Raw genomic sequence first — 91,895 nt, forward strand, 5'->3', positions numbered from 1 at the left:
ACCGTGGTGACTGGTCGAATCGAACGCGGCGTGGTGAAGGTTGGCGAAGAGATCGAGATCGTCGGCATTCGCGACACGCAGAAGACCACCGTCACCGGTGTCGAGATGTTCCGCAAGCTGCTGGATCAGGGCGAAGCGGGCGACAACGTGGGCATCCTGCTGCGCGGCACCAAGCGTGACGACGTTCAGCGTGGTCAGGTGCTGTGCAAGCCGGGTTCCATTACCCCGCACACCCACTTCGAGGCCGAGGTGTACATCCTGGGCAAGGAAGAGGGTGGTCGTCACACGCCGTTCTTCAACGGGTACCGTCCGCAGTTCTACTTCCGCACGACGGACGTGACGGGTTCGGTGGAGCTTCCGGAAGGCACCGAGATGGTGATGCCGGGTGACAACGTGAAGATGACGGTGTCCCTGATCAATCCGATCGCGATGGAAGACGGTCTGCGCTTTGCGATCCGCGAAGGCGGCCGCACTGTGGGCGCCGGCGTCGTCGCCAAGATTATTGAGTGAACCAGATGGCTAACCAGCGCATTCGAATTCGTCTGAAGGCCTTTGATCATCGACTGATCGACCGTTCCGCGGCCGAGATCGTCGAGACTGCGAAGCGGACCGGCGCCCGAGTCAAGGGCCCGATCCCTCTGCCGACCAAAAGCGAGGCGTATACCGTCCTGGTTTCGCCGCACGTCAACAAGGACGCGCGGGACCAGTACGAGCTACGCACGCACAAGCGACTGATGGATATCCTCGATCCGACTGACAAGACCGTGGATGCCCTGATGAAGCTGGATCTGGCTGCAGGCGTAAATGTTCAGATCAGGCTTAACTAACGTTAAATTTTCTGCCATACTATTGGGCTTTCCGTGGCCCGGCGGAATTTTCGCCGGGCCACGGCTTTAGGGCGCTTGTTAGCGCCGTCTGATACGGAAGGGGTTTTGTAATGGCTCTTGGACTCATCGGTCGCAAGCTCGGCATGTCGCGCGTCTTTACGGACGCTGGCGTCTCCGTGCCGGTTACGGTGCTGCAGGTGGACAACAATCGCGTGGTCCAGATCAAGCGCACCGAGGGCGACGGCTACAACGCGGTCCAGGTGACGGCGGGCTCGCGCAAGCCGTCCCGGGTAAGCAAGCCGGAGGCCGGGCACTACGCCGCGGCGTCGGTGGAACCTGGTCGCGGCCTGTGGGAGTTCCGCGTGGACGAGGCCGACCTCGAAGGCCTGGCTGCCGGTGATGCAATCACCGTCGACCGCTTCGAAGAAGGTCAGATCGTGGATGTGACCGCCCAGAGCAAGGGCAAGGGCTTCCAGGGTGCCGTGAAGCGTCACAACTTCCGCACCCAGGATGCGACCCATGGCAACTCGTTGGCGCATCGCGCTCCGGGTTCCATCGGTCAGAATCAGAGCCCGGGCCGTGTGTTCAAGGGCAAGAAGATGGCCGGCCACATGGGCGCCGAGCGCAAGACCATCCAGAACCTCAAGGTGGTGCGTGTCGACGCTGATCGCAGCCTGGTCCTGGTTCAGGGTGCCGTGCCGGGCGCGCCGAGTTCCGACGTGATGATTCGTCCGGCCGTGAAGGCGAAGGGTTAAAACAATGCAAGTTACGACTGCCGATACCGGGGCCAGCGTGGAGCTGTCCACCACCTGCTTCGAGCGGGATTTCAATGAACCTCTGGTGCATCAGAGCGTAGTCGCTCATCTGGCCGGTGCCCGCAGCGGCACCCGTGCCCAGAAGACCCGGGCCCAGGTCAGCGGTGGCGGCATCAAGCCGTTCCGCCAGAAAGGGACCGGGCGCGCTCGCGCTGGTACGATCCGCAGCCCGCTGTGGACCGGCGGCGGCAAGGTGTTTGCCGCGCGTACCCAGGACTTCTCGCAGAAGCTGAACAAGAAGATGTACCGCGGCGCGATGGCGTCCATTCTCTCCGAACTGCTGCGGCAGGATCGCCTTAAGGTGGTTTCAGGATTCTCCGTCGATTCGGGCAAGACCCGCGACGGGATTGCCAAGCTCGGTGAACTGGGTCTGGAGAGGGGGCTGGTGGTGCTGGCCGAGGATGACGCGATGACCGAGCGTGCGCTGGGCAACGTCCCGCACGTGGACGTGATCGGTGTGAGCGGTGTCAATCCCGCCAACCTGGTCGGGGCCGATACGGTCGTGATTACGGAAGGCGCCATCCGCAAGCTTGAGGAGTGGCTGGCATGAATTCGCGTCTGATGCAGATTATTCAGGGTCCGGTGGTGTCGGAGAAGTCGACCAACGCCGGCGAAGTGGGGCAATACGTGTTCCGCGTGCTGCCCGATGCCGACAAGGCCGAGATCAAGGCCGCGATCGAAAAGCTCTTCGAGGTGCGGGTGGAGAACGTGCGCACGCTGAACCAGCAGGGCAAGAACAAGCGCTTTGGTCGCATGTTCGGGCGGCGCAACCACTGGAAAAAGGCCTATGTGGCACTCGCGGAAGGCGAGAGCATCGACATGGGTGAAGGAGAACAGGTCTAGTCATGGCGATTATCAAGACCAATCCGACCTCCGCCGGGCGCCGTCACGCGGTAAAGATCCGCGTCGACGGTTTGCACAAGGGCGCACCGCACGCGGCGCTGCTCGAGAAGCAGACTCGCTCGGGTGGCCGCAACAACGCCGGTCGCATCACTACGCGGCACGTCGGTGGTGGCCACAAGCAGCGATACCGCATCGTTGACTTCAAGCGGAACAAGGACAGCGTGCCCGGCAAGGTCGAGCGGCTGGAGTATGATCCAAACCGCAGCGCTCATTTGGCGTTAGTACTGTACTCTGACGGCGAACGCCGGTACATTATTGCGCCCCGCGGGCTGAAGCAGGGTGATGCCGTGACTAGCGGCTCGCAAGCTCCGATTCGCGTGGGTAACGCGATGCCGCTGCGCTCCATTCCGGTGGGTACGGTGATTCACTGCATCGAGATGAAGCCGGGCAAGGGTGCGCAGATTGCGCGTTCCGCCGGTGCCTCGGCCCAGGTCGTGGCACGTGAAGGGGCGCATGCGACGATACGCCTTCGCTCCGGTGAGATGCGCCGCATCCAGTCCGAGTGTCGGGCGACGATCGGCGAAGTCGGTCACACGGAGCACAGCCTCAAGAAGTTCGGGAAGGCCGGTGCCAAGCGCTGGATGGGTGTTCGCCCAACCGTGCGCGGTACCGCGATGAACCCGGTCGACCACCCGCACGGTGGTGGTGAAGGTCGCAACTTCGGGCGTCACCCGGTGACCCCGTGGGGCCGCCCGACCAAGGGTTACAAGACCCGCAACAACAAACGTACCGACGGCATGATCGTGCGTCGGCGCAAGAAGTAACGGAGTGCCAGCATGCCGCGTTCACTGAAAAAAGGCCCGTTCGTTGATCACCACCTTCGCAAGAAGGTGGATGAGGCGCTCGAGAAAAACGACCGGCGCCCGATCAAGACCTGGTCGCGCCGCTCGATGATTATTCCGCAGATGGTGGGTCTCACCCTCGCGGTACACAACGGGCGTCAGCATATTCCGGTGCTGGTCAACGAAAACATGGTCGGCCACAAGCTGGGCGAGTTTGCGTTGACGCGGACCTTCAAGGGTCACATCGCCAACAAGAAGTCGCGCTGAGGACGAACTATGGAGACGATTGCAAAACTGCGCTACGCGCGCATCTCGCCGCAGAAGACGCGGCTGGTCGCCGACCAGGTTCGTGGCATGCGGGTGGAAGAGGCTCTGAACGAGCTGACCTTCAGCCCGAAAAAGCCGGCAGCGATTGTAAAAAAGGTGCTGGAGTCCGCGATTGCCAATGCGGAGAACAACGACGGTGCGGACATCGACGAGTTGCGCATCTCGCGCATCCAGATCGATGAAGGCCCGGTTCTCAAGCGCATGCAGGCGCGAGCCAAGGGTCGCGGCAACCGCATCATCAAGCGCACCAGCCACATTGTGGTCGGCGTGAGCGAGAAGGGAGCGAACTAACCATGGGTCAGAAAGTACATCCAACCGGCATTCGGCTGGGCATTTCTCGCCCGTGGTCGGCGACCTGGTACGCGGATGGTCGCGAGTTCGGCGAGACGCTGAACAATGACATCAAGCTGCGCACGTTTCTGCAGAAGAAGCTTGCCCATGCATCGGTCAGCCGTATCACCATCGAGCGTCCCGCCAAGGCCGCGCATATCACGATCCACACGGCACGTCCTGGGATCGTGATCGGCAAGAAGGGCGAGGACATCGACAAGCTGCGCCGCGAAGTGGCAGCCGAGACGGGCCTGGACCACGGCAACGTCAAGATCAATATCGAAGAGGTGCGCAAGCCCGAGATCGAGGCCCAGCTGGTCGCGGAAGGTATCGCCCAGCAGCTCGAACGCCGCATCATGTTCCGTCGTGCGATGAAGCGCGCCGTGGGCAACGCGATGCGCCTGGGTGCCCAGGGCATCAAGGTGCACGTGGCCGGTCGCCTGAATGGCGCCGAGATCGCGCGTTCCGAGTGGTACCGCGAAGGCCGCGTACCGCTGCACACCCTGCGTGCGGACATCGATTACGGTTTCGCCGAGGCGCGTACGACCTACGGGATCATCGGCGTCAAGGTTTGGATCTTCAAGGGCGAAGTTTTCGGCCTGGAACCGGTCGACGGGACGCGCGCTGCGGCCAACGCGAGCTAGGACATAGACCATGTTGCAGCCAAAAAGAACCAAATTCCGAAAGCAGTTCAAGGGCCGGAACCGGGGCATGGCCTCCACCGGCGCCAAGGTCAGCTTCGGCGAGTACGGCCTTCAGGCCGTGGAACGCGGTCGCATTACCGCGCGCCAGATCGAGGCGGCGCGTCGTGCGATGGTGCGTCACATCAAGCGTGGCGGGAAGATCTGGATCCGGGTGTTTCCCGACGTCCCGGTCACCAAGAAGCCGCTTGAAGTGCGCATGGGCAAGGGCAAGGGCGGTGTCGAGTACTGGGTTTGCAAGATCCAGCCCGGCCGCGTGCTTTACGAGATGGAAGGTGTGCATGAAGACGTCGCCCGTGAGGCAATGCGTCTGGCCGCCGCCAAGCTCCCGGTCAAGACGGTGTTTACCCGTCGGCAGGTGATGTAATGAAAGCAGAAGAGCTCAGAAAGAAGTCGGACGACGATCTGGACCAGGAGCTGGAAGCGCTCTACAAGGAACAGTTCGGCCTCCGTATGCAGAAGACGGTCGGGCAGCTGGCACGCCCGGATCGTGTCGGCAAGGTGCGGCGCGAGATCGCGCAGATCAAGACGCTGAAGAATGAACGCAGAAGGGCAGGTTAAGACAATGACCGAAGAAGGTTCCAGGACTCAGCGCTCCGTTGTTGGACGCGTGATTAGCGACAAGACGGACAAGACCCGTACGGTCCTGGTCGAGCGTCGCGTCCGTCATCCGCTGTACGGAAAGTTCATTCGTCGCAGCACGAAACTGCACGTCCATGACGAAGAAAATGTGTCGCGCATGGGCGATCGGGTTCGTATCCGAGAATGCCGGCCGATTTCCAAGCAGAAGCATCATGCCCTGATCGAAGTGGTCGGGCAGGACGCGCTCTGAATCGGCTGCCAGGAGATAAGACATGATTCAAATGCAGACCGTGCTCGAGGCCGCTGATAATAGCGGCGCCCGACGCATCCAGTGCATCAAGGTGCTGGGCGGCTCGCACCGCCGATACGCCCGAGTGGGCGATGTCATCAAGGTGAGCGTCAAGGATGCCATTCCGCGTGGCAAGGTAAAAAAGGGCGACGTCTACGACGCCGTCGTGGTGCGTACGGCCTCGGGCGTGCGCCGTGCGGATGGTTCGCTCATCCGCTTCGACCGCAACGCCGCGGTCCTGCTGAACAACCAGCACCAGCCGATCGGCACCCGTATCTTCGGGCCGGTAACGCGTGAACTGCGAGGGGAGAAGTACATGAAGATTATCTCCCTCGCCCCGGAAGTGCTGTGAGGACGTAATGAACAAGATTCGCAAGGGCGACGATGTCGTCGTGATTTCTGGCAAGGACAAAGGTCGACGCGGCACCATCATTAAGGTGCTCGACGGCAAGGTCCTGGTCCAGAACATCAACATGGTGAAGAAGCATCAGAAGCCGAACCCGCAGCAGGGTGTCGGTGGTGGGATTATCGAGAAGGAAATGCCGATCGATACCTCCAACGTGATGGTCTTCAACCCGGCAACCGACAAGGGTGATCGCGTGTCGTTCAAGACCCTGGAAGACGGCCGTAAAGTGCGGGTCTTCCGCTCGAACGGCGAAGTCGTGGACGCATAACGCGGGACGGACGGTTTTATGGAACGCTTTAAAGAAGAATACGAATCCACCGTGAAGCAGGCCCTGCGCGAGCAGTTCAGCTATGCCAACGTGATGGAGATCCCACGTTTCACCAAGGTGACCCTGAATATGGGTCTGGGTGATGCGGTGGCGGACAAGAAGGTGATCGAGCATGCGCTCAGCGACATGACGGCGATCGCCGGCCAAAAGCCGGTCGTGACCAAGGCGCGCAAGTCGATCGCGGGGTTCAAGATCCGGGATGATTATCCGATCGGGTGCAAGGTTACCTTGCGGCGTCGGCAGATGTACGAGTTCCTGGATCGCCTGATCAGCGTGGCCCTGCCGCGCGTGCGAGATTTCCGCGGCTTTTCCGCGAAAGCCTTTGATGGCCGTGGCAACTACAGCATGGGCATCAAGGAGCAGATCATCTTCCCGGAGATCGATTACGACCGTGTCGACAAGCTACGCGGCATGGACATCACGATTACCACCAGTGCAAGAACGGACGCGGAAGCCAAGGCCCTTTTGGAGGCCTTCCGATTCCCGTTCCGGCAGTAACCGAGGTAGGCGCACATGGCAAAGACATCGATGCTCGAGCGCGAGAAAAAGCGCGAGCGACTGGTCAACAAGTACGCGGCCAAGCGGGCCGAGCTGAAGGCGGTCCTGGTCGACGAGACCAAGTCGTCCGAAGAACGCCTGGCGGCCATGCATGCGCTGCAAAAGCTGCCGCGCGATTCGGCTCGCGTTCGGCAGACGAACCGCTGCGGCGTCACCGGTCGGCCGAAAGGCTATTACCGCCGGTTTGGCTTGGGGCGCAACAAGCTGCGCGAACACGCCATGAAGGGCGAGATTCCCGGCCTGCGCAAGGCGAGCTGGTAAGGAGATTTGAAGCGATGATGACCGATCCGATTTCCGACATGCTCACCCGTGTTCGCAACGCCCAGCGTGCGAACAAGGAGCAGGTCGCCATTCCTTTCAGCAAGGCCAAGGAGCGTATCCTGAAGGTCTTCGCCGATGAGGGTTTCGTGGGCGACATCCAGGTCGAGGGCGAAGTGGCCCAGAAGAAACTGGTGGTGAAGCTGAAGTACTTCGAGGGGCGGCCGGTCATCGAGACCGTCCAGCGGATCTCGCGTCCGGGCCTGCGGATTTATCGCGGCAAGGACGAGCTGCCGCGGGTTAACGCCGGTCTCGGCGTCGCCGTGGTCTCCACGCCACAGGGTGTCATGAGTGACCGCGCTGCCCGGGCCGCAGGCCAGGGCGGCGAAGTCCTCTGCAAGATTTACTGAGGAATCAGCCATGTCGCGCATTGCAAATCTGCCGATCACGCTGCCGAACGGCGTCTCCGTCGAGCAGTCGGACAGCGAGATCAAGATCAAGGGTCCGAAGGGCGAGCTCCAGCTCACCTGCCCCGAAGCCGTGATCGTCTCCGTCGAGGATGGGGTGGTTCGAGTGAAGGCCACCGAAAACGCGAAGAATGTCGCGTTGGCGGGTACCATTCGGGCGCTGCTGGGCAATCATGTCCACGGTGTCAGCGAAGGGTTCGAGCGCACGCTGGAATTGGTCGGCGTCGGTTATCGTGCGCAGATGCAGGGCGCGAAGTTGAACCTGACGCTCGGCTACTCGCACCCGATCGACTTCGAAATTCCGGAAGGTGTGACGGTGGAAACACCGACTGCGACCCAGGTCGTGGTCAAGGGAACAGATCGCCAGAAGGTGGGCCAGGTGGCCGCGAACATTCGCGCCATGCGTCCGCCGGAGCCTTACAAGGGCAAGGGCGTGAAGTACAAAGACGAGCGCATCGTGCGCAAAGAAGCCAAGAAGAAGTAGGTAGGCACCAGTGGACAAGAAAGAGGCCAGACTTAAGAGGGCGCGGCGCGCACGGTTCAAGATCCGTGAGCTGGGGGTGCATCGTCTCTGTATCCACCGGACGCCGCGCCACATGTACGCGCAGATCATTGCCCCCTCGGGCGACGCGGTGCTCGCCGCGGCGTCGACCGTGGAAAAGGATCTGAAGAATGCCGGGGGTTCCACCGGTAACGCCGAGGCGGCCGCCCGCGTGGGGCAAGCCATCGCGGAGCGTGCGCGTAAAGCCGGGATCGAACAGGTCGCGTTTGACCGCGCGGGTTTTCGTTATCACGGAAGGGTGAAGGCGCTTGCCGACGCCGCCCGTGAAAGCGGCCTGCAGTTCTAGTCAAACGCGATCGAGCGGAGAGAGAAATGGCACGTAACGATGTAAGCGAAGCGCAGGACGGCCTCCAGGAAAAGCTGATTGGCGTCAACCGCGTTGCCAAGGTGGTCAAGGGTGGCCGGCAGTTCCGGTTTGCCGCGCTGACCGTCGTCGGCGATGGCGAGGGACGTGTCGGGTACGGATACGCAAAGGCGCGCGAGGTACCGGCCGCCATCCAGAAGGCGATGCAGCAGGCGCGCATGGAAATGCGCAATGTGTCGCTGAATGAAGGCACGCTGCACTATGCGATCAACGGGCATCATGGCGCAGCCAATGTGTACATGCAGCCGGCCTCGGAAGGTACCGGGATCATCGCCGGTGGCGCGATGCGCGCAGTCCTCGAAGTGGCGGGCGTACGCAACGTTCTGGCCAAGTGCGTGGGTTCGCGCAATCCCATCAACGTCGTGCAGGCGACCATCGACGGGCTCACCATGGTGAACTCGCCGGAACGTGTCGCGGCCAAGCGCGGCAAGTCCGTTGACGAAGTGAAGAGCTAAGCCATGAGCAAGCTGAAACTGACACTGGTACGCAGCACTGCCGGCCGTATCGCCACGCACAAGGCGTGCGTGCGTGGGCTCGGGCTGCGCAAGACCCACAGCACCGCGACCATCGAGGCCACGCCGGAGAACCTGGGCATGGTCAAGAAGGTCTCGTACCTGCTGAAGGTAGAGGAAGTCTAATCATGCGACTGAATAACATTTCCAGCCCCGACGGCGCCCGCAAGCCGGGCAAGCGCGTCGGTCGCGGGATTGGCTCTGGTCTGGGTAAGACCGGTGGGCGCGGCCACAAGGGCCAGAAGTCTCGCTCCGGTGGGTACAGCAAGGTCGGCTTCGAAGGCGGCCAGATGCCGTTGCAGCGTCGGCTGCCCAAGGTGGGCTTCCGCTCGCGCAAGCAACAGTATTCTGCCGAGGTACGTCTCAGCGAGCTGGCCAAGGTCGACGGCGACGTAACCTTGGAGACCCTGAAAGCTGCAGGGGTTGTCCGCAACGACGCGCAGAGCGCCAAGATTTTCGCCTCCGGTGAAGTCTCGAGGGCCTGCGCCGTGAAGGGCGTGGGTGTCACTAAGGGAGCGCGGGCGGCGATCGAAGCCGCTGGCGGGAGCGTTGAGGCCTAAATAATGGCACGTGGAGCGACAGCACGTTCCGGTGGCGGGCTCACCGGTTTTACCGAGTTACGCCAACGCCTGCTGTTCGTTCTGGGTGCCCTGGTGGTGTACCGGATCGGTACATTCATACCGGTGCCCGGGATCAACCCCGTGGCCGTCTCGCAGTTTTTTGAGCAGCAAAGCGGGACGATCCTGGACATGTTCAACATGTTTTCCGGGGGGGCGCTGGAGCGTCTGTCGATCTTTGCCCTGGGGGTGATGCCGTACATTTCGGCCGCCATCATCATGCAACTTTTGGCGGCGACTGTTCCGGCGCTTCAACAGTTGAAGAAGGAAGGCGAGCAGGGTCGGCGCAAGATCACGCAATACACGCGCTACGGGACCGTGGCGCTCGCGCTGTTCCAGAGTATCGGGATCGGGATTGCCTTGAATGGTCAGACCATTCAGGGGATGCCGATGGCCCTGAACCCGGGCCCGATCTTTATCTTTACAGTCGTGGTGTCGCTGGTGACGGGCACGCTGTTCCTGATGTGGCTGGGTGAGCAGATTACGGAACGCGGCATTGGCAACGGCATTTCGATCATTATCTTCGCCGGCATCGTCGCAGGGCTTCCGGGCGCCATAGGCGGAACCCTGGAGCTGGCACGGACCGGCGAACTGGCAGCAGCGTTCGTGGTGATCCTGATCGTTCTGGCCTTGGCGGTGACTGCCTTCGTGGTGTTTGTCGAGCGCGGGCAGCGGCGGGTGACGATCAATTACGCCAAGCGCCAAGTGGGCAGGAAGATGGTCGGTGGCCAGTCCTCGCATCTTCCGCTCAAACTGAACATGGCAGGCGTGATACCGCCGATCTTCGCTTCCAGTATCATCCTGTTCCCTTCGACGTTGGGGCAGTGGTTCGGTCAGGCTGAAGGCATGGACTGGCTGCGCGAGATCTCCACGACGTTGGCGCCAGGGCAGCCGCTGTATGTGATGTTCTATGCGGCCGCGATTATTTTCTTCTGTTTCTTCTACACTGCGCTGGTGTTCAACTCGCGCGATACGGCGGAAAACCTGAAGAAGCAGGGCGCCTTCATTCCGGGGATCCGGCCAGGCGTTCAGACCGAGAAATTCATTGACGGGGTCATGACTCGACTGACGGCCGTGGGCGCGGTGTACATAACCGCGGTGTGCCTGCTGCCGGAGTTCCTGATCCTGTATTGGAACGTGCCCTTCTACTTCGGCGGGACCTCGCTTCTGATCATCGTGATCGTGGTGATGGATTTCATGGCGCAGTTGCAGTCGCATCTGGTGTCCCACCAGTACGAAGGCTTGATGAAGAAAGCGAATCTGAAGGGTTTCGGCGGGACCGGGATCCGCTAGACCAGGAGAAAGACCATGAAGGTACGTGCATCTGTAAAGCCGATGTGCCGAAACTGCAAAGTCATTCGGCGTAATGGCGTGGTGAGGGTGATCTGCTCGGACGCCCGCCACAAGCAGCGTCAGGGCTGAAGCTTGGCGTAACGCATAATCATTGCTACTATAGCCGGCTTTGCCGGATTTTGATGGAGAAGTTGGATGGCTCGCGTCGCTGGAATCAATATTCCTGACCAGAAGCACACGGTAATCGCGCTGACCGCGATCTATGGCATTGGCCCGACTCGGGCCGGCCTGATCTGCGACGGTGCGGGTGTGCGTCGGGACATCAAGGTGCGGGATCTGACGGATGCCGAAGTGGATGCCCTGCGCGCCCAGATCGACAAGATCCCCGTGGAAGGGGATCTGCGCCGGGAAGTCAGCATGAACATCAAGCGATTGATGGATCTGGGCTGCTACCGTGGCGTGCGCCACCGCCGCGGCCTGCCGCTGCGCGGTCAGCAGACGCAGACGAACGCACGCACCCGAAAGGGCCCGCGTCGCCCGATTCGCAAGTAATCAGACTGGGATCTCAGGTACATGGCACAAGCGCAAACACGGACCAAGAAAAAGGTCCGCAAAAATATCGCCGAGGGCGTGGCTCATGTGTACGCCACGTTCAACAACACGATCATCACGATCACCGACCGGCAGGGGAACACGATCAGCTGGGCCACATCAGGTGGTTCGGGCTTCCGTGGTTCCCGCAAGTCGACCCCGTTCGCCGCGCAGATCGCGGCCGAGCGTGCCGGGACGACTGCGGCCGAACACGGCGTGAAAAATCTCGACGTGATGGTGCGGGGCCCGGGTCCGGGTCGCGAATCGGCGGTACGTGCGCTGAACAATGCCGGGTTCAAGATCACGAATATCAGTGACGTAACCCCGATCCCTCACAACGGCTGCCGGCCGCCCAAGAAACGCCGCGTTTAAGGCTGGAGTTGAAGAATGGCTCGTTACATTGGACCGAAATGCAAGTTGAGTCGCCGCGAAGGCGTGGACCTGGGCCTGAAGAGTGGGGTCCGTGCGCTGGAGACGAAGTGCAAACTCGACAAGCCCCCGGGTCAGCACGGCGAACGCCGTACTCGTCTGTCGGACTATGCCGTGCAGCTGCGCGAAAAGCAGAAGCTTCGCCGCATCTATGGCGTGCTGGAGAAACAGTTCCGCAACTATTACAAGAAGGCCGCTCAGCGCAAGGGCTCCACGGGTGAGAACCTGCTGAAGCTGCTGGAAGGTCGTCTGGATAACGTCGTGTATCGCATGGGCTTCGGGTCGACCCGTTCCGAGGCGCGTCAGCTGGTTGCGCATCGCGCGATCCAGGTGAACGGCCAGGTGGTCAACATCGCGGCCTTCCAGGTGCAGCCGTCGGACGTGGTCACGGTTCGGGAGAAGGCGCGCAAGCAGGTGCGCATCCAGGACTCGATGACCCTGGCCGAGCAGACCGGGTTCGCGAGCTGGATCGAAGTGGACACCAGCAAGTTCGAGGGTACGTTCAAGGCGATCCCGGATCGTTCCGATCTGCCTGCGGACATCAACGAGTCGCTCGTCGTCGAGCTGTACTCGAAGTAATCGTTTTTCGGCCTGGCGCCAGGAGTCACAATGCAGTCGAACGAACTGGTCAAGAAACAGCAGATCGAGGTCGAGGCCGAGAATCGGAATCAGGCCAAGGTCGCTCTCGAGCCGCTGGAACGCGGCTTCGGCCACACCCTGGGCAACGCCCTGCGACGTGTATTGCTTTCGTCCATCCCGGGTGCGGCCATTGTCGAGGCCCGGATTGAAGGCGTGCTGCACGAGTACACCACCATCGAGGGTGTGCAGGAGGATGTCGTCGACATCCTGCTGAACCTGAAGGGTGTGGCGCTGCGTATGCACAGCCGGGACGAGTCCACGCTGACCCTGAGGAAGACGGGTCCGAGCGTGGTGACCGCCGGTGACATTCAGGTGGACCATGATGTCGAGGTGGTGAATCCGGAACACGTGATCGCGACGATCACCAAGAACGTGGATCTGGACATCACTCTGACGGCCCGTGCCGGTCGCGGCTACGAGCCCGTCAGCGCGCGGCGCAAGGCTGAGGGTGGCGACGATACCGGCATCGGGCGGTTGTTGCTGGATGCCAGCTTTAGCCCCATTCGCCGCGTCTCCTACCGTGTCGAGAACGCGCGTCTGGCGCAACGGACCGACATGGATCGCCTGGTGCTCGAGCTCGAGACCAACGGCGCGATCGCGCCGGATGACGCGGTGCGTCAGGCCGCGACGATTCTCCAGGGCCAATTGGCGCCGTTTGTCGACTTGCAAGAAGAGACCGGCGAAGTCGCGGGTGCCGTGGGTGGCGCGATCGATCCAGTGCTGCTGCGTCCGGTGGACGAGCTGGAGCTGACCGTCCGCTCGGCGAACTGCCTTAAGGCCGAGAACCTGTACTACATCGGGGATCTGGTTCAGCGTACTGAGGTGGAGCTGCTGCGCGCGCCCAACCTTGGTAAGAAGTCGCTGACCGAGATCAAAGACACGCTGGCGACCCACGGGCTGTCGCTCGGCATGCGTCTCGAGAACTGGCCGCCGCCGGGTCTGCGCGACGACAACGAGTAATCACGGCGCCCCGCGCCCATCGTTTTTTAGAGGAAGCCTCTCATGCGTCATCGTCATTCCGGCCGTCAGCTTGGCCGCAACAGCTCGCACCGCAAGGCCACGTTTCAGGCCATGTCTGTGGCCCTGTTCCGGCACGAACTGATCAAGACCACGCTGCCCAAGGCGAAAGAGCTGCGTCGCGTGGCCGAACCGCTGATCACGCTGGCCAAGGAAGACAGCGTTCACGGCCGCCGGCTGGCGTTTGCCCGTCTTCGCGACAAGGAGATCGTGGGCAAGTTGTTCGCCGAGCTCGGTCCTCGCTACCAGGAACGGCCCGGTGGTTACCTGCGGATCCTGAAGTGCGGGAATCGCGCGGGTGATAACGCCCCGATGGCGTACGTCGAGCTCGTGGATCGGCCGGAAGTAGAGGCCGGAGAAGGCGAAGCCGCCTGAGGCCTCGTCGCCAAAGGAAGTCGCGCTCGCAGGTTGAGCGTTCGGAGAGCCGGCCTTGAGCCGGCTTTCTTGCGTCTGGGTAGCCGCGAATTACGAAAGAGAGAGGTGGCTGCGGTCGGCGGCGGTTGTGCGCAGGCGCGCAGACCTCGGGGCTGGAAGGGGCCCCAGGCCGTTAACCGTTGGCGGCGTGGGAGGCGTTTGCGCCGGGGAGCAGGGGCGCAAGGAACTGGCCAGTGTGGCTGTGGGCCGTGGCCGCCACCGCCTCGGGCGTTCCCGCTACCAGGAGTTCGCCGCCGCCGCTGCCGCCTTCCGGGCCGATGTCGATCAGCCAGTCGGCGGTCTTGATGACGTCGAGGTTGTGCTCGATGACGACGATGGTATTGCCATGGTCGCGGAGGCGGTGGAGGACTCGCAGGAGCTGGGCGATGTCCTCGAAATGCAGGCCGGTGGTGGGCTCATCGAGGATGTAGAGCGTATGACCGGTATCGCGCTTGGAGAGCTCGCGGGCGAGCTTGATCCGCTGGGCCTCGCCACCGGAAAGGGTGGTGGCATTCTGCCCCAGCTGGATGTAGGACAGGCCGACCTCCATGAGCATCTCCAGCTTGCGGTGGATGACCGGCACCGGCTGGAAGAAGTCGAGGGCCTCCTCGACCGTCATGTCCAGGACTTCGTGGATATTCTTGCCCTTGTAGCGCACGTCCAGGGTTTCGCGGTTATAGCGTTGGCCCTTGCAGACGTCACAGGGGACGAAGACGTCCGGCAGGAAGTGCATTTCGACCTTGATCACACCATCGCCCTGGCAGGCCTCGCAGCGCCCGCCACGGACGTTGAACGAGAAGCGCCCTGGCTTGTAGCCGCGCGAGCGCGCCTCGCCGGTCGCGGCAAACAGTTCGCGGATGGGCGTAAACAGGCCGGTGTAGGTGGCCGGGTTGGAGCGTGGGGTGCGCCCGATCGGGCTCTGGTCGATGTCGACCACCTTGTCGATCAGCTCCATTCCGTCGATGCGGTCGTGATCCTCGATGTGGTGGCGCCCGCCATGCAGGGCGGTGGCGACCGCCGGGTACAGGGTGTTGTTGACCAGGGTAGACTTGCCGGAGCCGGAGACCCCGGTCACGCAGGTGAACAGCCCGGTGGGGAAGGCGAAATCACCGCCCTTCAGGTTGTTGCCACGCGCGCCGATTACGCGGATCTCGCGTTCCGCATCGGGCTGCGTTCGCTGTTCCGGCACCGGGATGCAGCGGGTGCCGCGCAGGTACGCGCCGGTGAGGGAATCGGGATGATTCGCGACCACATCCGGGGTGCCCGCCGCCACGATGTGGCCGCCGTGGCGACCTGCGCCGGGACCGATGTCCACCACATAATCGGCCTGTCGGATGGCATCCTCGTCATGCTCCACCACGATGACCGTGTTGCCGAGGTCGCGCAGGTGGCTAAGTGTCTTTAGCAGGCGTGCGTTGTCGCGCTGGTGCAGTCCAATCGAGGGCTCGTCGAGGATGTACATCACCCCGACCAGGGCCGAGCCGATCTGCGAGGCCAGGCGGATACGCTGGGCCTCGCCGCCGGAAAGCGTGTCGGCGGAGCGGTCAAGGGTCAGGTAGTCGAGGCCGACATCGTTGAGGAACCCAAGGCGCGCGGAGATCTCGCGCACGATTTTCTCGGCGATCTGGGCGAAGCGCCCCGGCAGGCGCAGGTCGTCGAAGAAGGCCTGGGCGTTGGCCACACTCATGTGCGTGACCTCGGGCAGGGTCCTATCGCTGACGAAGACGTTGCGTGCGGCCGAGTTCAGGCGCGTGCCGTGGCAGTCGGGGCAGGGCTGTTCCGCCTGGTAGCGGCCCAGTTCCTCGCGCACTGCCGCGGAGTCGGTCTCGCGGTAGCGCCGCTCGAGGTTCGGGATCACGCCCTCGAACACGCGTTCGTCGGTGCGCAGTTGGCCGTTGGCCGCCGGGGTCGACAGCTTGACCTTCTCGGTGCCCGAACCATGCAGGACTACGGCACGGACCTCGGCCGGCAATTCCTGCCAAGGGGCCTCTACGTCGAAGCCGTAATGCCGGGCGAGACTGCTCAGCAGGCTGAAGTACCAGGCGTTGCGCCGATCCCAGCCCCGTACGGCCCCGCCACCGAGGCTTAGCTCGGGCTGCGACACCACCCGCTCGGGGTCGAAAAACTGGTGTACGCCGAGGCCGTCGCAGGTGGGGCAGGCGCCCGCCGGGTTGTTGAACGAGAACAGCCGGGGCTCCAGCTCGCGCAGGGCATAGCCGCAGATCGGACAGGCGTAGCGGGCGGAGAAGATCATCGCCTCGCGTTCCGGCTCGTCCATCCACGCGATCAGCGCCAGGCCGTCGGCCAGTTCGGTGGCGGTCTCGAAGGACTCGGCCAGGCGCTGGCGCAGGTCTTCGCGCACGCGGAAGCGGTCGATCACGATCTCGATGTTGTGCTTGCGCTTGGGGTCCAGCGCCGGCAGGGCGTCGAGGTCGTGGATGTCGCCATTGATGCGCGCGCGCAGGTAGCCCTGGGAACGCATCGCCTCCAGCATCTTGTGATGTTCGCCCTTGCGGCCGCGGACCACCGGCGACAGCAGCATGACCTTGTCGCCCTCGGGCAGTTCCAGTACCTGATCGACCATCTGCGAGATGGTCTGGGCGGCCAGCGTCTCGCCGTGTTCCGGGCAGCGGGGCTCGCCGGCGCGCGCGAACAGCAGGCGCAGGTAGTCGTAGATCTCGGTGATGGTCCCGACCGTGGAGCGCGGGTTGTGCGAGGTGCTCTTCTGCTCGATGGAGATCGCCGGCGACAGACCCTCGATCTGGTCGACGTCGGGCTTTTCCATCATCGACAGGAACTGCCGGGCATAGGTCGACAAGCTCTCCACGTAGCGGCGCTGGCCCTCGGCGAACAGGGTGTCGAAGGCCAGTGAGGACTTGCCCGAACCGGAAACGCCGGTGATCACGATCAGCCGTTCGCGCGGCAGGTCGAGGTCCACGTTCTTCAGGTTATGGGTGCGGGCGCCGCGAATACTGATGCTGTCCATGGGGCTGGATCGACTCCACTGGGTTACGTCGCGCGGCGCGCTAGCGAAAACACGGATCAGTGTTTCCTTTGAGGCGCCGCAAACCATCCATGGTAACACCCGGGCCGGGCTCGCCATGGTTTCCCCGCCCGGGTTGCCGGTAAACTCCGCTGACATGAAGAGCTCTTCTTGCCCGCGTCGGTCCCGGACGCCATGAACCCCCGCGAGCTGCGCGCCACCACTGGACTGGCGGCGATCTATGGCGTGCGCATGGCCGGCCTGTTCATGGTCCTGCCGGTGTTTATGCTGCATGCCGACCGCATCCCCGGCGCGACCCCGCTGCTGATGGGCCTGGCGCTCGGGATCTACGGACTCACCCAGGCCGTGCTGCAAATCCCGTTCGGGCTTCTGTCGGACCGGGTGGGGCGCAAGCCGCTGATCCTCGCCGGGCTGCTGCTGTTCGTCGCCGGCAGTCTGCTGGCCGCGGTCGCCGAGACCATCCACGGCATCATCCTCGGGCGCGCCCTGCAGGGGGCGGGCGCGGTGGCGGCGGTGATCCTGGCGCTGACAGCGGACCTGGTCGGCGAGGAACGGCGCATGCGGGCCCTCGCCGTGATCGGGTTGACCATTGGCCTGACCTTCACTGTGGCGATGGCCCTGGGCCCGGTGGTGGACCAGGTCGCTGGGTTGTCCGGCATCTTTGGCCTGTCGGCGTTGCTGGGGTTGCTCGCGATCGTGATCCTGTTCCTTTGGGTGCCAACCCCGGAACGCGCGCGGGCACACCCGGACATGGTGCCGGTCTGGTCGGCACTGCCCCGCGTGCTGCGCACCCCGGACCTGTTGCGCCTGAACCTCGGCATCTTCGTGCTGCACCTGATCCTGGCCGCGAACTTCCTGGTCATCCCGGTGCTGCTGGTGGAGACCCTCGGGCTGCCGGGGGCCAGCCACTGGAAGTTCTATGTGCCGGTGCTGTTGGCAGGGTTCGCGCTGATGCTCCCGGGCATCATCTTCGGCGAGCGTCGCCGGCGCGTGCACAGCGTGCTGCGCGGGGCGATCGCCCTGCTGGCCGGGGTGCAGATCCTGCTGGCCCTGCTGGTTCTGGATGGAGGCGGTTTGTGGACGCTGGCGGCGCTGATGGTCCTGTTCTTTGCCGCCTTCAACTTGCTGGAGGCGGGGCTGCCGTCACTGGTTGCGCGCGTGGCGCCGGTCGCCCACAAGGGCACGGCGATGGGCGGCTTTGCCACCGCACAGTTCCTCGGCATCTTCGCCGGCGGTGTGCTGGGGGGCGTCCTGCTGACACTGGTCGGGCCGGTCGGGGTGTTTCTCGCCGGGGTGCCGTTGCTGCTGGTCTGGTGGTGGATCGCGCGCGGGATGCACCCGCGCTACCGTTCCAACCGGGTGGTGGCGGTGCCCGCCCACTGGTCCGGTCACGAGGCGGAGCTGCTGAGGACGTTTGCTGGGTGGCCGGGCGTGCACGAGGCGGACCTGTCGCCGGATGCCGGTTCCCTGTACCTGAAGGTGGAGCCCGGAGGGCCGGACACCCCCGAGCTGACAGCCTGGCTGGCGCGCAAGCCGGCCGCGTAGAACGCGCGCAGAGCTTTTCTGGCTGGCCCCGGGAATCTGTCCACATCCCGGACCCGTGCACTGTCGCGGCCGGGGCGGGCTGCTACACTATCGGGTCTGTCTGTCCATGCCCGATTGAAGGAGGCCCCATGGCCCGCGGCGTCAACAAAGTCATCTTGCTCGGAAACCTCGGGGCCGACCCGGAAAAGCGCGAGACCCCGAACGGGGTCACGGTCACCAATCTGCGTCTGGCGACGTCGGAGCAGTGGACCGACAAGAACTCCGGCGAGAAGCGCGAGAACACCGAATGGCACCGGGTGGTGATGTTCGGGCGCCTGGCGGACATCGCCGCGCAGTACCTGTCCAAGGGCTCGCAGGTCTATGTCGAAGGCAAGATCCAGACCCGCAAATGGCAGGACCAATCCGGTAACGATCGTTACAGCACCGAAGTCGTGGCCAACGAGATGCAGCTGATCGGCGGCCGTGGTGGCAGCGGCGGCGGTAGCGGTGGTGGTTTCGACCAGGATCCGGGATATGGCGGCGGTAACGCCTACGGCGGTGGTGGCCAGCAGAGCGGCAACCGCAGCAGCGCGCCGGCCTCCGGCGGCGGCTTCGATGACGACGACGTCCCGTTCTAAAAGGCATATAAGCCCCTGTTCCCCAACGAGCGAAGTACCCAGAGCATGATCCGCAAGGTCTACATCCAGACGCACGGCTGTCAGATGAACGAGTACGACTCCGACCGCATGCTCGACGCGCTGCGCGAGCTGCACGGGGCGGAGCGTACCGACGATCCGGAGCAGGCCGACCTGCTGCTGATGAACACCTGCTCCATTCGCGAGAAGGCGCAGGAGAAGGTGTTCTCGCTGCTGGGGCGCTGGCGACAGATCAAGGAACGCCGGCCGGAGGTAATCATCGGTGTAGGCGGTTGTGTCGCCAGTCAGGAGGGCGATGCCCTGCGCGCCCGGGCCCCGTATGTGGATCTGGTGTTCGGCCCGCAGACCCTGCATCGCCTGCCGGCGATGATCCAGTCGGTACGCCGCGAACGTGCCCCGGTGGTGGATATTTCCTTCCCCGAGATCGAGAAATTCGACCGCCTGCCGGAGCCGAAGGCCGACGGCCCGAGTGCGTTTGTCTCGGTGATGGAGGGGTGCTCCAAGTACTGCAGCTTCTGTGTGGTTCCCTATACCCGCGGCGACGAGATCAGTCGTCCGTTCGACGACGTGATTGCCGAGGTGGTGGCACTGGCCGCGCAGGGGGTCAGGGAGATCAACCTGCTGGGGCAGAACGTCAACGCCTACCGCGGGCCGATGGACGACGGCGACACCGCCGACCTGGCCTTGTTGATCCACTATGTCGCGGCGGTCGACGGGATCGAGCGCATCCGCTTCACTACCTCGCACCCGGTGGAGTTCTCCGATTCGCTTATCCAGGCCTTTGCCGACGAACCGAAACTGGTCAGCCACCTGCACCTGCCGGTGCAAAGCGGCTCCGACCGCATCCTGGCGCAGATGAAGCGCGGCCACACGATCCTGGAATACAAGTCCAAGATCCGCCGCCTGCGCGAGGCGCGCCCGGACCTGGATCTCTCCTCGGACTTCATCGTCGGTTTCCCCGGCGAGACCGACGCCGACCACGCCGCCACGATGAAGCTGATCGAGGAGCTGCACTTCGATTTCTCCTTCAGCTTTATCTACAGCGCGCGTCCGGGCACCCCGGCCGCATCGCTGCCGGATGATGTGCCGATGGCGACCAAGAAGGCCCGCCTGGCCGAGTTGCAGGCCCTGATCGAGCAGCACGGCCGCGCGCGCAACCAGTCCATGGTGGGTAACGTCGAGCGGGTGCTGGTGGAGGGCCCGGCCAAGCGCAACCCGGGCGAACTGGCCGGGCGCACGGCGAACAACCGCATCGTCAACTTTGCCGGGGACCCCGGCCTGATCGGGCAGTTGATCCCGGTCGAGATCACCGAGGCCCTGGCGCATTCCCTGCGCGGTCGCACGGTGGAGCGGGCGATGCCCGCCGCCGTCGGCGCCTGAACGGTATGGCCAATCGTCTGGATTTCACCCTGGAGCCCGGTGACCAGGAGACGCTTGCGCGGATCTCCGGGCCGCTGGACGCCCACCTGCGCCTGATCGAGTCGCGCCTGGGTGTGGCCGTGCACAATCGTGGGCCGCGCTTCAATCTCACTGGGCCGGGCGGTGCGGTGAAGGCCGCCGGGGCCCTGATCCACGACCTGCACCGCATGGCGCAGGAAGAGCCGGTCAGCCTGGAGCAGGTGCATACCGCGCTGCAGACCGCCCATGTCGAGGGGCTGGCGGAGCCCCAAGGCAATGGCGACGATCCGGCGCTGCGGCTCAAACGCGCGGTGATCCGTGGTCGCGGCCCGCGTCAGGCGAAATACCTGTCCGCGATCGCGCGGCACGATCTCAGTTTCGGCATTGGCCCGGCCGGGACCGGCAAGACCTACCTCGCGGTGGCCGCCGCGGTCGCTGCACTGGAGCAGGACCGCGTACAGCGCCTGGTGCTAGTGCGACCGGCGGTGGAGGCCGGCGAGCGCCTGGGCTTTTTGCCCGGCGATCTGGCGCAGAAGATCGACCCCTACCTGCGACCGATGTACGACGCCCTGTATGAACTGATGGGCTTCGACCAGACCGCGCGCCTGATGGAGCGCCAGGTGATCGAAGTCGCGCCGCTGGCCTACATGCGCGGGCGCACCCTGAACGAGGCCTTCATCATCCTCGACGAGGCGCAGAACACCACCCTCGAGCAGATGAAGATGTTCCTGACCCGCATCGGCTTCGGCTCTACCGCGGTGGTCAACGGCGACATCACCCAGGTTGACCTGCCGCGGGGCCAGGGTTCGGGCCTCAAGCACGCGATGCAGATTCTGGAGGGCGTGGAAGGCGTGCATATCACTCGTTTCCAGGCCGGCGACGTTGTGCGCCACCCGCTGGTGCAGCGTATTGTCGAGGCCTACGAGGCCCACGACCATGCGTCTGGCAAGCCGGCTGGGGAGTCTGAGCACGGTTCCGGGCGGGATGCCGATGGCGCTTGAAGTCGCGGTGCAGTACGCCGTGCCGCGTGCCGGCCTGCCCGCCGCGACCATCCTGCACCGGGCGGCCCGCGCGGCCTGGCGCGGGGCGGGCGCGGCCGCGGTGACCCTGCGTCTGGTGGATGCCGAGGAGGGACAGTCGCTGAATCACGCCTTCCGCGGACGCGACTACGCGACCAACGTGCTGTCGTTCCCGGCGCCGGCGCTGCCGCCCGGCTTGCCCCCCGAGGCGAGCGCCTACCTGGGCGATATCGTGCTGTGCGTGCCGGTGCTGGCGCGCGAGTCGACGGAACAGGGCAAGGCGCTGGCGGCCCATTACCACCACATGGTGGTGCATGGGATGCTGCACCTGCAGGGCATGGATCACCAGACGCCGGACGAAGCCGCGCGGATGGAGGCAATTGAGTCCTCGATCCTGGCCGGGTTAGGCTATCCCAACCCCTACGATGCCGACCCTCCGGCCCGCGCCCTGTCCCCGCATCCTGCCGGAACCGCCCCCGATGCCTGAATCCGAACCCGACGAACAACCGATCTGGCGGCGCTGGCTGGTCCGCGCCGGCGAGATCCTGCGCCCGCGCCGCGAGCCGGCATCCCGCCGCGAGCTGATCGAGACCCTGCGTGGTGCCCACGCCCGCGAGCTGGTCGATCCCGAGGCCCTGACCATGCTGGAGGGCGTGCTGAACGTCGCCGACATGCAGGTGCGCGACATCATGATCCCGCGCGCGCAGATGGAAGTGGTGCGCCGCGATGCCGGGCTTTCCGAGTTTCTTCCGGACGTGGTGGCCTCCGCGCACTCGCGCCTTCCGGTGGTGGGAGATCACCGCGACGAGGTTGTCGGTGTGCTGCTGGCCAAGGACTTGCTGCGCTTCTTTGGTGAGTCGGACGACGCCGCCTTCGACATGCAGGAGATCCTGCGCCCGGCGGTGTTCGTGCCGGAGAGCAAGCGCCTGAATGTGCTGCTGAAGGAGTTCCGCCTGAGCCGCAACCACATGGCGATCGTGGTGGACGAGTACGGCGGTGTGGCGGGCCTGGTGACCATCGAGGACGTGCTGGAACAGATCGTCGGCGAGATCGAGGACGAGCACGACGTCGAGGACTACCTGACCCAGATCATGCAGCACCCCGGTGGGCGCTACACCATCAAGGCGCTGACCCCGATGGAAGAGTTCAACGCCTACTTCCAGACCGCCTACAGCGAGGATGACTTCGACACCATCGGTGGCCTGGTGCTGTCGCATTTCGGTCATGTCCCGCGCCGTGGCGAACAGATCGTCGTGGATGGCATGCAGTTCCGCGTGCTGCGCGCTGATAACCGGCGCCTGCACCTGCTGGAGATGCGCCTCCCGGAGTCGGACACGCAGGCTGCCACCGGTGAGGGCTCGCAGCCGTTCGACGGCCCGGCCCGGGAGCCGGACGACCGCCACACCCCCTGATCTGCATGCGAACCCTCGTCGAACGTCTGCCGCCCTGGGCCTCCGGGCTCGTTGCCCTGCTGGCCGGGGCGGGCGCAACCCTGGCCTTTGCCCCGGTTGGCTGGTTCCTGGCCGCCCCGTTGGCCCTGGCCGTGTGGTTCGCCCTGTTGCCTGGTGCCCGACCGCGCCGTGCCGCCTGGACGGGCTATGCGTTCGGTATCGGGTTCTTCGGGGTCGGGGTGACCTGGATCTTCAACAGCCTGCTGGTGTTCGGGCAGGCCCCGTTGGTTGTCGCCTCGCTGATTACCGTGCTGTTCGTGCTGGCCCTGGCGGGCTATCCGGCGCTACTGGCCGGGTTGGCGGCGCGCTTCCTGCCTCTGGGGCGTCCGGCCGGGTTGCTGGCGCTGGCCGGGGGCCTGGTGCTGATGGAGCTGGCGCGCTCCTGGCTGTTCTCCGGCTTTCCCTGGCTGCTGTTCGGCCACACCGTGCTGGACACGCCGCTGCAGCCCTGGCTGCCACTGGTCGGCGAGCTGGGGGCGGGGCTGGTGGTGGCCCTGTTGGCCGTGGCGCTGGTCATGGTGTTCCTGACCCAGCAGCGCTGGCTGGGCGCGGGCCTGGTGGGGGCACTGGTGATCGCCTCGTTGTCGCTGGGGCTCGCGCGCTGGGTGGAGCCGGGCGGCGAGGCGATCTCGGTGGCCATGGTGCAGGGCAACATCGATCAGGCGCGCAAGTGGGATGCCGATGGCATCGAGTATTCGCTGGGGGTCTACGAGGAACTGACCCGCGAGGCGGGTGATGTGGACCTGGTGGTCTGGCCGGAGACCGCGATCCCGGCGTTCTATGTCGAGGTCCAGCACCCACTTGGGCAGCTCGCCCAGTCGCTGGCGGAGAATGACAGCGAACTGCTGACCGGAGTCTTCGACCATGCGTCGGCCGGACGCCATGTGTACAACTCGGTGGTCAACGTGACCACCGGGGCGGGCTACAACAAGCGCCAGCTGGTGCCCTTCGGCGAATACATCCCGCTACGCGGTCAGCTCGACTGGCTGGACCGGTTGCTGGCGATCCCGATGTCCGACCTCTCCCGGGGCAAGGGCGACGGGCGCATGCAAGTGGCCGGCCAGACGGCCGGGGTCAGCATCTGCTACGAAGCGGCATATTCGCGCCATATCCGCGCCGCGCTGCCAGAGGCCGGGTTTCTGGTGAACGTCTCCAACGACGCCTGGTTCGGCGACAGCCTCGCCCCGGCCCAGCATCTGCAGATTGCCCGGGTACGGGCGCTGGAGACCGGGCGCCCGATGATCCGGGCAACCAATACCGGCATCTCGGCCCTGATTGATGCCGATGGCCGGATACTCGAGCGTTCGGGGATCTTCACCCGCGAGGTGGTCACGGGCACGCTGCAGCCTCGCCACGGCGTGACGCCGACGACCGCCACCGGGGCAGGGCCGGCCGTGCTGGCCGCGCTGGTGCTGGTCGTCGCCGGTGCCGCGGTCGGCCGTCGCCGCCGGCGCTGACGGGTTATTCCGCCTCGGTACCGCCGGGACCGCGACGGAAGGTGGTGTTGTGGCAGTTCGAGCATGGCGGGATGCGGCCGACCTTCGTCATGTGCACGGGATGGCCGCATTCCTTGCAGAGCAGCTCGCCCGGGCCGGTGATCTCGCCGGTGTGCCATTCGCCCATCACCTGGGCGCGCGCGGTCAGCTCGGTGATCTCGACGCGGGTGCGGTCGGCGATGCGCTCCAGCGCACTCTTGATGCTGGCCTCGATCAGGCCCAGGTCGATCTGTAGCCAGCCACGCCAGTCGGAGCTGCGGCTGTCGAGGTAGGCGCCCAGATCCTGCAGATCGCGGCGCAGGTAGTCCATCACCTCGTGGGCCTCTTCGCGGGTCAGGTCGCTGGCCTTCTGCACGCGATCGCGGGCGTTCTCCAGCGCCGCGGTGATCGCCTTGCTGGTCTTGTCCTCCACCTTTTCGAGGTCCTCGGTGACCTCGTTCAGCATGCGGTGATAGGCATCGCTCAACCGGTGTTCGCGTTCCTGGTCGTGTTCCGGGGCCGTATCCCTGGGTTTGTCGCTCATGCGCTGTTCCTCGCTGATCGATAGGTGACTGTGTGGTCCCGTTCGGGGACGTTTCGGATGCTAATGCGCCCAAGGTAGCACGATGGCCGGGGGGCGCCAGCGTCACGTGAGCGGGTTTCGCTGGTTACCGGCAATCAGGGGGTGCACATCGAGCCGCATCTCCCGCATGGTAGGGGCTGACAACAGTGGAGACGGACATGACGCGACCCGCATCCCTGACCGCGGAGCAGGTCTACCAGCGGTGCCCGCCGGAGCATCTGGATTTCGAGACCACCGAGACGCTGGAGGCGCTCGAGTTGCCCTGTGGTCAGGAACGCCTGCTGCGCGCGCTGGAATTCGGTGCGTCGATGCACGGCAATGGCTTCAACCTGTTCGTGCTGGGGCCGGCGGGCAGCGGGCGACACGATCTGGTGCAGCGCTTTCTGGAGCGGCGCGCAGCCGCCGAGTCCGCGCCGCCGGACTGGTGTTACGTGTTCAACTTTGACCAGCCGGAGTGTCCGCGGGCCATTCGGCTGGCGGCCGGTGAGGGCCGGGCCCTGCAGGCGGATCTGGACCGGCTGATCGAAGACCTGCATGCCAGCATCCCGGCCGCGTTCGAGAGCGAGGAATACCAGCGGCGCCTGCAGGAGCTGAAGGACGCGTCCGAAGAGGACCAGACCGAGGGCGCGCGCAAGGTGCAGGAAGAGGCCGAGGCGCACGACATTGCCCTGATCAGCGCGCCGAATACCTTCTCGTTCGCGCCGATGCGCGACGGGGAGATCCTCAAGCCGGAGGAATACGACGCACTGTCCGAGGAGGAACGCGGCCGCATCGACGAGAAGGTCGAGGAGCTGCAGGAAAAGCTGCGTCAGGCCTTGCACCAGGTCCCCCGCCTGCGCAAGGAGCTGCAGGAGAAGACCCGGGCCCTGAACGCGGAGATGCTGCAAGGGACCCTGGGCGGCCCGATCCACGAGCTGAAGGAGAAATGGTCGCACCTTCCGGCGGTGGTCGCGCATCTGGAGGCGATCCTGGACGAGGCAGTTACGCACGCGGAGGCGTTTCGCGGCGGCCGTGCCCATGCCCCGCCCGAGGGACTGCTGGAGCGGTTTCGCATCAACCTGCTGGTGGATCACGCGGATACGCGCGGCGCCCCGGTGCTCTACGAGGACCTGCCGAATCATCAGCACCTGACCGGCCTGATCGAGCACCAGGTACACGAGGGGGCCCTGTTTACCGATTTCTCGCTGGTGCGCGCCGGGGCCCTGCACCGGGCCAGTGGCGGCTACCTGATCGTGGATGCCCGGCGCGTGCTGATGCAGCCGCTGGCGTGGGAGAGCCTCAAGCGGGTGCTGTTCTCCGGCGAGATCCGCATCGAGTCCCTGGAGCGCCTGTTCGGGCTGGTGAGTACGGTGGGGCTGGAGCCGGAACCCATCCCGGTCACGCCGAAGGTGGTGCTGATCGGTGATCGCCTGTTGTACTACCTGCTGTCCGCGTTCGATCCGGACTTCCTCGAGTTGTTCAAGGTCGAGGCCGACTTCGAGGACGACCTGGACCGCGGCGACGCCAGCCATGTGCTGTATGCGCGCATGCTGGCCACCATGGCGCGCCGTGCCGAACTGCGGCCGCTGAACCGCGAGGCGGTGGCGCGCGTGATCGAGCATGCCAGCCGCCTGGCCGGCGACCAGTGCAAGCTCTCGGCCCACGATCGCACCCTGCGCGACCTGCTGCTGGAGGCCGATCACTGGGCCGCGGAGGCCGGCGCGGACGTCGTGGGCGCCGGGCATGTCGAACAGGCCATCCGGGAACGCCAGGAGCGCGGTACGCGGCTACAACGTCGCAGCCTGGAGCAGATCCGTCGCGGGGTGGTGCTGATCGCCACCAGCGGGGCGCAGATTGCCCAGGTCAACGGCCTGTCGGTGCTGCAGCTGGGCGACGCGATGTTCGGACGGCCGATCCGGATCACCGCGACCGCGCGCTCGGGCAAGGGCCAGGTGGTCGATATCGAACGCGAGGCGAAGCTGGGTGGTCCGGTGCACAGCAAGGCGGTGATGATCCTGTCCCGGTTCATCGCCAGCCACTATGCGGAGGACAGCGAGCTCTCGCTGTCCGCCAGCCTGGCCTTCGAACAGTCGTATGGCGACATCGAGGGGGATTCCGCCTCGGTGGCCGAGACCTGCGCGTTGTTGTCGGCGATCGCGCGGATCCCGTTGCGCCAGTCGCTGGCGGTCACCGGCTCGCTCAACCAGCATGGCGAGGTCCAGGCCGTGGGTGGGGTCAACGAGAAGATCGAGGGCTTCTTCGACGTCTGTTGCGAGGCCGGCGAACTGGACGGTCACGGCGTGCTGTTGCCGGGGAGTAATGTCGAGCACCTGATGCTCCGCCACGACGTCCGGGAGGCGATCGCGGAGGGGCGATTCCATGTCTACCCCGTAGCCACGGTGGACGAGGCCATCGAGCTCCTGACCGGGATGACCGCGGGCGAACGCGACGCGCGGGGGGAGTTCCCTGCGGGCAGCTTCAACCGGGCGGTTGCCGATCGCCTGGCGGCGTTTGCGCGCTTGAGCCACCGGCGTGGTTCAAGCGATGACGATGCGGACGCCGCGCCGGACGGGCCTCCGGGGAGGATGCCTGAGGGGTATTAATCGGTGCCCCGGCTTCCGCCCGCCGACCCGGGATTGAACGCGAGGCGGACTGGCATTGGCCTGACGCGGGATCGGGCTAATCGCGCGGGCGTCGATGGGGATTAACGGACGTCGACCAGATCCCGGTAGGCGTGCCACATGGAAAAGCCCAGCCAGGGGAAGATCACGATCAGGGCCAGCAGCGCGGTTGCCACCGAGACCATGAACAACGCGGTGATGACAAGGCCCCACAGGATCAGCGTACCCGGGTTGTGGCTGAAGGCCTTCAGGCTGAGCCCGATTGACTCGACGAGGCTTTTTTGTGGGGCATCGTGGCGCACCCGGTGGTCGAGCAGGGCCGGGATCGTGACCAGGCTGAGGGCGAATACCGCCAGGCCGAACACGATGGCGGCCACTACCACCCCGACTAGTGAGATGATGCCGGCGCCGCTGCTGAGCATCGCGCCCAAGAGGTGATGGAACTGCCCCATGACCCCGATTTCGCCGACATTGAGCACCGCGACCCACATCCATACAAAGCTGGCCCAGATCACAAACAGGATGGCCAGCAGCGCGGCAAAGGCCCAGATCGAGCCACCCATCGGCCCCAGCCAGCCGAGACCGGAACCGCCCGGCTCGCCGCGCTCTTTCTGCAGGGCCAGGTAGTTCACGCCCACGGCGAGTACGGGTCCGAGGAGCAGGATGCCCGCCAGAAGCGAGAAGGCCATCCACGGCTGATTCCAGGACAGGCCCAGCAGGATCAGTGCCGCCAGAGTAATCACCAGGCCGTGCACCAGGGCCACCGGCATTTGCCAGAGGTCTCGCCAGCCCTTGCCGAGCCAAGTGCCCAGGTCTTCCGGCGCGACTTCGCGGATGGCCGGGGAATCCGTCTCCGGCGTGTGTTCGGGGACCGTTTCCCCCAAGTCCTCGGGATAGGCGCGCTGCACCATGGGGACCACGTCTTTCTCTTCACTCATGTCCTGCCTCCTGGGAACGTTTTGCCAGCCGCTTCCTGTGAATGTAGGTCTTGTGGCAGTCAGGTAGGGGGACTGTTCCCGGAGTTGCGTGACGGATATCACATCGAAGACGTGTGGCGGGGGGCGAAAGGCCGTTCCCCAGCCGCTTGGAGGGGGTGGGGGCGGCTGGTATTCTGCGCAGTTCTTTGTTTCACGCGAACACACAGGGCAGGTGAGTCACATGCAGGAGCAGTATTCCCCGGAGATGATCGAGGCGCAGGTGCAGCGTCAGTGGGAGGAGTCCGACTGCTTCCGCGCGCGCGAGGGTGCCGCCGGCGAGCCGTTCTACTGCCTGTCCATGTTCCCGTATCCCTCGGGCAAGCTGCACATGGGGCATGTGCGCAACTACACCATCGGCGACGTGATCGCGCGCTTCCAGCGCATGCAGGGGCGGAGCGTGCTGCAGCCGATGGGCTGGGACGCCTTCGGCCTGCCGGCCGAGAACGCGGCGATGCAAAACAGCGTCCCGCCGGCGGCCTGGACGCGTCAGAACATCGAACAGATGCGCACCCAGCTCAAGCGCCTGGGCTTCGCCTACGACTGGTCGCGCGAGTTCGCCACCTGCGACGCCGACTACTACCGCTGGGAACAGTGGCTGTTCGTGCGCCTGCTGAAGAAGGGCCTGGTCTATCGCAAGAAGGCGACCGTGAACTGGGATCCGGTGGACCAGACCGTGCTCGCCAACGAGCAGGTGATCGAGGGCCGTGGCTGGCGCTCCGGCGCGGTCGTCGAGCGCCGCGAGATGCCGCAGTGGTTCCTGCGCATCACCGATTACGCCGACGAGCTGCTGGAGGCGCTGGATAACCTGGACGGCTGGCCGGATCAGGTGCGCACCATGCAGCGCAACTGGATCGGGCGCTCCGAGGGCGTGGAGCTGGAATTCGCGGTGGACGGCGGCGATCCGCTGACCGTCTACACCACGCGCCCGGACACCCTGTTCGGCGTCTCCTATATGGCGCTGGCGCCGGAGCACCCGCGGGTGCAGGCGCTGGCCGGGCAGGATGCCGAACTGGCCGCGTTCGTTGCGGACTGCGCGCAGGGCGGGGTGGCCGAGGCGGATCTGGCGACCATGGAGAAGAAGGGCCGCTCGCTGGGCTTCACCGCCCGCCATCCGCTGACCGGCGAGGATGTCCCGGTCTGGGTCGCCAACTTCGTGCTGATGGAATACGGCACCGGCGCGGTGATGGCCGTTCCGGCACACGACGAGCGCGACCACGAGTTCGCCACGAAATACGACTTGCCGATCCGCCCGGTGATTGCCCCGGCCGACGGCGCAGACGTCGACGTGCAACAGGCCGCGTTCACCGACGCCGGCGTGCTGGTGAACTCCGGTGATTTCGACGGGCAGGCATCGGAGGCGGCCAAGGCCGCGATCGCCGAGCACCTGGAGCAGACCGGCATCGGCCGGCGCCGGCGCAACTACCGCCTGCGCGACTGGGGCATCTCGCGCCAGCGCTACTGGGGCTGCCCGATCCCGGTGATCCACTGCGACGCCTGTGGTGCGGTGCCGGTGCCGGAGACCGATCTGCCGGTGCGCCTGCCCGAGGACGTGATCCCGGACGGCGCCGGCTCGCCGCTGGCGCGCATGCCGGAGTTCTTCGAGACCCCGTGCCCGGAATGCGGCAAGCCGGCTCGGCGCGAGACCGACACCTTCGACACCTTCTTCGAATCCAGCTGGTACTTCGCCCGCTACGCCTGCGCCGACAACGACACGGCCATGCTGGATGCGCGCGCCGATCACTGGCTGCCGGTGGATCAGTACGTCGGCGGCATCGAGCACGCGGTGCTGCATCTGTTGTATGCGCGCTTCTTCCACAAGCTGCTGCGTGACGAGGGCCTGCTGGCCTCGGACGAGCCGTTCACCCGGCTGCTGACGCAGGGCATGGTGATCGCGCCGACCTTCTACCGCGAGCGCAGTGATGGCGGGAAGGACTGGATCAATCCGGCCGAGGTCGAGCTGGAGCGCGCCGAGGACGGCTCGGTGAAGGCCGCCCGTCACCGCGAGGACGGTCAGCCGGTCGTGGTCGGCGGCATGGAGAAGATGTCCAAGTCGAAGAACAACGGCGTGGACCCGCAGGCCCTGATCGAGCGCTTCGGCGCGGATACCGCGCGGCTGTTCACCATGTTCGCGGCCCCTCCGGACCTGTCGCTGGAGTGGTCCGACTCCGGCGTGGAGGGCGCGCATCGCTTCATCAAGCGCCTGTGGCGCGCAGTGCACGAGCACGTGGGCGGCGAGGCGCCGGGTACGCTGGAGGTTGATGCGCTGGACGATGTCGGGCGCGAGCTGCGGCGCAAGCTGCACGACACCATCGCCAAGGTCACCGACGACATCGGCCGGCGCCAGACCTTCAACACCGCGGTGGCCGCGAACATGGAACTGCTGAACGACCTCGGCAAGTTCCCGAAGGATGCCGCCGGCGCGGGCGCCGTGCGCCAGGAGGCGCTGGAGGGCATCGTGCGCATGCTGGCGCCGATCATCCCGCACGTGACCGAGACGCTGTGGCGTGCCCTGGGGCACAACGAGCTGGTGGCGGGTACGCACTGGCCGCAGGTCGACGAGGCCGCGCGCCAGGCCGCGCAGGAGATCCTGGCGGTGCAGGTGAACGGCAAGCGCCGTGCGGAGATCGCAGTCCCGTCCGGGGCCGACAAGGCCGCGATCGAGACGGTCGCGCGCAACGACGAGAACGTCCAGCGCCATATCGAGGGGCAGGACGTGATCAAGGTGATCGTGGTGCCAGGCCGTCTGGTCAACTTCGTGGTGAAGCCGCAATGACCGCCCTGCTGCGCGCGGGGCTGGTCCTGGTGCTGGCGGCCGCGCTGGCCGCCTGCGGATTTCAGCTGCGCGGCAGTGGCGAGTGGCCGGAAGCCCTGAACCCGGTTCAGATCACCGGCATCAACGCGCGCGACTCGCTGTACCGCGAACTGGCCGTGACCCTGGGCTCCTCGGGCGTGGACGTCGTGCGCCAGCGCCCGGAAGGCCAGGGCGCGATCCTGGAGATCCGTTCGGTCAACGATCAGCGCCGCACCCTGTCGGTGACCGAGGCCGCGCGGGTGTCCGAATACGAATTGGTGCGTACCGTCGACGCCCGCCTGCGCCCGTTGGACGGCGACGCGGTGGATCTGGGGCCGCTGCGCGCCTCGCGCATCTACCTGTTCGACGGGACCGCGGTACTCAGCCGGGGCGAGCGCGAGGCCACTCTGCGCGCGGCGATGGACCGCGACATCGTCAGCCAGCTGCAGCGCCGGATCGCTGCGCTGATCGAGCCGGACGGTAGCCTGCGCGACCCCGCGGGGGACCCGGCCCCCTAATGGCGCTGGATATCGCCCGCCTGGAGCAGGATCTGGCGCGCGGGCTCGCGCCGATCTACCTGCTGCTGGCCGAGGAGCCGCTGCAGGCGATCGAGGCGGCCGACGCGATCCGCACCGCCGCTCGCGAGCAGGGATTCCTGGAACGTACGGTGCTGGATCTGACCGCGCAATCGGACTGGGGCCCGTTCGAGGCCGCAATTCGTGATCGTTCGCTGTTCGCCGAGCGCGCGGTGCTGGATGTACGTCTGGCGACCGGCAAGCCGGGCAAGACCGGTGGCGACCACCTGAAGGCCTACGCCGGCGACCCGCAGGACGATCTGGTGCTGCTGCTGCAATTGCCGCGGCCGGATCGCGACATGCGCCGTGCCGCCTGGTTCAAGGCCCTGGAGAGTCGCGCGGTGGTGATCCACGCGCGCCCGGTCCCGCCGGCCCAGCTGGGCGGCTGGATCCGTGCGCGCCTACAGAGGAATGGCCTGCGCATCACCGATCCGGCGTTGGCGCTGCTGGTCTCCCGGATCGAGGGCAACCTGCTGGCCGCACGCCAGGAGATCGAGAAGCTGGCGCTGGCCGGCGTGACCGAGATCGACGAGACTGCGCTGGCGGAGGCCACCACGGACTCTGCGCGCTTCGAGCTGTTTGCCCTGGCCCCGACCGCGCTGCGCGGTGATGTCCGCCACGCCCTGCGCATGCTGGAGGGCTTGCTGGACGAGGGGCAGGCGGAGCCGCTGATCTTGTGGGCGCTGGCGCGCGAGTGCCGGCTGCTGGTGCAGGCGATGGAGCGCAAGGCGTCCGGCGCGCCCGACCGCGAGGCCTTCCAGGGTAGCTTCGGCGACGGCCAGAAGGCCCTGCGCCAGGCGATGTCGCGCCTGGATCTGACCGCGGCGCGGGGCCTGCTGGGGGAGGCCGCGCGCGTGGATCGGGTCATCAAGGGTCAGGAAAACGGCAACGCCCGGCAGGGGTTGCTAGACTTGGTGGCCCGGATGGCGGGGCGGCCGCTGACCCGGCCCGACCCCGCACTGAATCCCCAACGAGTCTGACTGCATGAACGCTGCCGTGAACCCCACTGAATCCGACGCCACCAGCGACGTGGTCGCCCAGGTCGAAGCCCTGGGACGAGCCGCGCGCGTCGCCTCGCGGCGCATGGCCGAGGCTGAGCCGGGGGCGAAGAACGCCGCTCTGCACGCGATCGCCGAGGGCATCGCCGCGCGCCGCGCCGAGCTGAATGAGGCCAACAGCCGCGATCTGGAGGCCGCCCGCGAGCGCGGCCTGGATGCCGCGATGCTGGATCGCCTGGCGCTGACCGATGCGCGCATCGATACCATGATCGAGGGCTGCCGCCAGGTAGCCGGGCTGCCGGACCCGGTGGGCACGATCTCCGACATGGCCTACCAGCCCAGCGGCATCCAGGTGGGTCAGATGCGCGTGCCGCTGGGCGTGATCGGCATCATCTACGAATCGCGCCCGAACGTGACCATCGACGCCGCGGCGCTGTGCCTGAAGTCGGGCAACGCCGCGATCCTGCGTGGCGGCTCCGAGTCGCTGCATTCCAATCAGGCCCTGGCCGCAATCATCCAGGCTGGGTTGGAGCAGGCGGGCCTGCCGCGCGAGGCGGTGCAGGTGGTGCCGACCACCGATCGCGCGGCGGTCGGCGCGCTGTTGCGCATGCCGCAGTACGTGGACGTGATCGTCCCGCGCGGGGGCAAGGGCCTGATCGAGCGCGTCAGCAACGAGTCGCAGATCCCGGTGATCAAGCACCTGGATGGTGTGTGCCACGTGTACGTGGATGGCGGTGCGGATGCCGACAAGGCCCTGGCCGTCGCGGTGAACGCGAAGACCCAGCGCTACGGGACCTGCAACACCATGGAGACGCTGCTGGTGCACGCGGACCTGGCCGAGGCCTTCCTGCCGCGCCTGGCCGCGGCCCTGGGCGAGCACCAGGTGAGCCTGCGCGGCTGCGCGCGCACCCGTGCGATCCTGGCCAGCAGCGGGGCCGACACCGGGGCAAACATCGCCGAGGCCACCGAGGACGACTGGGTGGCCGAATACCTGGGGCCGATCCTCGCGATCCGCGTGGTCGACGACCTGGACATGGCGATCGACCACATCAATACCTATGGCTCGCACCACACCGACAGCATCGTGACCGAGGACTACACCCGCGCCCGGCGCTTCCTGCGCGCGGTGGACTCCAGCTCGGTGATGGTGAATGCCTCCACCCGCTTTGCCGACGGTTTCGAGTACGGCCTGGGTGCGGAGATCGGTATCTCTACCGACAAGCTGCATGCCCGTGGCCCGGTGGGCCTGCACGGGCTGACCACGCTCAAGTACGTGGTGTTCGGCGACGGCCATGTACGTGGCTGAGGCCCTCCCGGCGTGATCGGGATCCTCGGCGGTACCTTCGATCCGATCCACTTCGGCCACCTGCGCCCGGCGCTGGAGATCCAGCAGCACCTGGGGCTGGAGCGCGTGCATTTCATTCCCTGCCACGTGCCGCCGCATCGCGCGAGCCCCGGAACCGGCAGCGACGACCGCCTGGCGATGGTGGAGCAGGCCATCGCGGATGTACCGGGATTTGTCGCCGACCGCCGTGAGCTGGATCGTCAGGGGCCGTCCTACACCGTGGATACCCTGCTCAGCTTCCGCGAGGAGCTGGGGCCGGACGCGCCGCTGGTACTGATCATGGGTATGGATGCCTTCGCCGGGCTGCCATCGTGGAACCGCTGGCAGCAGATCTTCGAGCTGGCGCATATCGTGGTCTCGCACCGCCCCGGCAGCCCGGCCTCCCATGACCTGGGGGGCTGGCTGGGGAACGCCGCGACGTACGACCCGGCGGCGTTGCGCAAGGCTCCCGGGGGGCTGGTCTACTTCCAGCCGGTCACCCAACTTGATATCTCCGCCACCGCGATCCGGGACGAGCTGCAGGCCGGGCGCAGCCCGCGCTTCCTGCTCCCCGGGTCCGTCAATCGTTACATCCAGGACCACGGTCTGTACCGGGCCGGGTCGAACCGCAATCACGGGACATGACCGACACAATGAACAGCGAACAACTCCTGGAGCTGGTGACCACCGCTCTGGACGACATGAAGGCACAGAACATCCGCACCATCGACGTGCGCGGCAAGACCACGCTGACGGATTTCATGGTGATCGCCTCCGGGACCTCCGGGCGTCACGTGCAGTCCACCGCCGAGTCGGTGGCGGCCGAGGCCAAGCAGGCCGGCATCCCGCCGCTGGGGGTCGAGGGTCAGGAGAGCCAGGAGTGGGTGCTGGTGGACCTGAACGATGTAATCGTCCACGTGATGCTCCCGGAGACCCGCGACTTCTACAATCTGGAGAAGCTCTGGATGGCGGAGGAGGCCGCGGACACCGAAAAGGCCGCCCCCGAGGACCCCAGCCTGGAGCGGGTCCGGCGCCTGCGGCGCTGAACGCCGAGCGAGGCTTCGCCCGATGCGCCTGGACCTGATCGCGATAGGCAAGCGCATGCCCGACTGGGTGGCGGATGGCTTCGCCGAATACGCCGGGCGCCTGCCGCGTGAGCTGGAGCTGAACCTGCAGGCCCTTCCGGGGCCTTCCGGCGCGAAGTCCATGGATACCACCACGCTCCTGCGCCGCGAGGGCGAGATCCTGTTGAAGGCGATCCCCGAGGGTGCCCGCGTGATCCTGCTGGACGAGCGCGGCAAGGCCGTCGACACCAGGGGCGTGGCGAAGCGCCTGGAAGGTTGGCAGACCGATGGGCGTGACGTTGCGCTGGTGATCGGGGGCGCCGCCGGGCTGGATGAGGCCGTGCGTGCCCGCGCCGAGTGGGCCTGGTCGTTGTCGCCGCTGACCTTCCCGCACATGCTGGTGCGCGTACTGGTCGCCGAGCAGCTCTACCGCGCCTGGTCGTTGCTCAACAACCACCCCTACCATCGGGCCTGATCCCCCATGAGCTCGACGGGCCCGCCGCTCCTGCTCGCCTCCGCCTCGCCGCGCCGGCGGGAACTGCTGGAGCAGATCCAGCTCGCCTTCGAGGTGGCCCCAATGGACGTGGACGAGACCGCGCAGCCGGGCGAGCCGCCGGAGGCCTTGGTCGAGCGCCTGGCCGTCGCCAAGGCGGAGGCTGCGCGTGAGCGCCTGGCGCCGGGGCAATGGGTGCTGGCGGCGGACACCGTGGTGGCGGCCGGCGGCGACGCGCTGGGCAAGCCGGCGGATTTCGCCGCGGCCGCGGCCATGCTCCGGCGTCTGTCCGGCGGCGAGCACCGGGTCGTCTCCGGCATGGCCCTGTGGCGCCCCGGCGAGGCCATGCGCGCATGCCACGTAACGACCCGGGTGCGCATGCGCGAACTGAGCATGGCCGACATCGAGGCCTACTGGGCGACCGGCGAACCGCGCGGCAAGGCCGGCGCCTACGCCATCCAGGGCCGCGGCGCGGCCTTCGTCGAGTGGATCGAGGGCTCCTACACCAATGTGGTCGGGTTGCCGCTGTTCGAGCTGGAGGCCTGGCTGCGCGAGATCCCCGAGCCGCCACCGCGCGTCTGATCGGCGTCTCCGAAGCCCCTTACTGGATGTCGTGGTGCTCCAGCGGGTAGCCGCGCTCCTTGAAGAAGCGGTAGCGGCCACGGCCCGCCTCGCGACCCGTCTCGTCGCCACCGACGATGTCGGCGACCCGCTCGAAGCGCCCGCAGTACTCCGGGACCTCGGGGGCGAGGTTGATCAATACGTCGCAGCGATCCGGCGGGGCATGGGCCTCGTGCAGGGAAACCGCGACGTCCGTGTCGCGCACATCGGTGCTGTGCGGGACGAAGGCGGTGTCCTCGAAGGTCCACAGCCATTCATCCAGGGTGCGCGTCAGTTCCGGTGAGCCGGTATGGATATGCACGCGGTGACCCTGGCCGCTGGCCTTCTTCGCCAGCCGACAGACGAAGCGCAGGCGTGCCTCCGGGGCCGGGTCCTTGAGCAGGTAGAAGCTGACGTGGGTCATGCCCGCAAGCCCCGGATCAGGCCTGGTCGAGCAGGTAGCGCATCAGCATCGGCACCGGCCGCCCGGTCGCGCCCTTTTCCTTGCCGCTCTTCCAGGCCACGCCGGCGATGTCGAGGTGCGCCCAGGTGTAGTCCTCGGTATAGCGCGACAGGAAGCAGGCGGCGGTGATGGTGCCGGCCGGGCGCCCGCCGATGTTGGCCATGTCGGCGAAATTGCTCTTCAGCTGTTCCTGGTATTCCGGCCACAGCGGGAGCTGCCAGGCGCGATCCCCGCTTTCTTCGCCAGCAGCCAGCAGGCCCTTGGCCAGGCGCTCGTTGTTGCCGAGCACGGCCGCGGCCTGGTTGCCCAGTGCGATGATGCAGGCGCCGGTCAGGGTGGCGATGTCGATCACCGCCTTCGGCTTGTAGCGCTCGACCCAGGTCAGCGCGTCGGCCAGGACCAGGCGGCCCTCGGCGTCGGTGTTCAGGATCTCCACTGTCTGTCCGGACAGGGTGGTGATGATGTCGCCCGGGCGCGTCGCGCGGCCGTCGGGCATGTTCTCGGCGCTGGTGACCACACCGACCACGTTGATCGGCAGGCCCAGTTCGCAGCAAGCCTCGATCACGCCAAACACGCTGGCCGCGCCGCACATGTCGTACTTCATCTCGTCCATCTCGGCGCCGGGCTTGAGCGAGATGCCGCCGGTGTCGAAGGTGATGCCCTTGCCCACCAGCACCACCGGGGCGTCACCCTTGTTGCCACCGGAGTACTCCATCGCGATCAGTCGCGGCGGGCGTTCGGAGCCCTTGCCCACGGCCAGGATCGCGCCGGCGCCGAGCTTCTCCAGGTCCTTCTCGTCGAGCACCGTGGCCTTCAGCTTCTTGTGCTGTTTGGCCAGTTCGCGGGCGGTGTCGGCCAGGCTCTCCGGGTAGCAGACATTCGGCGGGGTGTTGCCCAGGTCCTTGGCACGATTGACGCCGGTGGCGATCGCCGCGGCCTCGCTGCAGGCCTTTTTCGCAGTCTCGGCCTCGTCGCGCTCCACGCTGAGCTGGATCTTCTCCAGCTTCACCGGCGGGGTCTTCTCCTTGCCCTTGAACGGGGTGAAGCGGTAGGCGGCGTCCGCGATCGCCGCGACCAGGGTGTGCACCGTCCAGGCGATGTCCTTGCCGCGCGGCTGGAAGTCCGCCACCGCGATCACCGCGCTGGTGGCGGGGCGTCCGACCAGGGCGGCCGCCAGTGTCTGCGCCGCCTTGCGCGCGGCGCGGGCGTCGAAGTCCTTCTTCGCACCCAGGCCGATCAGGAGTGCGCTACCCTTCCCTTGATTGCCCGGGCCCCCACCGCCGGGCAGCAGCAGTTGGCTGCCGGCCTCGCCGTCCATCTCGCCGGCCTTCAGCAGGGCGGTGATCTCGCCGTTGCGCGCGGCATCCAGGGCGGTGGCGCCCGCGGCCGGCTTGCGTTTGTGGACGATCCCGGCGGCGCGGATGCCGGCGCGGGGTTTGTCGAGGGTCGAGGTGGTGACGGAGAATTGCATGAATGCCTCCCGAAAATGAGTTCGATCATGGTACCAGCGCCAAGCGGCGCCCGACCACGCGCCGCGCGGGCCGCGGGGTAATGCGCGCATGATCCTGCGCCGCGCCGAACGTTTTATCGCCCGCGAACTGCTGGTCACGCAGACCGCGGTCACCGTCGTGCTGTTGCTGGTGATCATCGGCGGCGTGTTGGGGCGGGTGCTGCGCGATGTCGCCGAGGGCAGTATCCCCGTGGATTTCCTGCCGGGCATGGTCGCCTTCGGCGCGTTCAAGGGCATTGTCTTCCTGTGGCCGGTGGCGCTGTTTCTGGCCTTCATGCTGGTGCTGGGCCGGTTGCAGCGCGACAGCGAGCTGGTGGCGCTGCAGGCCAGCGGCATGTCCTTCGCCGCGTTTTATCGCGCGCTGTTCTGGGTGGCTGCGCCCGCCACGCTGCTGTTGCTGGTGCTGATGACGCTGGTGGTGCCACGCACCGAGGCCCAGATCGATCAGTTGCGCGACCTCGCCGAGACACGCTCCGACCTGGTCGGCATCACGCCCGGGCGCTTCCTGCGCTCGCGGGTTGGCGAGCAGGTCTTCTTCGCCGAGCGCTTGAGCGAGGACCGCGAGGCCCTGCTGGAGGTGTTCATCTACCGCGAGGTCGACGGCGAGGCGCAGGTGACCGTAGCCGAGCGGGCGATCCCCGATCCGGGGGCCGAGGGCAGTGGCTTCCTGATCCTCGAGAACGGCTATCGCCATGTCGGCGTGCCGGGCGAGGGCAGCTTCCGCATGCTCGAGTTCGAGCGACTGCGAACCCAGATCACCGAACCGGATGCCGGGCCCGGGCGGCGCTCGCTGAACGCGATGTCGACGCTCCAACTGTGGGCGGAGCGTGATCGGCCGGAACACCGTGCGGAGCTCGAATGGCGCATTGCGATGCCACTGTCCATCCTCGTGCTCACGCTGATCGCGCTGCCACTGGCCCAGGTGCCGCCGCGCTCCGGGCGCTACGCCCGCATCCCGGCCGCGATCGGCATCTACGTGCTGTACGCGAACTTCCTGATCCTGGGGCAGGGGCAGCTGGCGGACGGCCGCACGCCACTGGCCCTGGGGCTTTGGTGGACGCACGGCCTGATGCTGGTTCTCTGGCTGTGGCTGGCCTGGCGCAAGGGCATGCTGGGCCTTGGCCGGGGAGCGGGCGGCGGCCCTCGCCGCGTCGAGCGTGACGAGGTGGCTTCGTGACGACCGTGCTGGGTCGCTACATCATGCGTCAGGTCCTGATCGGGACCGCGCTGGCCGTGGTCCTGCTGGTGGCGCTGGATGCGGTCTTCGCGCTGATTGACGAGCTGCGCGACACCGGGCGTGGCAACTATGGCCTGACCGAGGCGCTGCTGTATGTGGCGCTGACCCTGCCGCGGCGGATGTACGACATGCTGCCTCCGGCGGCGCTGCTCGGCGGCCTGCTGTGGCTGGGCAACCTGGCCGCCAACAGCGAGCTGACCGCGATGCGGGCCGCCGGGATGACGCTTGGGCGCTTCATCGGTTGGGTCATGCAGGCCGGGCTGGTGGTCGTGGTGGTGATGGTGGTGGTCGGCGAATTCTTCGCCCCGGCCGCCGAGAGCCGCGCGCAGAACCTGAAGGCCAGCGCCTTCGACGAGCAACTGAGCGTGAGCCCGATCGGCCTGTGGGCGCGCGATGGCCAGCGCATGGTGCAGGCGGATGCGGTGCTGCCGGGCAATCGCCTGATCGGCGTGCGCATCATCGAGGTGGATGCGAACCGCGAGCCGCGCGAGATCACGCGTGCCCAGAGCGCGCAGTACGAGGACGGGGCCTGGCGGCTGCAGGGCGTGGAGCGTTCGCGGTTGTCGCTGGATCGCGTCGAGGCCGAACGCCTGGAGGAGGAGACCATCGAGCGCCTGATCGCGCCGGAGTACTTCGACGTGCTGGTGGTCGAGCCGAGCCAGATGGCGGCGCAGAACCTGGCGCGCTATATCGATTACCTGCAGGAGAACCGACTGGACTCGGCCCCCTACGAGGTTGCGTTCTGGCAGCGACTGACCCTGCCGGCCAGCACCTTCGTGATGCTGCTGCTGGCGATCCCGTTCCTGTTCGGTTCGCAGCGCGAGGGCGGTGCCGGCCGGCGGCTGTTCATCGGCATCGCCATCGGTGTGTCGTTCGCCATCGTGATGCGCGCGATGACCCATCTGGGGCTGGTCTACAACCTGCCGCCGGTGGTCGCGGCGAGCCTGCCGGTGGTGCTGTTCCTGATCCTCGCGCTGGTGGCGCTGCAACGCATGGGGCGCCAGACATGAGGGGCTGGATGCGTGCGGCGTTCCTGATCGTGCTGGCGGCGCTGTTGGGGGCCTGCGGAGGTGCCGGCCCGGATGACTTCGATCCCCTCCCGCGCCAGGCCACGGTGCTCGCCTTCGGCGACAGCGTGACCCACGGGACCGGGGCGGGCTCGGGCGAGGGCTATCCGGCGCGACTGGCGACGATCACCGGTTGGACCCTCATCAACGACGGGGTGCCGGGCGACCTCGCCAGCAGCGCCCGCGGGCGCCTGGAGCCCAGCCTGCGCGAGCACCAGCCGGACCTGGTGCTGATCTGGCTGGGCGGCAACGACTTCCTGCGCCAGCGCGATCCCGCCGCGGTAAAGGAGGATTTGCGCGCCCTGGTGGCAACGGTGCATGAACACGGGGCCCAGCCATTATTGCTGGGGGTGCCGCGGGCCTCGGCCCTGGGTGCCGCGACCGGCCGCCTGCGGGACGACCCGATCTACCGCGAGCTGGCGCGCGAGGAACAGGTGGCCCTGATCGATGGTGTGCTCTCCGGGGTATTGTCCGAGCGCCAGCTGCGCGCCGACCCCGTGCACCCCAATGCCCGCGGCTACCGTCGCATCGCCTCCGAGATCGCCGAGGCCCTGGACGACCTCGGCCTCTGGCTCGCCCCCTGAGTCTTGATCACCACGAAGACACGAAGGGAGGCCAGGTCAAGGGAATTTTCACCACAGAGGATACGGAGAAAATCGAAAGGCTTTCAGAGGGGTAGGATGTGTTGAGCTCTGCGAAACGCATCGATCCCGCGGATCGGACGGCCCCGATGCGTTTCGCAGGGCTCAACACATCCTACGGCGCTGCACCGGTACCCGTCTCACAATGGCAAGGTGGTATTCCCTGCCTTTAGTTTTCGGACGCCCCTGGTTGTTTGCGGTCAGCGCTATCGCGCCCCGCAGTCGCTCCCAACCAAAATTCCCTCCCTTCTTCGTGCGCTTCGTGATTGCATCATTCGTGGTTGAATCCGAGGAGCGTCAGCTCTTGCGGTTCTGTTTCCAGCGGGGCTTGGCCAGGCCCTGGATGCGTACCAACTCGGTGCTGGAGAGCCAGTCGTGCAGCATCCAGCGGCGCGGGTGGAACTGCGACAGGCCGAGCGCGAACAGCGCCGCAGCCGTGACCACGGTGATCGCCACGGCGCCGTGCTCGCGCACCGCCCAGATCGCCATCAGGATCACCAGCCACTGGGCGACCGCGACCAGGTAGCGCAGGGTCGCCTGCCAGGCATGGACCGCATGGCCACCCTCGGTGCGCAGCTGGATGTTCCAGGCCTGCATGCCAAGCGTCTGTCCGGTGCGGGTCCAGAACCAGTAGAAAAAGCCCCAGGCCACGATCAGGTTGAGCACGAAGTGCGCGCGCGGCGAGTACAGCCCGGTGGTGTTACCAAGGACAACCACCAGAAGACCAAGGACCATCCAGATCGCGATCAGCAGCAAGGCGTCGTAGATGATCGCGGACAGGCGGCGGAGCAGGCTGGTCGGCTGGCCGTCGACGGACGAGGCGGCGGTTTCGGTCATGGGGTTCCCGGATGGTTCTGGATTTGGCCGCAGGCGCGGAGTGGGCGTAGTCTTGCCGTATGGAGCGACGCTTTCAACGTATCCCCCTGGAATTTCCGGCTACCCTGCTCACCGACGGCGGGGACTGTGCGGTTCGCGTGGAGGATATCTCCCTCAAGGGCCTGCTGCTGGAGGGCGCGGATCTTCCGGTCATGGCTGATGGCGACGAGGTCAGCGTCGATATCCCGCTCAGCGGCGAGGCGCGCATCACCGTCGAGGGCCGCGTGTGCTGGCACGAAGGTCTGTGGCTGGGCGTGGAGATCGAGGCCATGCCGCTCGAGTCCGCCTCGCATCTGCGCCGCCTGGTCGAGCTCAACCTCGGTGACGAGGCCCTGCTGGAGCGGGAATTTGCCGCGCTGATCGAGGCGCACTGATCCGGTCGGTTAGACCTCCGGGAAGATCTCCCGGAACGGCAGGACCTCCACCCAGTCCCCCGCCCGGGCCCCGGTGGACTCGCGTGGCAAAACCACGTAGGCGTTGGCCTCGCTCATCGCGCGCAGCTGGTGCGAGCCCTGGCCGCCCGCCGCCCGGACCACCCAGCCGCGGTCGTCAGTCTCCAGTAGCGCGCGCTGGAAGTCCTTGCGGCCCGGGGTCTTGGACAGATCCTCCAGCAGGCGGGCGTTCACGGTCTGTGGTTCGGTCGCGTCGCGCCCGGCCAGCTGCAGCAATGCCGGGCGCACCAGCAGGGCGAAGGTGGTCATCACCGCCACCGGGTTGCCGGGCAGGCCGAAGAAGTGCGCGCGGCCGAACTGTCCGAATGCCAGAGGCCGTCCGGGCTTGATCGCCAGCTTCCAGAAACCGACCTGTCCCGAGGCCTGGAGCACACGGGTCACGTGATCGGCATCGCCCACCGAGACGCCCCCGGTGGTGATGATCATGTCCGCGTCCGCACCGGCCCGCGTCAGGGCCCTGGAGACCTCCGCCTCGGTGTCGCGGATCACGCCGTAGTCCAGCACCTCCACCGGATAGGCGCTCAGCAGCGCGCGCAGGGTGTGGCGGTTGCTGTCGTGGATCTGGCCCGGGCCCAGCGATTGATCGATGGGGACCAGTTCGTCCCCGGTCGAAAAGAAGGCCACGCGCGGCCGGCGCAGCACGCTGACCCGGGCGATGCCCTGGCTGGCCAGAACCCCGACCTCGGCTGCGCCGATGCGCTGTCCAGACGCATATAGCGGGCTGCCGGCCGCGGTGTCACTGCCCGGTCCGCGGATGTTGTGGCCCGGTGTCAGGCCGCCGTTTCGCAGGGTGATGGACTCATCGTCCCGCTGTACCTGCTCCTGCATGATGACCAGTTCGGCCCCGGCCGGGACGACCGCGCCGGTCAGGATGCGCACGCACTGGCCGGGCTGCAGCTCGCCATCCCAGGGATGCCCGGCCGCCGATGTGCCCACCAGTGCAAGACAGGCCCCGTCCGTTGCGTCCGCGGCGCGCAGGGCGTAGCCATCCATGGCCGAGACCGCCGCCGGTGGCACGTCGATGCGTGCGTGAACCGGCTGGGCCAGCGTGCGCCCGAGGGCGTCTTCCAGCGTGACCTGTTCGCTCTGGGTGATCGTCCGGCAGGCCTCCAGGACCGCGGCACGGGCCTGTTCCAGGGTCTTGGCGTTGGGGTCGAATTCGTCGCAACCGGGGGCAGCCTCGGGCATGGGGTGTCTCCGCTTCAGGGGTGGCTATTCAGGTAGTCGATGATGAAGGCGGCCACTGCGTCCGGGTCGTTGACCGGCAGCAGTGGGCCGTCGAAGTCCAGGGTCGGGGCGTCGGTGGCCACCGCGATCACGCCCTCGATCTCGCGATACAACGGCGTCTTGCCCACCGACGGGCGGTGCACCTCGATCTTCGGCAGGTCCCACTGCTTGAAGCCCTCCACCAGGATCAGATCGGAACGCCGTGGGTCCAGCCGCGCGCACAGCATGTCCAGATCCGGCACGCGGCCATCGTCGGTCTCCGGGGTCTCGACCATCAGGGCGTAGCGCCGCCCGGAAGCGACCAGCATCTGGTCGGCCCCGGCACGGCGCAGTTCAAAGCTGTCCTTGCCGGGTTTGTCGACGTCGAATTCGTGGTGGGCGTGCTTGATCATCGCCGGGCGCAAGCCGCGGGCGCGCAGGGCCGGGATCACGCCCTTGAGCAGCGTGGTCTTGCCGCTGCCGCTCCAGGCGGCGAAGGCGATGCGGGGCAGGGTCGAGGGGCGGGTCGGTTCGGTCATGGGCGTCATTCCCGGGCACGGCGGTTCGCGGTCGAAAGTATAGCGATCATGATCAGTCTCTCCCCAGGTCGTCCGGTGTGTTGATGTTGGCGAACGCCTGCGGCTGATCGGAGAAATCGACGGGGATTGCACCCATGTCGCGGAACCAGCGTCCCGCCGCCAGGGACCCGCGCTCCAGGTCGTCCAGCAGGGTCTGCGCCAGTGTCGGGCGCAGCAGCGCGAACAACGGCTGCAGGCGTTCGCCGTCGTGGGCGACCGCGGCCGGGGCGTGTTCTCGCTCCAGGGCCTGTTGCAGGCGTTGGCCGAGATCCCGCGGGCAATGCGGGGCGTCCACCGGGGCACTCAGCAGGTTCTGGCCAGGGAAGGCCGCGAAGGCTGCCGCGATCCCGGCCAACGGGCCGCGGTAATCGGGGTGCAGATCACGCAGGCAGGGAAACCCCAGCGCTCGATAGCGGTCGATATCGGTATTGCTGCTGATGGCCAGCCGTGCGGCCTGGGGATGCAGGCGCTCGATCGCGTGTTCGATCAAGGGGCGTCCGTGGTACTCGACCCAGCCTTTGTTGCGCCCGCCCATGCGCCGGCCCTGGCCGCCGGCCAGGATCACGGCGGTGAGGGTCTCGGGCGGGGTGTGTATTTCCTGCGAGTCCATGCGGGTCTGCGAGTTCGGCGCCGGTCCGGCCTTTGGTTTATCGTGGCCGGTCCGGCCTTTGGTTTATCGTGGTGGAGGTGTCGGCTATCGCGTGTGCGCACGCAGTGTACGACGAATCCATCCTGACGGGAGAGGAAGCCCATGCGGGTTCCATTCGGGCGCAACGCGGGACAGGGCGGATGGCGCCCCTGGCGGCATCTTTTGTGGCTGGCCTGCCTGCTGCTGGGCGCCGGCTGGTTGGTCGCGGCAAGCATGGCCGATACGGGTGATCGCCACGGCCTGATGCTGACCGTGGAGGACGCCATCGGCCCGGCCACCGGCGATTACATCCGCCGCGGCATCGAGCGTGCCGAGGCGGAAGACGCCGAGATCATGATCCTGATGCTGGATACCCCCGGCGGGCTGGATTCCAGCATGCGCAGCATCATCAAGAACATCCTGCAATCCGACGTGCCGGTGGTGACCTATGTCCACCCGGCCGGCTCGCGCGCGGCCAGTGCCGGCACCTACATGCTCTATGGGTCGCATGTCGCGGCCATGACCCCGGCCACCAACCTGGGCTCGGCCACGCCGGTGCAGATGGGGGGCGGTGGGCTCCCGGGCATGGATCCGCCGGAACCGACCGAAGACGCCCGTGACGACGGGGACGCCGACGAGGCCAATGGCGACGCGCGCGATGATGATGCGGATGCGGGGGCGGACGACAACGGAACGGCCAACGGCGAGGTGGAGCCGGCCAGCGAGGAAGAATTGCTGGACGATGACCCGGCCCCACGACGCGGCGACGACGCGATGGGGCGCAAGGTGCTGGAGGACGCGGTGTCCTACATCCGGGGTCTGGCCGAGCGCTATGACCGCAACGCCGACTGGGCCGAGGAGACCGTCCGCGAGGGCTCCAACCTGACCGCCACCGCGGCACTGGAACAGAACGTCATCGATTTCGTGGCGAACAACCTGGACGACCTGCTCGCCCAGATCGACGGGCATACCGTGCGCATGCACGACGGTGAGCGCACGCTCTCCACCGAGGGACTGGAGATCGTGCGCATGGATCCGGACTGGCGCACCCAGTTGCTGTCCGTGATCACCAATCCGAACATTGCCTATATCCTGATGCTGCTGGGGATCTACGGCATCATCTTCGAACTGGCGAACCCGGGTGCAATCTATCCCGGCGTGATCGGCTCGATCGCGCTGATCCTGGCGTTCTTTGCGCTGCAGGTGATGCCGGTGAACTACGCGGGCCTGGCGCTGATGCTGCTGGGCATGATCTTTATGGTCGCGGAGGCCTTTGTGCCCAGTTTCGGGGCCTTGGGCATAGGAGGAATCGTGGCGTTTACTACCGGTTCGATCATTCTGTGGGACGACCCCAACCTGAACGTGGCGCTGCCACTGGTGATCGGGACGGCCATCGCCATCGGCATCCTGTCGGTCTGGGTGCTGGGGCGTCTGTTCAGCATGCGGGGCAAGAAGCCCGCGACCGGCCATGAAGAGATGATCGGCATGGTTGGCGAGGCGCGCGAGGACTTTGAACGAAGCGGCCGGGTCTGGGTCCACAGCGAACAGTGGAACGCCGAGACCTCGGCACCCGTGCGCGAAGGACAGAAGGTGCGCGTCACCGCCATCGACGGTCTCAAGCTCCAGGTCGAACCCGCGAGCGAAGAGGACACCCCGGGCACCGCATCGGCCGGTTGACCGGCCGATGCGGTACTCACAACGTAGAAGGAGCAGGACATGAACGATCTCGGTTTCTTTGTCGTTCCGCTAGTCATCCTGATCGCCATCATCGTGATGTCGATCAAGGTGCTGCGCGAGTATGAGCGCGGCGTCATCTTCTTCCTGGGCCGGTTCCAGGCGGTCAAGGGTCCGGGCCTGATCATCGTGATCCCGGGTATCCAGCAGATCGTGCGGATCGACCTGCGCATCATTACCCTCGATGTGCCCAGTCAGGACGTGATCTCGCAGGACAACGTGACGGTGCGGGTCAACGCGGTGCTGTACTTCCGCGTGGTGGATTCGGCCAAGTCGGTGATCCAGGTGGAGGATTACTACGCCGCGACCAGCCAGCTCGCGCAGACCACATTGCGTTCGGTCCTCGGCAAGCATGACCTCGACGAGATGCTCTCCGAGCGTGACAAGCTGAACAACGACATTCAGGTGATCCTCGACTCGCAGACCGACGCCTGGGGCATCAAGGTCACCAATGTCGAGATCAAGCATGTCGATCTGGACGACTCGATGATCCGCGCGATCGCCCGCCAGGCGGAGGCCGAGCGCGAACGCCGCGCCAAGGTCATCCACGCCGAGGGCGAACTGCAGGCGGCCGAGAAGCTGGTGCAGGCCGCGCAGAAAATGGAGGCGAGCCCTGCTGCGCTGCAGCTTCGCTACCTGCAGACCATGGCCGACATGTCGACCAACGGCACCGCCAACAGCATCTTCTTCCCGCTGCCACTGGAGCTGACCAAGGTGTTCGAGAGCCTGGCCGGAAAATTCCGAGCGGAGACCCCGGGAGCATCGGGCAATCCGGGCAATCCCGGGGACGGCCAGCCGTAACGCGTGACCACTGCCGAGACGGCCTCATCGGCCCTCGATCGTTTCCTGGACGAGCTCTGGGCGGTCGAGGGCCTCTCCGACCACACCCTGGCGGCCTACCGCCGCGACCTGGAAGGTCTGGGACACTGGCTGGAGCCCAGGGGCGTGGATCTGGAGACCGCCGGGGCGGCCGACCTGCTGGGGTACGTCAGCGCACGCATGCAGGCCGGGGCGCGGCCGAAGTCCATCACCCGGGCGCTGTCCAGCATTCGCCGCTTCTATCGCTATCGGGTCTATCAGGGTGAGCGCGAGGATGACCCCAGCGCCGGGATCGAATCGCCCCGCGCCGGGCGTCCGTTGCCGGACAGCCTGTCCGAGGCGCAGGTGGATGCCCTGCTGCAGGCGCCCGATCTCGAGACCCCGGTGGGCCTGCGCGACCGCGCGATGCTGGAGCTGATGTACGCCACCGGCCTGCGCGTCTCCGAGCTGGTGGGCCTGGAGCAGTCAGAGGTCAACAGCCGCCAGGGCGTGGTGCGCATCACCGGCAAGGGCGACAAGGAACGTCTTGTGCCGCTGGGCGAGGAGGCGGCCCACTGGCTGGCCCGCTTCCAGCGCGAGGCGCGACCGGACCTGATGGACGGTCACCCTCCCTGCGAGACGGTGTTCGTCACCCGCCGCGGGCGCGGGCTGACGCGCCAGGCCTTCTGGTACCGCATCAAGGCCCATGCGCGCCGTGCTGGCATCGAGTCGCCGTTGTCGCCGCATACCCTGCGCCACGCCTTCGCGACCCACCTGCTCGATCACGGGGCGGACCTGCGCGTGGTCCAGATGCTACTGGGCCACAGCAGTCTGTCGACCACGCAAATCTATACCCACGTCGCACGCGCCCGCCTGCAAAGCCTGCATGCGGAACATCATCCCCGCGGATGACGTCTACTACGCGTTGTTACCAGTAAAAAGCCCGAGGCCCCCGCGCCCGGGACTGCTAGACTGGCCCCGTTTTTTTGTACAGCCACGAGAGAATCCATGCTCCTGAAACGCGTTCTTCCCCTTGCCGCGGCCCTGGCCGTGTTCAGTACCCCGGTCATGGCGACCGATGCCATCGAGGAATCCATGGCCCGGGTGATTCCGGATGCCGAGGCCGACAGCATCCGGGAGACCCCGATGGCTGGCATTTACGAGGTGCGCTACGGCACCGATGTCCTCTATGTCTCCGAGGACGGCCGGTATCTGATTCAGGGCAGTCTGGTCGATCTGGAAACCCGCGAGAACCTGACCCAGGCCGCGCTCAGCGGCGTGCGCGCCGACATGTTCGCCGCCATCGACGACAGCGAGCTGGTGACCTATTCGCCGGACGGCGACACCCGCGGCGTGCTGAATATCTTCACCGACCCGAACTGTCCCTACTGCCGCGAGATGCACCAGGACCTCCCGGAGTATCTGGCGGCTGGAATCAAGGTGCGCTACCTGATGTTCCCGGTCCTCGGTCGCGATTCCCCGGAGATCATGAATCGCACTTGGTGTGCGGATGATCGCGAAGAGGCGATGGACCGCGCCAAGGAAGGCGACAAGTTGGATGACATCGATGGCAGCTGCGCCACGCCGCAGGACGAACATATGGCCATGGGCCAGCAGCTCGGGATTCGCGGCACCCCGGCGCTGATCACGGAGAGCGGACAACAGATGTCCGGCTACCAGGAACCGCAGGCGGTGATCGAGCGCATCCTCGGCAGTAACTGATATCCCGGGTTGACCGGATCGCGCATTGCGATCCGGCTCCTGGATGGAGATGACATGCTTGAGTATCAGCTGAACGTCGAACGGGTGGACCAGCATGGCAGCCTGGCGCACGCCAAGCAGGCCGAGGTCACCCTGGACACCGACATGGACGGGCGCGACGACGCCCTGAGCCCGCCGGAGCTTTTGCTGGCGTCACTCGGTGCCTGCATGGTGCGCGGCATCCAGCGCGCCCTGCCGATGCTGCGCATGGAGGTGGACAGCATCTCCATCCAGTTGCGCGGCTGGCGCCAGGACGACCCACCAGCGATAGCGAAGATCGAGTACCGCGTCGAAGTCGGCACCGATGCCGACGAGGAAATGATCGAGCTACTGCACCGCAATGTGCAGAAGGGCACGATCTACTCGACCCTCGCCGCCGGCACCCAGCTCACCGGCGAGGTCGTCGCCAAGCCATAGGTCGCGCAACCGGTGGGGCAGGGACCTGTGGGAGCGAGCTTGCTCGCGAAGCCCCCGCCCGCGCTTGACCTGCACACCGCGGTTCCCGTCGCAGGGGAATCTCGGATCGATAGTGGTTGACCAGCGCCCGATCGCCGAGGGGGCTCGGCTCCTGCACGTCGGTATCCGGGGATACCGACGTGCAGGAGGCCAGCCTCTGGCCGATGGGGCGGGGTCGAGGCCGTAGCCGGTTGGAGGGATGCTGCGCCGGCAATCGGGGCCCGTTCAATAGAGCAGCGACGCCATCTGCCGTCGATACTGCCCGACCAGCGGATGGTCATCCCCCAGCACCTTGAATGCGGCCAGCAGGCCCTGCTGGCCGGCCCCATCGTTGTAGGAGCGGTGCTGCTTCATCAGTTGCAGGTATAGTCCCAGCGCCTCTTCGGCGCGGCCGGATAGCATCGCGTAGGCCGCCATCTGCTCCAGCGCCTCGGGGCGCGGGTCGCCTTCCTGCAGTTCTTTCGCCAACGCCTGCGGGTCGATGCCGGCGGCGGTCTTGGCGAACACCAGGCGGGCGCGCAGGGTCTTGGCCTCTTCCTTTTCGCTCTGGTCCAGAGGCAGCTTGCCGAGCTCGGCCTCGGCCGCCTCGGGGTCGCCGGACTGGGCCAGGGCGCGCGCCAGCTCGATGCGCAGGTCGCCGTTGTCGGGGTCTTCCTCCAGCGCGGCCTTGAGGGTCGCCAGGGCGCCGTCCACGTCGCCGGTCTTGGCCTGCTCGCGCGCCTGTTCGATCAGCTTGTCGGAGGGCTTCTCCAGGTACTGGTCGATCATCGCGCGGATGTTCGGCTCCGGCTGCACGCCCATGAATTGATCCGCCGGCTTGCCGTGGCGAAAGATCATTACGGTCGGCAGGCTGCGCACACCGTATTGCTGTGCCAGGGCCTGCTGCTCGTCGCTGTTCACCTTGGCCAGGCGGAACTTGCCGGCATACTGCGCCGCCAGCTGCTGCAAAAGCGGCATCAGCTGCTGGCAGGGGCCGCACCAGGCGGCCCAGAAATCCACGACCACCGGGCGCTGGTGGGATTCGTCCAGCACGGCCTGCTGGAAGTTTTCCTGGGTGACGTCGAGGATGTCCTCGCCGGTTGTGCTTGCGGCTTCTGCCATGGGAACCCTCCTGAAACACTTGAATACGAAATCTGCACAGCATTGTTGGGATCATGGGGGCGATTGCAAGCAGCCCTGATTTGCTACCCTTCGCGCATCCGCGAGTGCGCAATCGACACAGGAACGATCACGTGAGCTATTCCGCATCCGATATCGAGGTCCTCGAGGGGCTGGACCCGGTGCGCAAGCGCCCGGGCATGTACACCGACACCAGCCGCCCCAACCACATGGCGCAGGAGGTGATCGACAACTCGGTGGACGAGGCGATCAGCGGCCATGCCAAACGCATCGACGTGATCCTGCACAAGGACGACTCGGTCTCGGTCAGCGATGACGGTCGCGGCATGCCGGTGGACCTGCACCCGCGCGAGAAACGCCCCGGCGTCGAGGTGATCCTGTCCACCCTGCACGCGGGCGGTAAGTTCTCGGACAAGAACTACCAGTTCTCCGGCGGTCTGCACGGGGTTGGCGTGTCGGTGGTGAATGCGCTGTCGAAATTGCTGGAGATCCAGATCAAGCGTGACGGGCGCGAGTACCGCATGGCCTTCTCCGGCGGCTACAAGACGCAGGACCTGGAGGCGGTCGGCGACGTCGGCAAGCGCAACACCGGCACCACGCTGCACTTCTGGCCGGACCCGCAGTACTTCGATTCGCCGCGGTTCTCGGTGCCCAGACTCAGGCACATCCTGCGCGCCAAGGCGGTGCTGTGCCCGGGCCTGACCGTGACCTTCCGCGACGAGACCACCGGCGAGGCCTGCGAGTGGTGCTACGCCGCCGGCCTGCGCGACTACCTGGTGGAGGCCCTGGACGGCCTGGAGCGCCTGCCGGAGGAACCGTTCATGGGCTCGATTTCCGGGGCGACCGAGGCCGCCGACTGGGCCGTGACCTGGCTGCCGGAAGGCGGCGAGGTCGTCAGCGAAAGCTACGTAAACCTGATCCCGACCACCCAGGGCGGTACCCACGTGAACGGCCTGCGCACCGGCCTGACCGAAGCAGTGCGCGAGTTCTGCGAGTTTCGCAGCCTGATCCCGCGTGGCATCAAGCTGGCCCCGGAGGATGTCTGGGAGCGGGTGGCCAGCGTGCTGTCGTTCAAGATGCAGGACCCGCAGTTCGCCGGGCAGACCAAGGAGCGTCTGTCCTCGCGCCAGGCCGCGCCGTTTGTCTCCGGCGTGGTCAAGGACGCCTTCAGCCTGTGGCTGAATCAGCACCCGCAGCAGGGCGAGCGCATCGCCGAACTCTCGATCCAGAATGCGCAGAAGCGCCAGCGCGCGGGGCGCAAGGTGGTGCGCAAGAAGATCACCCAGGGCCCGACCCTGCCGGGCAAGCTGGCCGACTGCGCCAGCCAGGAGCTGGCGCGCACCGAACTGTTCCTGGTCGAGGGCGACTCCGCAGGTGGCTCCGCCAAGCAGGCCCGCGATCGCGAGTTCCAGGCGATCATGCCGCTGCGCGGCAAGATCCTGAACTCCTGGGAGGTGGACCCGGACCAGGTGCTCGGCTCGCAGGAGATCCACGACATCTCCGTGGCCCTGGGCGTCGACCCGGGGCAGGCCAGCCTGGAGGGGCTGCGCTACGGCAAGGTCTGCATCCTGGCGGACGCCGACTCCGACGGCGCGCACATCGCTACGCTACTGTGCGCGCTGTTCCTCAAGCACTTCCGCCCGCTGGTCGAGCAGGGGCACATCTTTATCGCGATGCCGCCGCTGTACCGCGTGGATGTGGGCAAGCAGACCTTCTACGCCCTGGACGGCGACGAAAAGGCCGGCGTATTGGAGCGCATCGAGGCGGAGAAGCTGAAGGGCAAGATCTCCGTGACCCGCTTCAAGGGCCTGGGCGAGATGAACCCGCTACAGCTACGCGAGACCACCATGAACCCCGACACCCGGCGCCTGGTGCAGCTCACGCTCGACGCCGCCGACGACACGATGCAGCTGATGGACATGCTGCTCGGCAAGAAGCGCGCCGGCGAACGCCGCGCCTGGCTGGAAGGCAGGGGCCACCTGGCCGACGTCGCCGTCTGATACCCGCACTTCAGCGATAGGCTTCACGGCGGTGGCCTATTTTAACCACCGTGATGATCAGCTGGTCGTCCTTGATCTCGTAGAGGATGCGGTAGACGCCCTGCCGCACACGGTATCGCTCCTGGGCGGACAGCTTCTCGCTGCCGGGTGGGCGGGGGTCATCGGCCAGTGACGCGATGCGTTCGAGGATGCGACGTACGTCCTTGTCGGGAATCCGTCGCAGGTCCTGGGCGACGGATTGACGGACGACGACCTCAAATCTTGCCATGCGCCTTCAGGTCGTCGAGGAGTGCCTCGTAGGTCATGGTTGGCTCTGCGACGCGATCTTCGAACGCCTGCAAATCCTCCTGATCCTCGATCAGTGTCTGGCGCACGGCACGATTGACCAGATCGGAGACCGAGCAGTGCGTGGAGGCGGCCTTCAGGCGCAGTGCCCGGTGTAAGTCCGGTTCGAAATAGACGGTGGAACGTTTGTTTGGCTCGTTCATCGGGGCCTCCATGATGCTTGGTACCATGGACATCGTAACGCTGTGACGTCATGACGTCACAGCGATTGGTCCGAACCCGCGTCAGGCCCGCGCCGATGGGCGCGAGCGCAGCCAGTGATACAGGGCCGGCAGCACCAGCATGTTGAGGGCGGTGGAGCTGAGCAGGCCGCCCAGGATTACGATGGCCATCGGGGCCTGGATCTCGGTGCCGGTCTCGCCCAGGCCCAGGGCCAGCGGGATCAGCGCCAGCGCGGCGGTAAGCGCGGTCATCAGGATCGGGGTCAGCCTCTCCAGCGCACCGCGTTCCACGGCCTCGTCCAGCGGCACGCCCTCGGCCGCCAGGCTCTGGTAGCGGCTGATCAGCAGCAACCCATTGCGCACGGCGATGCCGAACAGGGTGATGAAGCCGACCAGGGCCGCGATGGTCATCACGCCGCCCATGGCGAACACCGCGATCACCCCGCCGATCAGGGCCAGCGGGATGTTGACCATCACCAGCAGGACCAGGGTCAGCGAGCGCAGGGCCAGCTGCAGCACCAGCAGCATGGCGACCAGGACGCCGGCGGATACGATCACGATGGTCCGGGTGGCCTGTGCCTCGGCCTCGAACTGGCCGCCCAGCTCCACGCGATACCCCTCGGGCAGCTCCACCCGCTCGTCGATGGCGGCGCGGACCTCGTTGGCCGCGCCATGCAGGTCGCGGCCCGCCACGTTCGCACTGACCACCAGGCGGCGCTCGGCATTCTCCCGGTTGATCTGGTTGGGGCCGCGTTCGATCCGGGGTTCGGCGACCTCGCCCAGACGGATGTGGTGTCCGGTCGGCGTGCGGATCGGGATGTCCGCCAGGCCGTCGATCACGCGGTGTTCCGCGGGCAGGCGCACGACCAGGTCGAAGCGTCGTTCGCCCTCGAAGATCTGCGCGACGCGGGCGCCACGCCAGGCGGTCTCGACGGTCTCGGCGGCATCGGCCACGGTCAGGCCGTAGCGGGCGAGGGCGGTGCGGTCGGCATGCAGCCGGACCTGGGGCACCGCCGCGACGGGCTCGACCGACAGGTCGACGATGCCGTCGATTCCTTCCAGGGTCGCCTCGACCTGCTTCGCGAGACGTTGCAACTCGCCCAGCCCGGGGCCGAAGACCTTCACCGACAGGTTTGCGCGCACGCCGGTGAGCATGTGGTCGATGCGGTGCGAGATCGGCTGGCCGATGTTGAACTGGCCGGGGAAGGCGGCCAGTCCCGCGCGCAGCTCCTCGAGAAACGCCTCCTTCCCCTGCGGTAGCGGGCCCAGACGGACATCCAGTTCGCTGAGGTGGGGCGGTTGGGTATGCTCCGCCCCCTCGGCCCGTCCGGTGCGGCGGGCGGCGGACAGGATCGCATCCTGCTCCAGCAGCCAGCGTTCGACCTGGCCGGCCATCTCCGCCGAGGTTTCCAGGCTGGTTCCGGGCGGCGTGGCCATCTCGATGGTCAGGCTGCCCTCGTTGAAGTCGGGCAGGAATGATCGTCCCAGCAGCAGCGTGGCCGCCAGCGTGGCCACGGCGAGGATGGTGGAGATCGCGAGGATGCTGCGCCGGAACCGGAGCGTGGCGCGCAGCAGCGGGCGGTAGCCGCGTTGTAGCAGGGCGGCCACTGGCGGTTCGCGCCCGGCGTTGCGGCGCGCGATCGCGGGCAGCAGCCAGCGGGCGAGCACCGGCGTCACGGTCAGGGCCACCATCAGCGATGCGGCGATCGCGATCAGGTAGGCCACCCCCAACGGCTGCAACAGGCGACCCTCCACCCCGCTCAGGAAGAACAGCGGGGCGAACACCAGCATGATGATCACGGTGGAGAAGACCACCGGATAGCGCATCTCCGAGCAGGCCTGGCGCACGGTCTCGTCCAGGCTGGCGCGATCGCGCTCGCCACCGTTCTCGCGCAGGCGGCGATAGATGTTCTCCACAAAGATGATGGCGTCGTCGACCAGCGCGCCGATGGCGATGGTCATGCCCCCCAGGGTCATGGTGTTGATCGTGATGCCCAGTGCCTGCAGGGCCAGCAGGGCGACGGTCAGCGACAACGGTATGGCGAGGACCGAGATCAGCGTGATTCGTACGCTTAGCAGGAACACCAGCAGGATCAGCACCACGAAGATCGCGCCGTCGCGCAGGGCCTCGGCGACGTTGGCCACGGCCGTCTGGATGAAATCGGCCTGACGAAACAGGTTGGGTTCGAGGGTAATGCCCTCGGGCAGGCCCGCTTCCAGCCGCGCGAGCGTCGCGTTGATCGACCGGGTCAGTTCGAGGGTGTCGGCATCCGGCTGTTTGGAGACGGCCACGACCACGCCGGGGTGCCCATTCACGCCGCCGTCACCGACCGGGATGCCCGGACCCATCGCGACCTCCGCGACATGTCGCACCAGGATCGGCATGTCGTCGCGCACGGCGACCACGGACTGCTCGATCTCATCCAGGCGTTCGGCGCGACCGAGGAAGCGGATCAGGTAGTCCTGCCCGCCGTCGCTCAGCCGGTCGCCGCCCGCATTGCGGCTGGCCTGCTCCACAGCGTCGCGGACCTCGGTGAGATTCAGGTTGAACGCCGCGAGGCGCTCGGGGGATACCTGCACCTGGTACTGGCGGACCTGGCCGCCCAGGGTGGTCACCTGGGCTACGCCGGGGATGGCCTCCAGCTGGCGCGCCACTACCCAGTCCGCGACCTCGCGGGCGCGCATGCCGTCCTCGCGGGCGTCGTCGCGTACGCCCACATAGGCGATCTCGCCCATGACCGAACTGATCGGCCCCAGCTGCGGGGCGGCGACCCCTGCGGGCAGTTGCGACTGCACGCGGCCCAGGCGCTCGTTGACCACCTGCCGGGCCTGGTAGATCTCCTCGCCCCACTCGAACTCCACCCACACCAGCGAGAACCCGGCCACGGACTGCGAGCGTAAGCGGCGCACACCGGATGCGCCGCTTACCGCGGACTCGATCAGGTAGCTGACCTGCTGTTCCACTTCTTCGGCGGCCAGGCCGGGGGCCTCGGTCATCACGGTCACGGTAGGTGCGGTCAGGTCGGGGAACACGTCGATCGGGGCCTGGCTTGCCTGCCAGGCCCCCAGCAGCAGGATGCCCAGGGCCCCGGCCATCACCAGCAGACGGTTGGCGAGGGACCATCGAATCAGTCGATCCAGCATGTCGCAGTCCCCTTAGTGCGCGTGGCCGTGGCCAATGTCATCGGAATCCCGGCCCGCCAGCAGGACCGCATAGGCGCCCTGGGTCACCACGCGCTCATCCGCCTCGATGCCGGAGAGGATCTCCACTCGTCCGGCGGAGCGGGCCCCGGTATGGACCGGGCGTCGTTCGAACGATTCGCCCCCGGTTTGCACGATCACGATCGGCACGCCGTCGTCGTCGATCAGCGCCCCGACCGGGAGCGTGACGCGATGGCGGGGCGGCCCGGCCGCGAGCGAGACCGTGACCGGCATGCCGGGACGGTACTGGGTGTCGGCGGCTTGCAGGGCGAAGGCGACCGGAAGCGTCTGCCCCGGGCCGTCGAAGGCACCGCCTTCCCACACCGGTTCGCCCCCGACGGCCAGCCACTCGCGACTTCCCGGTTGGCGCACGGCCGGGTCGGCCAGCGACGTAACGCGTTCCAGATCCGCCGGATAGAGGTGCGCCACCAGCCACAGATGCTCGCCGTCCAGCAGGCTGGCCAGGTGCTGGCCGGCCTGTACGATCTCCCCGGGGCTGACATCCAGGGATTCCACCCGTCCGCCAGCCGGGGCGCGCAGGGCAAGCGTCCCGGAAACGGCGCTGCCGTCGAGCCGTTCCTGGCGGTCACGGGCGTCGTCCAGCTCGGCCCGGGCGGTGTTGCGTTCGCGGCGGGCTTCCACCACCCGGCTGTCGGCGATCACGCCCTCCTCGGCAAGACCCGTCAGACGTTCCAGGTCGGCCTCGGCCGCGGTCAGGCGTTCCTGCGCCCGGGCGAGATCCAGGGCCAGACCGCTGGAGGTGCCGCTGTCCGGCAACACCGCCAGGCGCATCAGACTGTCGCCGGCGTGCACCTCGCGGCCGGGTGCCGGCCAGTCCCCGTCCGCCGTAATCACCCCATCGGCTGGTGCGACCAGTCGGGTGCGTTGGCCGGGTACCTCGCGGATCGTCCCGGGGACCGCGATGCGTTCGGCAAACGGCTCGTAACGGGCCGAGGCAGTGGCAAACCGCATGCGCCACTGCGTCTCCTTGAGGAAGGTGATCGTGTCGTCCGCGTCGTGTGCGTGGTCGTCATCGTGCGCGTGCCCGTGGTCATCCCCGTCGTGGGGATGGCCCCGGTCGTCGGCATCATGGTCGTGCCCGTGGTCCTCGTCGGCGGGGTGCGCATGGTCGTCCTCGTGGCCATGGCGGTGTCTGCCCGGGATCTCCACCTGACCGAGGGTGCTTTCGCGGATGCCGTTGGCATCTTGGTGCACGCCGGTCAGGTAATAGCGCCCGGCTTCCGGCAGTTGCAGGGTGACGGCGAAGATGCCCTCGCGGTCGAGATGGGCAGTGGCTTCGCTGAATACCTCCCCGTAGCGGTTATGCATCTGCAGGGTCAGTTCCCCGGTGGTGACTGGACGGAAGTCGTCCAGCCAGGTGGCGTGGACCAGGAAGGTCTCCGAGGCCCCGGGCTCCAGGGGCCCGGCCTCCAGGAACCATTCCAGTCCCGCATCCCAGTGGGTGATCTCGAGGTCCTCGGCCAGGGTGGGGCCGGTCGCCAGGGCCAGGACCAGCAGGATGGCGATGCGCGTAATCCGGTGGGTGATTCGGTATGTCATTGGGTGTCCTCCACGAGGCCGAGCCCCGCTGCAATGCGCAGTTCGCGCCACTCCGCCCAGCTCTGGGCAAGCAGATCCTGTTCCTGCTCGATCGCGTTGAAATGGGTGTTGTAGGCCTCGAGTACTTCCAGCAAAGAGGCCTCGCCGCTCTCGTAGCCGCGGTAAGTCAGGTCGCGCACGCGCCGGGCGGGCACCAGCGTCTGGTTGCGGTGGCGGTCCAGTTCGTCCAGCATGTGCGCGAGGTGCACGCGGCCGACCTCGACCTGGCGGGTCAGGTCGCGCCGCAGGGCACGGACCTCGGTCTGGCGTGTGTAGTGGTCCGCCACGGATTCGCGGACGCGCCCCTGGTTGCGATCCCATAGCGGCAGTTCGAGCTGCAGCGCCACGCCGGCGGAGATTTCCCGGCGGCCGTCGATCACGTCGCGCTCCTGAAACAGCCGGATGCCGATATCCGGGCGCCCCTCGGCACGTGCGTGGGCAATGTCCAGCTGTGCGGCCTGTTGCTGTTCGGACGCGGCCCGCAGGGCGGGGTGCGGGTCCAGCACCGTCTGTGGTTCGATCCTGGCGGGTTCCGGGGGCGGGTCGTCGAAGGCGGGGGCAGTGCCCAGCGTGGTGGGGCGCCGGTCGAGCCAGGCGGCCAGGGTGGCCCGGGCCTCGGTCCGCTCGCCCTCGGCGGCCTCCAGCTGGCGCACGGCCTCGGAGCGGAACAGGCCGATGCGCAGACGCTCGCGCTCGGACAAGTCGCCGCGTTCCTGTCGCAGTCGGGCAATGCGCTCCAGGCGCTGGGCCTCGTCCAGGCGCTCGCGCGCCAGTTCAAGCCCCGTCTCCGCCTGCTGCCAGGCATGAAACGCTGCGCCGATGTGGCCTTCCAGCTCCAGGCGTTCGGCGTGGGCCCGCGCCTCGGTCGCGGCGAGTCGGGCGGTCGCGGCATCACGTCGATGTCCGATCTGCCCCCATAGCGGGAGCGGCTGGGTGATGGCGATCCCGCTCAGCGAGTAACCGCCGCGCTGGTCCTCCAGCCCCATGCGGTTCGAGGCCTCGGCCTCCAGCGTCGGGTTGGGCCAGCGCCCCGCCTGATCCCGCGCGCCGCGCTGGGCGTCAATGCGGTGTTCGAAGGCTTCGGCCTCGGGGGATACGGACAACCCGTGAGTGACCGCCCGATCGAGTGTCCAGCGGTCCGTGTCCGCGAGCGCGGCGGGTATGCAAAGCAGTCCGATCAGTCCAGCGACCGACCAGGAAAAAACCGAATACGGCATGGGAGGCACTCCCCATTGATGACGATCCAGGCTGCGCCCCAGTAGAGACGTCAGCGCGCTACGTTCGAATCAAGGGGTCAGGCGGGCGGGCCGCGCAGGGGTGGTGCGAGCCAGGGAGGGGATGCGCGAAGGGGGTGGGTGCGGTCCGCGATGCGAGGAGGTGCGCGCGGGGCCGCCACGGACAGGTCGCCGGCCGTCGTTGGCAGCGCCGCGCCGGGCAGATCGATAACGGTGACCGGCTTGCCGGTGGTGGCCTGCGGTGTCAGATCGACCTCGGCCGACTCGTCGTGATGGTGCGCGTGCCCGGCATCGTGCGCCGCATGCGGCGATGACTCGTGCGCGTCGCCCACGTGGAGGTGCAGCCCCGCCCCCTGCAACAGGGGCATGGCCAGCACCAGGCTCAGGACCAGCAGGGCGTGCAGCCACGTATGACGGTTGGTAGTGCGCATCGCGCCGGAATCTACGCCGGGTCCCGGACAAGCGCAAGACGCCGCGCGTGCATGGGTTGCGTAAATAGCCCCCGGGGGCTCCCGGGGGCCGGTTTCAGTCGGACAGCGCTGCGTAGTCGGTGTAGCCGTGTTCGTCGCCGCCGTAGAAGGTGGCTTCGTCCCACTCGTTGAGCGGGGCGCCCTGACGGAAGCGTTCGGGCAGGTCCGGGTTGGCGATGAACGGACGGCCAAAGGTGACCAGATCGCAGCGGCCGGCCTCGATGCGCTGGCGGGCCTCGTCGGCGGTGTAGGCGCCGTTGCCGATATAGGTGCGGCTGAAGCGCGTGCGGATCGCGTCGACGATGGATTCCGGGCGGCCGGATTCGTGGTTGCCCTGGAAGGAATCCTCCACCACCTCGATGTAGGCGATGCCGGTGGCCTCAAGCGCCTCGGCGAAGGCACTGTAGGTCGCCAGTGGGTCGGCGTCCTGCATGCCGTTGAAGCTGCCGGTCGGGCTCACGCGGATCCCCACGCGCTCCGGACCCCAGACCTCGACTACTGCCTGCACCACTTCCAGCGGCAGGCGGATGCGATTCTCCACTGACCCGCCGTAGGCATCGGTTCGGTGGTTGCTGCCACTGCGGATGAACTGGTCCAGCAGGTAGCCGTTGGCCGCATGGATCTGCACGCCGTCGAAGCCGGCCGCCTTGGCATTCTGCGCGCCCTGGCGATACTGCTCCACGATGCCCGGCAACTCGTCGAGCTCCAGCGCGCGTGGCTCCTGAACCTCGACCATGCCCGATTCGGCGCTGATGAAGGTATAGGCGCCCTCGGGCTGGATGGCGGAGGGCGCCACCGGCTTCTGGCCGTCGGGTTGCAGCTCCGGGCGCGAGATCCGGCCTACATGCCACAGCTGTGCCTGGATGCGCCCGCCCGCGCGATGCACCGCGTCGGTGACCTTGCGCCAGCCGTCCACCTGCTCCGGCGAGTGGATGCCCGGCGTGAACGCATAGCCCTTGCCCTGCGGCGAGACCTGAGTGGCCTCGCTGATGATCAAGCCGGCACCGGCGCGCTGCGCGTAGTACTCGGCGTTCAGATCGGTGGGCACGTCGCCTGGCTGTCCGGCGCGCGAGCGCGTCAGCGGGGACATCAGCACCCGGTTCGGCAACTCCAGCGGGCCCAGGTTAAAGGGGCGAAAAAGCGCGTCATCCTGCTCGGTCATGGGGTTCTTCCTTTGGGTTCGTATCGATCGGTGCAGGGAGTCGGACCCGGTTCAAAGGGACACGTTCCTTTCCAGCTGGAGAGCCCCGCGGATTCACGGCCGGCCACCCGGTTTGGCAGCCTCGACCAGGGCGCGGGTGCGTTCGGCGATGTAGTGCGCGGGGCGGGCCAGGGCCTCGTCCAGGGTGATGCTGCCGTCGCACAGGGCGCGGGCGTCGCTCAGGCCGAACGCGGCGACCTCGCCCTGGTCGCAGGCGATGGAACCGGCAACCGCCACCACCGGCACCTGCAGCTCCCGGGCACGGCGAACCACTTCCGCGACCACCTTGCCGTGCGAGGTCTGGCCGTCCAGTTGGCCCTCGCCAGTGATGACCAGATCGGCCTCGCGGATCGCGGCATCCAGCCCGATCAGGTCAGCCAGGTAGTTTGCACCCATGCGCGCGCTACCGCCGAGGACGCAGTCCAGCGCGAACCCGAGCCCCCCGGCGGCGCCGGCGCCGGGGGTGTCGATCGGTCGGTGGAGGTGTCCGGCGGCATCAATGGCCCGGGCCAGGTGTTCCATGTGGGCGTCCATCGCCGGGATGTCGGCCGCCTTCAGGCCTTTTTGCGGACCGAACACCGCCGCCGCGCCATCCGGCCCCGTCAGGGGGTTGTCGACGTCGTTCAGCACCGTGATGTCGATGCGGGTCAGGCGCGGGTCCAGTGCGTCGAAGTCGACCCGTGCGAGATCGGCCAGCCCGGCCGGGTGGGTCGCAAGCGCATGCCCCTCGGCATCCAGGAAGCGCACGCCCAGGGCGGCCAGCATGCCCGCGCCGCCGTCCACCGTTCCGCTGCCGCCGAGGCCGATCAGCAGGTGTTCGGCGCCGGCGTCCAGCGCCGCCCGCATCAGTTCGCCGACACCGAAGCTGTGGAGTTGCCAGGGATCGTGCCGGTCGTTGGGGATTCGGTCCAGCCCGCAGGCGGAGGCGACATCGATGACCGCCCGCTGCTCGTGGTGATCGCAGCCCCAGCCGGCACTCAGGTGTTCGCCGGTGGGGCTGGTCACATCCGACAGGTGCCAGGCCCAGCCGAGGGTGTGGCTGACCAGACGGGCCGTCCCCTCGCCGCCATCCGCCATGGGCAGGGAGCGTACCCGGGCGTCGGGCCGGGCGGCGTGCACCCCGCGCGCCATGGCGGCCGCCACCTCCTCGGCCTCCAGGCTGCCCTTGTAGCTGTCCGGGCAGACCACCACCCGGAGTGGATCAGTCAGCGTCCCCCTAGACAAAGATCAGCCCCAGGAGGTAGATGGTGATCATCGCGCTGATGCCCTGCAGCAGGGTGGCCGTGGTGAACACCTTGTACGCGGTAGATACCTTCATGCGGCTGAACTGGGTGACCACCCAGAAGAAGCTGTCGTTGGCGTGCGAGACGGTCATCGCACCGGCACCCACGGCCATCACGGCCAGGACCATGCCCATGGTGGAATCCAGCCCCAGCGAGGCCAGCATCGGCGCGATCATGCTGGAGGCGGTGACCAGTGCCACGGTGGACGAGCCCTGGGCGGACTTCAGCGCGGCCGCGATCAGGAACGGCACCAGCAGGCCCAGGCCCAGACCGCTCAACAGGTCGCCCAGCTGATCGCCGATCGGAGTCTCGCGCAGGACGTTGCCGAAAGCCCCGCCGGCCCCGGTGATAAGGATGATCGGGGCCGCCAGCAGGATCGCGTCGACCGTCATCTGGTGGGAGCGGTCCTTGATGCCGGCGCCCTTGATCAGCAGCACCGCGAAGATCACGCCGATGGCCAGGGCCACCACAGGGGTGCCGAGGAAGATCAGTGCGTTGGCGAACATCCCGGCCTCGGTGTCGCGGGTGGCCAGCAAGGCGACGGAGCCGATGGAGATCAGCACGATCGGCGCCAGGATGGGCATGAACGCGCCCAGCGTGGTCGGGCGGTGCTCCAGCTTGATCTCTTCCTTCTCGACCTCCTGCCCGGTGGCCTCGCTGATTGGGTCCGGTTCCAGCAGCTCTTCGTCATTGGCATGCGCGTAGCGGCTGGCCCACAGCCAGCCCACCGCGGCCGCCACCGCGGAGACGAACAGCCCGACCAGGATCACCAGGCCCAGGGCATCGGCGATGCCGATGTTGCTGGCGGCCGCAATCGGGCCGGGGGTGGGCGGCACGAAGTTGTGCGTGGCGAACAGCCCGGTGGCCAGCGCGACACTCATGGCCACCACCGAGATGCCGGCGGTCTTGGCCAGGGCGTTCTTCAGCGAGTTCAGGATCACGTAGCCGGAGTCGCAGAACACCGGGATGGACACGATGTAGCCGATGATCGAGACCGTCAGGGTGGGGAAGCGGTCGGACAGCGCGCGGATGATCGCCTCCGCCATCACCACGGCCGCGCCGGTGCGGTCGAGGATGACCCCGATGATCGTGCCCAGGGCGATCACGATGCCGATGTAGCCCAGGGTGCTGCCGAAGCCGTCGTTGATGACGCTGATCGCCTCGCGCGGCGCGATACCGCCGATGAGTGCCATTGCGAAGGCGGCGATCAGCAGGGCGAGGAACGGATGTACGCGCAGTTTCGCGGTGGCGAACACCAGCGCGGCCACGACCACAATCAATCCGATAATCAGCATGTCGCGTCCTTTTCTCTTTTTATGGCATCGCTCCGGAGTCTAGACGTCCATAAGCTATTCGGCTCCCTGGGGAAAAAAACCGACTGTGTGGCCCCTCAAGGCTTCCTGCGCATGACGATCTGGCGCCTGGGGCCCAGCGTTTGGGTCGACACGGGGCCTGTAGCCCCAGGGAACTATCCGGCCGCCCGAGCGCTCGATTGGAAGGAAGCCGATGGAGCGTGCATGACCGAAGCCCTGAACCTGGATCTGGACCAGCCGGTGGTCGTGGAGACGGCGGCGCAGCCCTGGAACGGCAGCCGTGCCGATGGCGTGGTGCGCAAGCCGCTGGAGCGCGAGCAGGCGGAATCGGGCCGTGCAACCAGCATTGTCGAGTTCCAGCCCGGGGCCCGTTTCCCGCCGCACACGCATGCCCTGGGCGAGGAGATCCTCGTCCTCGACGGCGTGTTCTCCGATGACACCGGTGACTATCCCGCCGGCACCTACCTGCGCAATCCACCGGGCTCCCGCCATGCGCCGCACTCGGACCCCGGCTGCACGTTATTCGTGAAGCTGGAGCAGTTCGCGCCCGAGGATCGCGAGAAGGTGGTGGTGGATACCCACTCGGCGCCCTTCCAGCCGGGCATCGGCGGGCTGCGTGTCCTGCATCTGCACAGCTTCGGGACGGAACACACCGCACTGGTGCACTGGCCGGCCGGCGAGCATTTCCAGGCTCACCGGCACTGGGGCGGCGAGGAGATCCTGGTGTTGTCTGGCGAGTTCATCGACGAAAATGGGCGCTATCCCGCCGGGACGTGGATGCGCAGCCCGCACCATAGCCAGCACAACCCCTGGGTGGAGCAGGAGACCCTGATCTACGTGAAGACGGGCCACTTGTGATCCGGCGACCCGGTGCTGGCAAGCCGCATCAGGTGTCGTGGCGCCGGTGACGCGGTCGGGTCACCGGCGTTTCTTGCGGCGCTTTTGGCCCACCTTTACGCGCTGGAGTGCGGCCTGTAGTTCGCCGTGCGCCTCCTTCGGGACGGAGGACGAGCTTCGCAGGCGCAGCCCCTTGCCGCTGCGAACGGCAGTCAGGCGCCCGTTCTCGATGCCGTAGCGCCGGACGATATCCCGCGCCGCATGTTCGAAGTGCATCGGCGGGTCGCCGCGCCGCACCCGCAGCTTTCCGCCCGCAATCTCCAGGCTGAAGATGATGCTTGCCTGCCAGATCAGCAAGGCGCCCGCCACCAGCAGTAGCACAATCATCAACAGCAGCGTGATCAGCATGGAGTCCTCTCCGGTGGTGGCCCGCCCCGGCTGAGCCTGGGGCAGGGCGTAATGAATCCGTCGCACCGATCGTAGCACTCGAATACGCGGCTGCGTCTCGTTCGGCCGGAACGATGGGCGTATGCGCTTCCGGATGGCCGAAGATCGCTCAGGATTCAGGTGTGCAGTATGCACACAAAGTGATATTGTGTGTTCAGTACTGCTTGTCTGGAGGTGAGCCATGAGCACTGCAGAACTTCTGGCCCCGGAACGTTCCGATATCCTGCGCGAGGCGCTGGTCAATGCCGGCAAGGCGCTGGGCCTGACCCAGGCGGAGCTGGGCGAGGTGGTCGGGCGCGGGCGTACGGATATCAGCCGGGGCAACATCGACCCGACGAGCAAGCCGGGTGAGTTGGCGCTGTTGCTGATTCGCTGCTATCGCGCGCTCTATGTCCTCACCGGCGGGGATGTCGGTGCGATGAAACACTGGATGCAGACGCACAACCACCACACCGGAGGGGTGCCCGCCGAGCAGATCCGCACGGTTCAGGGTTTGGTGGGCGTTCTGGAATATCTCGACGCGATCCGCGGCAAGCTATGAGGGCAACCTGACATGCCGGACTGGGATGCCCTGGTCGAAGCGGCGCCGCGTGTCACGCTGAGGGGGGAGGTCCTGCGCCTGGTCGAGAGCCAGGAGCAGGTCGCCACCAACCAGATCGTCAGCTCGCTCGACCGCCAGGCCGTTCTGGAAGAGATGCTGGAGGCCACCAAGCCGCCCCGGCGTCCGGGTACGGAACGGCTGCACTACCTGCTGGCGACGCCGTTTCGCTATCCGCCGCTACGTCACGGATCGCGCTTCGGTCGTCGCCACGAGCCCAGCCTGTTCTACGGCGCCCTGCGCGAGCGCACGGTCCTCGCCGAGGCGGCCTACTACCGGTTTGTGTTCTGGCATGGCATGGCGACCCCGCCACCGCGAAAGCTCGATACCCAGCACACGTTGTTCGCCGCACGCTACCAGAGCCCTAATGGCTTGCAGCTCCATCAGCCCCCGTTCGCTGAACACGCGGACCTGTTGCGTCATCCCGCCGACTATCAGGCCACCCAGTCCCTGGGCGCCGCGCTGCGCGAGGCCGGCATCGTCCTGTTCGAATACCCCTCCGCCCGCGATCACGAGGCCGGCCTGAACCTCGGGCTCTTCAATGCGCGCCCGTTTACCCGCAACAAACCCACACGCCAGGATCCCTGGCTGTGCCAGCTCACCGCCGACCACGTCCGTTTCCTCAAGCCCCGGGACGGCGCCCTGCACGACTTTCCCCTGACCCAGTTCCACTTCCAGGGCCGGCTGCCGCTACCCGCCTGACAGCCGTACCCATACCGGTCATTGCGAGGCCTCGCAGAGAGGCCGCGGCAATCTGTCGGACCAGCCCACAACGTTCCCGATGCTCTTGATGGCGTGGAAAATGTCAGAAGTAGTCGTCTTCGCGCTGATGGCGAAACGCGAGGAGGGTGACTATTTCGGCATCGTCAATTTCGAACAGGGCCACGTAGCCCGAACGGCCAAAGGGGATCAGGAGCTCCCGGATGCGGGGATGGGCGGGGTCCGGCGTACGGCAGCTCAGCGGGAAAGTTTCCAGTAGGAATACGGCGTGCCCAATGGCCGTGCGGGCGCGGTTTGCGGCTGCCGGATCCTGTTCTGCCAGGAATGCGACAAGCCGCATCAGGTCGTCGCGCGCCTGCGCCGTAAAGCGGACCGAGTAACTCATCCTTGAGCCTCCGGTGGACGGGCTATTTCGTGCTCAACATCTGGTCGAGCTCGTCCAGGACCGATTGCGCCGGATAGTACACACCCGTCTCCCGGGCGTTACGCGCGGATTCCAGCCCGCGCTCCAGAAATTCGGCGCGCGCCTGGCGGCGGTGAATCTCGTGACGCACGGCATCCTCGATAAACGCCGATAGCGTTTCTTCCTCGCCCAGGGCCTGCTCGACCTGGTGGCGAAACGCATCACTGACCCGCAGGGCGGGTAACGTCGCATTCTTCATGGCCCGTCTCCGGCTCAACCTCCCGGTACTGTATCGCATATGCGATACAGTACCCAGCGGCACTTATTCCGAACCCTTTGACGGTTCAGATAGGCTCTTCCCGGCCGAGGCGTTTGAGGTGTTCAGCCACCAGATGGTGAATAGCAGCATGGCGGTGATGATCGGGTATTTCGCGAGCGTTATGCCGGTGGACGGCATGGCGATAGACGCCAGAACGCCCGCGACCAGCCCCACCTTGACGGCCAGCGGCACCTTGCCGAAAGGCCGGTTCATCATGAACGCGCCCGCATAGAGGGCGATCCAGCCCCACAGTCCTGCGAGCGCGGCGAACAGGCTTCTCGCTTCAAAGAGGAGCCGGGCCCTAGTGGACTCCTCCTCGCTCAGGCCCTGTTCCCGCGCAATGCGCTGCGAGGGTTCGTCGAAGAGCTGGTTGAGTCCTTGATCCGGTGCGAGATAGCCGCTGGCCAGCCAGAAAACCCAGGCTAGGAACCAGACAAAAATCACGCTGGAGACGGCCAGTGCCACGAGCGTGGCGGCCTTGAGCACCATTCTCACGATTTTCACCATCCCCTCCCCTTGAATGCACGCAGTCCGTTACGCATGGACCCGCGGAACACAAATAGGGTGCGGACCAGGTACGGCATCAGGACCGGGATGTAGAACACGAGCGTCATCTTGAGCCATCGAGGTGCCCCGTCGGGCACATGCCAGATTCCCAGGAAGAGCACCGAAAACGGGGCCAGTAATGCCAGGCCCGCGTAGAACGCCCGTGTACCCAGGCGAGCGCGGCTACGCGAGCCAAGGATTATCAGCGCGAAGAGAGTCGCGTAAATAAAAAGAAAAGACAGCCACCATGTGAGAAGAGCCAGACTGTACATGGACCATTATTCCCCGTCGTAGGGTGCGTTTCGGGTATTCGGAAGCGCGGTATGCATCTGGATCCAGGGAACGCCGAGCCGGCCTAGATATTCCTCCAGCAGCAGCTGGTCCCCCTCGCGTACCGACCGGTAGAGCGCACCACCGACCTGCACCCCCATCCGCGACTGAGGACCGTCCCAGCCAGCCACGCGCAGGTACCGGCGCGTGCCACCCCGCCCGCGCCGGACGGTCTTTTCCTGTAAACCCACCACGTACTGGTTTGGTGCCGCATGATCAAGCGCCATATTCACTTCTCGCAGCAGGCCGTAGCTGGTCATCAGGGCACCGAGGTACCCCACCAGGGCCAGTTCGAGCAGGACAAGATGCGTTCGTGAAGTCCGTCCGAGCAGCACGATGGTCAGCACCATCAGCGAGCCGATTACGATCGCGGCCACGGGGAGCGCAAGCGACAGGAGGCCAGCCATGCTGGCGGGCGCCGGCAGGGGCGAGAACATGATCGGTGCCAACAGCGCGATACCACCGAACAGCAGGGCCGAGCTGGCACCCGTGAAAAGCGCCGCCTTCCATGCAAATGGCTCCCTGCGGCCGCGTACCGCGGCGGGAATCTCCGCCTCCAATGTCTCAGAGATGTCGCGCAACAGCGGGACGAATGCTCGGACGAGCGGTAGTGGCCTCGGCTCTTTGCGCCACCTCGACGATACGACCTCCACCCAGATCCGCTGGCGCCGAACGCGGATCTGACGGAATCGTACGTTCTGTCTTTCGCATTCATCGAGGATGCGCAGCATCCGCGCTTGCGTAGCGGCGCAGCCTTTGAGCGCGCGGCAGATGCTTCGCTGGTCCGTGACCAGGTAAAAGGCTCGGTCGAACGACCGGCTCCCTGTGCGGCAGGCCACGGAGAGTCCGATCGCCGTAAAGGGGTAGTCCCACCAGCGCCGGGCCTTGACGCGCATTTCGATATCCGGCGCCCGGTCAAAGCCGATGCGCTGCAAGGGGGCGCGTCGACTTCCGGTTTTCTGCTCGCTGTAAAGTGCGCCCTGGGGCGGATCGCCCATCGGTTTGCCCGTGTACGGGTTGACGAATGTCAGGGCTCGCAGTTTCCAACGGTCTTCCATCCTGGCGCGATAGCCAATGACCGCCATTCCGATCAGCGTGACGAATCCAGCAAACATCCACATGCGCACGTCCCCTGTGGCAGCGTGTGACAGCGAACCCGTCGGGCCCTATTCGGTGTCATTCCGGGGTGAGCGGCCGGGCCGCCACTCGGCCTGCATCGCAAATAGTTCGATCAGAGCCTGGGCATTCGGATCGTCACAGCCGTGTTCGTCGATGCGCTGCCCCACCTGGGACTGGATGTCTTCCTGGCCATGCATCAGGGTTGCCGCGATCTGCTCTCCCGTCGCTTCCGGGTGCTGGTCCTGCAGCGCCATGACGGATTGCAGGTAGATCATTTGCTGGTTGGCCAGAAACGCGACCATCTGATCCTCGTCGATCTCGGCACAGCGGGCCGCAGCCGTACTGGATGCGACGAACTGACTCAGGATGTTCAGGATCTCGGGCCGCTCGTCGGCGCTTGCCGGGCTGGCGAGGCCGAATATCAGCAGGAACAGCCCGGCCGTGGCGGCGAGAAGCCGGCGAGGTGGCTGGCGGGTAACGGGGCATGGGGCGGCAGGGCGCACATGCCCCGCGCAGACAGAACTGGAGAATCCTTTCTTCATCGTTTCCCTCCCTGGAAACATCGCGAGCCCATTGATCGGTCGCGCCCACAATCTAGCCGCTGCTTCCCGACCTGTCATCCTTTGTTCTTCTACGGAGCACGACGTCATTGCGAGGCCTCGCAGAGGCCGTGGCCATCGGTCGGAGCGTGCTGGCCGCCGGTCGGTCGCAATGCTGGGGCAAAAAGCCAGACTTGATCCGGCGCCCTTGATCCCGGCATCCGTGCGAGGCACTCGGCGCCCCACGGGGTCTGCTACGCTTCGGCCCTTGTCGGACAGGAGAGATTAGATGACGGTTGAAGCGCTCAAGGAACAGTTTTCGCATCCGGATGTGCGGTTTCGTCAGCAGGATGCGTTGGTGATGGTCGATATCGAGAACGCGCACGGCAGCGCGACCCTGACGACCTTCGGCGCGACGCTGCTGAGCTATCGCCCGAAGGGTGGTGCCGACGTGCTTTGGGTGAGCGATACCGCGCTGTACGACGGCAAGAAACCGGTCCGCGGCGGCGTCCCCGTCTGCTGGCCGTGGTTCGGCCCGTACGATCCGGCCGCGTTGGGCCCCGACCCGAGTGACGAACACAAGAAGGGCCACGGGATCGCGCGCTATGCGTTCTGGGATGTCGAGTCCGTGGAATCGGTCGGCGAGGCCACGCACGTCGTGTTCGTGCTGACCTCGGACGATGACATCCGCAAGGCCTGGCCGCTGGAGTTCTCGCTGCGCCTGCACGTCACCCTGGGCGAGACCCTGGAGATGACGCTGGAGGGCGAAAACCGCAGCGATCGCGACTGGCACGTGTCAGAGGCTTTCCACACCTATTTCGGCGTTGGCGAGGCCGAGGGGCTGGTAGTGCGTGGGCTGGACGGGACCACGCGGATCGACAAGCTGGCGGACGGTGAACGCGGGACGCAGTCCGGCGACGTCGCCATGACGACCCCGATGGAGCAGGTGTTTGTCGGTCACCCGGGCACGCTCGTGATCGAGGACCGGGACAACGCGCGCGAGATCGTCATCGAACGCGAGAACAGCGCCAGCAGCGTGCTCTGGAACCCCGGCCCGGAAGGCGTCAAATCGTTCGCCGACATGCCCGACGACCAGTACCGCAAGACGGTCTGCGTCGAAGTCGCCAACGCCCTGGATGACGCCTACCCGCTGGCCGCGGGCGCAACCCACGCCATGACCATGCGGCTCTCCGTGCGCTGAGCCAGCCGCTGGGCAACGCCCCGGCGTGGCCTCCAGCCTCGCCGATTGGATCGCGGGGCGGGCGGCCTCACCAGGACCCGTTATGGCGAGTGCGGCGCGGCAATCCCCCCGAGGGGGGAAGCCACCCGGCTGGATTGCCACGTCGCTGCGTTCCTCGCAATGACGGGGACGAGGCACTCGCGCTTCCTGCGCAACGGGGCATGCGGGCCAATCAGGTGCAGTGACCCTGCGCCGGTGTCCCGCTGACCCAGGCCGTTCGCGGGTCCCATTCCCCGTCATTGCGAGGCCTCATAGAGGCCGCGGCAATCGGCCGGACTGTCCCGGATGCCGATCGGCCAGGGTGGAGAGAGGACTCAGGCTTGGCCCCGGCACCCGTGACAAACCACGCCCCGTCATCCCGGCCGGCGCGCAGAGCCGGGATCTTCGGGCTGGAGAGGCGGCGGAGATCCCGGCTCACCGCTTTGCGGTGTCCGGGATGACGCAGGTGGGGGCGCGGAATGGGGACGGTCCCAACCCTTTGCTCTGTCCAGACCTGTCACGCTTGATCCTGGTAACCGCGCTGACCACGCCAGCTCCGGAAGCGGTGCGTCTTCGCTACAGCGTGTGCCCGGTGAGTCGCCGGTAGATGTCGAAGCCGGCGTCGCGGTCACGGCAGCGCAGGATGGCGGCGCGGCCCGGCGTTGACGGGTCGGGTTGCACGTCGACGCCTGCCCCTTCGGCGGTCCGCAGGTTGGCCTCGCTCAGGTCGGCCTCGCCGAACACCGAGATCACGAAGCCGCCGGGGATGGGCGGTGGCGGGGTGAACGGCTCGCCGTCCGCCAGCGCGACCCAGGCCGGGAGGAACTCCGCGCCATAGAAGTCGAAGAAGCCATTGGAGCCGCGCAGGTGGGCCTCGATCGGCCGGCCGCCGATCAGTTCGATGTTGCAGATGCCGCTGTAGCTGGCCAGGTTGCGGCGCACCCAGTTGGCGATCCACGGTTCCAGTTCCGGCACGGCGGCGCCGATCTCCCAGTAGATCGGGCGGGCGGCGTCCTTCTGTTCCGATCCGCGGGTGTGGGCGAACCAGCGCACCGCGCCGTCCTCCACCAGGCAGTCGCTGCTGGTGTGGGTACCTTGCAGGCGCTGACACCAGAAGCTGCCGGGTTCCGCCGGGACGGCGTCGGCCGCCACGGTGCGCGCGTTCAGCCCCATGCCGGCGAGGTTGGTGATCGGTTTGACGAAGACCTCGTCGTCCGCCGCGATGCCGAGATCCGCGGGCGCTACGCCGCAGGGTGCGGCGGTGAGTCCGGCATCCAGGGCCAGGTGAAGCTTGTTGTAGACGTGCCGGTAGTCCGGGTTGAGCCGCCACGCAGCGGCGTCGGATACCGCCACCTCCCGGCGCGGCTCGGGCCGGAACAGGTGTTCGCGGTCGGGGAGGACGCCGACGAACGGCATGGCTACCCGGCCTCCGCCAGGCGTGGCGCGTGTCCGGCGCGCAGGCGCTCTACCTGGCACAGCAGCGACTTGAACGCGGGGAAGCCACTGATCGGATCGAGGTTGCGGTCGTCGGTCAGCTCGTTCACGTTGGCGTGGTTCCAGCCGTGCTGGCAGTGGGCTACGCCGGGCTTGATGCGGTCGGTGACCTTGGCCACGAACGCCACGTGCCCGCGCGGCGAACGCACCTCCACCGTGTCGCCGTCCGCGATGCCGCGCGCGGACGCGTCGTCCGGGTGCAGCTCCACCAGCGGCTCCGGCATCGCCCGGCGCATGCGCTCCAGGTGCTGGTGCTGCGAGTGGGTGGCGTGCTTGTGGCGGGCGCCGCTGGTCAGCACCAGCGGATAGTCGCGGGCCAGCTCCGGCGTGGAGACCGGGCTTTCCGCCGGCTCACGGTATACCGGCAGGCCGTCGTGCCCGGCCGCGCGCAGTTCGGCGGCATCGAACTCTACCTTCCCGCTGACCGTGCGGAACCCGTTGATCCGGTACTGGCGGTCGCCTTCCTCGAAGCCGTACTCGAGCATGTCGTCCAGCGCCTTGGCGAACACGGTGACCCCGTCCGGGTCATTGTAGACCTGCTCGCGGATGGTCTCGGGGATGCCCTCGGCGGCCTCGGCCCAGCTCGCCTCCAGGTCGCCGTTCCAGAATTGCTCTGCCATGCCCAGGCGCACGCCCAGCTCCAGGAACACCTCGCCATCCGGGCGCGCCTCGCCGCGCGGGGCAACGGCGGCGCGGCGGTAGCGCAGTTCGCCGCGGAAGTTGCAGCCGGGGTAGGCGATCAGCGCCGCGCGTTCCAGGCTGGTGGCAGCCGGCAGCACGATGTCCGCCATGCGCGTGGCCGGGTTGTGGAAGAAGTCCGACGCGGCGAAGAAATCCAGCGCGTCCAGGGCCTGTTCCATGCGCTTCGAGTTCGGCCACATCGCGGTGTTGATGCCCATCGCCACCAGGGCCCGCACCGGCTGCGGCCGTCCTTCGAGGATGGCATCCGGCAGCAGCATGCTCTGCGCGGCTGGCCAGTGGGCCGTCCACACCGGGAAGGTCTCGTCGCCGATGCGCGGCGGCAGGTTCTGCTTGCAGTGGTCGAACAGGTCGATGGGCGTGGGCGTGACCTTGTCGTTGAAGAAGCGGTTGCCGCCCTCGCGGTCGATGTTGCCGGTCACCGCGGCCAGCAGGATCACTGCGCGGTGGTTCTGGAAGCCGTTGCTGTGCTGCACGGTAGCGGTGGGCGAGAGCATGATCTGCGCCGGGGCGTGGGTGGCATAGAGCTCGGCGGCACGGCGCAGATCGGCCGCGTCGATGCCGCAGATCTGCGCGACGCGCTCCGGCGGGAATTCGGCCACGTAATTGCGGAAGGCCGCCACGCCGCTGCCCCATTCGTCGAGGAAGGCCTGATCCTGCCAGCCGTTCTGGAAGATCAGGTGGTGCATGCCCAGCGCCAGTGCGCCATCGGTGCCGGGGCGGATTTGCAGATGCACCTCGGCCTCGCGCGCCAGCGGGGTCACCCGCGGGTCGACCACCACCATCGCCCGCCCGGGGCGTGCATGCGCCAGCGGGTGCAGATGGAACGGCGGGATGGAGGCGCGCGGGTTGGTGGACCACACCAGCAGGCAGCGGGTGGCATCCGAGGCGACGGTGGAGGAGGTTTTGATCTTGGTGCCGAAGGTCACCTCCTCCGCGACCTTGGTCGCGGAGAAGCAGCAGCCGCTTTCGGTCAGGTAATTGGGCGAGCCGAAGGCATGCGCCAGACGCTGGAGTTGCGGGCGCGCTTCCTTGGTGTAGCCGGCGAAGAAGGCCGCCGCTGGGGCCCCGTGTTCCTCGCGCGTGGCGCGCAGGCGCTCGGCGATGGTGTCCAGCGCCTCGTCCCAGGAGATGCGCTCGAACTGGCCGCTGCCGCGCGGGCCCGTTCGCCGCAGCGGGTACAGCAAGCGCTCCGGGTGGTTACGCCGGTCGAGCTGGACGTAGCAGCGCGGGCAGTCGGGGCCGTCAATGGCGACTGGCTCGCCGACGGGGTCCAGCGTGACGTCGATGGCGCAGTTGGCATCGCACTCGTAACAGGTACTTTTCACGGTCGCCATCGGGGCGCTCTTCCTTGTTCAGCGGGCGGTCCTGGTTGCTGCGAGGGCATTATGCCGGGACCCTTGGGTGCCCCACGAACAACGCCTGGAACCGCGGGGCCACCTCATTGTTCGTGGCGCGGATGGCGATTGGCTTCGTTGGAGGTAAGGCAACACCTGGCACGGTCACCCGTGACCAATCACATCCCGTCATCCGGGACGGAGCGGGGCGCAGAGCCGGGGTCTCCGGGTGGAAGAGCCCCGGTGGGGGAGGTCCCGGCTCACCGCTTAGCAGAGCCGGGATGACCGGGCGTGGGGGCGGAACTGTATCGGCCCCCAATCCTTTGCTTCTGCCTATGCCCGTTTACGGGCCCATGACGTGCTGGCTGGTCTGCCTTGTGCGTCTTCCTGGGTTACAAGCCGATCGCGGTCCCCCTGGTTCCCTGTGCTTGCGGTCGGCGGCCGGCGGGGTCTCAGGCCGGTTGTCTGCGGGCCGCGCGCAGGGCGCGGCAGATCCAGCCTTCGGGGGTGTCTTCGCCGGTCAGCAGGTAGCGCAGGGCGTGCGGGTCGCGCAGGGTGTGGGAGATCGTGAGGGCGCTCGCGAAGCGGCCGCAGAACAGCATGTGGTCGCCGGGTTGCAGGGGCGTGTTGTCATCGGGTGCGAGGATGTCCTCGCCTCCGGCTTCGCGCCGCAGTAGCAGCACAATGCAGGCGTGTCGCTGGCGGACGGGATGGTCGGCGCGCAGCAGCTGGCCCAGGGTGACCGGCTCCTGCTCCAGATGCGTCAGAAGGGCCGGGGCTGTCCCCTCGTCCAGTTGTTCGGTCCAGATGGCCGGCACGCGGTCGCCCACCACGGCCGTGATGGAGCTGACCCTCTCGTTTGCCCACTCGGTTGTCTGGTTGCGACTGAGCTCCAGGAAGCGCGGCAGGAGCGGCGAGGTCAGGTGGGCCAGGATCGCCTCGGCAATCACCCGGTCGTGGCGCATCACCAGCGGCAGGTCGGCGGCCGCGAACAGGAGCGAATCGCACTCGCGGTTCTGGCGTCCGACCATGAACAAGTCCGGGTTCAGCTCGCGCGCGGTCATCAAGATGGACAGGTTGTAGTCGTCGCGCCCGGTTCCGGCCACGATCCCGGAGGCGCTCTCGATGCCGGCCTCGTGCAGGGTATCCGCCTCGGTGCCGCGGCCCTTGATGCAGTCGGGCGGGCAGTCGGCACCCTCGGGGTCCGTTTCCACTAGGGTCACCTCCACGCCCTCCTGGATCAGGCCGGCGTGCACGGCCTTGCCGAAGCGCCCGAAGCCGCACAGGATCCAGCGACCGCAGGGCGGGTCGATCGGCATCGGCAGGGGGCTCCCGGGGATGCTGCCCAGCCACTCGTGCAACAGGTGATGCGCGGGGGAATGCAGCGCCAGGGCGAGGCGCTGCCCGAAGATGTCGAACGGGTTGATGACCTGGTCGGTCCCGAACGAGGCCATGTTCTTCTCCGTGTCATGGCTCTCGGCACGGCAGATCACGGGGCGCTCCGGATTCAGGAGCCTGGCGGCAATGGCAATCCGCAGGTTCACCGCGTCGTCACTGGTCAGTGCCACCACACCCTGGCAATGCGGGTTGAGGAGCCCGGCATCCAGCAGGCGATTGGCGATGCTGGCATCCGCGCACAGACCGGGGATCTGCAGCGGGTAATCCTCCAGGACCAGCTCGTTGATGCGGTCCGGGTTCTGGTCGATCACCACGGCAAAGCCATTGCGCCCGAGCAGGGAACGCACCACCAGGGCCCCGGTGTCGCCATAACCGCACACGATATGGAACGGTCGCTGCAGCTTGCGGATCGTGCGGTCGAACGCATGCTGGCTGACGGCCAGGCGGAAGGCCGGGTCCTGGATCAGTGCAAGGATCTTGCCGATCGCATACAGCCAGGCCACCACCGACAGGTAAACGGCAAACACCGTCCACATCCTCTGCGCCTCGGTGAAGGCGTGGGGGATCTCGCCGAAGCCGATGGTGGTGGCCATGTAGGTCACGAAGTAGAACGCATGGAAGAAGTCCATGCGCCAGGGCTCCCCCTGATCGTCCACGCCGGGTATCAGCACCAGGCCGAGAACGGAGATCGCGTAGGCCGCCGTCAGCGCAAGCAGGGGTGCCCGCATGCGCCGCAGGAACAGGAACAGCACCTTGTTGATCGTGGGACCCACGGCTCGTGGTGTCTGTAGCGCTCGCGGCCGCCGTCAGCGGCGCAGCGCCACCGTATCCGCGATCAGCAGCAGCACGGAGATCAGGTTGGCCACCATGGCCCCGCCCGCCAGGGAGACGATGCTGGCCATGAACATCGCATCCATGCCCCCGGCATGCACGTGGCTGGCATAGGCCCAAACCGCCGCGGCCGCAATCAACTGCAGCACCGCGACCAGCGAACTGGCCAGCAGCAACGCCCCGGTCTGCGTCCGGTCCCCCAGCTTCAGGGCCGTCGCGATGACGTTTACCACGATGGCTGCGAACAGCTCGTACACATTGTGGTGCGCCGGATCATCGATCTCGCCGAGAAAGAACCCGAAGTTCAGCGTGAACGCCAGGATGATGAAAAAGCCGAAGATCACCTTCTCCAGGTTCATGCGCATGCTCCTTGTCGTTCGAGGTAACGGCTCCTGCCCGGCGCCGCGACACGGGCCCCGTCTTCATCCGCCCGCAGCATGGAGCATGGCCCAACAAGCCCCGGATGGCGAGGGCAGGGCGCTCATCTCCCCACGTGCCGAAACGCCAGGGCAACGTCATTGCGAGGCCTCGCAGAGGCCGTGGCAATCGGCCGAAGTGCCACGAAGTTGGTCTCCTTACGGTCGCGCAGGGAGAGGCAACGGCCAAGATTCGATCCGGGAGCCACCCGTGGCATTCGCCTTCTTCCGGCCCGGCGTCTACCGGCAGCAGCTCGGGTCTCTTCTGCCTATGATCTGAAGTAATGATCCGGAACGATGTTGGAGGCGGATCATGAAACGCTATTACGACCTTGGGCCCTACCGTCGGGGTATTTCTTCACCGTCGCCGGAGGCTCGGCTCTGGTTCAATCGCGGGCTCTTGTGGGGCTATGGATTCAACCACGAGGAGGCCATCCGTTGCTTCGAAACGGCCATTGAGCATGACCCCGAGTGCGCGATGGCGTGGTGGGGCATCGCCTGGGCGCTTGGCCCGAACTACAACAAGCCGTGGGAGGCGTTCGCCGATTCGGAGCTGGCAGACTCCCTGTCACGCGGATCGACGGCACTGGCCCGGGCGCAGCAGGTTGCCACCAGCAGTCCGGTGGAGCAGGCGCTGATCAACGCGCTGCAGGTGCGCTGCCAGACGGCAGAGCCGCCAGCTGTGGGCGCACTCGAGCGCTGGAATGACGACTACGCCGATGCCATGCGCGCGGTGTACCGCGAACACGGCGAAGACCTCGATGTGGTGGCCCTGTTTGCCGAGGCCCTGCTGAACCGCACTCCCTGGCAGTTGTGGGACCTGAAGGCCAACGCCCCGGCGGAAGGTGCCAGCACGGTCGAGGCCACCGAGGTGCTGGAGACTGCGCTCTATCGCGCAGAGGCGCGCAGGCACCCCGGCATCCTCCACTACTACGTACACCTGATGGAGATGTCGCCGCACCCGGAGCGCGCCCTGCGGGTTTGCGACCGGCTGCGTGGGTTGGTGCCGGACGCGGGCCACCTCCAACACATGGCCTCGCACATCGACGTGCTGTGCGGTCAGTACGACAACGTGGTGCGGATCAACAATGAGGCAATCGCGGCCGACAGCAAGTATCTGGAGCGCGAAGGCGCCATCAATTTCTACACCCTTTACCGCTCTCACAACTACCACTTCAAGCTGTACGGCGCGATGTTCCAAGGCCGATATACTGACGCGTGCGAGGCAGCGGAGGGGTTGCGCGCCACCATTCCGGAGGCCCTTCTGCGGATCGAATCGCCACCAATGGCCGACTGGCTGGAGTCCTTCGTGCCGATGCACCTGCACGTAATGGTGCGGTTCGGGCGTTGGCAGGAACTGATCGACACCCCGCTGCCTGCCGACCCCGAGCTGTATGCGTTCAGCACCGCGCTGACCCACTACGCGAAGGGCGTGGCCAACGCCGCCACCGGTCGCATCGAGGAGGGTGAGGAACAGCGCGTGCGCTTCGAGGCCGCCGCGGCATGCATGCCCGACACTCGCTACCTGTTCAACAATCGCTGCCGCGATATTCTCGCGATCGCCCGTGCGATGCTGAACGGAGAGCTGGAGTACCGCAAGGCCAACTACGACGAGGCCTTCGCCTTCCTGCGCCAGGCCATCAAGCAGGACGATGGGCTTCCCTTTGACGAACCCTGGGGGTGGATGCAGCCGACTCGCCACGCCTGTGGCGCGTTGCTTCTGGAACAGGGCGAGGTCGCGGCGGCAGCGCAGCTATACCGTGAGGACCTCGGCTTTGACCCCGCGCTACCGCGGCCGTACCAGCATCTGGATAACGTCTGGGCGCTGCACGGCTACCACGAGTGCCTGATGCGCCTCGGACGCAACGAGGAGGCCACCATCATCAAGCAGCGCCTGGACCTCGCCACTGCCCGCGCCGATATTCCCATTCGGGCCTCCTGCGCTTGCCGAACGCGTGTTGTGCGTTGATGCGTGTGTCGGACACCGCGTCGCGCTGACCCTGGCGGGGGCGTTGCCATGTCGGTCCCGTATCGTCTATCCAGTAAGCGCTTCGTCACCCGTGCCGTGTTGCTCGTTCGAGCGCGGATGCGCTTGCTAATCCCAGAGGTGGCCCCAGCGTTCCCACCAGTCGCGGGCGATAGCCCGGTTGGCCGCGTTCTCGCGTTCGTCGAGGACGGTCCCCAGGCGGATGTACTCGCCGCCAGTTTGCGAGGTCACCGCCGGATCCTGCGAAGCCAGCATCAGGGCGTACAGCGCGAGTTTCAGTTCCCACGGGTCATCGGAATCGAGGTAGGGCACGAGATGCGGGACCGCCGGCGCACCGATCCGGCCGAGCGCCTCGGCCGCGGTGTACCAGGTACGCGGATGCTCCTCGCCCCCGTAGGTCTCGGTGAACGCGCGATCCGACAGGCGTTCGAGGTAGTAGCGGATCTCGTTCCGGAGGCTGGCGAACCCCTCCGCGGGTCCGTCTGCCGCGGCGGCGGGCTGCTCCTGCGGCGCGGCACCCGTGGCGGCGGGTGACTCCGCCGATGGCGGCCCGCCGGCGCAGCCAGCAAGCAGCATCCCGCCGGCCAGCCATGCGGTCAGCCACCAGGCAGAAGAGGGGCAAAACGGCAGGGGGTTGTCTTTCAAATGCCTTCCGATCCACGTATTGCCGAGGGTTTATCCGCACTCAATTTTCGGGGTCCTGTCTCCGGTAATGAGCCCCTTGCCGGGAGCCGGCCCCGCCTTGGCCCATCGGTACGGTCACTCTACGGTAAACGGCCACGTATGCGGCGTCCTGTCCCGCGGGGCGCGGGTTGGGCTTCAGGTGCAAGACCGGTGCAGGCCTGGGGCGCGCAGCGCCAAGGGGATCCCCCGAAGAATGATCATCGCTTCGCGGGTTCGCAAAAGGCGAGGCCCCCTGTCCAACAGGGGGCCTCGCGCAGCCGCTAAAGCAGGATGGCTAGCAGAATGAGGACGGGAATCGGGATGCCGAGCGCCCATAGCAGTATGTATTTCATGTCGATCTACCTCGCTGATTGGCAGCAATCTGTACGGTTCAATAGTGGACGCTGTCGCGCTGCCGACCGCCGATCGTGGCGGCGAAGCTGGCGCTGAACGCCCCGATCAGCAGTCCCAGGAACGTCCACAGAGAAAGTTTCGCCATCGCGCTTCGGGCCTCATCGGCCACCTGTCGCGCCTGCATTTCCAGTTCCTCCATCTGCGCCTGGACTTCGCGGATTCGGTTCTCCGCCTGGGACTGGCTGACGCCGGTGTTCTGCGCGATCAGTTGCGCCAGATACGCCCTGTCGCCATCCGACATATCGTCCCAGCCGCGGGCGAGAATACGTACCGCCTCGGTGCGCATGGCGGTTCTGTCGGAGTCGGTTGCGCCGGCGTCGGGAGCCGCCCTGGCACGCTCTGGGCGAAACAAGATATCCGCGAAATAGTCGAGCGGGCCGGTGGCGTCTCCTTCGGTCTGCCCATTAGCGCCTGCCATCATGGCAGCGCCGCCAGTCGTAGCCGCCGCCCCGACAGCCGAAGCACCGGCCTGGGCGGTGCCGCCGATGATCGCCGCGGAGGCGGAAACGAGCAAAGCCGCCGTGACGACCACGCTAAGCGCCCAGACAAGGAAGCCGTGTGCGGTATCCCGGAAGAATACTTCGTCGGTATGCAGATCGGTCCACTGGGTGCGCAGTCGGCCGGCCAGGTAGCCGCCCATGGCCCCGGCGATGATGTGCACGAGTATCAGCCAGACGATGCTTGCGAACCCGATGCCCTCGGCCGACACGCTTTCTCCGGCCCACGGCGAGACCGCCGAGAATCCCAGGCCCGTGCCCAGGAGCAGAAAACTGAGCGACAGCGCCGTAGCGACCACGGCGCCTGCGATCACCGCGCCCCAGGAAACGCCGGAGCGCCGTGCCTCGTTACCGATGTCCGTGGTGAATGGGTCATGCATTCCCGATGTGGCGGAACGCCCCGCCAGAGTGGGCTCGACAGATGCCATGGCGACTTTCCTTCGTGACAAGTGGATGAGACTGCATGCTGCGGTGCAGTCGCTCCGGCGTTCTGTGCGTTGCCACACCTTGGCGTCCCGGCTCCCTCTCTATCGGCTCGAGTTGCTGCGCCGCTTCAGGTTTTCACGGCGCGGGTCGCGAGGCGCGGGGCCATGCCCGCAAATGCCAGCAGCGGTAAGACCGGTCGATCCCCGGCGCTGCCAGGCACCCCCCCCCTGTAGGCGACCCGGCCTCCGGGCGATTGCGGTATCCACAGCACGCCATCGGTTAGAGGGCGGACCGCCTGAACAAACCGCGTCATTGAGGGGCCTCGCAGAGGCCGCGGCAAACGGTTGAAGTACCAAGGGGGTGGGCGAATTACGGTGGAGCGGGGACAAGGGGGCAAGACCTGCCCCGAATTTCCCAAACCCCGTCATTGCGAGGCCTCGCAGAGGCCGCGGCAATCGGTTGACGTGCCACGGGTGGGGGCCGCTCGTGGTGGAGCAGGGGCATGGGCAAGACCTGCCCCTGAATGTGCTCGGGGGCTACTTCTCGCCGATGGCAAGGTCGCCGCCGACACCGGTCACGGGCAGGATGCGGTCGTCGTGGTCAAGGAAGGGGTCGCTGGCGAATGCGCTTCCCTCGTCCTCGGTCGGCATCTCGGCCAGTTGGGTGTTGAAGGTATCGGCGGGGCGCCCGTAGAGCCGCTGGACTCCGCGCAGATCGCCGGGCTGCAGATCGGCGAAGTCCTCGGTGTACCTGAACCCCATCACCTGCCCGGATGGCCCGGGATGGTCCAGGCCGATGGCGTGACCGATCTCGTGAGTCAGCGTATAGCGGATGTCGTAGACATCCTCGTTGCCGTCGAATCCGACCTTCCACTCGTGAGCAGGATTCAGACACACCAGCGACTGTTCGATGGTGCGCACATCCACTTCCGCATCGGGCGAGTAGGAAACGTTGGTGAAATCGTCCGAATCGTGCGCGTAGGCTACGTTGGCGAATGCCCGCCCACGCGGCTGGCCCTGGGCACCGAGGACGATATCCGCCTCCCGGGCATCGCTTACCTTGTGGAATGACAGACCGGCCGCGCGCTCCCAAACCCGAAACGCCGCCGCGGCCTCGCGATCCAGCGTCTCCATGGAGAGACTCTCCCCTAGAAGCCCTTCAATCGGTGCCACATCGCGGCAGTTGTGCGCATCATCGAACCGCAGCGCCTCCCCGGCAAAGGCATAGCTGATGCTGGCCCCTGTCCCTAACCGCTGGTCCCCCCACTTCACCTTGTAGCCATCCAGCTTGAGCAGCCGATACCCACCGTCGTCGGCAAGGGCCGGCAGCGGGAGTGCCAAGGGCAGAAAGCCGGCCATTATCAAGGCCAGCGCGGGAAGGTGTGCATGCGTGACTGATCGCACCGCAGTCTCCTGATCGGGCCCCGTCAAGAGCGCCTTCAGGGCGCGCGAGGCTCCCGCGCAGCGTAACATAACGGACGACTAACGCTTATGTGTGACACCGAACCGACGAAGCATTCGCTCATCCTCAGAGTCCGAGCGGGGCCCCTTGCGGTCTGCGAACCGTACTCGGCTCAATCAACGGCGTGGCCCCGCGAACCCCGTGTGGCGAGGGCGGGGCGCGGATCGAACGCTGGGCATCCGCCGAAACGCCGTCATTGCGAGGCCTCGAAGAGGCCGGCCCTACGAGGGGCAGACCTTGCCCTTTGCCCCCACGTACCGACGGTGCCGGACAGCCAGACTGAATGGGAGAGACACGTTTGATGAATCGATCGTGGCCCGTACTGGGCCTTTGCATCTCCCTGGTTTTCGCCGGCGCAGCCCGGGCGGACACCACGGAGCTGGAGGGCGACTGGGCCTGCCCGGCCGTAATGCAACTGGCAGCCATCGGGCAGAGCCAACTAAACCTGCAGCTCGATACGCGCTCCCGTCTGCATCCGGACGGGCGTTACAAGAGCGAGGGCGATGCCGTGGCCCAGTTCGGGCTATGGCCGCTCACGCTGATCGCGACCAGCGAGGGGCAGTGGCAGCGCGAGGAGCAACAGCTCACGCTCACCGTGGAAGCCCTGGACCTGTCGCCTGGATCCCCATCGGGCGTTGAGCTTCAGCGCTCCCTGATCCGGCAGATCACTCCGCTGCTCCCGGAGCTCCCGCATACGGAGGTCACGCGGATCGTGACCGAGTCTCCCACCCGCCTGGTGGTCGAAGACGCGACCGGCGAACAGTACACCTGCAACCGGCTGTGAGCCCCCGCGCGGGCGTGGACTGAGTTCTCCCCTCTTGCCCCCAAGGTGAGGCGAGACGCCAAACGAAAGCCCTGAGCGGCGTCTGTTAAGGGCTACCCCGAATACCTGGCCCCGAGCAGCCTGGTCCAGCGAACCTCGGAATGGCGAGGGTGGCGTGCGGATCGAACGCCGGACCAAAAAGGCCGAAGTTCCGTCATTGCGAGGCCTCGTAGAGGCCGCGGCAATTGGTTGAAGTGCCACGAATGCGGACAGCTCCGCAGCGGGGCAGGGGCGAAAGGCAAGACGTGACCCTGGGTGTCCCGGGATGCGCATGCATTCGTCGAGACCGCGCGTTAGCCCTTGTCGCAGGGAAATCCGTGACGCCACCATGCCCGCATCCCGGATGCGAGCTGACGCGCGTCGTAACCCTGCTCACGCAGCATGCGTACGGCCGGGACGCTGCGGTGGGCGGTCAGGCAGATGGCGATCACCGGCTGGTTGGGGTCCAGGTCAAGGGAGCGGACACCGTCGCGGGTAAACCGCGTGATCGGGAGGCTCCGCGCCCCCGGGATCCGGCTGTGTCGAAACTCTCGACGCGAGCGGACGTCGACAATCTGGACGTCGCCGCGCGAGGACCTGTCGCGAAGTTCCTCTGCGCTGATCTCGGGAACGTCTCCGAAGGGCCACCAGCTGCGAATCCTGTCGAGGATCTTCATGTATCGGCTCCAAACCGTCGTGGGATCGCGTCACTGAGCTGCAAGTCCATGCTCATTGTCGCTCGAAGGGGCGGGCCCCGACCGCCGCCGCAACTCGGCCCCGTCTTTATCCGCCCTCAGCATGGAGCATGGCCCAACAAGCCCCGGATGGCGACGGCCGGGCGCGGATATCATGGATGCCCGAAATGCCGTCATTGCGAGGCCTCGCGGAGGCCGTGGCAATCCGTCGGAGCGGCCTGGCTGCCGATCGACTGCCAAAAGGCAAGGATTGACCCAGTTGTCTGTGCCTTGTTTCCCCAGACGCAGGCCGGATCGTTTACGTCGCTACCCCGTCGCTCGCATGCCGCCGCCTCCACCTCCGCCCGGCGGTGGTGTCCAGACGTTGCGGAAGGCCTGGTGCGTCTTCGCCGGGAGATGGCGGGAGAACCGCAACTGAATACCCCCGTCGGTGCGCACGGCAGCGATCCGGCCCCGCTTCAGACCGTATCGTCGTGCCACGTCCTCGCAGCCGCGTGTGAATCCAGACGGCGGCTGGCCGCGACGCACGCGGGTAGCGCCATCGCGCAACTCCACCGAAAACACCAGCCGTGCATGCCAAAGCATCAGCGCGACGCCAAGGCCCAGCACGGCGAACATGAGCAGGAACGTAAGCAGCATGATTGATTGCGCCGCCGGACGGGATACGCGCCCAGTGTAGCGCACCGCATCCGATGTCCTTTCCGCCCGCTGTGGTCGTCTCGTCAACGCAATCCATAGGCTACGTGGCCTACAACAGAACGGTGGCTGTTCTCTTTTCCCTGTCGGGTCTTCCCCGAAACCGCGCAGCGGTTATCCGGGACCGACGGGGCTGGGGGTGGGATCGGTGCCCGAGTGTTTCCCGACCTGGGAGATCCCGGCTCTACGCTTCGCTACGGCCGGGATGACCGGAGTGGGGCGTGTAAACGTAGGCGTCCTCTTTGAGGGCTGATTCCCGAAGCGCCGTCATTGCGAGGCCTCGCAGAGGCCGCGGCAATCCGTCAGAGCGGCCCGAGGTCCGACCGGTCCCGTTCGCGGTGCCGGAGCGGGGTCCGATCTCAGGGTAAGAGCACATTTGTGGGCCGGAATACGCCTAGTCGCCGTGGTCCGCCCCCGTCTTGCTTACACAGAGTGCTCTTCAAAGCCCTTTTAACAGGTTCTATAGTCCGCCCTAACGGCGGCTTATGATGGAGCGGATCGTGATGATCAAATTTTCCGAAGACCTGGTCCCCCTGACCGACCTGAAGGCGAATCCCGGACGGGTTATGAAACACGTGGCCGAGGTTCACCGGCCCGTACTGCTGATTAGCCGGGGCAGGGATGTTGCCGTGGTGCAGTCGGTGGCGGATTACGAAAAGGCCGAGGAAGAGCGGGAATTCATGCGGGCCGTCGTCGCGGGTCTTGCGGACCTGGAGGCCGGCCGGGAACTCTCGCTGGACGAGGCCAGGGCGCAGCTCGGTCTCAACTAGCAATATGCCCGGCATTACGATCACGTTTGCCGAATCCGCCCTGCGCGATCTCGAGCAGATGCAGGAGTGGGACTCGGAGCAAGGCGTGCCGGAGGTCGGACAGAGGCTGGCGCAAGAGATTTTCCAACGAGTCTAGGCCCTGAACGACCACCCCGAAATCGGCAGGGTAGTGCCTGAATTTGACCAGCCGTTCCTGCGAGAGGTCGTCCATCCACCGTTCCGCATCGTGTACCGGCGTGATCCCGGTCGGGTGAGGGTTGTCCGCGTCTGGCGAAGCGAACGCCTGCTGCACCTCCCTGGTGGAGCGTCGAAGAAGAACTAGGCAGCCACCAGACCTCCGCTCACGGTTCGTGGCGTTTGAGCGCACGCAAGCCCGGCCCACCGTCATTGCGAGGCCTCGCAGAGGCCGCGGCAATCCGTCGGAGCGGCCCGAGACTCTACCGACCCCCTTTGCGGTGCCGGAGTGGGATCTAATCTCAAAGCAAGAGCCCATTTATGGGCCGCAATGCGCCGTTTAACGCCCTCAAACAGCCCTTTGGGTTCAGAAAGTCCCGTTAACACGCCTGGTTACCGTGGCCCAACCCCGTCGATGTGACCTAGTCGAGGTCCTTCACCCGTGCACACGTCAGAACCCTTTACACCCGATGATCGCGTTTGCGACCGCCCCCCGTCGGGTGCGCGTAACCTACGGTTTTCCAACGTCAATATAGAGCGGCATTTAGCGGGCATGGATGTTGCAAATCCGTGGGTGAGCGCAGACCCAAACCTCAACCTGCCTGCGCAGACCCACGAGGTAACGACCATGACTACAAAGACTGTACAGGGCGGAACCCTCGCCCTTCTGCTCGCGGGAGGCATGATTGCCGCCGGATCGGCCTCCGCCAGCGTCATCAACTGCTCCGATCTCGACGGCAACCTGGGCGACAAGGTCACGCCCAACCAGGGCTGCCAGGTCCTGGAGCCGCTCGACGGCAATGTGAATACCAGCCTCACGGTCGTCAACAATGCCGAGTTCTTCGGCTACTCGGACTGGCTGTTCGACGGCAAGTACGAGGACACCAACGGCAACCTGATCAACGACCCCGATGATCCGGCAACCATCGTGAGCTTCAACGGCGATGCCCAGAGCGGGACCTGGGAGCTGGTGGTTCTCGACTTCTGGAGCAATTTCGAGAACCTGATGTTCGCGTTCAAGGATGGCGCCGACACCAACATCGTGGCCTACGACATGCTGAACGGCGCCCTGAGCGGGGCCTACGCCACCCCGTTGACCGACCCCCCGTTCGATTTGTCGGGCGCGGGCGAGGATCGCGACATCTCGCACATTTCGGTGTACTACCGCGGTAACGGGAATAACGAAGTACCGACCCCCGGCTCGCTGCTCCTGGTGGGTATCGGCCTCGTGATGCTCGGCTGGGCCCTGCGCCGGCGCAAGGATCCCGCCCCGGCCTCGACCGCGTAAGCCACCGCAGCACCCTGTCCCAACGGGCCCCGGAAGCGATTCCGGGGCCTTTTTCCTGCGCCCGGCGCAGATCCGCTTCCGGCGGGTGGGGTGCCAGTTTCCCCGCGGCACAAGGTTGTGCCGCCAGAACCGACCACCGCAGGTGGTTGATCCTGATGAAGCCTGCAAAGCCCCTTGCTATCGCAAAGGCAATCAAACCGGTGCAGCGCAGCGAGCGCTGCAAATGCCGGGATTCCATTACCGCCCTCCGACCCCGTCGCGCGTCCGTTACCGTGGTCCGACCGATCATGGATGGCATTGTCTGGTCATCCCGGAAACCGCGCAGCGGTTATCCGGGATCCACGCGGCTGGGGGTGGGATCGGTGCCCGAGTGTTTACCGACGGGGGAGATCCCGGCTCTACGCTTCGCTACGGCCGGAATGACGGGGGTGCGGCGTGTACCGTAGGTGTCCTCTTTCTGTGCTTTCTGTGGTCCGATTCTGGCTGGGCGAGGTCCGGCCCCAAGGGTATGACAAAAATAACCTAATAGGTTAGTGTTAATGCATGGAAAAGCGCTCGGCGCATTATCCGCTGGAGGCGGTCAAGAAGCTCGTAGCCCAGCAGGGCGTTCGAGCATTTACTAAGACCGCTCGGGACGGCGGAGCGGCAATGGGCTTGTTCGGGTCAGACCTCATTGAGGTGGTTCTGGGTGTAGAGCGCTGCATGTTCTACAAGAGCATGACCACCTACCAGGACCACACGGTATGGCAGGACGTGTACCACGTGCCCACGCCCAGCGGAGAAGCGTACGTGAAGTTTACGTTGCGCGAAGAGGGCTCGATTGTCATCCAGTTCAAGAGGAAAGGAGTATGAAAACGCGCCCCTGCATTCAGTGCGAAAAAGGAACCATGGTCTTGGATACGCGCCCGATTCAGGCCGCGTTGGGGGATCTGGCGCAGCAGGTACCCGATGTGCATGCCTGGTTTTGCGATCACTGTGGCGAGGTCGAATTCGCGGACGAAGATGGAGCCGCCCGGTACTCGGATGCAATGGATGCCCTGACCCGTCAGGCGAAGGTGTTGCGTGGCCAGGAGATCCGTAGGATCCGGCGCCGGCTCAGGCTGACCCAGGTCCAGGCGGGCATGCTCTTTGGGGGTGGCGTGAACGCATTCAGCCGCTATGAACGGGGGCAAACCGAGCCGCATCGCTCAGTGGAACAGCTACTGCATTTGCTTGATCGCCATCCCGAGCTCTTGCCTGAGGTTCAAAGCCAGGCGGAATCCCGTATGAACGGGTTGAATCAGGAAGGGGGCTAGTTCCCGTGGTCCGACCCAGTCTTGCTTAAACAGAGTGCTCTCTATGGCCCTTTGAACAGGTGCTACAGTCCGCCCTACCGGGGGCTTATGATGGAGCGGATCGTGATGATCAAATTTTCCGAAGACCTGGTCCCCCTGACCAACCTGAAGGCGAATCCCGGACGGGTTATGAAACACGTGGCCGAGGTTCACCGGCCCGTACTGCTGACTAGCCGGGGCAGGGGTGTTGCCGTGGTGCAGTCGGTGGCGGATTACGAAAAGGCCGAGGAAGAGCGGGTATTCATGCGGGCCGTCGTCGCGGGTCTTGCGGACCTGGAGGCCGGCCGGGAACTCTCGCTGGACGAGGCCAGGGCGCAGCTCGGTCTCAACTAGCAACAAGGCGGCGTTGCCTGGGGTCAGGCCTTGCTTTTTGCCCGTGTGGCGAACGGAGGGCAAATCCGTAGGCAAAAGGCAAGGTCTGACCCCATTGCTCGGGGGTGTGGTGGAAGCTATCTAATGGAGATTGCGCCGTTCCGGCAGGTCCGAGCCCGCTATGGTGGCCCGCAAGGGTGTTTCACTCGTCCGGCATTGACTCCTCGTGCAACCGCAGGCAGTCGCTATCTTCCGCCTGGCCAAGGTCGAAGAAGGCGGCCACGGCGGCGATCGGTGAGACAAGGGCGGCCAGGCCCACCGCCAGCCCGCCCCGGACCACGAGCTCCGACGGATCAATGTCGATGGAGGGCGCAGTGAACGGGCCGCTCACCCGGACCGGAACGCGAGTACGAGCGATACCGGTCTCCTTGGGCTCACCCTTGATATCGAGCACGAAGGTCTCCTCGTTGAGGTCGATCTCCCCGTCGCCGGCGATCATTGTGTCCTCGGTGTCGAGGAGCAAGATCGTGCTGTTCATGACCCCGTCCTCGCTGTCGAACGCCGCGACGAAACAGCGGATATGCACCGCATCCGGCACGGTGTCGCCCCGCACGAGGGTCAGCGCCTCGAGGAAACCGATGTCCAGCAGGCGCAGCAGCGAACCGTCGATGCGGCCGCGTTCCATGATGATGGCCACCTCGCCATCAGCCGTGGCCAGTGCGGAACGGATGGTGTCCCCGGTCGTCGAGAAAAGCGCGCGGCCCTCCAGGACGCCTTCGCCGTAGCCATCCATGGGCGTGCCTTCAATGATGTCGCGCAACTGTATGCCCGACAGGCGAAGATCGTAGTCGGTCTGCACCGTGTCGCCCCCGGAATAGATGGACGTGAACAGGTCAAACGCTCCCCCGGCAAGCCCGAAGCGCAGGGGTGAAAGACGCAGGATGCCCTCTTCGATTTCCAGGTCGAGTTCGACGTCGTTAAGCGGCAGCCCGCGTGCGACAACGCGCTCGCCGCGAAACGTCAGTCTCACATCGTTTTCCTGAATCTGCTCCACCTGGAGCGGTGCATCGGGCAACACGCGGGGGGCAGGTTCCGTTTCGTCCTCGGCCTCGTCTACGTCTACGTCTACGTCTTCAGCCTCGCCCCTGTCCTCAGCCTCGCCTTCCCCTAAGTCCGGGGAAACCCCGATCACGGCTCCGAGATCCTCGAATTGCAGATTCCGCGACAGCAAATCGGCAGTGATCAGCGGCCGCTCCGGGCCGGCGTCGAAGGTGACCAAGCCGGAGAGATCGCTTTCGCCCACGGTGCCGTCGAAGTCCTCAAACCGCCAGAGGTCGTTCTCTCGAACGAGGTGACCGGCAAGTTCGTAAGGCGGTGTCGCGGGCAACGGAATGTGCAGGATCGGGACGAGCAGGGCGAGATCCGGTCCTGCGAGATGCAGATCCATGTCGAGATGCATTTGGTCGGGGCGGTGGAGGAGGGTGCCGGCCATGGCGAGTTCGGTGGGGCCCACCTGTGCGTCCAGTTCGATCGCATAGGGTTCGTCTGTGTCGCGCAGGTTAACGAGCGCCGCGCCGCGTATATTCAGTTCGAAAGGCTCACCTTGAATCCGCCCCTGACCTTCGAGGGTGACGGGCAGGGCCCCTTCATCGGGACTGACCGCCTCAACCGAGCTCAGCCTGGCATCCAGTTCGAACTCACGCCCGTGATCCCGGTAGGTCAGGCGGCTCTCGTCGATGACTAGTGTTTCAATGAGTGGAATCTGTGGCGGCTCATCGGGTCTTTCCTCGGTGTCCAGATCCCAGTTGACTCGTCTTTCGTCAGCGGCCTCCAGGTGAACCTCCGCTCCATGCACGCGCAGATCGGTGATGACCGTCTGTCCGCGCAACAGCGCGCCGAGGTCGAACCGCACATCCAGACGCTCGACCCGGAGCATGTCCGGCTCCGAGGCCCAGTCAGCATTGGCGAGGCGGATGTCCCGGGCGGTGAACCACGGGTGCATCGAAATGCTGCCCTCCAAATCGCCATCAATGGCGAATTCACGCCCCGTCTCCTCGGAAACCCATTGCGAAATGGGACCCCGCAGCATGTTCCAGTCGAGGACGAGAATCGCAAGGGTCAGCAATGCTGCGATAACGCCCACCGTCGCCGCCAGCCACGTAAGCGTTCTGCGCATCGGAGAGCCTCTCTCCCGCCCGCCGGGGCGGATGTGAGTGGCGCCGGCGGGGTCATTCCCTCCGGCAGGAAAACCATCGAACCGGTTATTCATGGGTCGGTCAGCGAGATTTCATCGACCCACCAGCCGGCGTGTCCCTCCTGATGTGTGGACTCCTTTGCAATGATCATAGTCGCGGGTGCCCCGATTGGAACGGCGCATGTGCGGGTGTGTGAGGGCCCTCAAAATCCTTCGGATCCGCGACGGCGGCTGGCGCGGCTCAGCTCAGTTCAGCGGAAAGCGCTTCAGTAGCGACACCGCCTCACCGATGGCGGCTCCAGCATGGGCAGCGGCTGCCGGGTCGCGTTCCGCTAGGAAGGCGACAAGCCGCAGGAGGTCCTCGCGCGCTCGCGCCGTGAAGCGTACCGAGTAACTCATCCTTGAGACTCCCGCTGACGGGCTACTGGTTGCTCAACACACGGTCGAGATCGTCCAGCACCAACGGGCCGGGTAGTACTCACCTGTTACACGGGCATTGCGCGCGGATGCCAGGCCGCGCTTCAGAAACTCGGCCCGGGCGCGCTGTCGATCAATCTCGTGGCGAACGCCATCCTCGATAAAGGCCGACAGTGTCTCTCCTGCGCCAAGGATTTTCTCCACCTGGTCCCGAAAGGCATCGCTGATCCGAAAGGCGAGCGTAGCGAGTGATTGGTAGAGGAAGTCGGCGACCTCTGCGGGCGGGAACGAGCGCTCATGGCCGTGCCTGTCTTCTTTCTCCGTCAGCCCGTCATTGCGAGGCCTCGCAGAGGCCGCGGCAATCTCCCGGATCCGCCCGAGAGCTTGCCCGTCGCATTGGCGTTGCCGGATCGGATCGGAAAGGTGGGTGTCCCCTTCCTCCGCCGATCGGAATGGGCGGTCACGATGGCCCGGAAGACGCAATTGAACCGAACCTGAAGGATGTCTATAGTTGTACGGTACTTCCGTACGTTTGAGGTCGGGCATGGAAACAGTCAGCGTGAACCGGTTTCGCGAGAACCTGAAGGCCTTCGTGGAAGAGGCCGTCACTACGCACACGCCGCTCAAGGTCACGCG

102 protein-coding genes and 4 pseudogenes are annotated in these 91,895 nt (G+C 66.3%); 68 read left to right on the plus strand and 38 right to left on the minus strand.

Features of this window, described 5'->3' with window-relative positions; all coding sequences use genetic code 11:
• From D578_RS0113425 to rplQ, 29 genes are all read left to right on the plus strand, one after another.
• Positions 1–510: EF-Tu/IF-2/RF-3 family GTPase (locus tag D578_RS0113425; RefSeq protein ID WP_018950453.1), on the plus strand; the 510-nt coding region annotated here is incomplete at its 5' end.
• Between the two features lie 5 nt (positions 511–515).
• On the plus strand, positions 516–827 hold the full coding sequence (rpsJ, locus tag D578_RS0113430) for a 30S ribosomal protein S10 (RefSeq protein ID WP_017941070.1): 312 nt from the start codon (positions 516–518) through the stop codon (positions 825–827).
• A 110-nt stretch (positions 828–937) separates the two neighbouring features.
• On the plus strand, positions 938–1,582 hold the full coding sequence (rplC, locus tag D578_RS0113435) for a 50S ribosomal protein L3 (protein ID WP_018950454.1): 645 nt from the start codon (positions 938–940) through the stop codon (positions 1,580–1,582).
• A gap of 4 nt (positions 1,583–1,586) precedes the next feature.
• Positions 1,587–2,192, plus strand: a complete 606-nt coding sequence (gene rplD, locus D578_RS0113440; RefSeq protein ID WP_018950455.1) for a 50S ribosomal protein L4 — start codon at positions 1,587–1,589, stop codon at positions 2,190–2,192.
• Positions 2,189–2,485 carry a 50S ribosomal protein L23 gene (rplW, locus tag D578_RS0113445; RefSeq protein ID WP_018950456.1) on the plus strand — a complete coding sequence of 99 codons (297 nt, stop codon included), beginning with the start codon at positions 2,189–2,191 and terminating at the stop codon, positions 2,483–2,485. The genes rplD and rplW overlap by 4 nt, the downstream gene beginning before the upstream one ends.
• Before the next feature lie 2 nt (positions 2,486–2,487).
• Positions 2,488–3,309: a 50S ribosomal protein L2 gene (gene rplB / locus D578_RS0113450; protein ID WP_018950457.1), complete on the plus strand. Its 822-nt coding sequence runs from the start codon at positions 2,488–2,490 to the stop codon at positions 3,307–3,309.
• Positions 3,310–3,321: 12 nt separating this feature from the next.
• Positions 3,322–3,594, plus strand: coding sequence for a 30S ribosomal protein S19 (gene rpsS, locus D578_RS0113455; RefSeq protein ID WP_018146456.1), 273 nt, complete (start codon positions 3,322–3,324; stop codon positions 3,592–3,594).
• 9 nt (positions 3,595–3,603) lie between these two features.
• Positions 3,604–3,945, plus strand: coding sequence for a 50S ribosomal protein L22 (gene rplV, locus D578_RS0113460; RefSeq protein WP_018950458.1), 342 nt, complete (start codon positions 3,604–3,606; stop codon positions 3,943–3,945).
• A gap of 2 nt (positions 3,946–3,947) precedes the next feature.
• Positions 3,948–4,628, plus strand: a complete 681-nt coding sequence (gene rpsC / locus D578_RS0113465; protein ID WP_018950459.1) for a 30S ribosomal protein S3 — start codon at positions 3,948–3,950, stop codon at positions 4,626–4,628.
• 10 nt (positions 4,629–4,638) lie between these two features.
• On the plus strand, positions 4,639–5,052 hold the full coding sequence (rplP, locus tag D578_RS0113470) for a 50S ribosomal protein L16 (RefSeq protein WP_017941078.1): 414 nt from the start codon (positions 4,639–4,641) through the stop codon (positions 5,050–5,052).
• Positions 5,052–5,246, plus strand: coding sequence for a 50S ribosomal protein L29 (rpmC, locus tag D578_RS0113475; RefSeq protein ID WP_018950460.1), 195 nt, complete (start codon positions 5,052–5,054; stop codon positions 5,244–5,246). The genes rplP and rpmC overlap by 1 nt, the downstream gene beginning before the upstream one ends.
• A 4-nt stretch (positions 5,247–5,250) precedes the next feature.
• The gene (rpsQ, locus tag D578_RS0113480) at positions 5,251–5,517 is read left to right on the plus strand and encodes a 30S ribosomal protein S17 (RefSeq protein ID WP_018146452.1); all 267 of its coding nucleotides are present in this window, start codon (positions 5,251–5,253) and stop codon (positions 5,515–5,517) included.
• A 22-nt stretch (positions 5,518–5,539) separates the two neighbouring features.
• Positions 5,540–5,908, plus strand: a complete 369-nt coding sequence (gene rplN / locus D578_RS0113485; RefSeq protein WP_018950461.1) for a 50S ribosomal protein L14 — start codon at positions 5,540–5,542, stop codon at positions 5,906–5,908.
• Between the two features lie 7 nt (positions 5,909–5,915).
• On the plus strand, positions 5,916–6,230 hold the full coding sequence (gene rplX, locus D578_RS0113490) for a 50S ribosomal protein L24 (protein ID WP_018950462.1): 315 nt from the start codon (positions 5,916–5,918) through the stop codon (positions 6,228–6,230).
• Positions 6,231–6,248: 18 nt separating this feature from the next.
• Complete coding sequence (gene rplE, locus D578_RS0113495) at positions 6,249–6,788, plus strand: 50S ribosomal protein L5 (RefSeq protein WP_018950463.1); 540 nt, start codon at positions 6,249–6,251, stop codon at positions 6,786–6,788.
• Between the two features lie 15 nt (positions 6,789–6,803).
• Entirely contained in the window at positions 6,804–7,109 is a 306-nt protein-coding gene (rpsN, locus tag D578_RS0113500; protein ID WP_018950464.1) for a 30S ribosomal protein S14, read from the plus strand.
• Between the two features lie 14 nt (positions 7,110–7,123).
• The gene (gene rpsH / locus D578_RS0113505) at positions 7,124–7,516 is read left to right on the plus strand and encodes a 30S ribosomal protein S8 (RefSeq protein ID WP_018950465.1); all 393 of its coding nucleotides are present in this window, start codon (positions 7,124–7,126) and stop codon (positions 7,514–7,516) included.
• 10 nt (positions 7,517–7,526) lie between these two features.
• Positions 7,527–8,057 (plus strand): 50S ribosomal protein L6, encoded by a 531-nt coding sequence (gene rplF, locus D578_RS0113510; protein WP_018950466.1) that lies wholly within the window; start codon positions 7,527–7,529, stop codon positions 8,055–8,057.
• A 10-nt stretch (positions 8,058–8,067) separates the two neighbouring features.
• On the plus strand, positions 8,068–8,421 hold the full coding sequence (gene rplR / locus D578_RS0113515) for a 50S ribosomal protein L18 (RefSeq protein ID WP_018168206.1): 354 nt from the start codon (positions 8,068–8,070) through the stop codon (positions 8,419–8,421).
• Between the two features lie 26 nt (positions 8,422–8,447).
• Positions 8,448–8,954: a 30S ribosomal protein S5 gene (gene rpsE, locus D578_RS0113520; protein ID WP_018950467.1), complete on the plus strand. Its 507-nt coding sequence runs from the start codon at positions 8,448–8,450 to the stop codon at positions 8,952–8,954.
• Between the two features lie 3 nt (positions 8,955–8,957).
• Complete coding sequence (rpmD, locus tag D578_RS0113525) at positions 8,958–9,137, plus strand: 50S ribosomal protein L30 (protein ID WP_018950468.1); 180 nt, start codon at positions 8,958–8,960, stop codon at positions 9,135–9,137.
• Between the two features lie 2 nt (positions 9,138–9,139).
• The gene (gene rplO / locus D578_RS0113530; RefSeq protein ID WP_018950469.1) at positions 9,140–9,571 is read left to right on the plus strand and encodes a 50S ribosomal protein L15; all 432 of its coding nucleotides are present in this window, start codon (positions 9,140–9,142) and stop codon (positions 9,569–9,571) included.
• 3 nt (positions 9,572–9,574) lie between these two features.
• A complete protein-coding gene (gene secY / locus D578_RS0113535; RefSeq protein WP_018950470.1) occupies positions 9,575–10,921 on the plus strand; it encodes a preprotein translocase subunit SecY in 1,347 nt (448 codons plus the stop codon).
• 15 nt (positions 10,922–10,936) lie between these two features.
• Positions 10,937–11,050 carry a 50S ribosomal protein L36 gene (gene rpmJ / locus D578_RS15705; RefSeq protein ID WP_077277041.1) on the plus strand — a complete coding sequence of 38 codons (114 nt, stop codon included), beginning with the start codon at positions 10,937–10,939 and terminating at the stop codon, positions 11,048–11,050.
• A 66-nt stretch (positions 11,051–11,116) separates the two neighbouring features.
• On the plus strand, positions 11,117–11,473 hold the full coding sequence (rpsM, locus tag D578_RS0113540; RefSeq protein WP_018139891.1) for a 30S ribosomal protein S13: 357 nt from the start codon (positions 11,117–11,119) through the stop codon (positions 11,471–11,473).
• 21 nt (positions 11,474–11,494) lie between these two features.
• Positions 11,495–11,884 (plus strand): 30S ribosomal protein S11, encoded by a 390-nt coding sequence (rpsK, locus tag D578_RS0113545; RefSeq protein WP_017941093.1) that lies wholly within the window; start codon positions 11,495–11,497, stop codon positions 11,882–11,884.
• A gap of 15 nt (positions 11,885–11,899) precedes the next feature.
• The gene (rpsD, locus tag D578_RS0113550) at positions 11,900–12,520 is read left to right on the plus strand and encodes a 30S ribosomal protein S4 (protein WP_018950471.1); all 621 of its coding nucleotides are present in this window, start codon (positions 11,900–11,902) and stop codon (positions 12,518–12,520) included.
• 30 nt (positions 12,521–12,550) lie between these two features.
• Positions 12,551–13,540 (plus strand): DNA-directed RNA polymerase subunit alpha, encoded by a 990-nt coding sequence (gene rpoA, locus D578_RS0113555; RefSeq protein WP_018950472.1) that lies wholly within the window; start codon positions 12,551–12,553, stop codon positions 13,538–13,540.
• 42 nt (positions 13,541–13,582) lie between these two features.
• Positions 13,583–13,972, plus strand: coding sequence for a 50S ribosomal protein L17 (gene rplQ / locus D578_RS0113560; RefSeq protein ID WP_018950473.1), 390 nt, complete (start codon positions 13,583–13,585; stop codon positions 13,970–13,972).
• Between the two features lie 172 nt (positions 13,973–14,144).
• On the opposite strand, the gene uvrA is transcribed toward rplQ, so the two are convergent.
• Entirely contained in the window at positions 14,145–16,997 is a 2,853-nt protein-coding gene (gene uvrA, locus D578_RS0113565) for an excinuclease ABC subunit UvrA (RefSeq protein ID WP_018950474.1), read from the minus strand.
• Between the two features lie 192 nt (positions 16,998–17,189).
• On the opposite strand from uvrA, the gene D578_RS0113570 reads away from it, so the two are divergent.
• The 7 genes from D578_RS0113570 (at position 17,190) to lnt (ending at position 24,520) form a co-directional block, all read left to right on the plus strand.
• Positions 17,190–18,560, plus strand: a complete 1,371-nt coding sequence (locus tag D578_RS0113570) for an MFS transporter (protein ID WP_018950475.1) — start codon at positions 17,190–17,192, stop codon at positions 18,558–18,560.
• A gap of 128 nt (positions 18,561–18,688) precedes the next feature.
• Positions 18,689–19,177, plus strand: a complete 489-nt coding sequence (ssb, locus tag D578_RS0113575; protein WP_018950476.1) for a single-stranded DNA-binding protein — start codon at positions 18,689–18,691, stop codon at positions 19,175–19,177.
• Between the two features lie 45 nt (positions 19,178–19,222).
• Positions 19,223–20,575, plus strand: coding sequence for a tRNA (N6-isopentenyl adenosine(37)-C2)-methylthiotransferase MiaB (miaB, locus tag D578_RS0113580; protein ID WP_018950477.1), 1,353 nt, complete (start codon positions 19,223–19,225; stop codon positions 20,573–20,575).
• A gap of 5 nt (positions 20,576–20,580) precedes the next feature.
• The gene (locus tag D578_RS0113585) at positions 20,581–21,594 is read left to right on the plus strand and encodes a PhoH family protein (protein WP_018950478.1); all 1,014 of its coding nucleotides are present in this window, start codon (positions 20,581–20,583) and stop codon (positions 21,592–21,594) included.
• Positions 21,584–22,099 (plus strand): rRNA maturation RNase YbeY, encoded by a 516-nt coding sequence (gene ybeY / locus D578_RS0113590; protein ID WP_018950479.1) that lies wholly within the window; start codon positions 21,584–21,586, stop codon positions 22,097–22,099. The genes D578_RS0113585 and ybeY overlap by 11 nt, the downstream gene beginning before the upstream one ends.
• Positions 22,092–23,024, plus strand: a complete 933-nt coding sequence (locus D578_RS0113595; protein ID WP_018950480.1) for an HlyC/CorC family transporter — start codon at positions 22,092–22,094, stop codon at positions 23,022–23,024. The genes ybeY and D578_RS0113595 overlap by 8 nt, the downstream gene beginning before the upstream one ends.
• 5 nt (positions 23,025–23,029) lie before the next feature.
• Positions 23,030–24,520: an apolipoprotein N-acyltransferase gene (gene lnt / locus D578_RS0113600; protein ID WP_018950481.1), complete on the plus strand. Its 1,491-nt coding sequence runs from the start codon at positions 23,030–23,032 to the stop codon at positions 24,518–24,520.
• 4 nt (positions 24,521–24,524) lie between these two features.
• Here the strand turns inward: lnt and D578_RS0113605 are convergent, their stop codons facing one another.
• Complete coding sequence (locus tag D578_RS0113605; protein WP_018950482.1) at positions 24,525–25,082, minus strand: zinc ribbon-containing protein; 558 nt, start codon at positions 25,080–25,082, stop codon at positions 24,525–24,527.
• A gap of 197 nt (positions 25,083–25,279) precedes the next feature.
• Here D578_RS0113605 and D578_RS0113610 point away from each other — a divergent pair, with 197 nt between their 5' ends.
• Positions 25,280–27,703, plus strand: a complete 2,424-nt coding sequence (locus D578_RS0113610) for a Lon protease family protein (RefSeq protein ID WP_018950483.1) — start codon at positions 25,280–25,282, stop codon at positions 27,701–27,703.
• A gap of 101 nt (positions 27,704–27,804) precedes the next feature.
• Here the strand turns inward: D578_RS0113610 and D578_RS0113615 are convergent, their stop codons facing one another.
• Positions 27,805–28,659 carry a DUF2189 domain-containing protein gene (locus D578_RS0113615; protein ID WP_018950484.1) on the minus strand — a complete coding sequence of 285 codons (855 nt, stop codon included), beginning with the start codon at positions 28,657–28,659 and terminating at the stop codon, positions 27,805–27,807.
• A gap of 220 nt (positions 28,660–28,879) precedes the next feature.
• Here D578_RS0113615 and leuS point away from each other — a divergent pair, with 220 nt between their 5' ends.
• The 8 genes from leuS to D578_RS0113655 are packed head-to-tail and all read left to right on the plus strand — an operon-like array spanning position 28,880 to position 36,525.
• Positions 28,880–31,471, plus strand: a complete 2,592-nt coding sequence (gene leuS / locus D578_RS0113620; RefSeq protein WP_018950485.1) for a leucine--tRNA ligase — start codon at positions 28,880–28,882, stop codon at positions 31,469–31,471.
• The gene (lptE, locus tag D578_RS0113625; protein ID WP_018950486.1) at positions 31,468–32,007 is read left to right on the plus strand and encodes an LPS assembly lipoprotein LptE; all 540 of its coding nucleotides are present in this window, start codon (positions 31,468–31,470) and stop codon (positions 32,005–32,007) included. Before leuS ends, lptE begins: the two co-directional genes overlap by 4 nt.
• Positions 32,007–33,044, plus strand: coding sequence for a DNA polymerase III subunit delta (holA, locus tag D578_RS0113630; protein ID WP_018950487.1), 1,038 nt, complete (start codon positions 32,007–32,009; stop codon positions 33,042–33,044). Before lptE ends, holA begins: the two co-directional genes overlap by 1 nt.
• 4 nt (positions 33,045–33,048) lie before the next feature.
• Complete coding sequence (locus D578_RS0113635) at positions 33,049–34,368, plus strand: glutamate-5-semialdehyde dehydrogenase (RefSeq protein WP_018950488.1); 1,320 nt, start codon at positions 33,049–33,051, stop codon at positions 34,366–34,368.
• A 12-nt stretch (positions 34,369–34,380) separates the two neighbouring features.
• Positions 34,381–35,031 carry a nicotinate-nucleotide adenylyltransferase gene (nadD, locus tag D578_RS0113640; RefSeq protein WP_018950489.1) on the plus strand — a complete coding sequence of 217 codons (651 nt, stop codon included), beginning with the start codon at positions 34,381–34,383 and terminating at the stop codon, positions 35,029–35,031.
• Positions 35,032–35,039: 8 nt separating this feature from the next.
• A complete protein-coding gene (gene rsfS / locus D578_RS0113645) occupies positions 35,040–35,432 on the plus strand; it encodes a ribosome silencing factor (RefSeq protein ID WP_018950490.1) in 393 nt (130 codons plus the stop codon).
• Positions 35,433–35,454: 22 nt separating this feature from the next.
• Positions 35,455–35,925 carry a 23S rRNA (pseudouridine(1915)-N(3))-methyltransferase RlmH gene (rlmH, locus tag D578_RS0113650; RefSeq protein WP_018168189.1) on the plus strand — a complete coding sequence of 157 codons (471 nt, stop codon included), beginning with the start codon at positions 35,455–35,457 and terminating at the stop codon, positions 35,923–35,925.
• Positions 35,926–35,931: 6 nt separating this feature from the next.
• The gene (locus D578_RS0113655; protein ID WP_018950491.1) at positions 35,932–36,525 is read left to right on the plus strand and encodes a nucleoside triphosphate pyrophosphatase; all 594 of its coding nucleotides are present in this window, start codon (positions 35,932–35,934) and stop codon (positions 36,523–36,525) included.
• Between the two features lie 19 nt (positions 36,526–36,544).
• On the opposite strand, the gene D578_RS0113660 is transcribed toward D578_RS0113655, so the two are convergent.
• Positions 36,545–36,967: a DNA polymerase III subunit chi gene (locus D578_RS0113660; protein WP_018950492.1), complete on the minus strand. Its 423-nt coding sequence runs from the start codon at positions 36,965–36,967 to the stop codon at positions 36,545–36,547.
• 16 nt (positions 36,968–36,983) lie between these two features.
• Entirely contained in the window at positions 36,984–38,477 is a 1,494-nt protein-coding gene (locus D578_RS0113665; RefSeq protein ID WP_018950493.1) for a leucyl aminopeptidase, read from the minus strand.
• An 88-nt stretch (positions 38,478–38,565) separates the two neighbouring features.
• Between D578_RS0113665 and lptF the strand changes: the two genes are divergently transcribed.
• From lptF to D578_RS0113680, 3 genes are read left to right on the plus strand one after another with little or no spacing between them, the layout of a single operon-like run.
• Positions 38,566–39,693, plus strand: coding sequence for an LPS export ABC transporter permease LptF (gene lptF, locus D578_RS0113670; RefSeq protein WP_018950494.1), 1,128 nt, complete (start codon positions 38,566–38,568; stop codon positions 39,691–39,693).
• Positions 39,690–40,763, plus strand: a complete 1,074-nt coding sequence (lptG, locus tag D578_RS0113675) for an LPS export ABC transporter permease LptG (protein WP_018950495.1) — start codon at positions 39,690–39,692, stop codon at positions 40,761–40,763. The genes lptF and lptG overlap by 4 nt, the downstream gene beginning before the upstream one ends.
• Complete coding sequence (locus D578_RS0113680) at positions 40,760–41,404, plus strand: GDSL-type esterase/lipase family protein (protein WP_026289358.1); 645 nt, start codon at positions 40,760–40,762, stop codon at positions 41,402–41,404. The genes lptG and D578_RS0113680 overlap by 4 nt, the downstream gene beginning before the upstream one ends.
• A gap of 354 nt (positions 41,405–41,758) precedes the next feature.
• On the opposite strand, the gene D578_RS0113685 is transcribed toward D578_RS0113680, so the two are convergent.
• A complete protein-coding gene (locus D578_RS0113685) occupies positions 41,759–42,298 on the minus strand; it encodes an RDD family protein (protein WP_018950497.1) in 540 nt (179 codons plus the stop codon).
• Positions 42,299–42,357: 59 nt separating this feature from the next.
• On the opposite strand from D578_RS0113685, the gene D578_RS0113690 reads away from it, so the two are divergent.
• A complete protein-coding gene (locus D578_RS0113690; protein ID WP_018950498.1) occupies positions 42,358–42,711 on the plus strand; it encodes a PilZ domain-containing protein in 354 nt (117 codons plus the stop codon).
• Between the two features lie 9 nt (positions 42,712–42,720).
• Here D578_RS0113690 and glp read toward each other — a convergent pair whose 3' ends face one another.
• From glp to mobA, 3 genes are read right to left on the minus strand one after another with little or no spacing between them, the layout of a single operon-like run.
• The gene (glp, locus tag D578_RS0113695) at positions 42,721–43,977 is read right to left on the minus strand and encodes a gephyrin-like molybdotransferase Glp (protein ID WP_018950499.1); all 1,257 of its coding nucleotides are present in this window, start codon (positions 43,975–43,977) and stop codon (positions 42,721–42,723) included.
• Between the two features lie 14 nt (positions 43,978–43,991).
• Entirely contained in the window at positions 43,992–44,534 is a 543-nt protein-coding gene (gene mobB / locus D578_RS0113700) for a molybdopterin-guanine dinucleotide biosynthesis protein B (protein ID WP_018950500.1), read from the minus strand.
• A gap of 52 nt (positions 44,535–44,586) precedes the next feature.
• On the minus strand, positions 44,587–45,183 hold the full coding sequence (mobA, locus tag D578_RS0113705; protein WP_018950501.1) for a molybdenum cofactor guanylyltransferase MobA: 597 nt from the start codon (positions 45,181–45,183) through the stop codon (positions 44,587–44,589).
• Between the two features lie 141 nt (positions 45,184–45,324).
• Here mobA and D578_RS0113710 point away from each other — a divergent pair, with 141 nt between their 5' ends.
• The 5 genes from D578_RS0113710 to D578_RS0113730 all read left to right on the plus strand — a co-directional run bounded on the left by D578_RS0113710 (position 45,325) and on the right by D578_RS0113730 (position 49,911).
• Entirely contained in the window at positions 45,325–46,878 is a 1,554-nt protein-coding gene (locus D578_RS0113710) for a nodulation protein NfeD (protein WP_026289360.1), read from the plus strand.
• A gap of 39 nt (positions 46,879–46,917) precedes the next feature.
• Positions 46,918–47,736 carry a slipin family protein gene (locus D578_RS0113715; RefSeq protein ID WP_018950503.1) on the plus strand — a complete coding sequence of 273 codons (819 nt, stop codon included), beginning with the start codon at positions 46,918–46,920 and terminating at the stop codon, positions 47,734–47,736.
• Positions 47,737–47,739: 3 nt separating this feature from the next.
• The gene (xerD, locus tag D578_RS0113720) at positions 47,740–48,645 is read left to right on the plus strand and encodes a site-specific tyrosine recombinase XerD (RefSeq protein WP_018950504.1); all 906 of its coding nucleotides are present in this window, start codon (positions 47,740–47,742) and stop codon (positions 48,643–48,645) included.
• A 96-nt stretch (positions 48,646–48,741) separates the two neighbouring features.
• Positions 48,742–49,455 (plus strand): DsbC family protein, encoded by a 714-nt coding sequence (locus D578_RS0113725; protein WP_018950505.1) that lies wholly within the window; start codon positions 48,742–48,744, stop codon positions 49,453–49,455.
• A gap of 54 nt (positions 49,456–49,509) precedes the next feature.
• A complete protein-coding gene (locus D578_RS0113730; protein ID WP_018950506.1) occupies positions 49,510–49,911 on the plus strand; it encodes an OsmC family protein in 402 nt (133 codons plus the stop codon).
• A 264-nt stretch (positions 49,912–50,175) separates the two neighbouring features.
• Here D578_RS0113730 and trxA read toward each other — a convergent pair whose 3' ends face one another.
• Positions 50,176–51,051 carry a thioredoxin gene (gene trxA, locus D578_RS0113735; RefSeq protein ID WP_018950507.1) on the minus strand — a complete coding sequence of 292 codons (876 nt, stop codon included), beginning with the start codon at positions 51,049–51,051 and terminating at the stop codon, positions 50,176–50,178.
• Between the two features lie 131 nt (positions 51,052–51,182).
• Here trxA and parE point away from each other — a divergent pair, with 131 nt between their 5' ends.
• A complete protein-coding gene (gene parE, locus D578_RS0113740; RefSeq protein ID WP_018950508.1) occupies positions 51,183–53,069 on the plus strand; it encodes a DNA topoisomerase IV subunit B in 1,887 nt (628 codons plus the stop codon).
• A gap of 10 nt (positions 53,070–53,079) precedes the next feature.
• On the opposite strand, the gene D578_RS0113745 is transcribed toward parE, so the two are convergent.
• The 9 genes from D578_RS0113745 to D578_RS0113785 form a co-directional block, all read right to left on the minus strand.
• Entirely contained in the window at positions 53,080–53,337 is a 258-nt protein-coding gene (locus tag D578_RS0113745; protein ID WP_018950509.1) for a type II toxin-antitoxin system RelE/ParE family toxin, read from the minus strand.
• Positions 53,324–53,557 carry a hypothetical protein gene (locus D578_RS0113750; RefSeq protein WP_018950510.1) on the minus strand — a complete coding sequence of 78 codons (234 nt, stop codon included), beginning with the start codon at positions 53,555–53,557 and terminating at the stop codon, positions 53,324–53,326. Before D578_RS0113750 ends, D578_RS0113745 begins: the two co-directional genes overlap by 14 nt.
• Before the next feature lie 81 nt (positions 53,558–53,638).
• A complete protein-coding gene (locus tag D578_RS0113755) occupies positions 53,639–56,719 on the minus strand; it encodes an efflux RND transporter permease subunit (RefSeq protein WP_018950511.1) in 3,081 nt (1,026 codons plus the stop codon).
• A gap of 12 nt (positions 56,720–56,731) precedes the next feature.
• Positions 56,732–58,336, minus strand: a complete 1,605-nt coding sequence (locus tag D578_RS0113760) for an efflux RND transporter periplasmic adaptor subunit (RefSeq protein ID WP_018950512.1) — start codon at positions 58,334–58,336, stop codon at positions 56,732–56,734.
• The gene (locus D578_RS0113765) at positions 58,333–59,592 is read right to left on the minus strand and encodes a TolC family protein (protein ID WP_018950513.1); all 1,260 of its coding nucleotides are present in this window, start codon (positions 59,590–59,592) and stop codon (positions 58,333–58,335) included. Before D578_RS0113765 ends, D578_RS0113760 begins: the two co-directional genes overlap by 4 nt.
• A 77-nt stretch (positions 59,593–59,669) precedes the next feature.
• Complete coding sequence (locus D578_RS0113770) at positions 59,670–60,041, minus strand: hypothetical protein (RefSeq protein WP_018950514.1); 372 nt, start codon at positions 60,039–60,041, stop codon at positions 59,670–59,672.
• Positions 60,042–60,135: 94 nt separating this feature from the next.
• Entirely contained in the window at positions 60,136–61,242 is a 1,107-nt protein-coding gene (locus D578_RS0113775) for an alkene reductase (RefSeq protein ID WP_018950515.1), read from the minus strand.
• Between the two features lie 93 nt (positions 61,243–61,335).
• Positions 61,336–62,472, minus strand: coding sequence for a glycerate kinase (locus D578_RS0113780; protein WP_018950516.1), 1,137 nt, complete (start codon positions 62,470–62,472; stop codon positions 61,336–61,338).
• 25 nt (positions 62,473–62,497) lie between these two features.
• Complete coding sequence (locus tag D578_RS0113785) at positions 62,498–63,859, minus strand: GntP family permease (RefSeq protein ID WP_018950517.1); 1,362 nt, start codon at positions 63,857–63,859, stop codon at positions 62,498–62,500.
• A 222-nt stretch (positions 63,860–64,081) separates the two neighbouring features.
• Here D578_RS0113785 and D578_RS0113790 point away from each other — a divergent pair, with 222 nt between their 5' ends.
• Positions 64,082–64,735: a cupin domain-containing protein gene (locus D578_RS0113790; RefSeq protein ID WP_018950518.1), complete on the plus strand. Its 654-nt coding sequence runs from the start codon at positions 64,082–64,084 to the stop codon at positions 64,733–64,735.
• Positions 64,736–64,795: 60 nt separating this feature from the next.
• Here the strand turns inward: D578_RS0113790 and D578_RS0113795 are convergent, their stop codons facing one another.
• Entirely contained in the window at positions 64,796–65,122 is a 327-nt protein-coding gene (locus tag D578_RS0113795) for a DUF3634 family protein (protein WP_018950519.1), read from the minus strand.
• 220 nt (positions 65,123–65,342) lie between these two features.
• Here D578_RS0113795 and D578_RS0113800 point away from each other — a divergent pair, with 220 nt between their 5' ends.
• A complete protein-coding gene (locus tag D578_RS0113800; protein WP_018950520.1) occupies positions 65,343–65,702 on the plus strand; it encodes an MbcA/ParS/Xre antitoxin family protein in 360 nt (119 codons plus the stop codon).
• A 12-nt stretch (positions 65,703–65,714) separates the two neighbouring features.
• Complete coding sequence (locus D578_RS0113805) at positions 65,715–66,461, plus strand: RES family NAD+ phosphorylase (protein ID WP_018950521.1); 747 nt, start codon at positions 65,715–65,717, stop codon at positions 66,459–66,461.
• Positions 66,462–66,564: 103 nt separating this feature from the next.
• Here D578_RS0113805 and D578_RS0113810 read toward each other — a convergent pair whose 3' ends face one another.
• The 6 genes from D578_RS0113810 to D578_RS0113835 all read right to left on the minus strand — a co-directional run bounded on the left by D578_RS0113810 (position 66,565) and on the right by D578_RS0113835 (position 69,699).
• Entirely contained in the window at positions 66,565–66,864 is a 300-nt protein-coding gene (locus D578_RS0113810) for a type II toxin-antitoxin system RelE/ParE family toxin (RefSeq protein ID WP_018950522.1), read from the minus strand.
• A 22-nt stretch (positions 66,865–66,886) separates the two neighbouring features.
• A complete protein-coding gene (locus D578_RS0113815) occupies positions 66,887–67,141 on the minus strand; it encodes a YlcI/YnfO family protein (protein WP_018950523.1) in 255 nt (84 codons plus the stop codon).
• Between the two features lie 63 nt (positions 67,142–67,204).
• Positions 67,205–67,708, minus strand: coding sequence for a hypothetical protein (locus D578_RS0113820; protein ID WP_018950524.1), 504 nt, complete (start codon positions 67,706–67,708; stop codon positions 67,205–67,207).
• Positions 67,702–68,019, minus strand: a complete 318-nt coding sequence (locus tag D578_RS16325; RefSeq protein WP_018938819.1) for a hypothetical protein — start codon at positions 68,017–68,019, stop codon at positions 67,702–67,704. Before D578_RS16325 ends, D578_RS0113820 begins: the two co-directional genes overlap by 7 nt.
• Positions 68,020–68,025: 6 nt before the next feature.
• Positions 68,026–69,198: a hypothetical protein gene (locus D578_RS0113830; RefSeq protein WP_018950525.1), complete on the minus strand. Its 1,173-nt coding sequence runs from the start codon at positions 69,196–69,198 to the stop codon at positions 68,026–68,028.
• A 45-nt stretch (positions 69,199–69,243) separates the two neighbouring features.
• Positions 69,244–69,699 carry a hypothetical protein gene (locus tag D578_RS0113835; RefSeq protein WP_018950526.1) on the minus strand — a complete coding sequence of 152 codons (456 nt, stop codon included), beginning with the start codon at positions 69,697–69,699 and terminating at the stop codon, positions 69,244–69,246.
• A 325-nt stretch (positions 69,700–70,024) separates the two neighbouring features.
• Here D578_RS0113835 and D578_RS0113840 point away from each other — a divergent pair, with 325 nt between their 5' ends.
• On the plus strand, positions 70,025–70,936 hold the full coding sequence (locus D578_RS0113840) for a D-hexose-6-phosphate mutarotase (RefSeq protein ID WP_018950527.1): 912 nt from the start codon (positions 70,025–70,027) through the stop codon (positions 70,934–70,936).
• Positions 70,937–71,530: 594 nt separating this feature from the next.
• Here the strand turns inward: D578_RS0113840 and D578_RS0113845 are convergent.
• The 4 genes from D578_RS0113845 to D578_RS0113860 all read right to left on the minus strand — a co-directional run bounded on the left by D578_RS0113845 (position 71,531) and on the right by D578_RS0113860 (position 77,072).
• A complete protein-coding gene (locus D578_RS0113845) occupies positions 71,531–72,370 on the minus strand; it encodes a hypothetical protein (protein WP_018950528.1) in 840 nt (279 codons plus the stop codon).
• Positions 72,371–72,372: 2 nt separating this feature from the next.
• Positions 72,373–74,484 carry a molybdopterin-dependent oxidoreductase gene (locus tag D578_RS0113850; RefSeq protein WP_018950529.1) on the minus strand — a complete coding sequence of 704 codons (2,112 nt, stop codon included), beginning with the start codon at positions 74,482–74,484 and terminating at the stop codon, positions 72,373–72,375.
• 452 nt (positions 74,485–74,936) lie between these two features.
• Complete coding sequence (locus D578_RS0113855) at positions 74,937–76,655, minus strand: TrkA family potassium uptake protein (protein ID WP_018950530.1); 1,719 nt, start codon at positions 76,653–76,655, stop codon at positions 74,937–74,939.
• Between the two features lie 33 nt (positions 76,656–76,688).
• A complete protein-coding gene (locus D578_RS0113860; RefSeq protein ID WP_018146378.1) occupies positions 76,689–77,072 on the minus strand; it encodes a DUF6394 family protein in 384 nt (127 codons plus the stop codon).
• A gap of 370 nt (positions 77,073–77,442) precedes the next feature.
• On the opposite strand from D578_RS0113860, the gene D578_RS0113865 reads away from it, so the two are divergent.
• Positions 77,443–79,098 carry a tetratricopeptide repeat protein gene (locus tag D578_RS0113865; RefSeq protein ID WP_231364126.1) on the plus strand — a complete coding sequence of 552 codons (1,656 nt, stop codon included), beginning with the start codon at positions 77,443–77,445 and terminating at the stop codon, positions 79,096–79,098.
• Positions 79,099–79,224: 126 nt separating this feature from the next.
• On the opposite strand, the gene D578_RS0113870 is transcribed toward D578_RS0113865, so the two are convergent.
• The 3 genes from D578_RS0113870 to D578_RS0113880 form a co-directional block, all read right to left on the minus strand.
• Positions 79,225–79,692, minus strand: coding sequence for a HEAT repeat domain-containing protein (locus D578_RS0113870; RefSeq protein WP_018950532.1), 468 nt, complete (start codon positions 79,690–79,692; stop codon positions 79,225–79,227).
• A gap of 478 nt (positions 79,693–80,170) precedes the next feature.
• Positions 80,171–81,118, minus strand: coding sequence for a hypothetical protein (locus D578_RS0113875; protein WP_018950533.1), 948 nt, complete (start codon positions 81,116–81,118; stop codon positions 80,171–80,173).
• Positions 81,119–81,652: 534 nt separating this feature from the next.
• Positions 81,653–82,474: a matrixin family metalloprotease gene (locus D578_RS0113880; protein WP_018950534.1), complete on the minus strand. Its 822-nt coding sequence runs from the start codon at positions 82,472–82,474 to the stop codon at positions 81,653–81,655.
• Between the two features lie 404 nt (positions 82,475–82,878).
• Between D578_RS0113880 and D578_RS15005 the strand changes: the two genes are divergently transcribed.
• A complete protein-coding gene (locus D578_RS15005; protein WP_018950535.1) occupies positions 82,879–83,361 on the plus strand; it encodes a hypothetical protein in 483 nt (160 codons plus the stop codon).
• Between the two features lie 332 nt (positions 83,362–83,693).
• Here D578_RS15005 and D578_RS0113890 read toward each other — a convergent pair whose 3' ends face one another.
• On the minus strand, positions 83,694–84,056 hold the full coding sequence (locus D578_RS0113890) for a rhodanese-like domain-containing protein (protein ID WP_018950536.1): 363 nt from the start codon (positions 84,054–84,056) through the stop codon (positions 83,694–83,696).
• 324 nt (positions 84,057–84,380) lie between these two features.
• Positions 84,381–84,713 carry a DUF3634 family protein gene (locus D578_RS0113895; RefSeq protein ID WP_018950537.1) on the minus strand — a complete coding sequence of 111 codons (333 nt, stop codon included), beginning with the start codon at positions 84,711–84,713 and terminating at the stop codon, positions 84,381–84,383.
• A gap of 542 nt (positions 84,714–85,255) precedes the next feature.
• Here D578_RS0113895 and D578_RS0113900 point away from each other — a divergent pair.
• The 6 genes and pseudogenes from D578_RS0113900 (at position 85,256) to D578_RS0113925 (ending at position 88,669) form a co-directional block, all read left to right on the plus strand.
• Positions 85,256–85,540, plus strand: coding sequence for a type II toxin-antitoxin system Phd/YefM family antitoxin (locus tag D578_RS0113900; protein ID WP_018950538.1), 285 nt, complete (start codon positions 85,256–85,258; stop codon positions 85,538–85,540).
• A 4-nt stretch (positions 85,541–85,544) separates the two neighbouring features.
• Positions 85,545–85,862, plus strand: a pseudogene (locus tag D578_RS15010) (type II toxin-antitoxin system RelE/ParE family toxin).
• 534 nt (positions 85,863–86,396) lie between these two features.
• Positions 86,397–87,002 (plus strand): PEP-CTERM sorting domain-containing protein, encoded by a 606-nt coding sequence (locus D578_RS0113910; protein WP_018950540.1) that lies wholly within the window; start codon positions 86,397–86,399, stop codon positions 87,000–87,002.
• A 543-nt stretch (positions 87,003–87,545) separates the two neighbouring features.
• Positions 87,546–87,854, plus strand: a complete 309-nt coding sequence (locus D578_RS0113915; RefSeq protein ID WP_026289362.1) for a type II toxin-antitoxin system MqsR family toxin — start codon at positions 87,546–87,548, stop codon at positions 87,852–87,854.
• Complete coding sequence (locus D578_RS15015; RefSeq protein ID WP_081617383.1) at positions 87,851–88,297, plus strand: type II TA system antitoxin MqsA family protein; 447 nt, start codon at positions 87,851–87,853, stop codon at positions 88,295–88,297. Before D578_RS0113915 ends, D578_RS15015 begins: the two co-directional genes overlap by 4 nt.
• Positions 88,298–88,384: 87 nt before the next feature.
• Positions 88,385–88,669: a type II toxin-antitoxin system Phd/YefM family antitoxin gene (locus tag D578_RS0113925; RefSeq protein WP_018950543.1), complete on the plus strand. Its 285-nt coding sequence runs from the start codon at positions 88,385–88,387 to the stop codon at positions 88,667–88,669.
• A gap of 181 nt (positions 88,670–88,850) precedes the next feature.
• On the opposite strand, the gene D578_RS0113930 is transcribed toward D578_RS0113925, so the two are convergent.
• From D578_RS0113930 to D578_RS15025, 3 genes and pseudogenes are all read right to left on the minus strand, one after another.
• Positions 88,851–90,824 (minus strand): AsmA family protein, encoded by a 1,974-nt coding sequence (locus D578_RS0113930; RefSeq protein WP_042798473.1) that lies wholly within the window; start codon positions 90,822–90,824, stop codon positions 88,851–88,853.
• 267 nt (positions 90,825–91,091) lie between these two features.
• Positions 91,092–91,241: pseudogene (locus D578_RS15020) on the minus strand (type II toxin-antitoxin system RelE/ParE family toxin); the annotation flags it as partial.
• A gap of 22 nt (positions 91,242–91,263) precedes the next feature.
• Positions 91,264–91,487: pseudogene (locus tag D578_RS15025) on the minus strand (hypothetical protein).
• Between the two features lie 316 nt (positions 91,488–91,803).
• On the opposite strand from D578_RS15025, the pseudogene D578_RS15715 reads away from it, so the two are divergent.
• A pseudogene (locus tag D578_RS15715) lies at positions 91,804–91,895 on the plus strand (type II toxin-antitoxin system Phd/YefM family antitoxin); the annotation flags it as partial.

Origin of the sequence: Thioalkalivibrio sp. ALMg11, from assembly GCF_000377905.1 — a bacterium.
Lineage (GTDB): Bacteria > Pseudomonadota > Gammaproteobacteria > Ectothiorhodospirales > Ectothiorhodospiraceae > Thioalkalivibrio.

Excerpts from the sequence above, each read along its gene's own strand:
- rpsJ (WP_017941070.1), top strand. The coding sequence starts at position 516 with ATGGCTAACCAGCGCATTCGAATTCGTCTGAAGGCCTTTGATCATCGA.
- rplC (WP_018950454.1), top strand. The coding sequence starts at position 938 with ATGGCTCTTGGACTCATCGGTCGCAAGCTCGGCATGTCGCGCGTCTTT.
- rplD (WP_018950455.1), top strand. The coding sequence starts at position 1,587 with ATGCAAGTTACGACTGCCGATACCGGGGCCAGCGTGGAGCTGTCCACC.
- rplW (WP_018950456.1), top strand. The coding sequence starts at position 2,189 with ATGAATTCGCGTCTGATGCAGATTATTCAGGGTCCGGTGGTGTCGGAG.
- rplB (WP_018950457.1), top strand. The coding sequence starts at position 2,488 with ATGGCGATTATCAAGACCAATCCGACCTCCGCCGGGCGCCGTCACGCG.
- rpsS (WP_018146456.1), top strand. The coding sequence starts at position 3,322 with ATGCCGCGTTCACTGAAAAAAGGCCCGTTCGTTGATCACCACCTTCGC.
- rplV (WP_018950458.1), top strand. The coding sequence starts at position 3,604 with ATGGAGACGATTGCAAAACTGCGCTACGCGCGCATCTCGCCGCAGAAG.
- rpsC (WP_018950459.1), top strand. The coding sequence starts at position 3,948 with ATGGGTCAGAAAGTACATCCAACCGGCATTCGGCTGGGCATTTCTCGC.
- rplP (WP_017941078.1), top strand. The coding sequence starts at position 4,639 with ATGTTGCAGCCAAAAAGAACCAAATTCCGAAAGCAGTTCAAGGGCCGG.
- rpmC (WP_018950460.1), top strand. The coding sequence starts at position 5,052 with ATGAAAGCAGAAGAGCTCAGAAAGAAGTCGGACGACGATCTGGACCAG.
- rpsQ (WP_018146452.1), top strand. The coding sequence starts at position 5,251 with ATGACCGAAGAAGGTTCCAGGACTCAGCGCTCCGTTGTTGGACGCGTG.
- rplN (WP_018950461.1), top strand. The coding sequence starts at position 5,540 with ATGATTCAAATGCAGACCGTGCTCGAGGCCGCTGATAATAGCGGCGCC.
- rplX (WP_018950462.1), top strand. The coding sequence starts at position 5,916 with ATGAACAAGATTCGCAAGGGCGACGATGTCGTCGTGATTTCTGGCAAG.
- rplE (WP_018950463.1), top strand. The coding sequence starts at position 6,249 with ATGGAACGCTTTAAAGAAGAATACGAATCCACCGTGAAGCAGGCCCTG.
- rpsN (WP_018950464.1), top strand. The coding sequence starts at position 6,804 with ATGGCAAAGACATCGATGCTCGAGCGCGAGAAAAAGCGCGAGCGACTG.
- rpsH (WP_018950465.1), top strand. The coding sequence starts at position 7,124 with ATGATGACCGATCCGATTTCCGACATGCTCACCCGTGTTCGCAACGCC.
- rplF (WP_018950466.1), top strand. The coding sequence starts at position 7,527 with ATGTCGCGCATTGCAAATCTGCCGATCACGCTGCCGAACGGCGTCTCC.
- rpsE (WP_018950467.1), top strand. The coding sequence starts at position 8,448 with ATGGCACGTAACGATGTAAGCGAAGCGCAGGACGGCCTCCAGGAAAAG.
- rpmD (WP_018950468.1), top strand. The coding sequence starts at position 8,958 with ATGAGCAAGCTGAAACTGACACTGGTACGCAGCACTGCCGGCCGTATC.
- rplO (WP_018950469.1), top strand. The coding sequence starts at position 9,140 with ATGCGACTGAATAACATTTCCAGCCCCGACGGCGCCCGCAAGCCGGGC.
- secY (WP_018950470.1), top strand. The coding sequence starts at position 9,575 with ATGGCACGTGGAGCGACAGCACGTTCCGGTGGCGGGCTCACCGGTTTT.
- rpmJ (WP_077277041.1), top strand. The coding sequence starts at position 10,937 with ATGAAGGTACGTGCATCTGTAAAGCCGATGTGCCGAAACTGCAAAGTC.
- rpsM (WP_018139891.1), top strand. The coding sequence starts at position 11,117 with ATGGCTCGCGTCGCTGGAATCAATATTCCTGACCAGAAGCACACGGTA.
- rpsK (WP_017941093.1), top strand. The coding sequence starts at position 11,495 with ATGGCACAAGCGCAAACACGGACCAAGAAAAAGGTCCGCAAAAATATC.
- rpsD (WP_018950471.1), top strand. The coding sequence starts at position 11,900 with ATGGCTCGTTACATTGGACCGAAATGCAAGTTGAGTCGCCGCGAAGGC.
- rpoA (WP_018950472.1), top strand. The coding sequence starts at position 12,551 with ATGCAGTCGAACGAACTGGTCAAGAAACAGCAGATCGAGGTCGAGGCC.
- rplQ (WP_018950473.1), top strand. The coding sequence starts at position 13,583 with ATGCGTCATCGTCATTCCGGCCGTCAGCTTGGCCGCAACAGCTCGCAC.
- uvrA (WP_018950474.1), bottom strand. The coding sequence starts at position 16,997 with ATGGACAGCATCAGTATTCGCGGCGCCCGCACCCATAACCTGAAGAAC.
- D578_RS0113570 (WP_018950475.1), top strand. The coding sequence starts at position 17,190 with ATGAACCCCCGCGAGCTGCGCGCCACCACTGGACTGGCGGCGATCTAT.
- ssb (WP_018950476.1), top strand. The coding sequence starts at position 18,689 with ATGGCCCGCGGCGTCAACAAAGTCATCTTGCTCGGAAACCTCGGGGCC.
- miaB (WP_018950477.1), top strand. The coding sequence starts at position 19,223 with ATGATCCGCAAGGTCTACATCCAGACGCACGGCTGTCAGATGAACGAG.
- D578_RS0113585 (WP_018950478.1), top strand. The coding sequence starts at position 20,581 with ATGGCCAATCGTCTGGATTTCACCCTGGAGCCCGGTGACCAGGAGACG.
- ybeY (WP_018950479.1), top strand. The coding sequence starts at position 21,584 with ATGGCGCTTGAAGTCGCGGTGCAGTACGCCGTGCCGCGTGCCGGCCTG.
- D578_RS0113595 (WP_018950480.1), top strand. The coding sequence starts at position 22,092 with ATGCCTGAATCCGAACCCGACGAACAACCGATCTGGCGGCGCTGGCTG.
- lnt (WP_018950481.1), top strand. The coding sequence starts at position 23,030 with ATGCGAACCCTCGTCGAACGTCTGCCGCCCTGGGCCTCCGGGCTCGTT.
- D578_RS0113605 (WP_018950482.1), bottom strand. The coding sequence starts at position 25,082 with ATGAGCGACAAACCCAGGGATACGGCCCCGGAACACGACCAGGAACGC.
- D578_RS0113610 (WP_018950483.1), top strand. The coding sequence starts at position 25,280 with ATGACGCGACCCGCATCCCTGACCGCGGAGCAGGTCTACCAGCGGTGC.
- D578_RS0113615 (WP_018950484.1), bottom strand. The coding sequence starts at position 28,659 with ATGAGTGAAGAGAAAGACGTGGTCCCCATGGTGCAGCGCGCCTATCCC.
- leuS (WP_018950485.1), top strand. The coding sequence starts at position 28,880 with ATGCAGGAGCAGTATTCCCCGGAGATGATCGAGGCGCAGGTGCAGCGT.
- lptE (WP_018950486.1), top strand. The coding sequence starts at position 31,468 with ATGACCGCCCTGCTGCGCGCGGGGCTGGTCCTGGTGCTGGCGGCCGCG.
- holA (WP_018950487.1), top strand. The coding sequence starts at position 32,007 with ATGGCGCTGGATATCGCCCGCCTGGAGCAGGATCTGGCGCGCGGGCTC.
- D578_RS0113635 (WP_018950488.1), top strand. The coding sequence starts at position 33,049 with ATGAACGCTGCCGTGAACCCCACTGAATCCGACGCCACCAGCGACGTG.
- rsfS (WP_018950490.1), top strand. The coding sequence starts at position 35,040 with ATGAACAGCGAACAACTCCTGGAGCTGGTGACCACCGCTCTGGACGAC.
- rlmH (WP_018168189.1), top strand. The coding sequence starts at position 35,455 with ATGCGCCTGGACCTGATCGCGATAGGCAAGCGCATGCCCGACTGGGTG.
- D578_RS0113655 (WP_018950491.1), top strand. The coding sequence starts at position 35,932 with ATGAGCTCGACGGGCCCGCCGCTCCTGCTCGCCTCCGCCTCGCCGCGC.
- D578_RS0113660 (WP_018950492.1), bottom strand. The coding sequence starts at position 36,967 with ATGACCCACGTCAGCTTCTACCTGCTCAAGGACCCGGCCCCGGAGGCA.
- D578_RS0113665 (WP_018950493.1), bottom strand. The coding sequence starts at position 38,477 with ATGCAATTCTCCGTCACCACCTCGACCCTCGACAAACCCCGCGCCGGC.
- lptF (WP_018950494.1), top strand. The coding sequence starts at position 38,566 with ATGATCCTGCGCCGCGCCGAACGTTTTATCGCCCGCGAACTGCTGGTC.
- D578_RS0113680 (WP_026289358.1), top strand. The coding sequence starts at position 40,760 with ATGAGGGGCTGGATGCGTGCGGCGTTCCTGATCGTGCTGGCGGCGCTG.
- D578_RS0113685 (WP_018950497.1), bottom strand. The coding sequence starts at position 42,298 with ATGACCGAAACCGCCGCCTCGTCCGTCGACGGCCAGCCGACCAGCCTG.
- D578_RS0113690 (WP_018950498.1), top strand. The coding sequence starts at position 42,358 with ATGGAGCGACGCTTTCAACGTATCCCCCTGGAATTTCCGGCTACCCTG.
- glp (WP_018950499.1), bottom strand. The coding sequence starts at position 43,977 with ATGCCCGAGGCTGCCCCCGGTTGCGACGAATTCGACCCCAACGCCAAG.
- mobB (WP_018950500.1), bottom strand. The coding sequence starts at position 44,534 with ATGACCGAACCGACCCGCCCCTCGACCCTGCCCCGCATCGCCTTCGCC.
- mobA (WP_018950501.1), bottom strand. The coding sequence starts at position 45,183 with ATGGACTCGCAGGAAATACACACCCCGCCCGAGACCCTCACCGCCGTG.
- D578_RS0113710 (WP_026289360.1), top strand. The coding sequence starts at position 45,325 with ATGCGGGTTCCATTCGGGCGCAACGCGGGACAGGGCGGATGGCGCCCC.
- D578_RS0113715 (WP_018950503.1), top strand. The coding sequence starts at position 46,918 with ATGAACGATCTCGGTTTCTTTGTCGTTCCGCTAGTCATCCTGATCGCC.
- D578_RS0113725 (WP_018950505.1), top strand. The coding sequence starts at position 48,742 with ATGCTCCTGAAACGCGTTCTTCCCCTTGCCGCGGCCCTGGCCGTGTTC.
- D578_RS0113730 (WP_018950506.1), top strand. The coding sequence starts at position 49,510 with ATGCTTGAGTATCAGCTGAACGTCGAACGGGTGGACCAGCATGGCAGC.
- trxA (WP_018950507.1), bottom strand. The coding sequence starts at position 51,051 with ATGGCAGAAGCCGCAAGCACAACCGGCGAGGACATCCTCGACGTCACC.
- D578_RS0113745 (WP_018950509.1), bottom strand. The coding sequence starts at position 53,337 with ATGGCAAGATTTGAGGTCGTCGTCCGTCAATCCGTCGCCCAGGACCTG.
- D578_RS0113750 (WP_018950510.1), bottom strand. The coding sequence starts at position 53,557 with ATGAACGAGCCAAACAAACGTTCCACCGTCTATTTCGAACCGGACTTA.
- D578_RS0113755 (WP_018950511.1), bottom strand. The coding sequence starts at position 56,719 with ATGCTGGATCGACTGATTCGATGGTCCCTCGCCAACCGTCTGCTGGTG.
- D578_RS0113760 (WP_018950512.1), bottom strand. The coding sequence starts at position 58,336 with ATGACATACCGAATCACCCACCGGATTACGCGCATCGCCATCCTGCTG.
- D578_RS0113765 (WP_018950513.1), bottom strand. The coding sequence starts at position 59,592 with ATGCCGTATTCGGTTTTTTCCTGGTCGGTCGCTGGACTGATCGGACTG.
- D578_RS0113770 (WP_018950514.1), bottom strand. The coding sequence starts at position 60,041 with ATGCGCACTACCAACCGTCATACGTGGCTGCACGCCCTGCTGGTCCTG.
- D578_RS0113775 (WP_018950515.1), bottom strand. The coding sequence starts at position 61,242 with ATGACCGAGCAGGATGACGCGCTTTTTCGCCCCTTTAACCTGGGCCCG.
- D578_RS0113785 (WP_018950517.1), bottom strand. The coding sequence starts at position 63,859 with ATGCTGATTATCGGATTGATTGTGGTCGTGGCCGCGCTGGTGTTCGCC.
- D578_RS0113790 (WP_018950518.1), top strand. The coding sequence starts at position 64,082 with ATGACCGAAGCCCTGAACCTGGATCTGGACCAGCCGGTGGTCGTGGAG.
- D578_RS0113795 (WP_018950519.1), bottom strand. The coding sequence starts at position 65,122 with ATGCTGATCACGCTGCTGTTGATGATTGTGCTACTGCTGGTGGCGGGC.
- D578_RS0113800 (WP_018950520.1), top strand. The coding sequence starts at position 65,343 with ATGAGCACTGCAGAACTTCTGGCCCCGGAACGTTCCGATATCCTGCGC.
- D578_RS0113805 (WP_018950521.1), top strand. The coding sequence starts at position 65,715 with ATGCCGGACTGGGATGCCCTGGTCGAAGCGGCGCCGCGTGTCACGCTG.
- D578_RS0113810 (WP_018950522.1), bottom strand. The coding sequence starts at position 66,864 with ATGAGTTACTCGGTCCGCTTTACGGCGCAGGCGCGCGACGACCTGATG.
- D578_RS0113815 (WP_018950523.1), bottom strand. The coding sequence starts at position 67,141 with ATGAAGAATGCGACGTTACCCGCCCTGCGGGTCAGTGATGCGTTTCGC.
- D578_RS0113820 (WP_018950524.1), bottom strand. The coding sequence starts at position 67,708 with ATGGTGAAAATCGTGAGAATGGTGCTCAAGGCCGCCACGCTCGTGGCA.
- D578_RS16325 (WP_018938819.1), bottom strand. The coding sequence starts at position 68,019 with ATGTACAGTCTGGCTCTTCTCACATGGTGGCTGTCTTTTCTTTTTATT.
- D578_RS0113830 (WP_018950525.1), bottom strand. The coding sequence starts at position 69,198 with ATGTGGATGTTTGCTGGATTCGTCACGCTGATCGGAATGGCGGTCATT.
- D578_RS0113840 (WP_018950527.1), top strand. The coding sequence starts at position 70,025 with ATGACGGTTGAAGCGCTCAAGGAACAGTTTTCGCATCCGGATGTGCGG.
- D578_RS0113845 (WP_018950528.1), bottom strand. The coding sequence starts at position 72,370 with ATGCCGTTCGTCGGCGTCCTCCCCGACCGCGAACACCTGTTCCGGCCC.
- D578_RS0113850 (WP_018950529.1), bottom strand. The coding sequence starts at position 74,484 with ATGGCGACCGTGAAAAGTACCTGTTACGAGTGCGATGCCAACTGCGCC.
- D578_RS0113860 (WP_018146378.1), bottom strand. The coding sequence starts at position 77,072 with ATGAACCTGGAGAAGGTGATCTTCGGCTTTTTCATCATCCTGGCGTTC.
- D578_RS0113865 (WP_231364126.1), top strand. The coding sequence starts at position 77,443 with ATGAAACGCTATTACGACCTTGGGCCCTACCGTCGGGGTATTTCTTCA.
- D578_RS0113870 (WP_018950532.1), bottom strand. The coding sequence starts at position 79,692 with ATGCTGCTTGCTGGCTGCGCCGGCGGGCCGCCATCGGCGGAGTCACCC.
- D578_RS0113875 (WP_018950533.1), bottom strand. The coding sequence starts at position 81,118 with ATGGCATCTGTCGAGCCCACTCTGGCGGGGCGTTCCGCCACATCGGGA.
- D578_RS0113880 (WP_018950534.1), bottom strand. The coding sequence starts at position 82,474 with ATGGCCGGCTTTCTGCCCTTGGCACTCCCGCTGCCGGCCCTTGCCGAC.
- D578_RS15005 (WP_018950535.1), top strand. The coding sequence starts at position 82,879 with ATGAATCGATCGTGGCCCGTACTGGGCCTTTGCATCTCCCTGGTTTTC.
- D578_RS0113890 (WP_018950536.1), bottom strand. The coding sequence starts at position 84,056 with ATGAAGATCCTCGACAGGATTCGCAGCTGGTGGCCCTTCGGAGACGTT.
- D578_RS0113895 (WP_018950537.1), bottom strand. The coding sequence starts at position 84,713 with ATGCTGCTTACGTTCCTGCTCATGTTCGCCGTGCTGGGCCTTGGCGTC.
- D578_RS0113900 (WP_018950538.1), top strand. The coding sequence starts at position 85,256 with ATGATGGAGCGGATCGTGATGATCAAATTTTCCGAAGACCTGGTCCCC.
- D578_RS0113910 (WP_018950540.1), top strand. The coding sequence starts at position 86,397 with ATGATTGCCGCCGGATCGGCCTCCGCCAGCGTCATCAACTGCTCCGAT.
- D578_RS0113915 (WP_026289362.1), top strand. The coding sequence starts at position 87,546 with ATGGAAAAGCGCTCGGCGCATTATCCGCTGGAGGCGGTCAAGAAGCTC.
- D578_RS15015 (WP_081617383.1), top strand. The coding sequence starts at position 87,851 with ATGAAAACGCGCCCCTGCATTCAGTGCGAAAAAGGAACCATGGTCTTG.
- D578_RS0113925 (WP_018950543.1), top strand. The coding sequence starts at position 88,385 with ATGATGGAGCGGATCGTGATGATCAAATTTTCCGAAGACCTGGTCCCC.
- D578_RS0113930 (WP_042798473.1), bottom strand. The coding sequence starts at position 90,824 with ATGCGCAGAACGCTTACGTGGCTGGCGGCGACGGTGGGCGTTATCGCA.